Raw genomic sequence first — 89,679 nt, forward strand, 5'->3', positions numbered from 1 at the left:
CCCGGTCATCTTGACGCCCTGGACCAGTGGCTTTTCGACCTTGCTGCGGCGCTCCTGATGCGGATCGCTCTCGTCCTCGGTGGTCTCCACCAGTTCGTGCGAGCCGCGGTCGCTGATCGCCTCTTCGCGTTCGTCGCCGCGCACGCGGCGGACCTCGAAGCGTGGAGTAAGGTACTGCGGGTTGGGGATGATGCTGATGTCGACCTTGTGACGCTCCTCGATGTCGTTGATCGATTCGCGCTTCTCGTTCAGCAGGAAGGTGCCCACGTCGACCGGGACCTGACCCATCACCAGGCCCGTGCGGTCCTTCATCGCCTCTTCCTCGATCAATCGCAGGATCGACAGGGCGAGGGATTCCACGCTACGGATCTGGCCGTGACCCTGGCAGCGCGGGCAGGTGTTCTGGCTGGATTCCCCCAGCGATGAACGCAGGCGCTGGCGCGACATCTCCAGCAGGCCGAAGCGGCTGATGCGCCCGACCTGGACCCGGGCGCGATCCATCTCCAGCGCTTCGCGCAGGCGGTTTTCGACCTCCCGCTGGTGCTTGTTGGCGTTCATGTCGATGAAATCGATCACGATCAGGCCGCCCAGGTCGCGGATGCGCAACTGGCGCGCGACTTCTTCCGCCGCCTCCAGGTTGGTGTGGAAGGCGGTCTCCTCGATGTCGCCACCCTTGGTCGAGCGCGCAGAGTTGACGTCGATGGAGATCAGGGCTTCGGTGTGGTCGATGACCAGCGCACCGCCGGAGGGCAGGGTGACGTCGCGGTCGAATGCGCTCTCGATCTGGCTCTCGATCTGGTAACGATTGAACAGCGGGACCGGGTCGTCGTAGCGCTTGAGCTTGCGCAGGCTGTTGGGCATGACCAGACGAACGAATTCCTCGGCCTGCTGGTAAACGTCGTTGTCATCGATGATGACCTCGCCGACGTCGTTGCGCATGTGGTCGCGCAGGGCGCGGATGATGACGTTGCTTTCCTGGTGGATCAGCGCCGGGGTCTTGGCCTTTTCCGCCGCTTCGGTGACCGCCGCCCACAGGGCAGTCATGTAATCCAGATCCCACTGGAGCTCTTCGGTGGTACGCCCGACGCCCGCGGTACGGGCGATTACGCCCATGCCGTCGGGCATCGTCAGTCCGGAGAGTGCGTCACGCAGGGAGGCGCGGTCTTCGCCCTCGATGCGGCGCGAGACTCCACCGGCCTTCGGGTTGTTGGGCATCAGGACCAGATAACGGCCGGCCAGGCTGATGTAGGTAGTCAGCGCGGCACCCTTGTTGCCGCGCTCTTCCTTTTCCACCTGGACGAGGAGTTCCGTGCCTTCCTTCAGGAAGTCGCGGATTGGCTTGTCGCTGTCGGCAGGGGCGCCAACCGCGGAATGAGCGATCTCCTTGAACGGGAGGAAGCCGTGGCGATCAGCACCAAAGTTGACGAACGCGGCCTCCAGGCTCGGTTCGACGCGGGTGATCTTGGCCTTGTAGATGTTCGCCTTTTTGCGTTCGCGCGAAGGCAGTTCGATATCCAGGTCGTACAGCCGCTGGCCGTCGACCATGGCGACCCGCAACTCTTCCGGCTGCGTGGCATTGATCAGGATGCGTTTCATGCATTGGACTCGGTAGGGCGTCCTGGCGTCCGGCGGGGAAGATCGGGGTCCGGGGTGCGGCGATCGAGCGGCGGCACGGCAACGCTTGCGCACGCGTGCTCGCAGCGGCGGCGCGTAGCACAAGCCAACGCGCCAGCCAGGTGTTCACCAGCAACCACGGGATCAGTCGCCTGCGGGAGGCGTAGCCGGGGAGACAGGACTGGGTTAGAAGAAATAGCGTCACAGTGTCGCTTTGTGGCGATGGCCCTTCGACCGGAGGCTGCGTTCAGCCTGTGGATCGAAGCGGCGGGTGATTCGAGGCGCGTTGCAGGCGTAGCACAGCAACGTACCGTGGGCCAATGTAGGGCATAACCCCCCGTCCGGGCAAGTTTTTCCGCCCGCAAGGGGGATGGGTGCAGTAGCCCGGTGAGCGCGGCTCCGGTAGCATCCCGCGCCATGAAAGCAACGCGCGAACCCTCCGGCCCACGTACCTTCCAGGTCACCGAGCGTGGTGACGGTCAGCGGCTCGACAACTTCCTGCTCCGCGAACTGAAGGGCGTGCCCAAGGGCCTGATCTACCGCCTGGTCCGTCAGGGTGCCGTGCGGGTGGATGGGCGCCGGGCCAAGGCCCACAAGCGCCTGGCGGTCGGCAACGAGGTCCGGGTGCCGGATCTGGATCGACCGGAGGTGGCCAGCAGCGAGATCCCGCCGAAGGTACTGGACCGGTTGCGTCGGGCGATTATCCACGAGGATGACGATGTGCTGGTGCTGGACAAGCCGTCCGGCCTGGCGGTGCACGGCGGGAGCGGGCTGGCGTTTGGCATTATCGAGGCGATGCGCCAGTTACGGCCGGATATCGAGCTGGAACTGGGGCACCGCCTGGATCGCGAGACCAGTGGCTGCCTGCTGCTGGCCAAGCGCCGCTCGGCGCTGCAAGAGTTCCATGCCGCGTTGCGTGAAGGGCGGGTCGAGAAGCGCTACCTGGCGCTGCTGGTGGGGCAGTTCGCGGGCGGACAGACCATCGAATGCGATGCCCCGGTCGCCAGTGGCCGACAGGAAGACGGCCGCCGCCGGATGCGTGCGGGCGAGACCGACAGCGACGGGCCGCGGGCACGGGAAGCCCGGAGCGTCTTTGTGCCGCTGGAGGCGCACGGTGCCTTCCAGTTGGCGGGGGTGAAGATCGGGACCGGCCGCACGCACCAGATTCGCGTCCACGGTCAGTCGATCGGCCATCCGGTGGGGGGCGATCACGACTACGGCTTGCCGGATGCCAATCGCAGCCTGCGGCGCCATGGGCTGAAACGGCTGTTCCTGCACGCACAGGCACTGGCATACCAGTCGGCGGACGGCGAGCGACATATCTTCTCCGCCCCGTTGCCGGACGAGCTGACCGCGGTGCTCGCGAGCCTGGATGCCGGAGGCGAGGACGACGCATGATGACCCCGTTGCTGCCACCGGAGGAGGGCGACCTGCGCCTGGTTGTGTTTGACTGGGATGGAACGCTGATGGACTCGCCTCGCCGGATCGTGCACTGCCTGCAGCGTGCGGCGAAGGATACCGGTGCCCCGGTGCGGGACGAGGCGACGCTGCGCAATATTATCGGGCTCGGGGTTCAGGCAGCGGTCCGCGAGCTCTACCCGGACGCCGATGATGCCTTCGTGCAGCACTTTTCCGACACCTATCGCGAGTGTTATCTGGCGGCTGACGATGCCCCGGAGACCCCGCTGTTCGCCGGCGTGAGCGACCTGCTCGACTGGCTGGATGCGCGCGAGATCCTGCTGGCCGTGGCGACCAGCAAATCGCGACGGGGACTGGACCAGGCCCTGGAGGCGACCGGTCTGGGCAGGTACTTCATGGCAACCGCCACGGGCGATGAATACCCGTCGAAGCCGAATCCGTCCATGCTCCAGTCCGTGATGGGGCGCGCGGGGGTGGAACCGGCCCGCACGCGCATGGTCGGTGATAGCGTTTATGATCTCGAAATGGCGCGGCATGCTGGAGTACCGGCCGTGGCTGTCACCCACGGGGTGCATTCGCCGGAACGCCTGAGTGACGAATCCCCCCTGGCCTTGCAGCCGGATCTGGAATCGCTGCTTGAGGCGTTCCGGCGGGCTGAAGGTACAACTTAGAAAAGGAATGACGATGGGCTGGGCGAACGAGAACAAACCGGGCTGGGAACGCGAGGCCCTGGAGAATCTGGTCCAGGCACAGGTGATCGAGCAACGCCGGGCCCGACGCTGGGGCATCTTCTTCAAGCTGTTGTTCTTCTTCTACCTGGTCGCGCTGCTGATCCTGGTGCGCGGCGGCGATCTGGGGCTTTCGGGGATGTTCGAGAGCGAACGCGAGCCCACCGAACACGTGGCCGTGGTCGAAGTCGAGGGGCTGATTGCCTCCAGCGCGGCGGCCAATGCCGAGGACATCTCCAAGGTGCTGAAAGAGGCCTTCGAGGCGGCTGGCACCCAGGCGGTAATGCTGCGTATCAACAGCGGGGGCGGAAGCCCGGTGCAGGCCGCCAACGTGCACGACGAGATCCTGCGGCTAAAGGAGAAGCACGCGGATATCCCCGTGTATGCGGTCATTGGGGATGTGGGCGCCTCGGCGGCCTATTACATCGCGGTAGCGGCGGACGAGATCTATGCCAGCCAGGCCAGCATGGTGGGTTCGATCGGCGTGCGCATGGACAGCTTCGGGCTCGTGGATCTGATCGACAACATCGGTGTGGAACGACGGCTGTTTACCGCCGGCGAGAACAAGGGGTTCCTGGACCCGTTCCTGCCCTTGGACGATGACCATGTGAATCACCTCGACGGGGTGCTGCAGGGCGTGCACGAGCAGTTCGTGGACGTGGTGCGTGCCGGTCGTGGCGATCGCCTGGTCGAACGCGACGATCTGTTCAACGGCCTGATCTGGACGGGCGATCGATCGGTAGAGCTCGGCCTGATCGATGGCATCGGCACGGACCGCAGCGTGGCGCGCGACGTGATCGGTGTGGAGAAGATGGTGGAGTTCAAGCCGCGGCGCAGTGCGCTGCAGTTGCTGTTCGAAGACCTCGGCATGGCGGCCTTCCAGCAATGGATGAGCTGGGAGACCACGCCGCAGTGGCGCTGAGGCGCGCTGCCCGGCCTCCCAGTCTGCGGGTCAGCTGCGATCGATGCGGGTGACGCGGGCGATCATGCCGATCACCGGATGGTCCAGGTAGAACAGTTCGTCGCCGGAGTTCATGCGCTGGCTGCCGCGTACCGTTATCGCGCGCGGCGGCTGGTCCCCCTGCGGATCCTCGACGTGGTAGATCAGGTCGGTCTCCAGGTGCAGGAATCGCCCCACCCAGATACGCAGTCGGCCCTCCAGCTCGAAGCGTTCGTCCTGTTCCTCCATCAGCGGACGCGGCATCCGGTCGGCCTCGTCGCGCAGAAGATCACGCGTACCGATTCGCCGTCCCTGCTGCACGCGCAGCCAGGGGGCGGAGGCGTGGTCGCGTCCAGTCTGATCCCAGGCCAGGCTCGCCAGGATGCGCCCGGCGCCGGAGTCCTCCACCCGGCGTACCACGCGCTGCAGTTCAAAGCCCCTGCGTGAGTCGCGATAGATCCGCCCGCCCAGTTCGGATTCGCCGAGCATGGCCTCGCGCGGCGCGGCGAGCTCCATCTGCAGCCGACGGCTCTCGTCCGTGCGATGCTCGAAGATCACCAGTTCGATGCGATACTGGCGTCCGGCCTGTGCCAGGGCCGGTCCCGTGGCGCCAGCCAGGGGCAGGGCGGCCAGCCCGCCCAGCAGGCGGCGTCGAAGGGGGTTGTGGGGTTCGGATGGGTCGTTGCGCATTCAGGCGGCCTGTTGTTCGGGGCTGATGGTGTTCAAGAGGCGCAGGACGGCCTGCGCCCGAGCCTCCAGTGTCTCCATCGGCGCAAAGAAGCGGAAGGCCTTCTGGCCATCCAGTTTGTACATTTGCGGATCGGATTGCACCAGCTGGATCAGGGCCGCGATGTCCAGATTGGGACTCGGGCCAAAAACCAGGCGTCCGCCAGCAGGGCCCAGTTCCAGCTTGCGTATCCCGAGCGGGGTCAGCTTCAGCCGCAGACGGGCGGCCTCGAACAGGGCCTTGGCCGGGTCCGGAAGCAGGCCGAAACGGTCCACCAGTTCGACTTCAAGCTCGCGAAGGGCATCGGAGGTCGGTGCGCTGCTGATGCGCTTGTAGAGGATCAGCCGGGTGTGCACGTCGGGTACGTAGTCGCCCGGGAGCAGGGCGGGAAGGCCCAGTTCCACCTCGGTCCCGGTAGCCGCGGGCCCTTCGAGTTCCGGCATATTGCCGGAGCGCAGGGCATTCACGGCGCGGTTGAGCAGGTCGTTGTACATCGAGAATCCGACCTCGTGGATCTGCCCGCTCTGCTCGTCGCCGAGCAGCTCGCCGGCACCCCGAATCTCCAGGTCGTGGCTGGCCAGGGTGAAGCCCACGCCCAGGTCCTCCAGCGATGCGATGGCCTCCAGCCGTTTCTTGGCATCGGCGGACATGGCCTTCTCAGGCGGGGTGATCAGGTAGGCGTAGGCGCGGTGGTGTGAACGCCCGACGCGGCCACGCAACTGGTGCATCTGTGCCAGGCCCAGCTTGTCCGCACGGTTCATTATGATGGTGTTCGCGGTGGGGACGTCGATGCCGGTCTCGATGATGGTGGTGCACACCAGGATGTTGTAGCGCCGGTGATAGAAGTCGAGCATCACCTGTTCCAGTTCGCGTTCGCGCATCTGCCCGTGGGCAATGCCGACCCGTGCCCCGGGCAACAGCTCCTGCAGGCCCTGGGCAGTGCGTTCGATGGTGTTGACCTCGTTGTGCACGAAGTACACCTGGCCCCCGCGCCGGATCTCGCGCAGGCAGGCCTCCTGGATGATGGCGTCGTTCCATTCGTTGACGAAGGTCTTGATCGCCAGGCGGTCGCGCGGTGGTGTGGTGATCACCGACAGATCGCGCAGGCCGGCCAGGGCCATGTTCAGGGTGCGCGGGATCGGCGTGGCGGTCAGCGTGAGCATGTCGACCTCGGCGCGCATCTTCTTCAGCGCCTCCTTGTGGCGCACGCCAAAGCGCTGTTCCTCGTCGACGATCACCAGGCCGAGGTTGGAGAAGTCCAGGTTGGCCTGCAGCAGCTTGTGGGTGCCGATCACGATGTCGACCTTGCCGTCTTTCAGGCCCTCCAGTACCGCGGCCTGCTGCTTGGCGCTGCGAAAGCGTGACAGCGACTCGATGTGGACTGGCCAGTCGGCGAAGCGGTCGGTGAAGTTCTGGTGGTGCTGCTGGGCGAGCAGGGTGGTCGGGACCAGGACCACGACCTGCTTGTTGTTCTGCACCGCGACGAAAGCGGCGCGCATCGCGACCTCGGTCTTGCCGAAGCCCACGTCGCCACAGATCACGCGATCCATGGGGCGGGTGTCGGCCATGTCCGCGAGCACGGCGTCGATGGCCTGTTGCTGATCCAGGGTCTCCTCGAACGGGAACCCGGCGGCGAAGGCGTGATACTCGGCGGTGTCGGTAGCGAAGACCGTGCCCTGTTTCGCCGCGCGCCGGGCATGAATATCGAGCAGTTCGACGGCCACGTCCCGCGCCTTTTCCGCCGCCTTCTTGCGCGCCTTGCCCCATTGCTCGCTGCCGAGCCGGTGCAGGGGGGCGTGCTCGGCATCCGCGCCGGTATACCGGCTGATGAGGTGCAGCGAGGACACGGGGACATAGAGCTTGGCCTCGTCGGCGTACTCGAGCGTCAGGAACTCCGAAGGCTGGCCGTTGAAGTCCAGGGTCTGCAGCCCGAGATAACGGCCGACGCCCTGTTCCTCGTGGACCACCGGTGCACCGATGGTCAGGTCGCTGAGGTTCTGGATGACCGCGTCTGCGTCCCGCGTGGTGCGGTTGCGTCCGCGGGTCTGGCGCGCGCGTTCTCCGAGCAGGGCGGCCTCGGGGGCGACGGCCACACCCTCGGGCAGCACAAAGCCCTCGCCGAGCGCGGCCACGGTGACGTACAGGCCGGGTTCGGCGGTGAGGAAGGCGTCCCAGTCGTCCACGGCATGATGGGGTACGGCCTGGTCCCGCAACAGCGTCAGCAGGGCCTCGCGGCGACCGGCGGATTCCGCGGTCAGGAGCACGCGCTGTTGCCCCTCGACAAAGACCTTCAGGGGCTGGGCTGGATCGTCGCGGCCCTGCTGCATGCCGAGTTCCGGCAGCGCGTCGCAGGCAAATGCGATGTCCGCGCCGCGTCCCGCGGGGAGCGGGGCGGCCGGGTCGCCCAAGGCAATGCCGGAGTGCTCGCGCAGTGCGCCGGCCAGGCCGTCGACGTCCAGGTAGAGCCGTTCGGGCGGCAGCAGCGGTCGATCATACTGATGGCTGAGCTGTTCAAAGCGGTCATGGATCTCCTGGGCGAACTCCTCGGCTGCCCCGGCGATGTTGCCGACCTGCACCATCTGGACCTCGGGGCAGTAGTCGAACACCGTGTCCATGCCCTCGAAGAACAGCGGCAGGTAGGCCTCGATACCCGGCGGGACCAGGCCCTCGCTGATGTCGCGGTAGATCGGGTGCTTGGCGGGATCGCCTGAGAAATGCGCCCGGTAGCGGGTGCGGAATTCGCTGATGGAGGTATCGTTCAGCGGGAATTCGTGGCTGGGCAGGATCTCCAGTCGCTCGACCTTTTCGGTGGAGCGCTGCGACTCGGGGTCGAAGCGGCGCAGGGAGTCGATCTCGTCATCCAGGAACTCGATGCGCACGGGTTCGTCCGCGCCCATCGGAAACAGGTCGAGAATCTCCCCGCGGGCGGCGAATTCGCCATGGCTGATGACCTGCTGAACGGCGCTGTACCCGGCCTCGGTGAGGTTCTCGCGCAGGGTCATGCGGTCCAGGCGCTGGCCGGTTTGCAGCGAAAGGCCCTGGGTGGTCAGCCAGTCGCGCGGCGGCAGGCGCTGCATCAGGGTCGAGACCGGCATCAACACGATCCCGCGTTCCAGCCCCGGCAGGTGGTACAGCGTGCGCAGGCGTTCGGAGATGATGTCCTCGTGCGGGGAGAAGACATCGAACGGCAGGGTCTCCCAGTCCGGCAGGCGCAGCAGCGGCAGGTCGTGGTCGCCGGCGAAGAACTCCCACTCTTCCTGCCAGCGGTCGGCCGCCTCGTTGGATTCCGTGATCACCAGAAGTGGCCGGGCGAACTCGCCGGCGTTCCGCGAAAGTGCGAGCGTCGCCGCCGAGGCATTGAGCCCCGACCACACCTCGAAGCCGGAGCCGGGGAGGCGGCCGGGATGGAGCGGGTTGCGCCGTTGTTCGGACATGGGCCTGTTGTTCGGTCGGGAGGGGCGGAAAGGGCCGCGATTATACGGATTCCGCCTGACGGGTGCGCGTGAGCCAGAGGACGCCCTGACGAATCGGTTTGTGCTGTGTGAGGCTGAAGGGCGTTTTTGCGGCGGAGGGCATGGAGATCACGGAGAAGGCCGGGGATTACCTGGGGCGGATCGCGCTAGTGGGTGTTGATCACCTCAGGTGGGATCGATGTAGCGTTGCAGGATCGGGCCGTAGGCATCGATGCGGCGATCGCGGAGAAAAGGCCACTGGCGGCGTACGGCCTCGGTCCGGCCGCGATCCAGCTCGACGGTGAGGATCTCCGGCTGCGCTTCGCCGGCGCGGGCCAGGATCTCGCCCTGGGGCCCCGCGACGAAGCTTGTGCCCCAGAAGTTCGCCCCGGGCGCGTGTCCGGAGGGGTCCGGTTCGTGCCCCGTGCGGTTGCAGGCGATCACCGGCAGGTTGTTGGCAACGGCGTGGCCGCGCTGGACGGTCATCCATGCGTCCTGCTGCCGGGCCTGTTCCTCGGGCGTGTCCTGCGGGTCCCAGCCAATGGCGGTGGGATAGATCAGTAGCTCGGCGCCGGACAACGCCATGATGCGGGCGGCCTCCGGGTACCACTGGTCCCAGCAGACCAGGACCCCGAGGCGACCGACCGAAGTGTCGATGGGGACGAAGCCGGTGTCCCCCGGGGTGAAATAGTACTTCTCGTAATAGCCGGGATCGTCCGGGATGTGCATCTTGCGGTAGGCGCCAACCGGGCGGCCGTCGGTTTCGAAGACCACTGCGGTGTTGTGATAGAGGCCCGGGGCGCGACGCTCGAACAGGGAGCCGACCAGGACCACGCCGTTGTCCCGTGCCATTGCGCCCAGGCGCTCGCAGCTCGGGCCCGGGATCGCCTCGGCAAGGTCGAAGGTGGCGAGGTCCTCGGTCTGGCAGAAGTAGGGGCCGGTGTGCAACTCGGCCAATACGACCAGGCGGGCACCGTTCGCGGCGGCCTCGGTGACCGCGGCCGCGGTGGCGTCGAGATTGGCGTCGACGCTCCCGGCATCGCGGTGCTGGATCAGGGCGACGGATAATGGGTCGTTGGGCATGGCGGGTGCTCGGTGCAGAAGGTTATTCCTGCGGGATGCCGAGGGCGGCCGCAGGGTATTGCATGGTCAGGCAGTGCAGGCTGCCCCCCTGGCGAATGATCGCCCGGCAGTCGATCTCCACGATCTCGCGTCCCGGAAAGGCCCCGGCGAGCCGGTCTCGGGCGACGGCATCGGCGGGATCATCGTAGACCGGAAGGAGCACCGCACCGTTCAGAATCAGGAAGTTCGCATAGGTGGCGGCCAGCCGTCGGCCGTCCTCGACGATGGGGGCCGGCCAAGGGAGCGGGATCAGGCGGTAGGGCTCTCCGGAGGTCTGGCGCAGGGCCCGGAGTTCCTGTTCCATCGCCTGCAGTTCGGGGTGATGGGGGTCCTGCGGATCGTCGCACTGGACGTAGGCGATCGTATCGCGGGCGCAGAAGCGGGCCAGCGTGTCGATATGGGCATCCGTGTCGTCGCCCTCCAGCTGCCCGTGTTCCAGCCAGAGGATCCGTTCGGCACCCAGCCATTTGCCGAGGCGCTGTTCCAGCCCGGTGCGATCCAGATCGGGGTTGCGGGTGCTGGAGAGCAGGCAGCGCGTTGTAGTGAGCAGTGTGCCGGCGCCGTCGGATTCGATCGACCCGCCTTCGAGGATCAGCCCGGTGGGTTCCGGTACACAGCTGCCGAATACGCCCTGGCTGGCCAGGGCCCGAGTGATCGCATCGTCCAGATCGGCGGGGTATTTGCCGCCCCAGCCGTTGAAGGTAAAGTCCAGCAGGCGTGGCTGATTGCCGTCGAATACCGTGACGGCGCCATGGTCGCGCGCCCAGGTGTCGTTACTCGAGGCCAGGGCAAACCACAGCCGGTCGGGCCGGATGGCGGTCTCGGTCAGGAAGCCGGAGATCTCCTCGATGTGCTCGGGATCGCGCGCGACGATGATGACCGGCTCGTACTGGCTGATGCTCGCGGCAATGGTGGCAAATACCGGGTGCACCTGATCCAGGACGGGTGCCCAGTCCGTGGCGTCATGCGGCCAGGTCAGCTGGATCGCACCCTGGGGCTCCCACTCGGCGGGGAGGCGGCGTTTGGGCGGCACCGGGGTGGCGTCCCCGGTACTCATGGACGGTCGGAGCGGGATCCGTTGCGCACTGCGCTGTGCAGGACGTACTCGCCCTCGAAGAACACTGAGAAGTCGGCATAGTCCCAGCGTGTGATCGGCGGATCGCCCACGGTGGCGTGGCGTTGTTCCGGCTCGCCGTGCTGGCGGATGACCGCTGACTGGCTTTGACCACGGGTTGGGGCCCCTTCACGTTCCTTTACGGTGAACCCCCCTTCGGGGCTGCGCAGGATGTCGGCCGAGGCGGTGGCCAAGGCCCCGGCGAAAAGCGCCAGTACAAGGGCGCTGGCCGCGGCGCGCACGGTGCTGCCCCGGCGTGCGCCGGACTTCAAGGTGGGGTTCGCTGCGTTGCATTTCCCTGGCATGACCAACTCTCCGTTTGCTGGATGGCTCCATGGTAGCGTCAACCGCGACGCCATGCCTCCCCCGAGGCTTCCCCTATAGGCGCGACCCGGTATCTCTGGCATGCTTTCGCGATGTTTCGCCCCCTGACCCTTGCCATCGGCCTGCGCTATACGCGTGCCAAGCGGCGTAACCACTTCATCTCGTTCATCTCGGTGGTGTCGATCATCGGGCTGGTGCTCGGCGTGATGGCGCTGATCACCGTGTTGTCGGTGATGAACGGGTTCGAGCGCGAATTGCGCGAGCGCATCCTGGGGATGGCCTCGCATGCGACCATCGGTGAGGCCAACGGAGGGCTGCGTGACTGGGAGCGCCTGCAGCGCGAGGCGCCGGAGATCGATGACCGGGTGGTGGCCGCGGCCCCTTATGTTCAGGGCGAGGCGATGCTGAGTGCGCGCGGGAACATCTCCGGGGCGTTGATCCGCGGTGTGGAGCCGGAGGCGGAAGAACGGGTTGCGCGCATCGGTGAGCACATGATCCGCGGCGAGCTGGGGAGCCTGGAGGGCGGTCGCTATCGCGTCGTGCTCGGGCGCGAACTGGCGGCGGAACTGCGTGTGCAGGTCGGAGATTCGATCATCCTGATGGCTCCCCAGGCCTCGGTCTCGCCGGCCGGGGTGATGCCGCGCATGCGGCGCTTCGAGGTGTCCGGCCTGTTCGAGGTCGGCATGTATGAATACGACCGGGGGACTGCCTTCATCCATCTGGAGGATGCCCAGGCGGTGTTCCAGATGGGCGATCAGGTTACCGGGCTGCGGCTGCGGCTGACCGACATGATGCAGGCCGGGGTGATTGCACGCGACGTCGCGGCGCAGCTGGACGGGCTTTTCCGGGTGTCCGACTGGACCCGTCAGCACGCGAATCTGTTCCGCGCCATCCAGATGGAGAAGATGGTGATGTTCATCATCCTCTCGCTGATTGTGGCGGTGGCCGCCTTCAATATCGTCTCGACCCTGATCATGCTGGTGACCGACAAGCAGGGGGATATCGCGATCCTGCGAACGCTCGGGTTGTCGCCCGCAGGCATCATGGTGATCTTCATGGTCCAGGGGGTCGTGATCGGGGCGATCGGCATCCTCCTGGGTACCGCGGCCGGGGTCGCGCTGGCGTCCAATATCGATGTCGTCGTGCCCTTTATCGAGCGGCTGGTGGGCGTCGAATTCCTGTCCGCCGAAGTCTATTACATCAGTGACTTGCCATCTGAACTTAAACTGTCGGATGTTCTCCGGGTCGGCATTCTGGGCTTCCTGCTGACGGTCGTGGCCACACTGTTCCCGGCCTGGCGCGCGGCCCGTACCCAGCCGGCGGAGGCGCTGCGCTATGACTGACCACGAGACCCCGGTCCTCGAGGCCTTGGGCGTGGAACGCCGTTTCCGCGACGGCAAGCTGGATGTGGCCGTGCTGACCGGGGTCGATTTCGCCCTGCAGCCGGGGGACCAGACCGCGATTATCGGCGCCTCGGGTAGTGGCAAGAGCACGCTGCTGCACCTGCTCGGTGGTCTGGACCGCCCGACGGCCGGCGAGGTGCGCTTGCTGGGCACGGACTGGACCCGCATGAGCGAGGCGCGGCGCGGGCATCTGCGCAACCAGCATCTGGGGTTCGTTTATCAGTTCCACCACCTGTTGCCGGAACTGACGGCCGCCGAGAATGTGGCCCTGCCACTGCTGATCCGGCGGATGTCCAACCGCAAGGCGCGGGAGGAGGCCCGCCACTGGCTGCAGCAGGTGGATCTGGGCCACCGCCTGGAGCACAAGCCTTCGGAGCTCTCCGGTGGCGAGCGTCAGCGGGTCGCGATCGCCCGTGCGTTGGTCACCCGACCCTCGGCCATCCTGGCGGATGAGCCGACCGGGAACCTGGACCAGGAGCGGGCAGCGCAGGTGTTCGAGCTGCTGCGCGCGATGAATCGCTCCACCGGCACCGCGCTGGCCCTGGTTACCCACGACATCACCCTGGCGCGCGAGCTGGACCGCTCGGTCCAGCTGGTCAAGGGACACCTCGAGCCGGAGGTCTTCGACGGCCAATTGGCGGCGGTCCACGAATAGGCCCCCGTGCAGCGCGCATCCGCGCGCCTGGCAGCATCGGACCCTGAACGGGCTCGGTTGATCAGTCCAACGGCGGTTGCTTCTTGTTCGATTTTTCCTCTTCGCTGCGTTCCGCGGCTTCGCGTTCCGCCAGTTCCTTGCGCAACCGCCGCAGATAACGGCGGCTGCGCACGCGCTGGACCACGTTCAGCCGCCACAGGAAGCGGACGAGCAAATAACCCGACAGGCTCGCGACCGAGCCCAGCAGGACGCTCCCCAGGAGCAGGGGCTGCCAGATGGTCAGTAACTCCGTGCTGAACCACTCCCAGCTCCAGTCCAGGCGGATATCGCGACGGGGTTCGTCCAGAAGCTTGCGCCCGATCGTGTAGGCCGTATACAACATGGGCGGCATGGTGATCGGGTTGGAGATCCAGACCAGGATCACCGAAATCGGCAGATTGACGCGGACGATAATGGCCACGGCCGCCGCGATCAGCATCTGCATGGGCAGTGGCAGGAAGGTCACGAAGAGCCCCACGGCAAACGCACCAGCCACGGAGCGGCGGTTCAGATGCCACAGATCCGGCGACCCCAGACGCGGCCCCAGCGGGGCGAGCGCCTTGTGCCCACGCATGCGCTCCATGCCTGGAAACATCTTCTTGATGATGTGTCTTGCCATGTTCCGGGTTGCCGATGGTGCGCCTGGCGCGGGCTCGCGACCGCGCATGTGGGTTCCATTCTCGCTGATTTGGGCCGGCGAATGCCCGTGTCGCCCGGCACGTGGGTCTTGGGCCACGCGGTTGGCCGGGCGTTCAGGGCCTCAACGTGACCGCTTTCACCCTCGGACTTCTGGTCACGGCGTGGTGGCTACACCGGGTACCGGAGCCGCTTCCGATGGCCCCGGGTCTGGTGCTCGCGCTGCTCGTGGTCACCGCAGGCGCTAGCGCCGGCCTGCGACGATACGGCTACCGGGCCACTGTGCCATGGGCGATGGCGCTGGGTGTGGTGGTCGCCTGGGGGAGCGTCTCCATGACCGCGAACCTCTGGCTCGAGGAGGCCTTGGCGCCTTCGCTTGCGGGAGAAGAGGTCACCGTTCTTGCCACGGTCACCAGTTTGCCGGAACACGCCGGGCATCGCAGCCGGTTCCGGGTCACGGTGGAGGCGGTCATCGCGGGGCCGGAAGAATTCGCTGCCCGTGAACTCCTGGTGACGGCGTATCCGGCGCGGCCTGAGGTCGAGGCAGGCACACGCGGCCAGATGATCCTGCGCCTGCGCCCGGCCGAAGGGCCCGCGAATCCTGGCGGATTCGATCGCGCGGGGTGGTTTTACCGCGAGGGCCTGCATGGCTCCGCGACGTTGCTTGATCTGGAGTCGATCGGGAACGGAGTGTCGGCCGCACCGGCACGGCCCTGGCGGGCCGACTTGCACCGCGTCCGCGGCTGGCTGCGCGGGCGGCTGGAAGTCGCGGCCCCGGAGTTGCGCCATCCGGGGCTGGTGCAGGCCCTGGTCATTGGCGACCGTCAGGGGATGACCGCGCCGGAATGGCAGGCCTTTCTGCGCACCGGAACCAACCACCTGATGGCGATCTCCGGCTTGCATGTAGGGCTGGTTGCCGGTTTTGTCGGGTTGCTGTCGGGGTTGGTCTGGAGCGGTTTGTTGCCGCTGCAACGGGGTCTGCGGAAGGCGGCCTTCATGGCGCTGGCCGGTCTGGCGGGGGCTGCGGTGTATGCCGCGTTGGCCGGCTTCAGCATCCCGACCCAACGGGCGTTGATCATGCTCGCGGCCTTCATGGCGGCCCTGTTGTGGCGCCGCGAGGCGTTCGCCTGGCGAGGTCTGATGCTGGCCGCGATCGCGGTCGTGCTGTGGCAGCCGACGAGTGTACTGGCCCCCGGTTTCTGGTTTTCGTTTGGCGCGGTCGCGGTCATTCTTCTGTTGTTGCAGGGGCGCTCGGGGCGTCCGGGCTGGCGCGAGGCGGGGAGTATCCAGGTGATGCTGGCACTGGCGATGCTCCCGCTCAGTCTCGCCTGGTTCCAGTTGGGTTCGTGGGTCGCGCCGGTGGCCAACCTGGTGGCAGTGCCCGTGATCAGCCTGCTGGTGCTGCCGGTGTTGCTGGTCGGGGCAGGGCTGGCCGCCTTGTGGGACCCCTTGGGGCAGCCGTTCCTGCACGCGGGCGACGGCGTACTGGCTCTGCTCGTCGGGTTGCTGGATCTCCTGTCCGGATTGCCCGTGCTGGTGGACGAGCGGCGGGTCCCGCTGGCTGCGAGCCTGCTGGGCGGGCTCGCGGTGCTCGTGGCCTTGCAGCCGCGGCTGCGTCTGGGTGCCCTGTGGGTCGTGCTCGCAGGCATGCCGCTGGCCTTGCCCATGCGACCGGATATCGAGCCGGGTGCCGTGCACGTGCTCCTGATGGATGTCGGGAACGGGCAGTCGGCCTTGCTGCAGACGCGTAACCACAACCTGTTGTTCGATGCGGGTCCCGGGCGTGCGGGTGGCTACAGCGCGGGTGAGCAGATTGTGGTCCCGACCCTTCGGGCCGAGGGGGTGCGCCGGCTGGATCGCATGATCCTCAGCCACGAACACGCCGCGCACGCCGGAGGCAGCGCCGGGGTCGGGGATTCCATACCCGTGGTCGAGACCCTGCGACGGGTGCCGGCAGAGGCCGATGAGCGGGCGTGCGAGGTCGGAGAGCGCTGGGAATGGGACGCGGTGCGATTCGAAGTGCTGCACCCGCCGCCCGGATGGGATGGCAGCGCCTCGGCCTCCTGCGTGCTGGCGGTGGAGACGGCCGGTGGCGTCCGTCTGCTGCTGACGGGCGGGCTCGGAGGACTGGGCGAGGCAGTGCTGATGCGTGATGTGCCGGACGGGCGTGCCAGTGATCTTCTGGTGCTGCCGCGCGGGGCTGGCACGGGCAGCTTGAGCCGGGGCTGGCTGGTGGATGCGCCGCCGCGCATCGCCTGGGCGAGTACCGATGGGCGCGGGCGCGGTCTGGAGGCCGCTGTCCGCGAACGTCTGAAGGCGGCCTGTGTGCCACTGCAGGAGACCGGGCTGCATGGCGCCTTGCGCCTGGAAGCGAACTCGGAGCTGGAGGTGGGGCCCGGTCATCGGGCCCGCCACCGGAGGCTCTGGCAGCCTGCGCCCTTGCCACCCTTGCGCGGGCAGGAGGGTTGCACCCCCACGCCGACGGACGAGACACGCTGGTAGAATGACTGGATGAATCGCGAACATTCCGACACCATCCGTCCCATCCGCTTCCGCGAGGGCGCGCTCCAGTTGCTGGACCAGCGCCGCCTCCCGCAGGAGAGCGTCTGGCAAACCTATCAGGACGCGCCCGCCGTCGCCGTGGCGATCCGCGACATGGTCGTGCGCGGGGCGCCGGCGATCGGCATCACTGCGGCATTCGGTGTGGTGCTGGCTTGCCAGCGCGTGGCAGGTCAGCACGACTGGCGTGCGTGTGTAGCCGCCGATATCGAGACCCTGCGCGGTTCGCGCCCGACAGCGGTGAATCTGTTCTGGGCGCTGGATCGCATGCAGGCGGTCGTGGCCGCCAGCCAGTCAGTAGATGCGGCCGTGAGCGAGACCCGGGCGGTAGCCGAGCGGATGCTGGAGGCGGACATTGCCGGCAATCGGCAATTGGGCGCCCTGGGTGCGCAATTGATCGAGCCGGGTCGCGGCGTGCTGACCCACTGCAATACGGGTTCGCTGGCAACCGGGGGCTATGGCACCGCGCTCGGTGTGATCCGGGCCGCCTGGGATGCCGGGCGTATCAAGGAGGTGTTTGCCGACGAGACCCGCCCCTGGCTGCAAGGCAGCCGACTGACCGCCTGGGAACTGGTGCACGACGGCATTCCGGTGCAGGTGCTGTGCGAGGGTGCGGCGGCCAGCCTGTTGCGCTCCGGCCGGGTGGGCTGGGTGATCGTCGGGGCGGACCGAATTGCCGCCAACGGCGATACCGCCAACAAGATCGGCACCTATGGCCTGGCGTTGCTGGCGCGGGCCCACGGGGTGCGTTTCATGGTTGCGGCGCCCGTGGCGACCATCGACTTCGAGATGGCAGACGGATCGGGCATCCCCATCGAGCAGCGCGGCGAGGACGAGGTGCTGGCGCTGGCCGGCCAGCGCGTGGCCGCCGACGGTGCGCGGGGATACAACCCGGCCTTCGACGTGACCCCGGCGGACCTGATCGATGCCATCGTCACCGAACGTGGTGTGGTCGAGACCCCGACGCGGGAGCGCCTGGCCACACTGCGCGAGCCCGCTGCCGCGGAATCCACCACGACCGGGGCCTGACACCCGGGAAAATGGGGCCGGCACCGGCCGCCCTCGGGCCTGAGAGCCTCGGAGAACCGTTTTGAGGGGAGAAAAGGGCGCCCCCAGTGGTTACCCCTGTGGTATCATCGCGAGCTTGTTCAGACGGACGGCGTAACCCTCGATGGCTGAATTTGCCAAGGAAGTTTTTCCGGTCAATCTCGAAGACGAGATGCAGCAGTCTTACCTCGATTATGCGATGAGCGTAATCGTGGGCCGGGCCCTCCCCGATGTCCGTGACGGCCTCAAGCCGGTCCATCGCCGCGTGCTCTACGCGATGCGCGAGCTGGGCAACGACTACAACAAGCCGTACAAGAAGTCGGCGCGTGTGGTCGGTGACGTGATCGGTAAATACCACCCGCATGGCGACTCCGCTGTCTACGACGCCATCGTGCGCATGGCGCAGCCGTTCTCGATGCGCTACATGCTCGCAGACGGGCAGGGTAACTTCGGTTCCATCGACGGCGACTCGCCGGCGGCCATGCGCTACACCGAGGTGCGCATGGCGCGCATCGCGGCCGAGCTGCTGGCCGATATCGAAAAGGAAACGGTCGACTTTACCGACAACTACGACGGCTCCGAGAGCGAGCCGGCCGTGTTGCCGAGCAAGTTTCCCAACCTGCTGGTCAATGGTTCCGCCGGGATCGCGGTGGGGATGGCGACCAATATCCCGCCGCACAACCTGCGCGAGGTCGTCAACGCCTGCGTGGCGCTGATCGATGACCCCGACATCTCCATTGATGGCCTGATGGAACACGTGCCGGCGCCGGATTTCCCCACCGCCGGCATCATCAACGGCATCGATGGCGTGCGCGAGGCCTATCGGACCGGTCGCGGCCGGGTCCTGATCCGGGCGCGCTCGCACGTGGAGCCGCTGGAAGGCGGCCAGCGCGAGGCGATTGTCGTCACCGAGCTGCCCTACCAGGTGAACAAGGCGCGTCTGACCGAGAAGATCGCCGAGCTGGTGAAGGAAAAGCGCATGGAGGGCATCTCCGAGCTGCGCGACGAGTCGGACAAGGACGGCATGCGCCTGGTCATCGAGCTCAAGCGCGGCGAGATGGCCGAGGTGGTCCTGAACCACCTCTACATGCACACCCAGATGCAGAATGTCTTCGGCATCAATATGGTCGCGCTGGTAGATGGCCAGCCGAAGGTGCTGGATCTGCGCCAGGTGCTACGGGCCTTCCTGCGTCATCGCCGCGAGGTGGTGACCCGGCGCACGATCTTTGATCTGCGCAAGGCGCGCGAGCGCGCCCACATCCTGGAAGGCCTGGCGATTGCGCTGGCCAATATCGATCCGGTGATCGAACTGATCCGTGCCGCGCCGAACCCGGCCGAGGCCAAGGCCGGGCTGCTGGCGCGCGCCTGGCCGCTGGGCGTGGTCAGCGACATGCTCGATCGCGCCGGGGCCAGTGCCTCGCGTCCCGAGGACATGGCGCCGGAATATGGCGTGAGCGAGGATGGTTATCGGCTGTCGGAGGCCCAGGCCCAGGCGATCCTGGATCTGCGTCTGCACCGCCTCACCGGGCTGGAACAGGACAAGATCCTCGACGAATATCGCGACCTTCTGGAGCTGATCGAAGACCTCCTGGATATCCTCGGCTCGGGCGACCGCCTGCAACAGGAAATCCGCAACGAACTGCTGGGGGTGGCCGAGCAGTTCGGCGACGAACGCCGTAGCGAGATCCGCGAGCGCCAGGCCAACCTGACGCTGGAGGATCTGATTGGCGAGGAAGACGTGGTCGTCACGCTTTCGCACGCCGGCTACGTGAAGTACCAGCCCGTGGCCGACTACCGTGCCCAGCGCCGGGGCGGTCGCGGCAAGGCGGCGACCAGCTTCAAGGAAGAGGATTTCATCGACCGGCTGGTGGTGGCCAATACGCACGACACGATCCTGTGCTTCTCCAGCCGCGGCCGGGTGTACTGGCTGAAGGTCTACGAGTTGCCGCAGGGGTCGCGGGCCGCGCGCGGCAAGCCGATCGTCAATCTGCTTCCGCTGGAAGCGGATGAACGCATCAGCACGATCCTTCCAGTGCGCGAGTACGACCCGGATCACTATGTATTCATGGTGACCGCGCAGGGAACGGTGAAGAAGACCCCGCTGACGGATTTCTCGCGTCGTCGTACCTCCGGCATCATCGCGGTGGATCTGCGCGAGGGGGATCATCTGGTCGATGTCTCCCTGACCGACGGCACACTCGACGTGATGCTGGTGACCACGGCCGGCAAGGCCGTGCGTTTCCACGAGAGCGACGTGCGCGCCATGGGGCGGACGGCCTGCGGCGTGCGCGGCGTGCGCATGGAGGATGACCAGCGGGTGATCGCGCTGCTGAATGTCGACGAGGGATCGGCGCTGCTGGCGACCGAACACGGTTACGGCAAGCGCACCCGTTTCGACGAATTCCCGGTGCATCGCCGTGGTGGCCAGGGCGTGATCGCGATCCAGACCGAGGGCCGCAATGGCCTGCTGGTCGGGGCAGCACGGGTGCTGGACGACGACGAGGTCATGCTGATCACCAATGGCGGGACGCTGGTGCGGACACCGATCGACCAGATTCCATTGATCGGTCGCAACACGCAGGGCGTGCGTCTGATCCGTCTCGATGAAGACGAAAACCTGGTCGAGCTCGCCCGGGTCGCCCAGTTGCAAGGCGAGGACGGCGTCGAAGACGATGAAGAGCCCGGTCAATCGGAAATCGGGACGGACCCGGACCCGGAGACGGGTCCCGAATCCAGTGACGATGGAGAACAGGCATGACGCGAGTGATGAACTTCAGCGCGGGGCCGGCGGCCCTGCCTCAGGCGGTGCTCGAACGGGCGCGTGACGAGCTGCTGGACTTCCGCGGGTCCGGGATGTCCGTGATGGAGATGAGCCACCGCGGCAAGCCCTTCATGGCCGTGGCCGAGAAGGCCGAGCAGGACCTGCGCAGGCTGATGGACATCCCCGACAACTACTCGGTGTTGTTCCTGCAGGGCGGGGCGACCGGGCAGTTTGCCGCCATCCCGATGAACCTGGCGAATGGCCGGGGTATGGACTACATCGATACCGGGGCCTGGTCCGGCAAGGCCATCAAGGAGGCTCAGAAATACGGGCCGGTGAATATCGTGGCCAGCTCGCAAGCGAGCGGGTACGACTCGATCCCGGATCGCGCCTCGTGGAAACTGGACCCGAACGCCGCCTACGTGCACTACACCCCGAACGAGACCATCGGCGGGGTCGAGTTTCCGGAAATTCCGGATGTGGGCGACGTACCGCTGGTGGCGGACATGTCCTCCACCATCCTGTCGCGTCCGATCGACGTCTCGAAGTTCGGCGTGATCTATGCCGGGGCGCAGAAGAACATCGGTCCGGCCGGCCTGACCGTGGTGATCGTGCGCAATGACCTGCTGGAGCGCGACAAGGGCAACGTGCCGGCGGTGCTGGACTGGGCGCTGCAGGCCAAGAACGATTCGATGTACAACACCCCGCCGACCTTTGGCTGGTACCTGGCCGGGCTGGTGTTCGAATGGTTGCTGGAGCAGGGCGGCCTGGAGAGCATGGGCAAGACCAACCAGCGCAAGGCCGCCAAGCTGTACCAGTACATCGACAACTCCGCCTTCTATCGCAACCCGGTCGAGCCCACGGCCCGGTCGTGGATGAATGTGCCGTTTATCCTGGCGGACGATTCCCTCGACGGGACGTTCCTCAACGAGGCGGATGCGGCCGGCCTGTCCTCGTTGAAGGGACATCGCTCGGTGGGCGGGATGCGTGCAAGTATCTATAACGCCGTGCCGGAAAGCTCCGTGGATGCCCTGATCGATTTCATGGCGGACTTCGAGAACCGCCACGCCTGATCCTGTTGAATCGTGGTCGCCGGGCGTAACTACCGGGCCAGGAGGTCGTGATGTACCGAATTCAGACCTACAACAACATCGCCGTGCGTGGGCTGGACCGCTTCCCGCGCGACCACTATGAGGTCGCGTCGGACATCAACCAGCCAGACGCCTTGATGCTGCGGTCGTTCGACCTGCATTCGGTGGAGATCCCGGATTCCGTCCTGGCCGTCGGGCGCGCCGGCAGCGGGGTGAACAACATCCCGGTGGAGGCGCTGTCCGAGCGCGGGGTGGCGGTGTTCAATGCCCCGGGCGCCAATGCCAACGCCGTGAAGGAATTGGTGATTGCCGGTCTGCTGTTGGCCGCGCGCAATCTGTTGCCGGCGGCAGGCTACGTGCAGGGGCTGGACCCCACCAAGGAGGACTTCATGTCCTCGGTGGAGCACGGCAAGAAGAAGTTCACCGGCTTCGAACTGCCCGGCCGGCGCCTGGCCGTGCTCGGCCTGGGTGCGATCGGTGTGGGTGTGGCCAATGCCGCGCGGGCGCTCGGCATGGAGGTGGTGGGCTTCGACCCCAAGGTGACGGTCGAGAACGCATGGCGTCTGGACTCCGGCATCGAGCGCGCGCGCTCGGTGGAAGCCGCGATGGAGGGGGCCGATGCGGTCACCGTGCATGTGCCACTGACCGAGAACACCGCCAATCTGGTCAACGCGAAGAACCTGAGCGGGATGAATCCCGGGGCGATGGTGCTGAACCTGGCGCGCGAGGGCATCGTGGACGACGCCGCTGTGCGCGAGGGACTGGACGCCGAACGCCTGCACGCCTACATCACCGATTTCCCGGTGCAGGGCATGATGGGGCACCCGCGGGTAATCACCCTGCCGCATCTGGGGGCCTCGACGACCGAATCCGAGGAGAATTGCGCAGTGATGATCGCGGATCAGCTGCGTGACTACCTGGAAAACGGCAACGTGGTCAATTCAGTGAATCTGCCGACCCTGGTGCTGGATCGCAAGGGGGATACCCGGATCGCCGTCGTCAACCGCAACCTGCCGGACCGGGTCGGGCGCATCTCGCATACCCTGGGTGAGTCCAACATCAACATCCTGCACTTGATGAACGACTCCCGCGGCGACATTGCGTACACCCTGCTGGATGTGGATGGCCAGCCGGACCAGGCGACCCTGGATGCACTGCATGAGATCGACGGCGTGCTGCGGGCGCGGGTGCTGTAGATCGTGGCCGGGGACCCGCATTCGTCGCAGCCCGCCGACGGCCAGGAAGATCTGGCTGCCCTGCGGGCGCGCATCGACGCGCTGGATGCCGAGCTGCTCGAGCGGCTGAGCGAGCGTGCCCGCTGTGCCGAGGCCGTGGCCCGGGTGAAGCGCAGCCAGGAGAGCAATCCGGTGTTCTATCGTCCGGAGCGCGAAGCCGAGATCCTGCGCCGGGTGCGTGAGCAGAACCCCGGCCCGCTATCCGGCGAAGCGATTACCCGGCTGTTCCGCGAAATCATGTCCGAATGCCTGGCGCTGGAGCATCCGCTCCATGTGGCCTATCTGGGACCGGTGGGCACCTTTACGCATCTGGCGGCGCGCAAGCATTTCGGCCATGCGGTCGAGACCCAGCCGCTGGCCTCTATCGATGCCGTGTTCGACGCCGTAGAGACCGGTCGCGCGCAGTTCGGCGTGGTGCCCATCGAGAACAGCTCCGAGGGGGTGGTAACCCACACGGTCGACTGTTTCATGGATTCTTCGCTGCAGATCTGCGGTGAGGTCGTGACTCCGATTCATCACCATCTGCTGACGCACGCCGAGGATCTCGGTCAGGTCCGGCGCGTGCTGGCCCACGCCCAGGCGCTGGCGCAATGCCGCCAGTGGCTGGACGCGGAGCTGCCGAACGCCGAGCGCGAGGCGGTCTCCAGCAACGCCCGCGCAGCCGAGATTGCGGCGCAGGACCCGACCGTGGCGGCACTCGCCAGCCAGGCCGCGGCCGACCATTACCAGATCCCGGTGCGGGCGCCGCACGTGGAGGATCGCGCCGACAACACCACACGTTTCCTGATTATCGGTTCCGGCACCACGGAACCCAGTGGCGCGGATCGCACCTCGGTGATGCTGACGACCGCCAATCGCCCGGGATCGCTGTATTCGCTGCTCAAGCCGATTGCCGAGTCGGGTATCAGCCTGACCCGTATCGAATCGCGTCCGTCGCGCTGCACGCCGTGGAACTACGTGTTCTTTCTCGACCTGGTCGGCCACCAGCAGGATCCGCTGATCCGCGAATGTCTGGAGCAGCTGCGCGCAAGCGCCGATACCGTCAAGGTGCTGGGGAGCTATCCCCAGGCCGCCACCTGAATCCCCGAGGTTTCCGCATGGCATCCAATCCTTCCGTATCCGCTACGGCCGGCCCGGCGTTTGATCCGGTGACTCTGGCGGTTGCTGGCGTCCAGGGGCTTAGCCCCTACCAGCCGGGCAAGCCCGTGGCCACGCTGGAACGCGAACTGGGGATTACCCAGGCAGTCAAGCTGGCCTCCAACGAGAATCCGTTGGGCCCGTCGCCCCTTGCGGTGGAAGCCGGGCGCGCGGCGTTGGCCGATGCGCATGTCTATCCCGACGGCAATGGCTTCGAGCTGAAGGCACGTCTGGCCGAACGCCATGGCGTGACCCCGGAGCAGATCACCCTCGGCAATGGCTCCAACGAGGTGCTGGAGTTGGTTGCACGGACCTGGCTGGCGCCGGGGCGTGCTGCCGTGTTTTCTGCCCACGCGTTTGCGGTCTATCCGCTGGTGACCCAGGCGGTGGATGCTGTGGCACGAGTGGCCCCGGCGCTGCCCGCCGACCATCCGAAACAGCCCTTCGGGCACGATCTTGACGCGATGCAGGCGCGGGTGGATGGCGATGTGCGGGTCGTGTTCGTGGCCAACCCGAACAACCCGACCGGCACCTGGTTGGATGCTGCGGCGCTCGAAGCCTTCGTGGCCGCGATGCCGGTCACGACCGTGGTCGTTATCGACGAGGCCTATTTCGAATATGTCGAAGAGGCCGAGTATCCGGACACCACGCAATGGCTGGATCGCTATCCGAACCTGATCGTCACCCGGACTTTCTCCAAGATCCAGGGCCTGGCCGGACTGCGCCTCGGCTATGCGGTTAGCTCGCCGGCCATCGCGGACCTGCTGAATCGAGTGCGCCAGCCGTTCAATGTGAATGCGATTGCCCAGGCGGCCGGCCTGGCCGCGCTGGACGACCACGAGCATGTGGAAAAGTCGGTGGCCATCAATCGGGAGGGGGTTCGCCAGGTGAGCGCCGCCCTGCGCGAGCTGGGCTTGCGTGTGATTCCGTCGGTGGGCAATTTCGTGACCTTCGATACCGGCCGCGACCCGGGCCCGGTATATGACGCCATGCTGCGCGACGGCGTGATTACGCGCCCGGTAGAGAATTACGGTCTCCCCGGGCATCTGCGCGTCACGGTCTCGACCCGTGCGGACAATGACCGCTTTCTCGCGGCCCTGAAAAAGGCCCTGGCGTGATCGAACGGCTGGTCATCTTCGGCGTTGGGTTGATCGGCGGTTCGCTGGCCCTGGCCCTGCGCGAGGCGGGGGCCGTGCGCGAGATCGTGGGTTGTTCGCGCAATGCAGACAACCTGCGCGAGGCGCAGCGCCTGGGCGTGATCGATCGCTGGACCACCGATGTCGCCGAGGCCGCCGAGGGCGCGGACTTGGGCGTGCTCGCCGTCCCGTTGGGGGCGATGGAGCCACTGGCGCGCGACCTGGCTGCGGCGTGGCCCGAAGACAGCCCGCTGACCGATGTGGGCAGCAGCAAGCAGGCCGTAATCGATGCGGTGGGTACCGGCTTCGGCAAGGTCCCGCGCGCGTTTGTCCCCGGCCATCCGATTGCGGGGACCGAGAAGAGCGGGGTGGGGGCGGCCTTTGCCACCCTGTTCCGTGAGCGCCTGGTAATCCTGACACCGGTCGATGCCACGAATGCGCTGGCGACCGACCGAGTGGCCGCGATGTGGCAGGCCGCCGGGGCGCGGGTCGAGTACATGACTCCGGCGCACCACGACCGGGTGCTGGCCGCGACCAGTCATTTGCCCCATGTGCTGGCCTTCACACTGGTGTCGTCGCTTGCGAACATGAGCGAGCGCGACGAGATCTTTCATTACGCCGCCGGGGGCTTTCGCGATTTCACGCGCATCGCCTCCAGCGATCCGGTGGTCTGGCGGGATATCTGCCTCGCCAATCGCACCGCCATCCTCGAGGTGATCGGCCAGTACCAGGCCGATCTGGAGGGTTTGCGCAGCGCCATCGAGCACGGCGATGCCGCGACCATCGAACAGAGCTTTGAACACGCCAAGGAAACCCGCGATCGCCTTTGCGACCCCGCGGACGCACAACTGGATACCTGAAAATCGATGAATACCTTTACCGTACAGCCCGGAGGGCAGCTTTCGGGCCGCGCCCGCGTGCCGGGCGACAAGTCGATCTCCCACCGGGCGATCATGCTGGGTGCGCTGGCCGAGGGCGAGACGCGTGTGACCGGATTCCTCGAGGGGGCCGATTGTATTGCGACACTGGAGGCGTTTCGTGCGATGGGCGTGGCGATCGAGCGGACTGGGCCAGGCGATGTACGCATTCAGGGTGCTGGCGTGCACGGGCTCAAGGCCCCGGCGGCGGCGCTGGACATGGGCAACTCGGGGACGGCGATGCGGCTGCTGTGCGGCGTACTGGCCGGTCAGGCGTTCGACAGCGAGCTGATCGGTGATCGCTCCCTGAGCGGGCGGCCGATGCGCCGAGTCACCGACCCGCTCGCGCACATGGGTGCGCACATCGATACCAGCGCGACCGGAACGCCACCGTTGCGGGTACACGGCGGGGCCCCGTTGCGGGGTACGGACCATGTATTGAAAGTCGCCAGTGCCCAGGTGAAGTCGGCCCTGTTGTTGGCAGGTCTTTGGGCGGACGGCAGGACCTGCGTGACCGAGCCGGCGCCCACCCGCGATCACACCGAGCGGATGCTGGCCGGATTCGGCTACCACGTGGAGCGCGACGGCCCCCGTACCTGTGTCGAGGGCGGCGGGCGCCTGGTCGGAAGCCCGGTGGATGTGCCCGCGGACATCTCGTCGGCGGCGTTTTTTCTGGTCGGTGCCTCGATTGCCACCGGCTCGCGCATGCGCCTGGAACATGTGGGGATCAACCCGACGCGCACCGGCGTGATCGACATCCTGCGTCTGATGGGCGCCGAGATCCGCGTCCTCGATCAGCGCGAGGCCGGCGGCGAGCCCGTGGCCGATCTCGAGGTCGAGGCAGCCACTCTGAAGGGGATCCAGATCCCCGAGCATCTGGTGCCACTGGCAATCGATGAATTCCCGGCAATCTTCGTCGCCGCGGCCTGCGCCGAGGGCGAGACGGTCCTGACCGGCGCGGAGGAGCTGCGGGTCAAGGAAAGTGATCGTATCCAGGTGATGGCCGATGGTCTGGCCGCGCTGGGCGTGGACTGCGCGGTGCAGTCGGATGGCATTCGCATCCAGGGCGCTGACGGTTTCACTGGGGGCGAGGTCGACAGCCATGGCGATCACCGCATCGCCATGTCGTTCGCGATGGCCGGGCTGCGTGCCCGAGCGCCGATCCGTATCCGCGATTGTGCAAACGTGGGGACCTCTTTCCCCGGCTTCGTGACGTTGGCGCGTGAGGCCGGTCTGCAACTGGAGGCGGCATGAGCACGGCCATTCCGGTACTGACTATTGATGGCCCCGGCGGTGCAGGGAAGGGCACGGTCTGCATGCGCGTGGCGGCGGCGATGGGCTGGCACCTTCTGGATAGCGGTGCCCTCTATCGGCTGTTGGGGCTGGCTGCGCGGCAGCACGGCGTGGAACTGACCGACGAGGAGGCACTGGCACGCCTGGCCGCGGGTCTGGATGTGGACTTCGAGGTCAATCGGGATGCCACGGCCGTGACCACGCTGCTGGAAGGCGCACCCGTGGACCAACTGCTGCGCACGGAGCAGACGGGCAGTGACGCCTCGCAGGTGGCTGCGATTCCGGCGGTGCGCGAGGCGCTGCTGGAGCGTCAGCGTGGTTTTGCCAAGGCCCCGGGGCTGGTCGCCGACGGGCGCGACATGGGCACGGTCGTGTTCCCCGAAGCGGACCTGAAGATCTTCCTGACGGCCTCGGCCGAGGAGCGGGCCAGGCGGCGATACATGCAGTTGAAGGAACAAGGACTTAGTGCTAATCTCTCCGCCCTTCAGGACGAGATGGAGGCCCGCGACCGGCGTGATCGCGAACGCAGCGTGGCCCCCCTCAAGCCCGCCGAAGATGCCTGGGAAGTGGATACCACGGACTTGGACATCGTCGGTGTGGTGGAGATGATCCTGGAACGCCTCCGGGACGTACTCCCGGAACAAAGCCCCCGCCCCGCGGAATAAGCCGTCGGAAGCGGGATCATAAACGTCTAGAACTGGTTGCAGGAAGTATCTGCAAGCATTTGTTAAACCACAGGTTCACAAATCCATGAGTGAAAGTTTCGCGCAACTGCTCGAAGAGAGCATGGCCTACACCCAGATGCAGCCGGGTGCCATCCTCAGTGCCACCGTCATTGAGGTCACCCCGGAAGTCGTCGTGGTGAACGCCGGCCTGAAGTCCGAGGGGGTCATTCCCACCGAGCAGTTCATGAACGAAGAGGGTGAGCTCGAGGTCAAGGTCGGCGATGTCGTCGAAGTGGCCCTCGAAACCCCGGAAGACGGTTTCGGCGAGACGCGCATGTCGCGCGAGAAGGCCAAGCGAGCCAAGGCCTGGGACCGTCTCGAAGGTGCGATGGAAGAAGAGCAGTACGTCACCGGCAAGATCTCCGGCAAGGTCAAGGGTGGCTACACCGTCGAGCTGGGCGATATCCGGGCGTTCCTGCCGGGTTCACTCGTGGATGTCCGTCCGGTGCGCGATACCGCGTATCTGGAAGGCAAGGAGCTGGAATTCAAGCTCATCAAGCTGGATCGCCGTCGCAACAACGTGGTGGTGTCGCGTCGCGCCGTGGTCGAGCAGGAATACAGCGCCGAGCGCGAAGAGCTGCTGAAGAACCTGCAGGAAGGCGCGCAGGTCAAGGGCATCGTCAAGAACCTGACCGACTATGGTGCGTTCCTGGATCTGGGCGGCATCGACGGCCTGCTGCACATCACCGATATGGCCTGGAAGCGCGTCAAGCATCCGTCCGACGTGGTCGAGATCGGCCAGGAAGTCGAGGTCAAGGTCCTGAAGTTCGACCGCGAGCGCATGCGTGTGTCGCTGGGCCTGAAGCAGCTGGGCGAGGATCCGTGGGAAAACATCACCCGTCGTTACCCGACCGGCACCCGGATCTTCGGCAAGGTCACCAACATCACTGATTACGGCTGCTTCGTGGAGATCGAAGACGGCGTGGAAGGTCTGGTGCACGTGTCCGAGATGGACTGGACCAACAAGAACGTCAACCCGGGCAAGATGGTTGCCATCGGTGACGAGGTCGAGGTAATGATCCTGGACCTGGACGAAGAGCGCCGCCGCATCTCCTTGGGCATGAAGCAGTGCCAGTCCAACCCGTGGGATGACTTCGCCGCCAACCACAACCGGGGCGAGAAGGTCAGTGGCCAGATCAAGTCGATCACCGATTTCGGTGTGTTTGTTGGCCTGGAAGGCGGCATCGACGGCCTGATCCACCTCTCCGACCTGTCCTGGCACGAGGCCGGCGAAGAGGCGATCCGCAACTTCAAGAAGGGTGACGAGGTCGAGGCCGTGGTCCTGTCCGTGGATCCCGAGCGCGAGCGCATCTCCCTGGGTCTGAAGCAGCTGGACCGCGATCCGTTCGCCAACTTCGTGGCCGAGCACAGCAAGGGCAGCATCGTGTCCGGTACCGTGAAGGAAGTGGACGCCAAGGCCGCGGTGATCGAACTGGCCGACGGCATCGACGGCATCCTGCGTGCCGCCGACATCTCCCAGGATCGTGTGGAGGATGCCAGCACCGTGCTGAAGGTCGGCGAAACCGTCGAAGCCCGATTCATGGGCGTTGACAAGAAGACCCGCGCCATCAGCCTGTCGATCAAGGCCAAGGATCGTGCCGAGGAAGCCGAGATGGTCTCCGATTACGGCAGCAATGCCGGTACCGGTACTACCCTGGGCGATCTGCTCAAGGAGCAGATGGACAAGAACGACTAAGTCCGTTCTGCAGCGGCCCACGGTGCCGGAAGGTGCCGTGGGCCATTTTGTTCCGGGAAACCGGGTTTCCTTCCTGTCTGTGACGAGTGCCAGATGACCAAATCGGAATTGATCGAGAACCTCGCCCGGAAATCGCCACATTTGCCTGCCAGGGATGTCGAGATGTCGGTCAAGGCATTACTCGAACGGATGAGTCATGCGCTGGCCAATGGGCAGCGGGTAGAGATTCGGGGCTTCGGCAGTTTTTCCCTCCATTTCCGGCCCCCAAGGCTGGGACGCAACCCCAAGACCGGTGAAGGTGTTGCCTTGCCCGGTAAGCATGTCCCCCATTTCAAGCCCGGCAAGGAATTGCGCGAACGGGTAAACGGCTCCATCGACGGAAACGACTAGGGACCGTCCGTGGACGACCGACGTCGACAGCAGATTCGCAATGCCGTGGCCTTTGCCGCGCTTATCGTGATTTCGTCCGCTGTTGGCATTCTTGTTGTATTGAACGAAGACCTGGTGACCCTTGCGTTACCCGGTGTGCAGATCGAGGCGCCGCTCGTGGTGTTCCTCGGGATTGCGGCCCTGTTCGGGGTCGTTTTGGCTTCGCTCGTACTCTGGCTGCGGCTGCGCCGGTTGCGTCAAAAGATTGCAGACCTGCGCGAACAGAACCATGCCCTCAAGGTCGAGGTCGAGCAGTTGCGTACCGCACCCATGCGGGATTTCTACTAGTCACGTGGCGCGCATGCGGCCACTGACGCCCCGCACGTTCCTTTTCTCATCCGGGAACCATTCTCGCTCATGATCGACGACTGGTTCTGGTTGCTGCTACCTATTGCGGCTGCGAGTGGCTGGTGGCTCGCGCGTTACGGCGTGCCGGAAGACCGTGAGGAACGGGAGCCGTCACTGGATCGCTACCTGGAAGGTGTGCGCCACCTCCTCGACGACCGCACGGATGATGCCCTTCAGGCCTTCATCGAAATGGTGGAAGTCGATCACGAAACCTTCGAGACCCATGTAATCCTGGGCCGGCTCTTCCGGCGTCGGGGCGAGGTCGATCGCGCCATCCGTATCCATCAGAACCTGGTCGCGCGGCCCACGCTGCCCGCGGCGCAGCGGGCGCAGGCCCTGTGCGAACTGGGCGAGGATTTTCTCCTGGCCGGCGTATTGGATCGGGCGGAGGCGGTGTTTCGTGAATTGGCGGATTCGCCGCATCAGGCGGTCGCCGCACTGGAAGGCCTGCGTCAGGTCTACGAGACCCAGCGGGAATGGGAGCGTGCGATCGAGGTGGGCGACCGGCTGAAGGAACATGGGGTCGCGCACGAGCATCAGAGGATCGCGCATTATCATTGCGAACTGGCCCAGATCGCGCTGGACAAGGGTGACTGGGAAAGCGCCAGAGCGCGCGCGGAGCAGGCCGAGGGCCTGGTGCCGGGGCTTTCGCGGGCACTGCTGATCCAGTCGGAGATCGCGGCACGCAAGGGCGAGATCCGCGAGGCGATCGGATTCGGACGCGATGCGGTGGCGCGTACCCCGCAGCTGGCGCCCTTGCTGGTACCGCGTATCGAGCGGTTGCATCAGGAGCTGCCTGGGGAGAATCGTCTAGGTCAGCTGGAGGAGCTCCTCGACGATCTTGCGCGCAACCGTGGGATCACGATGGCGCGCATCGCCCTGATGCGTCTTTATCGACGCACTGGCCGACTGGATGCCGCGCTGATGGAGCTGGGTTCGATCCTGGCACAGCGCCCGGTGCCGACCTCGGGATTGCTGGAGGCGGTGCGCTGGATGAAGATTCTCCCGGCGGTCCAGCAATACAGCACGGAGTTTGCAGCATTCGAGAAGGCCCTGGCGGACCAGCTCGGGAGCCAGCATCTGTACCAGTGCGTGAACTGTGGCTATCAAGGGCGTGCGCATGTGTGGCAGTGCCCAAGCTGTCGTCGCTGGGATACGCTGCGCGGTCTCGACTTCGACATTGACCAGACGACGGAGGCCGCCGAGGAGGCGCTAATCCGCGAAGGGAGTCCCCGTTCATGAATCCGATTCCGGAACCTGCAACGCGCCTGATTGTGGCGCTCGATTTTTCCGAAGCCGAAGCCGCACTGGCGTTCGCCCGAAAGCTTGATCCAGCCCAGTGCGCGCTGAAGGTCGGGTTTGAGCTGTTCGTGGTCGCCGGGCCCGAACTGTTGCACCGTCTGCACGGCCTGGGTTTTCGCGTCTTTCTGGATCTGAAGTTCCACGACATCCCGAATACGGTGGCGGCGGCTTGTCGGGCCGCGGCGCGGACCGGTGTCTGGTTGATTAACGTGCATGCCAGCGGCGGTGTGGAGATGATGCGCGCCGCGCACGCGGCGGTGCGCGAGACGAATGACACGACGGCACTTCTGGCCGTAACGGTGCTGACCTCCAGTGACGCCGGTACCTTGCGTGAGATCGGCGTGAATCGCGAACCGGCCGAGCAGGTGCGTCTGCTGGGCGAACTGGCGGTGCGCAAGGCGGGCTTGGAAGGGCTGGTCTGTTCGGCGCAGGAGGCCGCCATGCTGCGCCGCCTGCTCGGCGAGGATCCGTTGCTGGTAACGCCCGGAATTCGGCTGGAGGACGCGGGCGGGGACGATCAGAAGCGGGTGATGACCCCCGAGCGGGCGATCTCGGCCGGGGCCAGCGCCATCGTGGTCGGCCGGCCGATCACGCGTGCCGCGGACCCGAGCATGGCCATGGAGGCCTTCATCACACGATTGGGGAAGAGGGAATGACGGCGTGGATTGGAGGGGTTTTCGCAGGGCATCAATCCCGCTAGGATGCCGTTGGTGCATGGATGCACCGATCGTTCAATGAAGATAAGGAGCGTTTTCATGAAGAAGCTTTTTCAATGCGCGAAGTGCTGGGCCCTGGCGGGCCTTTGCGTCCTGCCGTTGGTGATGGTTACGGCCTCGGGAGGCCAGCCGCTCAACGTGAATGGCGCATCCGCCGAAGAGCTGGCCGCGCTGCTGGACAACGTCGGTCCGGTGAAGGCCCAGGCGATCGTGGAGCACCGCGAGGTACACGGTGAGTTCGCTTCGGTGCAGGCACTGACCGAGGTCTCCGGAATTGGTGAACGCACCGTGGAGATGAATCTCGACCGCATCGTCGTCGAGTAACGTTGTAGCGTAGTGGGTGGCAGCGCGTGCTGCCACCCGGTTCCAGCCCCTGGTCAATGGGTCCGTGAGGACGCGTGGGCCAGGGGTTCGTTATTGAGCGCCCAGGAGATGGAATGAGCCAGAATCACCCACCGATCCGTACCGCCGTGTTCCCGGTTGCCGGCATGGGTACGCGCTTTCTGCCGGCCACCAAGGCGAATCCGAAGGAGATGCTGCCGATCGTGGACAAGCCGCTGATCCAGTACGCAGCGGAGGAAGCGGTGGAAGCGGGGATCGAGACCCTGGTGTTCGTGACCGGGCGCAACAAGCGCTCCATTCCGGACCACTTCGACAAGGCTTACGAGCTGGAACATGAGCTGGAGGAGCGCGGCAAGACAGAGCTCCTGGAGCAGGTGCGCAATATCGTTCCGCCGAACGTGACCTGCGTCTATGTGCGCCAGTCCGATGCGCTGGGTCTCGGCCACGCGGTGGCCTGCGCCCATCCGATTGTGCGTAACGAACCCTTTGCCGTGATCCTGGCGGACGACCTGATCGAGTCAAGTAATGGCGGGGCAACGCGGCAGATGGTCGAGCAATACGCCGAGCACGGGTGCAGCGTGCTCGGGGTGGAAGAAGTGCCGGGTGACCGCACACATCAGTACGGGATCATCGATCCAGTGAAGACCGGCCCGCGCAGCTGGGATGTGAAGGGGATCGTCGAGAAGCCCGATCCGGACCAGGCCCCGTCGAACGTGGCGGTGGTGGGGCGTTACATCCTGACCCCGAGAATATTCGAGATGCTGGCCACACAAAAGCCAGGGGCCGGCGGCGAGATCCAGCTGACCGATGCCATCGCGCGGTTGCTGGAGCTGGAGCGGGTAACGGCCTTCAACTTCGAGGGGCGCCGCTTCGATTGCGGTTCCAAGCTGGGCTATCTGGAGGCGACCGTGGAGCTCGCTCTGAACCACCCGGAGCTGAAAGACGACTTCGCCGAGTATCTTCGCAACCGCTAGGGAGACGCCGAGCCTCTGCGGGTCCTGTCACCACCAGAAACGGCGCTGACGCGGCCGGATCGGCAGGCGCCCGCGCCAGTACTGGATCAGCAGGAAGCCGAAGGCCATCCCGCCCAGATGAGCGAAATGGGCGATGCCGGCGAGCGTGCCGGAGATCCCCAGGTACAGCTCCAGCGCACCGTAGCCGATCACGAAATACTTGGCCTTGATCGGGATGGGCAGGAAGATCAGGAACAGGCGCTGGTTGGGGAACATCATCCCGAACGCGAGCAGAACCCCGAATACCCCGCCCGAGGCCCCGATGGTCGGGTAGATCATGTCACCGTTGCCGTGGGCAGTGATGACCAGCTGCACCAGCCCGGCGCCGATCACGCACACCAGAAAGTAGGTCCCGAAGGTGCGTGAACCCCACGCGTTCTCGATCTGCACGCCCAGCATCCATACGGCGAACAGGTTTACGAACAAATGGACTGGACCGCCGTGCAGAAAGCCGTAACTGACCAGCTGCCAGAGCTGGAAGTCGGGCACCCGCATCCAGCTGCCGTCCTGATGGACGGTGGCCGGCGTGCCGATGGGCCAGAGCCCGAAATGGGTGATCAACCAGTCACCCAGCCACGGCATGGTGAGGAACAGGCCCACGTTGGCGATCAGCAGGAAGCCGATCACCGGCGGCATCATGCTGAAGTCGGGGTGGCGGGGGTCCGGGTGCGTCATCGGACTCTTTTGCTCCCCGCCGTCAGGTGAAATCGTCGGTTACGGCACCGCGACTGGCCGAGCCCACGATACGCGAGTATTTCGCCAGGACCCCGCGGTCAAAGCGGGGCACCGGCGGCTCCCAGGCCGCGCGGCGGTGTTCCAGCTCGGCTTCGTCGACCTGCAGCGTGAGCCGGTTTTCTCCGGCATCGATCTCGATCGTATCCCCGTCCCGGACCAGCGCAATCGTGCCGCCGGTCGCGGCCTCGGGGGCAACATGTCCAACCACCATTCCGTACGTCCCGCCGGAGAAGCGCCCGTCGGTGATCAGACCAACGGAATCGCCCAGGCCCGCACCGATGATCGCGGCGGTCGGCGCGAGCATCTCGCGCATGCCGGGACCCCCACGCGGCCCCTCGTAGCGGATGACGAGGATATCGCCGGCCTGGATCTGGCCGTCGAGGATGGCATCCAAGCAGGCCTCCTCGGAGTCGAAGCAGCGCGCGGGGCCGGCGATGGCGGTCCGCTTGAGTCCGGTGATCTTGGCCACCGCGCCCTCGGTCGCGAGATTGCCCTTGAGGATGGCCAGGTGCCCGTGTGGGTACAGGGGCCGCTCTAGCGGGCGGATGATTTCCTGATCCGGGGAGGGCGTATCGGGGATCTCCGCCAGGGTCTCGGCCAGGGTGGCCCCGGTAATCGTCAGGCACTCACCGTGCATGAGCCCGGCATTCAGGAGCATCTTCATCACCTGGGGCGTGCCGCCCACCGCATGGAACTGGGTGGTCACGTAGCGTCCGGAAGGCTTCAGGTCGCACAGCACGGGGACCTTGCGGCGGATGCGCTCGACGTCGTCGATGTCCAGGGGGACCTCGGCGGCATGCGCAATCGCCAGCAGGTGGAGTACTGCGTTGGTGGAGCCCCCGATGGCCATCACCACGGCGAGGGCGTTCTCGAAGGCCTCGCGGGTCAGGATGTCGCGCGGGCGCCGGTTCGCGTGGATGGCCGCTACCAGGACCTCGGCCGACCGGGCGGCCGAATCGCCCTTTTCCGGGTCCTCGGCGGCCTGGGTGGACGAACCGGGGAGGCTCATGCCCATGGCCTCGAAGGCACTCGACATGGTATTGGCGGTGAACATGCCGCCGCAGGAGCCGGCGCCGGGGCAGGCGTTGCGTTCCACGCCCTGAAGGTCCTCGTCGGACAGATTGCCGGCACCATGCTGGCCCACGGCCTCGAAGGCGCTGACGATAGTCAGGTCCTGACCCTTGTAGTGCCCGGGCTTGATGGTTCCGCCGTAGACGAAGATGCCCGGCACGTTGAGACGGGCCAGGGCAATCATCGCCCCGGGCATGTTCTTGTCGCAGCCGCCGGTGGCGAGAATGCCGTCCAGGCTCTGGCCGTTGACTACGGTCTCGATGGCGTCGGCGATGACCTCGCGCGAGACCAGCGAGTACTTCATCCCCGGCGTCCCCATGGAGATGCCGTCGGAGATGGTGATGGTACCGAAGGTCTGTGGCATGCCCCCGGCTTGGCGCACCGCCTGTTCGGCGCGGGCGGCGAGGGCACCAATGCCCATGTTGCAGGGCGTGATCGTGCTGTGCGCGTTGGCAATGCCCACGATCGGGCGCTGAAAGTCGTCGTCGCCGAAGCCGACTGCGCGCAGCATGGCGCGGTTGGGCGTGCGGCGGGGCCCTTCGGTGACGACGCGGCTGCGGCGGTTGTCCTGTGCCATGGTCTTCCCTGCAGTTGTGGGTTAGTGGGCGCCGGGCTCGCCGTGGCGCGAGTAGCGGCCGTTCATGAAACGATCGAAGAACTGCCCGAGGGCGGGGTGTTCGATCTGTTCGCCGCGAGTATCCGGCTCCAGGTGGCGTTCGGCCACGTAGGTGCTGTGCGAATAGCCGTCCACCAGCACGTGATACCACGGCTGGTCTTTGGGTGGGCGGCTCTTGGCCACGGTTTCGTACCATTCGTCCGACCCGGCGTACACCGGATCCACATCGACGATCACACCCCGGTAATCGAACTTGGTATGGTGAATGAGCTCACCAACGGTAAAGCGTGTGCGTGTGGTCATGTTCGCCTCTGTACTGCCTCGGTGCGCAAGCCTCTATTGTGGACCGCGGCCACCGGCGCGTGTTCGAGCTCGGCTCTCGGGTGCACCGCATGGCACTGTACGACTTTGTATTTAAAGCTATAACGCCCCTAACGGTACCGCCATGAGTCGCAAGCAAAACAGGCTGGACGCCAGCTTCCACCACCATATCCCCGAAGGCGATGATCGCGAACGGCGTGTCTGCGACCATTGTGGCTTCGTTGACTACGAAAACCCGCGAATCATCGTCGGCAGCGTGGCCATCTGGGAAGACCGCGTATTGCTTTGCCGAAGGGCCATTCAGCCGCGTCGTGGTTTCTGGACCCTGCCGGCGGGGTTCATGGAAAAGGGGGAAAGCCCGGCCGAGGGGGCCCGCCGCGAGGCCTGGGAGGAGGCACGGGCCGATCTGGAAATCGAACAGTTGTTGGGCGTCTATAGCGTCCCGCACATCGGGCATGTGCAGATGATCTATCGGGCGCGTTTGCTGAGCGATGCGATTGCCCCGGGCCCTGAATCGGAAGAGGTCGGCCTGTTCCGATTCGATGAACTGCCGGAGGAGCGCGCCTTCCCGTCGGTGACCTGGGCCCTGCAGCACTATCTGGAAACCCGAGACCGGGTCGATTTCGCCCCGCGCTCGGCCCCGCTGGCCAATGGGGAAGGTGTCACCCCCGGCCTTTGACCGTGGCGCTGTCTGCGCGCGCCTAATCCCGGTCGCGCTGCGGCCCGTAGTGGCGAAACTTTTCCAGGACGCGATCCATCTCCGCGTCATCCAGCAATTGCGGCCCTCCGATCTGCAGGCTCAGCACATATTGCCGTGCCAGGAGTTCAACCTCCTCGGTCAGCCACAAGGCGCGCTCCAGGTCCGTCCCGGTGGCAATCATCCCGTGATTCGCGAGCAGGCAGGCCGTGCGGTCCCGCAGGGCCGCCACCGCGAGCCGCGAGAGGGTCTCCGTTCCAAACGTGGCGTACGGGGCGCAGCGGATGGAGTTCCCGCCGGCGGCGGCGATCATGTAGTGCAGCGCGGGGATGTCGCGTCCCTGGATCGCCACGACACTGGCATGGACGGAATGGACATGGACGACCGCTCCCAGCTCTGGTCGCGCCTGCAGGATGGCGCGGTGGAAGTGCCATTCGCTGGAGGGCTTGCGACCCGGCACCCATTGTCCGTCTGCATCGATATAGACCAGGTCGTCCGGCTGTAACGCCTCGTACGCGATGCCCGAGGGCGTAATCAGCATGCCGTCGCCGCAGCGCACGCTGATATTGCCCGAGGTGCCCTGGTTGAGCCTGCGACGATTGGTCTCCATGCCGGTGTGTATGACGGCTTCGCGAAGGGCCGTCTGGTCGGCGGGGTAGTCGGGGTTTGCGATCATCTTTTTTCGCGCTGAGTGGGGGTAACTCGATTGTACCGGCTTTGTCCGGGAACCCCGCGCAAGGATTGTGGTCAATCGGAAAAAGCCCGCATCCGCCATGGGTGATCATTTTCGTTCATGGAAATTGGGCCGTTCGGCCGTCTATAGTCACCGTGAATATCCGGTTCGCCCGATATCGGCGAATTCTTGTTTGTTACAGGGAGGAAGCACCATGAAAAACGTCGCACGCCTGATTACCGCCACCTCCGTGGCCGCCGCACTCACCCTCGGGCTGGGTGCCGGCAGTACTGTTCACGCTTTCGATGAACACGAGGCCACCATCGATTACCGCCAAGGCGTGATGCGCGCCATTGGTGGCAACGTGGGCGCCATTGCCGCCGTGGTCGTGGACGGCGCCGAGTTTGGCGACAACCTCAAGATGCATACCAGTCAGCTGGTGGCGCTCAGTCAGGACATCCCGAGCCTCTTCCCCGAGGGAAGCGACTTCCCGGACACCGATGCCAAGGAAGAGATCTGGGGCGACTGGGAGCGCTTCGAGGAGCTCTCCAATGACACCGTCGAGGCCGCCGAGGCCTTGCACGCAGCGGTGGAAGCCGGTGACGAAGACGAGTACGCCATCCGTTTCCGCAACCTCGGACAGTCCTGCCAGGCCTGCCACGACGACTTCCGCCGCGAGTAATCCGCAGTGGTAGCAGGTAACAAGGGGCTGACAGCCTGCCTGTCAGCCCTTTTTCTGGTTGGATCGGCGGCCACGGTGCAGGCAGGGGTGCAGATTGGCGAGCACGACCCGTCCGCGGGCACCGACGAGCAGATCGCCTACGGTGAGTACGTCTTGCGAGCCGGTGGCTGCGTGACCTGCCACACGGCAGAAGACGGGGAATTCCTGGCCGGCGGGCGTGCGATCGAGAGCCCGTTTGGCGTGTTCTATGGTCCGAACATCACCCCGAATGCGGAGGACGGTATCGGGGGCTGGTCGGAGGAGGACTTCAAGCGCGCCCTGCTGGAGGGCCGCAGCCCGGACGGACGGCACTACTATCCGGCCTTTCCATATACGTCGTACACCCAGATGCAGCCGCGAGACGTGGAAGCCCTGTGGGCCTTTCTGCAATCCGAGGTGGAGCCCGTCGCTCGGGAAAACACCCCGCATGACCTGGTCTGGTATGCCCGGTTCCGGTCATCCCTGATGGGCTGGAAGTGGCTGCATTTCGAACCGGGCACCTTCGAGGCGGACCCCGAGCAGTCGGACGAATGGAACCGTGGGGCCTACCTCGCCAACGCCCTTGGACACTGCATGGAGTGCCATACTCCGCGCACGCGGACCGGTGGTCTGGACCTCAAGCGCATTGGGGCCGGCGCCCGACTGCCCGACGGGGACGTTGCCTCCAATATCACCCCGGATCGCGAAACCGGCATCGGACGCTGGGGGGAGCGGCATATCGCGCGCTATCTGGAGATGGGCCTGACCCGCGACGGCGATTTTGCCGGCGGCGGCATGGCCGACGTGATCGACCACGGTACTGCCCACCTGACCGATGCCGATCGCCGCGCCATCGCGATTTATATTGGTTCTCTGGAGCCCATCGAACACGATCCCGAGTAATCGGCACCCGCTGTACGCACCACGAAAAAGGGCCAGGTCGCAATGACCTGGCCCTTTTCCTGTATCTGGCTCCCCGGGACGGGCTCGAACCGCCGACCTAGTGATTAACAGTCACCCGCTCTACCAACTGAGCTACCGGGGAATTGGGCGCAAATGCTAATGGGGCGGGGCGGGGGCGTCAAGGAAAATCTGGCCGCCCTTCGCGTTTTACCGCCGTTCGCGGCCTCAGCTGTGGTTGGCCACGAACTGGCGCAGGCGTTCCAGGGCCTTGTCGAGCTGAGCGACGCTGGTGGCGAACGAGACGCGAACATGGCCCGGGGCCCCGAAGGCGCTGCCCGGCACCAGGGCCACCCCCACCTCGTCCAGTAGCTGCTTGGTCAGGGCCACATCGGTATCGATGTCCGCGGCCTGCATCAATCCGGTGACGCGCGGGAAGCAGTAGAACGTACCGTCTGGCATCAGGCACTCGATGCCGTCGATGGCATTGAGGCCGTCGACCACACGACGTGCCCGCTCGGCAAAGGCGGAGCACATGGCGACCACGCAGTCCTGATCGCCATCGAGTGCGGCCTCGGCCCCGGCCTGGGCAATGGAAGTCGGGTTGGAGGTGCTTTGCGACTGGATCTTCTTCATCGCCGCGATCAGGTTCTTCGGTCCACCGGCGTAGCCGATACGCCAGCCGGTCATCGCGTAGGCCTTGGAAACGCCGTTCAGGACCACGGTACGGTCCAGCAGGTCCGGGGCCACGTTGACGATGTTCACGAACGGCGTGGAGCCGAACAGGATGTGCTCGTACATGTCGTCGGTGGCGATGACGACGCGCGGATGGCGCCGCAGGACCTCGGCCAGTTCCGTCAGTTGCTCGGCCGAATAGGCGGCACCCGTGGGGTTGGACGGGCTGTTCAGGAACACCAGGCGGGTGTTCGGGGTGATCGCCGCTTCCAGCTGTGCGCCGGTGATGCGGAAGCCGGCTTCCTGCTCTGCGCTGACGACCACTGGCCGGGCACCGGCGAGCAGGGCGATATCCGGGTAGGAGACCCAGTAGGGGGCTGGGATCACCACTTCGTCGCCCGGGTTCAGCAGGGCCTGGCAGAGGTTGAAGATGCTCTGCTTGCCGCCGGAGGAGACCAGGATCTGGTCGGGGGTGAACGTCAGGCCGTTGTCGCGATCGAATTTCCGAATGATGGCGGCCTTGAGACTGACCGTTCCGTCCACCGGAGTGTACTTGGTTTCTCCGCGGGCAAGCGCGTCGACCGCGGCCTGCTTGATATGCTCGGGGGTATCGAAATCCGGTTCTCCGGCCCCCAGCCCGACAATATCCCGACCCTCGGCTCGCAGCTGGGCGGCCAGGGCGCTGACGGCGAGAGTGGGGGAGGGCTGGATGCGCTGGACGCGGTCGGAGAGCTCGATTTCCAAGGTGGGGCCTCTGTGTGATCGGGGCGAAGGGCCGCGCGGGCGGTCGGGTGCGAAATGATACTGAAATCAGGCGCGGAGGATAAGGTGCAGCCAGGCGAAGGCGAACAATTCCAGGTGGTGTCCGAATACCAGCCGGCTGGCGACCAGCCCGCGGCGATCGCGGCATTGACCGAAGGCCTCGAGGCGGGCCTGGCACATCAGGTCCTGCTCGGGGTCACCGGGTCGGGCAAGACGTTCACCATCGCCAATGTGATCGAGAATATCCAGCGCCCCACCATTATCCTGGCACCAAACAAGACCCTGGCCGCCCAATTGTACGGGGAATTCAAGGAGTTTTTCCCGAACAACACGGTGGAGTATTTCGTTTCCTACTACGATTACTACCAGCCGGAGGCCTACGTCCCATCCTCGGATACCTATATCGAGAAGGACGCGTCGATCAACGACCACATCGAGCAGATGCGCCTGTCGGCCACGCGTGCGTTGCTGGAGCGCCGCGATGCGATCATCGTGGCCTCGGTCTCCGCGATTTACGGCCTGGGTGATCCGCGCAAGTATCTCTCCATGGTGCTGCATCTGGAGCGCGGCGAGCGTATTGACCAGCGCGACTTGCTGCGGCGCCTGGCGGAGTTGCAGTACACCCGCAACGATGCGGAGCTGCGCCGTGCGACCTACCGCGTCCGCGGCGAAGTCATCGACATCCACCCGGCGGAATCGGACATCGAGGCCGTGCGCATCGAGCTGTTCGACGACGAGGTGGAACGCCTGTCGTATTTCGACCCCCTGACCGGCGAGCAGCTGCGCACCGTCCCGCGTCTGACGATCTACCCGAAGACCCACTACGTGACGCCGCGCGAAACCCTGTTGGGGGCGGTGGACCACATCCGCGACGAATTGAAGGAGCGCCTGGACTTTCTGCGCAAGGAAGACCGGCTGGTCGAAGCACAGCGGCTGGAGCAACGCACGCTGTTCGATCTGGAGATGATCCTCGAGATCGGCTACTGCAACGGCATCGAGAACTACTCGCGCTACCTCTCCGGCCGCGCCCCGGGCGAGCCGCCACCGACCTTTTTCGACTACCTGCCCAAGGATGCGCTGTTGGTGATCGACGAGTCGCACGTGTCGGTCCCGCAGGTGGGCGGGATGTACAAGGGCGACCGTTCGCGCAAGGAGACGCTGGTGGAATACGGCTTTCGCCTGCCATCGGCGCTGGACAACCGGCCGCTGCGTTTCGAGGAGTTCGAGGCCTTGCAGCCGCAGACGATCTACGTCTCCGCCACCCCGGGGCCCTATGAGCGTGAGCATGCCGACGCGATCGTGGACCAGGTGGTGCGCCCGACCGGGTTGCTGGACCCGATCCTGGAGATCCGCCCGGCCGGTACCCAGGTGGACGACGCACTCTCCGAGATTCGCGATCGTGTCGAATGCAATGAGCGCGTCCTGATCACCACGCTGACCAAACGCATGGCCGAAGATCTGACGGATTACCTGTCCGAGCACGGGGTACGCGTGCGCTACCTGCACTCGGATATCGATACCGTCGAGCGCATGGAGATCATCCGCGACCTGCGCCTGGGCGAGTTCGATGTGCTGGTGGGGATCAACCTGCTGCGCGAAGGCCTGGACATGCCGGAGGTCTCGCTGGTGGCGATCCTGGATGCCGACAAGGAGGGCTTCCTGCGCTCCGATCGTTCGCTGATCCAGACCATCGGCCGCGCCGCGCGCAACGTCAACGGCAAGGCGATCCTGTACGCCGACAAGGTGACCGGATCCATGCGGCGCGCGATCGACGAGACCGAGCGCCGCCGGGCCAAGCAGATCGAGCACAATGAGGCCCACGGGATCACGCCCAAGGGCATTCGCAAGAACGTTGCGGACATCCTGGAGGCGCGCAACGCGATGCCCGGCGCCGGTGGCCGACGAGGCCGGAAGGTGGCGGAGGAGGGCGCCGATTACGTGGGCGCGCCGGAGAATGCGACCAAGGAGATCGAGCGCCTGGAACAAGAGATGTTTGCCAAGGCCCGCGACCTCGAGTTCGAGGAGGCCGCCCGCATTCGCAACCGCATCGAAAAGCTCAAGGCACTCGCCTTTCTCCCCGAAGCCTCGCTATCCTGAAAAGATGGCTCCCGCGGGAGCGCCGAATCGAGCCCCTGAGTAATGTCCAAGAACGACCCCTTGCCCCTGGGTCCGGTGATGCTCGATGTCGCCGGTACCGAACTGACTCCCGAAGACCGTGAACGCCTGCGTCATCCCGCCACCGGCGGCGTGATCCTGTTCGCCCGCAACGTCGGCGCTCCGGAGCAGGTGAGCGCGCTGGTCGCCGCCATTCGCGCCGAGCGCCCCGGCATCCTGATTGCGGTGGACCAGGAGGGCGGGCGGGTGCAACGGCTGCGCGATGGCTTCACCGCCATCCCGCCGATGCGTCAGCTGGGCCATGTCCACGATTACGACCGCAACAAGGCCTGCGAGCTCGCGCATGCGACCGGCGAACTTCTCGGGCGCGAGCTACGCTCGGTGGACATCGACTTCAGCTTTACCCCCGTGCTGGATCGCGACCTCGACATCAGCGAGATCATCGGTGATCGTGCCTTCCATTATGACCCGGACGTGATCGCGCGCCTGGCCGGCGAGTTGATCCGGGGCCTGTCCGCGGCCGGCATGGCGGCCGTGGGCAAGCATTTCCCGGGTCACGGGGCTGTTGCCGCGGATTCGCACGTGGCCTTGCCGGTCGACGACCGTCCACTCTCCGAGATCGAGAATCAGGATCTGGAGGCATTTCGCCCGGTGCTTGGGGACCTCGAGGCCATCATGCCGGCCCACGTCGTATACCCACAGGTGGATGAACATCCCGCGGGCTTCTCGCGCGTCTGGCTGCAGGACATCCTGCGCCGCGAACTGCGCTACCGCGGGGCGATCCTCAGCGACGACCTCGCCATGGCTGGAGCGGAGGGCATTGGCGGGCCCGCCGAGCGCGCTGCGGCCGCACGTGCGGCCGGCTGCGACATGGTGCTGATTTGCAACCAGCCGGAACAAGCCGACATCATCCTTGCCGCCCAGGCGGATCAGCCGCTGCCACCTGAATCGCGGCGCCGACTGGAACGCTTGCGCGCGCGCCCAGTGGAGCTTGATCCACAGCGTCTCGTCGCATTGCGCGCGCAGTTGACGCACTGGATTCAAGCTAGCCAGATCGCCACGGCATAACCCCATGGAAAGGGCGCATTGGCACCCGCGTGCCGAGCCGCCTATAATGCGCCACCGGTTTGCAGTTGAGCAGCTAGTAATATTCACACTCACCACTGAAGTTGGAGATCCAAAATGGCCGATAAGCTCATGATCGTCATGGTCAACACCGACCCGAGCAACGCTTCCGAACTGGGTGCCCCGTTCTTCCAGGCCACCGTGGCTGCCGCCATGGAATACGACGTTGAAATCGTGATGACCGGCCGTGCTGGCGAGCTCGCCAAGAAGGGCGTTGCCGAGAACCTGTTCGTGCAGGAAGGCTCCAGCAAGAGCGTCTACGACTTCATGAAGGACGCCCACGAAGCCGGCGTCGTAATGAAGGTCTGCACCCCGACGCTGGATCTGTGGGGCAACGACCTGATTCCGGAGATCGAAGAAACCGTGGGCGGCGCCTACGTCATCTCCGAAGCGATGGACGACGACACGGTCACCTTTACCTACTAAGGTTATCGACGTTCGTTTTCAGCCGGCCGGCCCTTGTGCCGGCCGGTTGCGTTTCAGGGCTCCGAAAAGGCGAGGCCAACCTTGCCGAATCTTCGGCGCTCGGACATGATTTCCCCGCATCGACACCCTCAGGACATGCCATGAGCCCGGAACAGGCCCGAGCCACGCTGCGCGACGCCGACTGCCTCTTCAGCCGCGATGCCGTCGAGACGGCGATCGACCGCCTGGCGGAACGCACGGCCGCCTCGCTGAAGGACCGCAATCCGTTGGTCATGGGCGTAATGAACGGGGGTGTGGTGCTGATGGGCGGGTTGCTGACCCGCTGGTCGTTTCCCATGCAGGTCGATTACCTGCACGCCACGCGCTATCGCGGTGGCACGCGCGGCGGCGATCAGCTGCACTGGTTGGCACGTCCGCAGGCGTCGCTCAAGGACCGTACCGTCGTCGTCGTTGATGACATCCTCGACGGCGGGATCACCCTGGAGGGAATCAAGACGTTCTGCGAGGAGCAGGGTGCGGCGCAGGTGATCTCCATCGTCCTGGTGGACAAGCACAACCCGGAGCGGGACCCGGCGATCACCGTCGACTACGCCGCCCTGGAGGCCCCCAACCGCTACCTGTTCGGGTACGGTATGGATTATCAGGACTATCTGCGCAATGCGCCCGGCATCTTCGCCGTGGCCGACCAATAAACCACTGACGTCCGAGGCGCTCATGTCCACACCCCGTATCGCCGTCATCGGCGGCACCGGCCTGACCCAGCTGAAAGATCTGGAGATCACCCGGCGCCAGGTAATGCACACGCCGTATGGCGAACCCTCGGGGCCGCTGGTGTTCGGCCGCCTGAACGACACCGAGATCGTGTTTCTGCCACGGCACGGGGCCCGGCATACCATCCCGCCGCACGAGGTGAACTACCGCGCCAATATCTGGGCGCTTAAAAATGCCGGGATCGACAACGTGGTGGCCGTGGCTGCAGTCGGCGGGATTGGCGAAGAGATGAAGCCGGGTATGGTCGCGATCCCCGATCAGATCATCGATTACACCTGGTCACGGGCGAATACCTTCTTCGAGGGGAAAGACCTGGAAGAGGTCACCCACATCGACATGACCTGGCCCTATAGCGACAGCGTCCGCCAGACGCTGATCCGCGCGATTGACGACCTGAGTATCGAGGCCGTGGAGCACGGGACCTACGGGGCCACGCAGGGACCGCGCCTGGAGACGGCCGCGGAGATTGATCGCCTGGAACGCGACGGCTGCGATCTGGTGGGCATGACCGGCATGCCCGAGGCGGCACTGGCGCGTGAACTGGGGCTGAACTACGCCTGTTGTGCCGTAATCGCCAACTGGGCGGCCGGACGCGCCGAAGGCGAGATCACCATGAACGACATCGCCGCGAATCTTGATGTCGGCATGGCCCGGGTGAAACAGATCCTGACGCGCGTGATCAGCAGTCTTTCCTGACTCCAAGGCGTTAACAATCCGGAGTCCGGCCGGGGAGAGAACCCGCGCCGGGCTACCGCACGTGCATGGTCCAGGGACTCGCTAAGGCGACCAACACGGTCACTTATCCACGATTTAACATAATATGTATTATGCGACATTGAAGATGGGCGTGTCTCGAGCGGAATGACCGGGATGTTCCCGCCGAAGTCATGAACGCGGCCTGGCCTGCGCCAGGCCCAATCCCGTTCCCGTTTAGGCCTGATCCCGCACGTCAGGCGCGCACGGCCTTTTCGATCCCCTCGGTCATCACCTCGACGAGGAAGTCGATCTGTTCCTCGGTGATCACGTACGGCGGCATCAGATAGCTCACGTTCCCCAGTGGTCGCAACAGCGCACCGCGTGTCAGGCCGTGGCGATAGATGTGCAGTCCGCGACGTTCCTGCCACGGATACGGGGTGCGCCGGGACTTGTCCTGCACCAGTTCCACCGCTGCAATCATGCCGTGCTGACGCACGTCGGCGACATGCGGATGTTCCCGCAAGGATTCAAGTCGTTTCTCGATATGGGCGGCAAGTTCCCGGTTTCTCTCAAGAACGGGATCGGAATCGAAGATGTCCAGTGTGGCAAGTGCGGCCCTGCACGCGAGCGGATTCCCGGTATAGGAATGCGAATGCAGGAACATGTTGAGTTTTTCGTAATCGTCGTAAAACGCCTGGTAAATGGTATCTGTGGTCAACACGGCTGCCATGGGCAGATAGCCGGCGGTCAGGCCCTTGGACAGGCACATGAAATCGGGCGTGATTGGCCCCTGTTCGCAGGCGAACAGCGTGCCCGTGCGCCCGAAGCCGACTGCGATCTCGTCGGCGATCAGGTGGACGCCGTGACGGTCGCAGGCTTCGCGCAGTAGCCGCAGGTATTCAGGGTCGTACATGCGCATGTGGCCGGCGCACTGGACCAGGGGCTCCACGATGACCGCGGCGGCCTCATCGGCATGTTTCGCCAGCGCCTGTTCCATGTGGTCGAACTGGCGACGCGCCACATCGGCGCAGGTTTCGCCGTCTTCGCGGTCGAAACAATCCGGTGCCGGCACGGTGATGACGTCCAGCATCAGCGGTTCGTAGGTTGCGCTGTACAGCGGTACATCGCTCACGGACAAGGCGCCCAGGGTCTCGCCGTGGTAGCTGTTGGACAGGCGAATGAAGCGGGTCTTCTGCGGGCGATCGACGTTGCGCCAGTAGTGAAAGCTCATCTTCAGCGCGACCTCGACCCCGGCGCTGCCGTTGTCCGCCAGGAACACCCGGTCCAGGCCTTCGGGGGTGATGTCGATCAGGCGTTCGCACAACTCGACCACCGGCTCGTGGGTGCAGCCGGCGAGGATCACATGCTCCAGCCGGTCCAGCTGGTCCTTGACCGCATCACCGATGCGCGGGTTGGCGTGACCGAACAGGTTCACCCACCACGAACTGATGGCATCCAGATAGCGATTGCCGTCGAAATCGTACAGCCAGACACCCTCCCCCCGCTGGATCGGAAGCAGCGGGAGGGTCCCCTCCTCGCCGTAGTCCTTCATCTGGGTGCAGGGATGCCAGAGGGCGCGCAGGTCGCGGTTCTTGAGGGTGTTGTTATCCATAGGGCGCATTGTGCCAAACCCGTTCAACAAAGGCGGGCTCAATGAGCGGATTCCGCCCTCATCGTGGCCAGCTCGTTCTCGAAGAAGAAGCGATCTTCGCCGAAGGCGGGTTTGAGCTGATCGAGCCAGGTGGCCTGGTCATCGTAGCGCGCAAAAAACGGCCGCTGGACCCAGTCGGGGTTGCGTGCCTGGATGAAGCGCAGGACGAAGACCTTTTCACCTTGGATCTCGGCAACGCCCTGGATCTCCACCTTGCCGGGCTCGGCGCTCATTGAGGGGCCGCGGGCGGTGCGCCCGAGCCCCGAGACCTGTTTCATGGCTTCGCGGTAGATTTCCCAGGCGCGCGCCAGCGGGACCTCGAAGTACCGCCGTGCCCCGGTGTCGCGTTCGACAAACATGTAGTACGGGATGATCCCGAGGCGTACCTGTTCGCGCCACAGCTCGGCCCAGGCCTCGGCGTCGTCATTGATGTGCCGGAGCAAGGGCCCCTGGGCGCGAATTTCGGCGCCGGTGTCGCGCACACGGCGGATGGCCTCGTGGGCAATCGGGGTGCGCAGTTCATTCGGATGGTTGTAGTGCGCCATCAGGGCCACGTGCTTGCCCGCCTCGACCAGCCGTTCCAGTAGACGCAGCAGTTCGTCCGCATCCGAGTCGGTCACGAATCGGTAAGGCCAGAATGTCAGGGCCTTGGTGCCGATCCGTACGGTCTGTATGTGGGCCAGCTCCGGCTCCAGCAAGGCCTCAAGATAGGCCTTCAGGTGCTTGGTTTTCATTACCATCGGGTCGCCACCCGTCATCAGAAGGTCGCTGATCTCCGGATGGCCGCGCAGGTAGTCGTGCAGCAACGCGGCATCGGTGCTGGCGATGCGCAGCTCCTTGTCACCGACGAACTGGGCCCAGCGGAAGCAGAAGGTGCAATAACTGTGGCAGGTCTGGCCCTGGCCGGGGAAGAACAGCACGGTTTCACGGTACTTGTGCTGGAGGCCGTTGATGACCTCGCCCGCTTCCTCGCTCGGGCGGTTGAGCTCCATCTGCCCGGCTGGATGCGGGTTGAGCTCCTCGCGCAGCTCGCGCGCGAGGGCCTGGATCTCGGCCCGCCCTGCCCCTTGGCGATGCAGAACCGCCATACGTTCGAAGGCCTCGGGGGCCAGCATGTCCCGTTGCGGAAAGGTCAGCTGGAAGATTGGGTCGTCGGGAACCCGGCTCCAGTCGATCAGCTCCTCGATCACGTAGTCATTGACCCGGAACGGAAGAACGCTGGCAACGACCTGCATCTCGAAGCGTATGGCCTCGGGCAGGCTGGCCAAGGCCGGGATGCGTTCGATCGAGCGTTCATTAAAGACGCGGAACTCGCGCGGCTCGACCGCACCAAGCTGGGGATCACGATAGAACTGGACAACGGAATTCATCCGCGACTCCTGTGCCGACAAACTGAAATTGGAGTGCCTCGCCGCAGCGATGGGCGAGGATGCGCGTGTATCCCGGGACGTTCGGGGCGCTCAAGCTCTAGGAATACGGGATGACCATTCGCACGCGAACGGCGTCCGGAAGAGCTGCGAGTAAGATGCTGACCCGTGCCGCTGTCGATGGGCGGGGTAGCGGGACCTTCAGAAGCCGTTAAATTAACAACTTGAGCGCATTTTCACAACCAGTTCCCGGGCGCGGCTGATGCGCCGGGTGCGCAGGCGGGCTCCTTCGGCTGCGTCTCTCCGGGTGTTCTAAGCCTCGCCTGACTGGGTTACCCTTTGGCTCCCGCCAAGGAGGATCGCATGCACCCGGAGTTTCCACAGGAAGGGATCATCCACCTCAATCATGCCGCCGTGGGCCCCTGGCCCCGGCGCACCGAGGACGCGGTCTGCCGCTTCGCCCGGGAGAACGTGGCCCATGGCTCGCGTGACTACCTGCAGTGGCTGCAGCAAATCGACGCGACGCGGGAACTCGCACGGGCGTTGATCGGGGCGCCGTCCGCAGAGGACATTGCCTTCGTGAAGAACACGTCCGAGGCGCTGTCGATGGTGGCCTTCGGCCTGGACTGGCAGCCGGGCGACAATGTGGTGTTCCCGGCGCACGAGTTCCCGTCCAATCGTGTCGTCTGGCTGGCCGCCGCAGAGCGTTTCGGCATCGAGGCGCGCGAGGTCGCCATTGGCGAGGAACCGGAGCGCGACCTGCTGGCCGCATGTGATGCGCGGACCCGCCTGGTGGCCACCAGTGCTGTGCGCTACGACTCCGGGCTGCGGGTCGACATCCAGGCGCTGGGTGCGGAACTGCGCTCGCGGCGCATCCTGTTCTGTGTTGATGCGATCCAGCACCTGGGCGCCCTGCCCTTCGATGCCCCGGGTTGCCATGCCGACTTCGTGATGGCCGATGCCCACAAGTGGATGCTGGCGCCCGAGGGAATCGGGGTGTTCTACGTAAACCCGGAGATCCGCGAACGGCTGACGCTGCAGGAATATGGCTGGAACATGCTGGCGCATGCCGGCGATTTCTCGAACCCGGGGATCGAGCCCGCCACGAGTGCACGGCGTTTCGAACCGGGCAGTCCGAACATGCTCGGGATTCACGCCCTGCACGCCAGTCTCTCCCTTCTGCTGGAGGTCGGGCTGGACAGCATCGACCACGAGATCCGCGAGCACTGGCTACATTTGGAAGAAGGCCTGCGTGCGCACGGCTGCCAAATCCTGACACCGCGCGGCCGGCGTGCCGGCATCCTGACGTTCCGACCGCCGGTGGATGACCTGGAAGCGCTATACGCGAGGCTTCAGGGGCGCGGCATCCTGTGTGCCATGCGAGGCGGCGGGATCCGCTTTGCGCCCCACTTCTACCTGACGCGGGCGCAGATCGACCAGGCGCTGGAGTATCTGGGCGAGGCCATCCGAGAAGCCGGCGCGGCTACGGTACGCTGAGAGGTACGGCGGAGAACGGCCGGTGGTAACGCGCGTGGGAGCGCGCCCCAAGGGCGCGAGGCGTCGTCCGCAAGGACGTCTCTTCTAGAAGGTATGGGTCTTCCGGTCGGAGTTCAGCATGCCGCCCAGGTGTTCCTCAATGCGGCGGTGGGTCACACCCTTGTCCGACTTGTTGAACTGCACGCCGATGCCCCGCAGCCGGTTGCCCTGGGCGCGCGGTGGCGTAATCCAGACCACCGTGCAAGGGGTCGGAAGGCGATCCGAATCCTCCAGGAGTGACAGCAGCAGGAAGACCTGGTCTCCGAGCTTGTAGGCCTTGTCGGTCGGGATGAATAGACCGCCATTGGTCACGAACGGCATGTATGCCGCATACAGCGCGGGTTTTTCCTTGATTGCCAAGGTGAGCATGCCCTGCCCGGCCATAGACCCTCCGTGTGACCTGAAATCGTACTGGGTCTGGCAGTATCGCCCATCGCACCGATACCGCGCCACCCCGACTGTACTCGTGGCGTGTGACGCCTTACTGCTCGAGGAAGCTCAATGCGATGTCTTCCATGCGCAGCTGCGGGTTGAGCTGGCGCGAGGCCTGGCGTTGCCAGCCGAGCGCTTGATTCGAAAGTTCGGCCAGCCGCCGCGGTCCCATGCGGCGCGCGAAGTCCTCGAGTCGATCGCGCGGGAACTGCCGGCCAAACGCGTCCGGCTCGCCGTTCACGAGCAGGCGCTGGGCCGCAACCAGCAGGGCCTGGATTCGTGGGATCAGGGATTCCGGCAGGCTGCGTTGCATGGCACTGGCCATCGGTGTCACCCCGGGGCGCCGCAGTAGCAGGGTCAGGGCCTCGCGGTCCTGTTCCCAGCGCGCCATACGGTCGGGGTCGGTCAGGATCTCGCGGGCGGCCAGCGGACGCCCGAGACTGGCGGCATAGGCCTCGTCCACTGCCGCAGGGTCATCGGCGGCCCCGCGCAGCCAGTCCGTTGCTTCGGCAGGCCCCGGCGTGGCGATCTCGACCATCTGGCAGCGGCTGCGGATGGTCGCTGGCAGGCGCGCCGGCTGCGCTGCCTCGAGAATCAGCATGGCCCTGGGCGGGGGTTCCTCCAGGGTCTTCAGCAGCGCATTCGCCGCATTCGTGTTCAGGGCATCGGCCGGGCGGATGATCACGCTGCGCAGCCCGCCCGAACCGGATAGCGAGAGAAACTCGATCGCCTCGCGGGCCGCCGCGATCAGGATTTCCTTGCCCGCCTCCTCCGGCTCCAGCGTCATCACCTCGGGGTGTACACCACCAAGGAAGCTGCGACAGCCGTTGCATTCGCCGCACGGCGGCTCGGTGCCCGTCGCGCGCTGGCACAGTAGGGCCTGGACCAGCGCCCGCGTCAGCAGTGCCTTGCCAACGCCCGGAGCGCCATGAACCAGCAGACCGCTGGGCAGGCGCCCTTCGCGCCCGCGCCGCGCCAGCGCCTCCCACGGCTTTTGCAGCCAGGGCGGCAGGGTATCGTCGGTGACTGGCGCAGCCATGGCCCCCTTAACCCTCCAGCGCGTGCAACGGCAGGCGCTCGCGCACGCCCGCGAGGATGCGCTCGGCTACCGTGTCCGGGTCCGCGGATGCATCCACGACCAGATAGCGTCCCGGCGCTCGCTTGGCGCGTTCCCGATACGCCTGGCGTGCGCGCTCGAAGAAGTCCAGCGCCTCGCGTTCGATGCGGTCTCGCCGGCCGCGCTGGACGGCTCGATCGAGCCCGGTCTGTGGGTCGATGTCCAGCAGGATTACCAGATCCGGGCGGAGATCGCCCTGCAGCCAGTCCTCCAGCTGCGCGACCCGCTGGGAGCCGAGTCCCCGCCCAGCCCCCTGGTAGGCAAACGAGGCATCGGTAAAGCGGTCGCTAAGCACCCAATCGCCGGCCTGCAGAGCCGGCCGAATCACCTCGTGCAGGTGCTGGGCCCGCGCGGCGAACATCAGCAGCAGCTCGGACTCGGCACACATGCCCGGCAGATCGGGGTCCAGCAGCAGGCCGCGCAGGCGTTCGCCGAGGGCGGTCCCGCCCGGCTCCCGGGTGTTGCGCACCGGGTGTCCGGCAGCGCGCAGCGCGGTGTCCAGACGCTCGATCTGGGTGGTCTTGCCCGAGCCCTCGATGCCTTCGAGGACCAGGAAGTGGCCGGGATGGGGCGAGCGTTCCATGTGCAGGGCGTCTCCAGTTACCGGTTGCGTATGCCGTAGCGGCTGCCATCCCCGCCCAGCTGGTAGCGGATCACGGCCTCGCGATGTTCACGATAGGTCTCGGAGAAATGATGACTGCCGTCGCCGCGCGAGACGAAGAACAGGTCATTGGTTGCGGCCGGACGTGCCGCCGCCTGCAAGGCCGCGCGCCCCGGCAGGGCGATGGGCGTTGGCGGGAGCCCGGCACGGGTATAGGTGTTGTAGGGATGATCGCGGTCCAGTTCGGCGCGCGTCAGGCGTTGTACGCCGGGTTCCTGCGCGTACAGCAGGGTGGGATCGGTCTGCAGGCGCATGCCGCGCTTGAGCCGATTCACGAACACCCCGGCCACCCGGTCACGCTCGTCCCCGCGCCCGGTCTCGCGTTCGATGATGGAGGCAAGGATCAGCAGCTCATAGGGGGAATTCACCGGGTGGTCCTCGATTCGGTCCTCCCAGGCGCGGTCCAGGTGCAGGCGCATCGCCTGGTGGGCGCGTTGCAGCACCGTCAGGGCCTCGGTTCCGGAGCCGAAGAAATAGGTGTCCGGAAGAAACCATCCCTCCGGGTGTGCCAGGTCCTCGAGCCCCAGTGCCTCCAGCAGGTTGTCGACCCCGACCGATTCGGCGGGCCCGATGAGTTCCGGGTGCTCGCGCAGCGCGGCCAGCGCCTGGCGGATGGTCCAGCCCTCCGGGAACGTGAGGCGATGCTGTACCACCTCGCCGCGAGCCATCGCATGGATCAGTTCGCGCGGGGTCATGCCCGGCGTCACGGCGTATTCTCCTGCCTGGAGACGCGGTGCAATGCCCTGACGCCGTCCATAGGCCTCGAGCACCCAGGCAGAATCCACCCAGCCGCGTTCGGCAAAGGTCCTGCTCACCGAACGCAACCCCTGCCCCGGTTCCAACTGAAAGCGTTCCGAGGCGTCCAGCGCCATCGGCGTATCCAGCTGCGCCTGGTAGTGTTCGCTAAGCCACCAGGCGGCGCCCAGGGCCAGAACGACCAGGAGCGCCAGGACAGCGAGGCTAATCCGCTTCATGCAATGCAATTCCCATTGAATACAGCGGATCATCCTGCCACGCAGGCCCCCGCTTGTCCCCTTCGGACAGCACGGCCGGGGTCATCCCGATACGCGCGTTGCTGACATAGAGCGCATCGGCGCGCCCGATACGCGCGCGCTCCGGATACGCCTCGATCACCTCGAACCCGAACCGTTCGGCATGCTCGAGGACCCAGGCGCGTCGCGTACCGGCGATCCCGGACTGATCCACCGGCGGGGTGAGCAAGGTACACCCTTCGCGCAGCCAGAGATTCCCCTGCGTGGCGCTGACCACGCGCCCCAGCGCATCGTGGAGGATTGCCTCGTCCCAGCCCGGTTGCCAGCTGCGCCGGGCCATCACGTGCTCCAGGCGACTGGTGTGCTTGAGACCCGCGAGCGCCGGGTTTACGCCGATCGGCACTGCGGCCCAACCCAGGCTCAGGGGTTCGCGTTCAGTGGGGGCGGTGTCGTCCAGCGCCGGACCGGCACTGACGATCCGAGTCAGTGCCGGTGCCGCGGGCGGCGCGTAGCCCCTTGGCCCCTCACCCCGGGTCACCGTCAGGCGCACCATGCAGGCTGGCAGGGTCGCCACTCGGGCAATCTCGTCCAGCACCTCGGTCTCGCCGAGTTGCGGAAACCCGAGGTGCTCCAGCCCGCGCGTCAGGCGGGCCCAGTGGTAGGGCCATAGCTGTGGTCGGCCCTGTCGCACCCGTAGCGTCTCGAACAGGCCGTCGCCCAGGAGTAGCCCGCGATCCAATGGCGATACCCGCCCCTCGCGCTCGCCGTTCACCAGGATCATGGGCTCTTCTCCCCCGCCCCCTGCAGCGCCTCCAGCAGGCCGCGTGCCTTGTGCCGGGTCTCCTCCAGCTCGCGCTCGGGATCGGAGTCCGCGACGATGCCGGCTCCCGCCCGAAAACGCAGTTCGTTCCCCCGAACGACGAGGGTCCGGATCAGGATATTGGTATCCATGCGGCCGTGGCGGCTGACGTACCCGCAGCCGCCGGTGTAGGCCCCACGCGGGGCCTGTTGTTCCAGTTCCTGGATGATCTGCATGCTGCGGATCTTCGGGCAGCCGGTGATGGTGCCGCCCGGAAAGACCGCGCGCAGGATGTCGGCCGTGGTGGTGCCCGGGCGCAGGCGCCCGACAATGCTGGAGACGATGTGATGCACCCGGCGATAGCTCTCGATGGTCATCAGCTCCGCCACGCGCACGCTACCGATCTCGGCCACGCGCCCGACATCATTGCGTTCCAGATCCACGAGCATGACATGCTCGGCGCGTTCCTTGATGTTGAACGTCAACTCACTGAAAAGACGCCGGTCTTCTTCCGCATCCGGATCGCGGCGACGCGTCCCCGCAATCGGCCGGGTCTCGACCATGGCGTTTTCCACCGACACCAGCCGTTCAGGCGAGGAACTGATCACGTGAGCGCCGGGGAGTTGCAGCCATGCGGCAAACGGCGCGGCATTGGCCTCGCGCAAGCGGGTGTACAGCCCCGCCGGATCCAGCGGCTGCGTGGCGGTGGCACGCCATTCGCGGGACAGATTGACCTGAAAGGTGTCGCCGGCCCGGATGTACTCGAGACCCTTCATCACTGCGTCGCGATAGCGCTGGGCGTCCTCCTCCTGAAGGGCCAGGGCGGGCAGCGGCTCGGATGCGGGACTCGGCTGGCCCCGGACTGTCGCGCAGTCCGACTCCACCCGCTCCAAACGCGCGTAATCGCCTGCCTCGTCGACGAACCAGGTCGTCCCCTCGTGGTGATCGTGGACCAGTGCCGCCGGAAAATAGGTCACCAGTGCATCCGGAAGCCAGGGGTCGGATCGGCAGTCACCCAGGGCCGGCTCCATGCGCCAGGCCAGTTCGTAGCCGGCGTACAGGAACCATCCCCCGAGGAACGGGAGATGGGCATATGCGGCGTCTTCGGGGTCGAGTGGTGGTGTGCTCGAGAGATCCTGGTCCAGCACGCCAAGCACGTCTTCCCCGGCCGCACTGGACAACGTGCGGCCGGGGAAGGCGAACAGGATGGAAAAACGAGCGGGAGCCTGCCCGATCAGGGCCGACTCCAGCAGGTGGGGATAGCGCTCTGGGAATCGCCGCGCCAGGGCCGCGAAGTCGACCCCGGCGGCCAGTTCATGGACCGCCATGGCGGCGCCGCAACGTCAAATGCTGCGGAACACCAGGGTGCCGTTGGTGCCCCCGAAACCGAAGGAGTTCGACAGGCCGACCTTGGTCTTCATCTCGCGTGCCTCGTTGGCCACGTAGTTCAGGTCGCACCCTTCGCTCGGGTTATCCAGGTTGATGGTCGGCGGTGACACCTGATCGCGCAGCGCCAGGGCGGTAAACACACCCTCGATCCCGCCGGCGGCACCCAGCAGGTGGCCGGTCATCGACTTGGTGGAGTTGACCATGAGCTTGTAGGCATGATCGCCGAAGGCCTTCTTCAGGCCCTGGGTCTCCGCCAGGTCACCCGCGGGGGTCGAGGTTCCGTGAGCATTGATGTACCCAACCTCTTCCGGATTCACACCGGCATCTTTCAAGGCACGATGCATGCACTTGGCGGCACCGGAACCATCCTGGACCGGCTGCGTCATGTGGTGCGCATCCGCATTCCAGGCGAAGCCGGCCACTTCGCAGTAGATGTGGGCCCCGCGGGCCTTCGCGTGCTCGTACTCCTCGAGCATCATCACACCGGCGCCATCGCTCAGCACAAAGCCATCGCGATCCTTGTCCCAGGGACGCGAGGCGCGCTCGGGATCATCATTGCGAGTGGACAGCGCGCGGGCGGCAGCAAAGCCGCCAATGCCCAGTGGCGTGGTGGCCATCTCGGCCCCGCCGGCGACCATGGCATCGGCGTCGCCATAAGCGATCATGCGAGCGGCGTCGCCGATATTGTGGGTGCCAGTGGCGCACGCCGAGACGATGGAGATATTCGGGCCCTGCAGGTTGCGCATGATGGACAGATTCCCCGCCACCATGTTGATGATCGCACTGGGCACGAAGAATGGGGAGATCTTGCGCGCCCCGCCCTTCAGATACGCGCCGTAGGAACGTTCGATATAGGGCAGCCCGCCGATGCCGGAGCCAATGGCCACCCCGATCCGCTCGGCGTTCTCCTCGGTGACTTCCAGCCCGGAGTCATCCAGGGCCTGAAGCCCCGCCGCGATCCCGTAAAGGACGAAGGTATCCATCTTCTTCTGGTCTTTCGGCGGGACGTAGTCATTGGCCTCGAAGTCCCGGACCGCGCCGGAAATCTTCACCGGCATGTCCGAGGCATCGAAGACATCGATGGGGGAAATGCCGCTCTTGCCGGCCTTGATGTTGCTCCAGGCCTTGTCGATAGTGGATCCGACCGGGGAGACGATCCCCAGTCCGGTAATCACGACACGTCGCTTAGCCAATGTGTTCTCCTCGAAAGACTGAAATTACGCGCTCAGCGCAACGACGAAGGGCCGCCCTGCGCGCAGGAAGGCCCGTTCGCGTCGTCCTGATCGGCGCCCGGAGGCGTCGAATCAGTCCTTCATGTGCTCGTTGATGTAATCGATCGCCTGCTGCACGGTGGTGATCTTTTCCGCCTGCTCGTCGGGGATTTCGGTTTCGAATTCCTCCTCGAGCGCCATGACGAGTTCCACCGTGTCCAGCGAATCCGCACCCAGGTCGTCGACGAAGCCGGCCGCGTTGGTCACGTCCTCTTCCTTGACACCCAGCTGCTCGACAACGATTTTCTTGACGCGTTCTTCAATGCTACTCATGGTTCAGAAATCCCCTTCAGTGTGAGGCGGCTTCGTTGAAAGGTCCGCCATTCTAGAGAAAAGCCCCGCCGCGATCTAGCGATCCGCGCAGCGGGCCGTGCGGGCGGCCTGCAGCCGACCCGTCGTGATCAGTGCATGAACATCCCGCCGTTCACATGCAGGGTCTCGCCGGTGATGTATCCGGCCTCCTCGGAGGCCAGGAAACCGACGGCCGCGGCGATCTCTTCCGGCGCCCCCAGGCGCCCCAGCGGAATCTGTCCGAGCAGGGCCTGTTTGGTGTCATCGCCCAGTTCCCGGGTCATGTCGGTATCGATGAAACCCGGTGCGACCGTGTTCACGGTGATACTGCGGCTGCCGACCTCGCGCGCCAGGGAGCGGGCAAATCCCGCAAGGCCGGCTTTTGCGGCGGCGTAGTTGGTCTGGCCGGCGTTTCCGGTGGAGCCCACGACCGAACCCACCAGGATGATGCGGCCGCGGCGCAGTTTCATCATGCCTTTCAGCAGGCGCTGTGTCAGGCGCACGGCAGCGGACAGGTTGGTGTCGAGGACCGCGTCCCATTCCGCGTCCTTCATGCGCATGAACAGGTTGTCGCGGGTAATGCCGGCATTGTTGACCAGCACCTCGATCGGACCCTCCTGTTCCTGGATCGCCTGCAGGCCGGTCGCGACGGAGTCCGCGTCGGTAACGTCCATCGCAATGCCGCGCCCGCCCCATTGCTTCAGGGTTTCGGTGATCCGCTCGGCGCCGGACGCACTGGTCGCGGTACCCACCACCTGCAGGCCCTGCTCCGCCAGACGGCGGGCAATGGCCGCGCCAATTCCGCGGCTTGCACCGGTTACAAGGGCTACACGTTTGCTGTCGGACATGGTTGTGCCTTTACTTCAAATGAGAGGAAGCCGCCGTCGCGATCGGTCGATCAGCCTGCGGCCAGACGTTCGAGCGTGACCTTCAGGGTATCGCGGTCGGCGACATCGAACAGCTCCAGTTCGCGGTCGATGCGTTTGGCAAGACCGGTCAGGACGCGTCCCGGCCCGCATTCAACCTGAACCGCCACGCCCTGCCCGCGCAAGCCGCGAATGGTCTCGACCCAGCGCACCGGGCGATACAGCTGCGCGGCCAGATTTTCCTTGATGGCCGCGGCGGCATCGGTCGGCGCGGCAGTCACATTCTGCCAGACCGGGATTGTGGGGGACTGAAAGCTGGTGCCGTCCAGGGCCGCCTGCAGGCGTTCCGCGGCCGGGCGCATTAGTGCGCAATGCGACGGGACCGAGACCGGCAGCTTCAGAGCGCGCTTCGCACCAGCATCCTTGGCGGCGCTTACGGCCCGATCCACCGCAGTGGCATTGCCCGCAATCACGACCTGCCCCGGCGCGTTCAGATTGACCGCCTCCAGGATCTCGCCTCCGGCATGCTCGAGGCAAAGCGCGTGTACCGCGGCATCGTCGAGCCCAAGGATGGCCGCCATCGCGCCTTCACCTTCCGGCACCGCAGCCTGCATGGCCCGGGCGCGCTCGGCGACCAGGCGTACTGCATCCGGGAAGCGCAGGACGCCGGCGGCGACCAGGGCGCTGTACTCGCCCAGGCTGTGGCCCGCGACGGCCTGCGGGCGGGCGTCCGTTTGTTCGGTCAGGAGGCGCCAAGTGGCGACCCCGGCAGCCAGCATCACCGGTTGTGTCCACTCGGTCTGGTTGAGTTGTTCCACCGGACCATGCTGGCAAAGGCTCCAGAGATCCGCGTCGAGGCAATCCGACGCTTCCTGAAAGGTGTCGCGGACAATGGCGTGGTCATCGCCCAGATCGGCCAGCATGCCGGCGGACTGGGACCCTTGCCCCGGAAATACGGCGGCCCAAGAAGTTGTCATTCGTTACAGATCTCGCGCGTGAAAGCGCGCGTAGTGTAGGCGGTCACGTACACCCCGGCAAACCCCGCCCCATCCGCAGGGACCGGTTCTGGTCCGTCGCCGGGGGGTGCAATGTCCCCCCGAAAGCCGCCACGTGACTTGTGTTCCGCCGGTGCATCCGGATAATGTCGCACCTTGATTCAATACGAGAGGGACCGTATGGCGAAGGAAGACGAAATCGAGCTGGAGGGCACTGTAGTCGAAACGCTCCCCAACACCACCTTCCGGGTGGAGCTCGAAAACGGGCACACGATCACGGCGCACATCTCCGGAAAAATGCGCAAGCATTACATCCGGATCCTGCGCGGTGACAAGGTGATCGTGCAGATGACGCCCTATGACCTGACCAAGGGTCGTATCGTCTACCGCAACAAGTAAATTCCCTCTCCAACGAAGAAGCCCCGGCCGGACCGGGGCTTCTTCGTTTGCGGGCCCTCCCGGGGGCCCGGTAACGCCGGATCGGCGAGCCGCGTCAGGACGGCACCGCGGTTTCCTGGATGTCCAGCTCCAGACCAGCCTCGCCCAATCGGACCACCACTTCGCCACCGTGGGCCAGTCGCCCGAACAGCAGCTCGTCGGCCAGCGGCTTTTTGATGTACTCCTGCAACGTACGCGCCATCGGGCGCGCGCCCATCTTGACATCGTAGCCGTGCTCGGCCAGCCAGGCACGCGCCTCCGGCTCGACCGTCATATGCACCTTCTTCTCGTCGAGCTGGGCTTGCAGCTGGATCAGGAACTTGTCGACCACGCTGAGGATGGTGGCCTCGTCCAGCGGCCCGAACTGAATGGTGGCATCCAGGCGGTTGCGGAACTCCGGCGTGAACGTGCGCTTGATCGCTTCCATCGCATCGCTGGAATGATCCTGCTTGGTAAAGCCCACCGATGGACGGCTGGCCTGCTCGGCCCCCGCGTTGGTGGTCATCACCAGGATCACGTTGCGGAAGTCGACCTCGCGCCCATTGGCATCGGTCAGCGTGCCGTGATCCATCACCTGCAGCAGCACATTGAACACGTCCGGGTGGGCCTTCTCGATCTCGTCCAGCAGCAGCACCGAATGCGGATGCTTGAGGATGGCATCGGTCAGCAACCCTCCCTGTTCGTAGCCCACATAGCCCGGCGGCGCCCCGATCAGGCGCGATACGGTATGCCGCTCCATATACTCGGACATGTCGAAGCGGGCCAGATGGATGCCCATCTGCTGCGCCAGTTGGCGCGTGACCTCCGTCTTGCCGACACCGGTCGGCCCGGCAAACAGGAACGAGCCGATCGGCTTGTCCATGTCGCCCAGCCCGGAGCGGGCCATCTTGATCGCGGTGGATAACGTCCCGATGGCCTCGTCCTGTCCAAAGACGGTCATCTTCAGGTTGCGATCGAGGTGGCGCAGGGTCTCCTTGTCGGAACTGGAGACGGACTTCGGCGGGATGCGCGCGATCTTGGCCACGATCGTCTCGATGTCCTGTACGCCGATGGTCTTTTTGCGCTGGCTGACCGGCTGCAACTGCCGGCTGGCCCCGGCCTCGTCGATCAGGTCGATGGCCTTGTCCGGCAGGAAACGGTCGGTGATGTAGCGATCGGCCAGTTCCGCTGCCGCGCGCAGGGCCGGCTTGGTGAAGCGCACGTTGTGGTGCGTCTCGAAGCGGGACTTCAGGCCGCGCAGGATCTGCTCGGTCTCGTCCACCGTCGGCTCCGGCACCTCGATCTTCTGGAAGCGCCGCGCCAGGGCCCGGTCCTTCTCGAAGATGCCGCGATATTCCTGATAGGTGGTGGATCCGATGCACTTCAGTTCGCCCGAGGCGAGCATCGGCTTGATCAGGTTGGAGGCGTCCATCACCCCGCCGGAGGCCGCGCCGGCCCCGATGATGGTATGGATTTCGTCGATGAACAGCACCGCGCCCGGCTCTTTCTTGAGCTGGGCGAGCACGCCTTTCAGACGCTTCTCGAAGTCACCGCGGTACTTTGTGCCGGCGACCAGCGCGCCCAGATCCAGCGAATAGACGGTGGCAGACGCGATCGCGTCCGGTACCTGTTCATCGACGATGCGGCGCGCCAGACCCTCGGCGATCGCGGTCTTGCCCACGCCGGCCTCGCCCACCAGCAATGGGTTGTTCTTGCGGCGGCGGCAGAGGATCTGGATGGTGCGTTCGATTTCGTGATCGCGCCCGATCAGCGGGTCGATCTCGTCCTTGCGCGCCTTGTCGTTCAGGTTGGCGGCGTAGAGCTGCAGCGCGTTGGTCTTTTCTTCGCGCTCACCCTCCACCGGCTCAGCCTGGGACTCGCCCGGGTTGGGCTGGGCCCCGAGTTCGTCTTCGCCGACCTTGGAGATGCCGTGGGAGATGAAATTCACGACGTCCAGACGCGAGATGTTCTGCTGACCCAGCACGTACAGGGCCTGGCTGTCCTGCTCTCCAAACAGGGCCACCAGCACGTTGGCGCCGGAGACCTCCTTGCGCCCGCTGGATTGCACATGGAATACCGCCCGCTGCAGCACTCGCTGGAAGCCCAGGGTTGGCTGGGTCTCGCGCGAATCGCTCGGCGGGATGCGCGGCGTGTTTTCGTCAATATAGGCCGCAAGCTCGTCGCGGATGCGATCGAGATCGCCCCCGCAGGCCCGCAGCACCGTGGCAGCGCTGGGGTTTTGCGCCAGCGCCATCAGCAGATGCTCAACCGTCACGAACTCGTGACGCTTTTCGCGGGCCTCCTTGAAGACCATGTTCAGGCTGAATTCGAGTTCCTTGTCGAGCATGGGAGTCAGACCTCCTCCATCGAGCAAAGCAGTGGGTGCTGATGACTGCGGGCATAGTCGTTCACCTGCGCCACCTTGGTCTCGGCCACATCCCGGGTAAAGATGCCGCATACGCCTTTGCCACGCGTATGCACGTGCAACATGACCCGGGTGGCCTTCTCGCGATCCATGCTGAAGAAGGTCTCCAGTACTTCGATCACGAACTCCATCGGCGTGAAATCGTCGTTGAGCAACACCACCTTGTACTGTCGCGGTGGCTTGAGCTCCGGCCTCGATTCTTCGACCGTTACCGAGTCGTCTCGATCGGGGGATTGGGGCTTGTCATTACTCATCGGTCGAAATTACGCCTTCAGCGGTTACTCGTTTGTTAGTCGTCATCCTCGATTGGTTCCGGGTTCAGGCCAAGTGCCCTTACGGACACTCCGACCACCCGACCCTCACATGTGCTTGATCATCGCCTCGCCGAAGGCCGAGCAGTCGATCGGCTCGACGCCATCCATCTGCCGCGCAAAGTCGTAGGTGACCTCGCCGGCACTGATCGCTCCACCCATGCCCTTGACCACCAGGTCTGCCGCTTCCGACCAGCCCAGGTGCCGCAGCATCATCTCGGCAGACAGGATCAGCGACCCCGGGTTCACCTTGTCCTGACCGGCATACTTGGGCGCCGTGCCGTGCGTGGCCTCGAACATCGCCGTGCTGTCGGACAGGTTCGCCCCCGGCGCGATGCCGATACCACCCACCTGGGCCGCGAGGGCGTCGGAGATGTAGTCGCCGTTCAGGTTCAGGGTCGCGATCACCGAGTAGTCCTCCGGGCGCAGCAGGATCTGCTGCAGGAAGGCGTCGGCGATCACATCCTTGATCACGATGTCACGCCCGGTCTTCGGGTTCTTGAAGGTCTGCCACGGACCGCCGTCCAGATCCTTCGCGCCGAATTCCTCGCGTGCCAGCTCGTAGCCCCAGGCCTTGAAGGAACCTTCGGTGAATTTCATGATGTTGCCCTTGTGCACCAGAGTCACCGACGGGCGATCGTTATCGATCGCGTATTCGATGGCCTTGCGCACCAGGCGCTTGGTGCCTTCGCTGGAGACCGGCTTCACACCGATCCCGGCGGTCTCCGGGAAGCGGATCTGGGTGACACCCATCTCGTCCTGCAGGAAGTCGATGACCTTCTTGACCTCCGGGGTCCCCGACTCGAACTCGATCCCGGCGTAGATGTCCTCGGAGTTCTCGCGAAAGATCACCATGTCGGTCTTCTCCGGCTCCTTCAGCGGGCTCGGGGTGCCGTCGTAATAGCGCACCGGGCGCAGACAGACATACAGATCCAGCTTCTGACGCAGGGCCACATTCAGGGAGCGGAAGCCGCCACCGACCGGGGTGGTCAGCGGACCCTTGATCGACACGCGATAGTCCTTCACCGCCTCCAGGGTCTCGTCAGGCAGCCCGGAGTCGTCATCGTAGACCTGCGTCGCCTTCTCGCCGGCGTAAACCTCCATCCACTCGATGGCCTTCTTGCCGCCGTAGGCCTTTTCCACCGCCGCATCGGTCACCCGGCGCATCACCGGGGTGATGTCCACACCGATCCCGTCACCTTCGATGTAGGGGATCACCGGATGATCCGGCACCTGCAGCTTCCCCTGGTCGTCGACGGTGATGCGTTCGCCCTTCTCCGGGACCTGAATGTGCTGATAGGCCATGCCAACTCCTTGTGCGGATCTCGTAGATGAATCGTTAATCACGTATGACCTGATTATACATGCCGGGCCGGGTTTTCCGGTGACCGAACCAGTGCGCGATTGCGCGTTCCCGTATGGCAGCCCGACCGGCAGCCTGCGTTATCATCCGTGGCATGACCGACCGCCTCCCCTGTCATATCACCGTGGCCGCCGTAATCGAGCGCGAGGGCCGTTTCCTGTTCGTCGAGGAGACCGACGCCGGCCGCCGGGTGCTGAACCAGCCCGCAGGCCACCTGGATGCCGGCGAGGACCTGATCGGGGCCGTGATCCGCGAGGTCCGCGAGGAAACCTGCCTGGAATTCGTGCCCGAGGCGGCCCTCGGCTGCGACTTGCTGCAAGTGGCCAGCGGCGCCGTGATCCTGCGCGTGACCTTCTGCGGCCCGGTGACACCGGTTCAATCCCCTGCCCCCCGCGACCCGGCGATTCATGCCCTGCACTGGCTGGCGCCCGAACAGGCCGAGGGCGACTGGCCGTTGCGCAGTCTGCTGGTGATGCGCAGCATCCGCCGGTATCAGGATGGCTTGCGTCTGCCGCTTGCGGCGGTGGGCGATCTGGTTCGGGCGCCGGGCGCATGATGCGCGGCGAGCGCGTCATCGTCGGATTGTCCGGTGGGGTCGATTCCGCTGTCGCGGCCAGCCGCCTGCTGGAGGCCGGCTATCGCGTCGAAGGCCTGTTCATGAAGAACTGGGAAGATGACGACGACGCCGAGTACTGCGCCGCCGAGGCCGACTATGCCATGGCCCGTGAGGTGGCGGACTGCCTGGAAATCCCGCTGCACAAGGCGAACTTTTCCGAGGACTACCGCCAGCGCGTTTTCGCGCAATTCCTGCATGAGTACGAGGCCGGACGCACCCCGAACCCCGACATCCTCTGCAACCGCGAGATCAAGTTCCGCTCGTTCCTCGATCATGCCCGGGATCTCGGGGCGCGCTGGATTGCCACCGGTCACTACGCCCGGGTGCGCCATCACGCGCACTACAGTGAGCTGTGCCAGGCGGCCGATGCCAACAAGGACCAGACCTACTTTCTGCATACCCTGACCCAGGAGCAACTGCGCCCCGCCCTGTTCCCGCTCGGAGACATTCCCAAGCATCAGGTCCGCGAACGCGCCCGGGAACTGGGTCTGCCGAACCATGCGCGCAAGGATTCCACCGGGATCTGCTTCATTGGCGAGCGACGCTTCCGTGACTTCCTCGCCCAGTACCTGAAAGCGCCCGAGGGAGCGATGCGCACCCCGGAAGGCCAGGTGGTCGGTCGCCACCAGGGTCTGATGTTCTACACCCTCGGTCAGCGCCAGGGCCTGGGGATCGGCGGGGTCGACGGCTTTGCCGAAGCCCCGTGGTATGTCGTCGACAAGGACCTGGACAGCAACACCCTGGTGGTCGCCCAGGATCCGCAGCACCCGCTATTGATGAGCCCGTCACTGACGACCGAGGTGGTGCACTGGATCCACGATGTACCGGTCCCCGGTGAGCCGCTGCAGGCCCGGTTACGCCATCGCCAGCCCTTGCAGGAATGCCGGGTGCAGGCGCTGGACGCGGCCGGCGCCACCGTGGTCTTCGACACACCCCAACGCGCGGCGACGCCGGGGCAGTCCATCGCCTTCTACCGTGGCGATGTCTGCCTGGGCGGGGCGGTGATTGCCACACGAACCACGAATGCGCCGTGAGTCTGCCAGGCCACTTCCGGTATAGTGGCCGCTGCCCGGCGACCCGACTCCGACCCACCCAAGGAACCGACTGGTTTGGACCGCTCCGATCACAACCGCACCCTGGCGCTGGCCGCCCTCTTCCAGTGCGCGAGCCTGGTCAAGGATCTGGCCTGGCGCGGGAGCTGCGACGACTACGAATTCGAGGTCCTGGTCGGGAGCCTGTTCGCCTTCGACGCGGACACCCCGGAAGCGGTCTATCGCGAGGCGGTCAGCCTGCGCAGTGGCCTGGAGCGTATCGAGAGCCAGCTGCAAAATGGCAGCAAGCCGCCGGACATGGAGATCACCCGCTACGCCATCGGGCTGATCTTCCTCGAGCGCAAGCTGCAAAGGCGCGACGACATGCTGCAGAAGCTGACCGACGGCCTGCAGGGCGCCCAGCGCCAGATCGACTACTTCCACATTACCCACGAAAGCGTGATTGCCCGGCTGGCCGAGATCTACAAGGAGACCATCTCCGAGCTCGGCCCGCGCATCATCGTGCAGGGCGAACAGAACAACCTCTCCAATCCCGACACCGCCGCGCGCATCCGTGCGTTGCTGCTGGCCGGGATCCGCGCGGCGGTCCTCTGGCGCCAGGCCGGTGGATCGCGCTGGAAATTGCTTTTCGGCCGCAAGCGGCTGATTCGCGAAGCGCATGACATCCTCAATCGACTCAATACCTGAACGCGGAAGACGCACATGAGCCACGCTGACCCCAAGAACACCCGGACCCTCACCGCTGGCGGCCGCGAATGCCGCTACGTGCCGATCACCGACGACGCCCGGGCGACCGACCTGCCGTTTGCGCTGAAGGTGCTGCTGGAAAACCTGCTGCGCTTCGAGGACGAGCGCACGGTGCGCCGCGCCGACATCGAGGCCTTGCTGGACTGGGATCCGAAGGCCGAACCGACCCAGGAGATCGCGTTCCGTCCGGCGCGCGTGCTGCTGCAGGACTTCACCGGCGTGCCGGCGGTCGTCGACCTCGCCGCGATGCGCGATGCGATGGAGGCCCTGGGCGGCGATCCGAAAAAGATCACCCCGCTGCAGCCAGCCGAGCTGGTCATCGACCACTCCGTGCAGGTGGACGCCCACGGCAACGCCAACGCGATGAACCTGAACGCGGAGCTCGAATACTCGCGTAACCGCGAGCGCTACAGCTTCCTCAAGTGGGGCCAGCAGGCGTTCGACACCTTCAAGGTGGTGCCGCCGGACACCGGCATCGTCCACCAGGTAAACCTCGAGTACCTGGCGCGCACGGTGTTCGTGGACGAGCAGGCCGAGGGTGGCTGCATGGCCTACCCCGACACCCTGGTCGGGACCGATTCCCACACCACCATGATCAACGGCTTGGGCGTGCTCGGCTGGGGCGTGGGCGGCATCGAGGCCGAGGCCGCAATGCTCGGCCAGCCGATCTCCATGCTGATCCCGCAGGTCGTGGGCTTCCGTCTGACCGGCAAGCTGGCCGAGGGCGCGACCGCGACCGACCTGGTGCTGGTGATCGTCGAGACGTTGCGCAAGAAGGGCGTGGTCGGCAAGTTCGTCGAGTTCTTCGGCGACGGCCTGGCCGATCTGCCGCTGGCCGATCGCGCCACCATCGCCAACATGGCGCCGGAATATGGCGCCACCTGCGGCATCTTCCCGATCGATGACGAGACCCTGACCTACCTCCGCCTGACCGGGCGCGACGCCCAGCACATCGAGTTCATCGAGGCCTACGCGAAGGCCCAGGGCCTGTGGCGCAACGACAACGCCCCGATCGCCCGCTACAGCGACATGTTCGAACTGGATCTGTCCACCGTGGAGCCGAGCCTGGCCGGGCCCAAGCGCCCACAGGACCGCATCCCGCTGAGCCAGGCCGGCGCGACCATCAGCCGTCACCTCGACACCATGCTGAAGGAGCGCGCCAGCGGCGCCGACGAGCCGGACGACGCCGAGCGCTTCGCGGCCGAGGGCGGGCACACCGCGGTGGGCGTGGAGCATCAGGCGGAGGAGCCCCACCACACCGCCATCGAGATGGACGGCGAGACCTTCACCCTGGATCACGGCGACATCGTGATCGCGGCGATCACCTCCTGCACCAACACCTCCAACCCGTCGGTGATGCTGGGCGCAGGCCTGGTCGCGCGCAAGGCGCGCGAGGCCGGGCTGCAAGTGAAGCCCTGGGTCAAGACCTCCCTGGCCCCCGGATCCCGCGTGGTAACCGATTACCTGGAGAAGTCCGGGCTGTTGACCGATCTGGAGTTTCTCGGTTTCCACGTGGTGGGCTATGGCTGCACCACGTGCATCGGCAACTCCGGCCCGCTGCCGGAGCCCATCTCCGAGGCCATCATCAAGGACGACCTGATCGTCAGTTCGGTGCTCTCTGGCAACCGCAACTTCGAGGGGCGGATCCACTCCGAGGTGCAAATGAACTTCCTGGCCTCGCCGCCGTTGGTGGTCGCCTACGCCCTGGCCGGACGCAGCAACATCGACCTGTACAGCGACCCGATCGGGGAGAATGAACAGGGCGAGCCGGTCTACCTGAAGGATATCTGGCCGACCACGCAAGAAGTGCGCGAGGCGGTCGCCAGCCACGTCGGCGCCAGCAGCTTTACCAGCGCCTATGGTGACCTCTATTCCGGCGAGGAACGCTGGCGCAACCTGGAGGCCCCGCAGGGTCAGCGCTTCGACTGGCAGGAGGATTCCACCTACGTGCGCAACCCGCCCTACTTCGAGGGCATGAGCATGACGCCTACGCCCTGGACCGATGTCCAGGGCGCGCGCGTCCTCGCGCTGCTGGGCGACTCGGTCACCACCGACCACATCTCCCCGGCCGGCTCCATCGCCAAGGACAGCCCGGCCGGTCGCTACCTGGAGTCCCAGGGCGTGAAGCCGGCCGACTTCAACTCCTATGGCTCTCGTCGCGGGAACCATGAAGTGATGATGCGCGGGACCTTCGCCAACGTGCGCCTGCGCAATCTGCTGGCGCCCGGGACCCAGGGGGGCGTGACTCAGCACCTGCCGGATGGCGAGCAGATGTCGATCTACGACGCGGCGATGCAGTACCAGGCAGAGGACACCCCGCTGATCGTTATCGCCGGACAGGAATATGGGACCGGCTCTTCGCGCGACTGGGCCGCCAAGGGCACCCTGCTGCTGGGCGTCAAGGCGGTCATCGTCGAGACCTTCGAGCGTATCCACCGTTCCAACCTGGTGGGGATGGGCGTACTGCCGCTGCAGTTCCTGCCCGGCGAGAACGCGGCCAGCCACGAACTGACCGGGCGCGAGACCTACAGCATTACCGGCGTGGAGAACGGCGAGTCGCGCGAGGCCACGGTCACTGCCGTGGCCGATGATGGCCACCGCAAGACCTTTGCCGTGCGTGTGCGGCTGGATACCCCGCAGGAGGTGGATTACTTCCGCCACGGCGGCATCCTGCCCTACGTGTTGCGCCAGCTCGCGGCTTCCGCATAAGGTTTGGCCATGGGACGGCGGGTATCCACGGAGGTGATTCAGTCCGGTCAGACGCTGGCAACAGCCGTGCATGACCGTTCCGGCCGTCTCCTGATCCCCGCCGGCATGGTGCTCCAGGACAAGCAGATCCGCGTGCTCCTGTCCTGGGGCATCAGCACTGTCGAGATCGTCGAGGACGAACATGCTGCAGCCAACGATTCCCGGGACGACGCGGTCCCGGACCTGGCCGCGGATGCCCGGCCCACGCCGGAGATGGAGGAGCAGGCCGATGCCATCCTGGCCGAGCGCTTCCGTCACTGTGACTTGACCGGCTATCCCATGGACGGCATCTACTCCATCGCGCGTACCCAGCTGCTCGACGAGCTCATGCGCCGCGGCCACAAGGCCCGGAGCGCATGATGACCGTTGCCGAGTTTCTCGAGCAGGATGACTCGTTGTGCAGCTTTTCCGGGAGTTACAACACGATCTTCTCGCGCCTTAGCGACCCGACCGCGAACGTGGCCGGGATTACCGAAGCGGTGGAACTGGACCCGGCCATTGCGGCGAAGACGCTGCGCATGGCCAACTCTTCGCTGTACGGTTTCCCCGAACCGATCGATACCCTGCACCGGGCAGTCTCCATCATCGGCCTGCAACAGATGCGGCAGATCGTGCTGTCGACCATCGTGATCGAGCACTTCCGCGGCCTGCCGGTCATCGGCGTCGACATGGAATCGTTCTGGCGCCACAGCATTGCTGTCGGCGTGCTCAGCCGCTCGATCGCCCGCTTTCGGCGCGAAGCGAACATCGAACGTCTGTACCTCTACGGGATCATGCACGACCTCGGGCGGCTGCTGCTGTTTCTCCGGCTGGGCAGCCGCACCGAGGAGCTGATCAACATCCGCGAGCGCGAGCAGTGCCTGTTGTACGAGGCAGAACGCGAGCTGCTGGGTTTTGACCACGCCGCCATCGGGTCCGCCCTGCTGGAGGAATGGGGCATGGCCCCGGCCCAGGTGGAAGCCACGCGCTACCACCATGCCCCGGAAGATGCCCGCGCGTTTCCCGTGGAGACGGCCATCGTGCACGTCGCCGACAGCATCGCCAACTCCTTGCGCCTGGGATCCTCCGGGGAACGTTTCGTGCCCCCGGTTGCCCCGGAGATCTTCGACCGCATTGGCCTGGAGATGGCGGTCTACGAGGACATCATCGGCCACGCCCGCAAGCATCTGGATCAGATGCAGACGATCCTCCTCGACTGAGCCTGTATGCAAGCAAAGGACGCTGTTGCATGAGCCCATCGTACCGCACGCCCGAGGAGGTCAATGCCCTCCATGAGCGCATCCGCTTCCTCGAGGAAGCACTGGAAGCCAACGCCTATGCGATGGATGTGCTCGCCTCGACCACGGCGATCTTCGGCGACACTGACCGTAACCGCAGTCCCGAACTGATCATCCAGAACACCGTCGAGTCCATCCGGCGCCTGCTGCCGACGCAGGACATGGCCGTGTACGTCCTGGACAACGACTGCTCGTTCAACCTGGACTATCAGGAACGCCCCGGGGAACTGGCGCCGGACCTGTCGGAGACTGTCGAGCAACTGATCCAGGACGGCCAGTTCTCCTGGGCGCTGCACCAGAACCATCCGGTCTGTCTGCCCTCCCCGGTCGAGGGCGAGAGTGTGATGCTGCACGTGATCTCGACGCGCACCCGGATTCGCGGGATGTTCGTCGCCCGCTTCCGGCAGGCGGAGCTGCAACGCTACGAGATGATCCTGTCGACACTGACCATGGTGCTGTTCAACACGGCCTATGCCCTGGAGAGTGCCGACCTGTTTCAGATGATGGACCGGCGCCAGAAGGCACTGCAGCGCATCACCGAGCGCCAGTCACGCGAGCTGCTGCACCACATGTCCCATGACTCGCTGACCAACCTGCCCAACCGCATGCTGTTCAGCGACCGGCTGTCGCAGGCGATGGAACGCCACGCGGGTGCTGCGGCGGGTCATGTGGCCTTGATCCTGCTGGATCTGGACAACTTCAAGCGCACCAACGATTCGCTGGGTCACCGCGCCGGCGACGAGCTGATCCGCAAGGTCGCCCAGGACCTGTCCGCTCTGCTGGACCATGCCCGAGAACGCTCGGGACGCCACCTGCGAACCACCCTGTCGCGTCTTGGCGGCGACGAGTTCGGCATCCTCGTCGAGGACACCCATGGACTGGAGGGCGTTGTCCGGCTGGTCACCGATGTCGTGCGCAAAACGGCGACCGAGCGGCAGATCTTCGATCAGCCCGTGGTCAGCAGTGTCTCCTGCGGGATTGCCGTCTACCCCTATGACGGCGAGGATGCGGACACCCTGCTTGGCAATGCCGATGCGGCGATGTACGAGGCCAAGCAGCGCGGTCGCAACGGGTTCCGGTTCTACACTCAGGACCTCAACGCCCGCACCTTCCGCCACTTTGAGCTGGAAAACGAACTGGGGCAGGCAATTGCCAATGATCAGCTAAGACTGCATTACCAGCCCAAGATCGACCTGGACAGCGGCCGAATCATCGGCGCGGAGGCATTGATTCGCTGGCAGCACCCAACGCTGGGTCTGCTGCCCCCCAGCCATTTCATCGAACTGGCGGAGGACATGACCCTGATCGAGGAGATTGGGGAATGGGTGTTGCGCCAGGTCTGTCGGGACCTGCAGTCCCTGCGCCTGGCCGAAGACGAACTGCCGCGTATCGCCATCAATGTCTCCGCGCGCCAACTGCGCCAGCCGGATCTTGCGGGGACCTTCCACCGCATTATCCGCGAGGCCGGCATTCCGCCCCGCTGTATCGAGCTGGAGCTCACCGAGACCGCGATCATGGACGACCCCCAAGGGGCGGCGCGGGTCTTCCAGCGACTGCGTCACGCCGGCATGTCCCTGGCGGTGGATGATTTCGGAACCGGTCATGCGTCCCTCGTGCAGCTCAAGCAGATACCGGCCGACACCCTGAAGATCGACCGCTCCTTCGTGAAGGATCTCGACCAGGGCGAGGAACATTCGCAGATCGTCCGCGCGATCGTCTTGATGGCCCATACCCTGGGGCTGGACGTGATTGCGGAGGGCGTGGAGACCGAACGCCAGGCGGAGATTCTGCAACAGCTGGATTGCCACACCGCCCAGGGCTTCTATTTCTCGCACCCGGTGGCGTTCGATGCGCTTCGGGGTCTGCTCCGCGACCGGACCCAGCTCCCAGCCGCGACCGCCTGACACCGTTCGTCACCCCGGACGCATGGGCCCGGGCGGCCTCGGCCTAGTCCGTCTGGGGCTCGGTCAGGGTCGCCGGGTTCAGCAAGGCCTGCAGGCGTTCACGCGGGATGTCCGTTTGTTCCGCCGCGACATCAACGATCGGCCGGCCACTGGCGTACGCCTCCTTGGCAATCCGGGCACCGGCCTCGTAGCCGATCTCTGCGTTCAGCGCCGTCACCAGGATCGGGTTGCGGTCCAGCGCCGCGCGCAAGACCTCCTCGTTGACGGTGAAGCCGGCGATGGCCCGATCGGCAAGGTGTTCGGCCGCGCGCGCCAGCAGACCCATCTGGTTGAGCAGATTGTCGGCGATCAGCGGCAGGCCGACGTTGAGCTGGAAATTGCCCCCCTGTCCCGCGGCGGCGACCGCGGCGTCCAGGCCCACGACCTGCTGCGCGGCCATGATCACCGCCTCGGGGATCACCGGGTTGACCTTGCCCGGCATAATCGAACTGCCCGGTTGCAGGGCCGGCAGGGCGATCTCACCCAGTCCGGCCAGCGGGCCCGAATTCATCCAGCGCAGGTCGTTGGCGATCTTGATCAGGCTGGTGGCCGTGGTGCGCAGCTGGCCGGAGAGCTCCACTGCGGTGTCCTGGCTGGCCAGTGCCGCAAAGCCGTTGGGTTCGCGCTCGAACGCGATCCCGGTGCGCTCCGCCAGGCGGTGGGTGACCCGGTCCCCGAACTGGGCCGGTGCATTGATGCCGGTGCCCACCGCCGTGGCGCCGATCGCCAGTCGGTTGACCCGCGCGCGCGTGTCGCGAAGGCGTTCGACGTCCAGTTCCAGTTGCCGGCGCCAGCCGGACAGCTCCTGACTCATCCGCACCGGCATCGCGTCCATCAGATGGGTGCGTCCGGTCTTCACGATTGCGGTCAGTTCGCCCTCGCGCCGGGCGATGGTCGCAATGAGATGACGCAAGGCCGGCATCAGCTGCTTTTCCATCTGAACGGACGCAGCCACATGCAGGGCGGTGGGGATCACGTCATTGGAGCTTTGGGAACGGTTGACGTGATCGTTCGGGTGGACCGTCAAGGCATCACTCGAGGCCAGTCTTGCGATCACCTCGTTCATGTTCATGTTGCTGCTGGTCCCGGAACCGGTCTGATAGACATCCACCGGGAAGGCATCGGCATGCTCGCCGCTGGCGATGGTCTCGGCGGCCGCGACGATCGCCCCGGCCACCTCGTCCGGGAGCTGGTCGAGCCCCTGGTTGGCCTCGGCGCAGGCGGCCTTCGTCTGGGCCAGGGCGCGAATGAAGGCCTGGGGCAGCGGCCGCCCGCTGATGTGGAAGTTGTCCACAGCGCGCTGGGTCTGGGCGCCCCACAGGGCTTGCTCCGGGACCTCCACCGTCCCGAGACTGTCCTGTTCCTGACGCATTGCGGGCTTCGACATGCCTTCCTCCTGGTTTGCGCGTGGCGCGATGCTGTATTGCAGTTGAGCACCTTAGTATACTGCGCCGCCTGTCCCGAACCCGACCCCGGAATCCCCATGTCCCTGAGCCCGTTGTCCGCGATCAGCCCCGTCGATGGCCGCTATGCCCGGCATACCCGCGACCTGGCCCCCTACTTCTCCGAACAAGGTCTGATGCAGGCCCGCGTGCGGGTGGAGATCGCCTGGCTCAAGGCCCTGGCCGCCGAGCCCGCGATCCCCGAGGTCCCGGCGCTGACCGATACGGCCGGCGCCTTCCTCGACGAGATCGCGTTCAGTTTCGACGAAGTGGCCGGGGCGCGCGTGAAGGAGATCGAGGCCACGACGAATCACGACGTGAAGGCGATCGAGTACTACATCAAGGAGCAGATGGCGGATCGCTCCGACCTGCAGAGCCAGATCGAGTTTGTCCACTTTGCCTGCACCTCCGAGGACATCAACAACCTCGCCTATGGCGTGATGGTCCGCGAGGCGCGCGACATGGTGATGCTGCCGGCCCTGGACGCCGTGCTCGCACCGCTGCGCGAACTGTCCGGCCGCTTCGCCGAACAGCCCATGCTCGCGCGCACCCACGGCCAGCCCGCCTCCCCCACCACCATGGGCAAGGAACTGGCCAACGTGGTCGCGCGACTGGAGCGGCAGCGCGCCGAGATCGCCGGGGTGGCCTGCCTCGGCAAGATCAATGGCGCGGTGGGCAACTTCAACGCCCATTCCGTGGCCTACCCCGAGGTCGACTGGCCGTCCCTGTCGCGCCGGATGATCGAGAGTCTGGGCCTGGAACCGAACACCCATACGACCCAAATCGAGCCGCACGACTTCCTGGCGGAGTTGTTCCACGCGTTCATGCGCGCGAACACGATCCTTCTGGATGCGTCGCGCGACATCTGGGGCTACATCTCGCTGGGCTATTTCAAGCAGAAGGTGGTCGCCGGCGAAGTCGGCTCCTCGACCATGCCGCACAAGGTCAACCCGATCGACTTCGAGAACGCCGAGGGCAACCTGGGTCTGGCCAACGCCCTGTTCGACCACCTGGCGAGCAAGCTGCCCGTTTCGCGGTTCCAGCGCGACCTGACCGACTCCACCGTGCTGCGCAACATCGGCCTGGCATTCGCCTGGTCGCTGATCGCCTACAAGGCGTTCGGCCGCGGCCTGGGCAAGCTGGAGATCGAGCCGGGACGCCTGGCAGAGGACCTGGACCAGAACTGGGAGGTCCTCGGCGAGGCTGTGCAGACCGTGATGCGCCGCTACGGCATCGAGTCGCCCTACGAGAAGCTCAAGGAACTGACCCGGGGTCAGCGCATCACCCCCGAGGGCCTGGCGGCGTTCATCGACGGCCTCGACATCCCGGAAGAGGCCCGTGCCCGCCTGCGCCAGCTGACGCCGGGCAGCTACACCGGGATCGCCGACCGACTCGCGCGCGAACTCTGATCCCGCGCGCGGCATGGCGGCCCCGGACCCGAACCAACCGCTCACGCTACTCGGCGGCCTGACGCCCGCCGAATTCCTGCGCGACTACTGGCAACAGCGCCCGCTACTGGTGCGCGACGCGATTGCGGGTTTCGACAATCCGATCGAGCCCGATGACCTCGCCGGCCTGGCCACCGATCCGGACGCGGCCAGCCGGATCGTCAGCGGGCATGTCGACCGCCAGGACTGGGATGTCGAATACGGCCCCTTCGATGCCGAGCGGCTGGGCGAGCTTCCTGAACGCGACTGGACCCTGCTGGTCACTGACGTGGAGCGCTTCTGGCCCGGTGGCCCGGATTTCCTGTCGCGCTTTGACTTCATCCCGCGCTGGCGCCGGGACGACCTGATGATCTCCTACGCCCCACCCGGCGGTTCGGTCGGGCCGCATGTGGATCAGTACGACGTCTTCCTGTTCCAGGCCGCGGGGCGGCGCCGCTGGCAGATCCAGGACCCTCCGGGGTCGCTGGATTGCCACGACGATCTGCCACTGGCCATCCTGCGGGCATTCGATCCCACCGAGACCTGGGAGCTGGGTCCCGGCGACCTGCTCTACCTGCCCCCCAACCTGCCGCATTACGGACTGTCGCTGGACGACCAGTGCATGACCTGGTCGGTGGGATTTCGCGCCCCGACCATCCTTGATGTCCTGACCGGGTTTCTCGAGGAGCGCGCCAACGTGATCGGCGACCAGGCGCGCTTCGAGGATCCGGGTCGGCACCCGTCCGCGCACGCGGCCGAGCTCCCAACCGCGGATCGCGAGGCGCTGCGCGAGGCCCTGCGTGCCCTGCTGGCGGCGGAGGATCACGATCTGGACGCCTATCTGGGGCGTTTCCTGACCCGCCCCGCCGGCAACGTCGAGCTCGCCCCGGGGGATCCGGGACTGGCGGCCACCGCCGGCCCGGCCGATCGCTTTGCGATCCACCCCGGCGTCCGGCGTGCGTGGTTCCAGGGCCCCGATGGCCCGACCCTGTGCATCGCCGGAAACGACTATCCCGCACAAGCCGTCGCGGCGGACGTTCTCGAAGCCTTCTGTAGCGCGGAGACGCTCAGCATCGCGGAATGGGAGGAGGCAATCCCCATGATCCGGCAGATCCTCGAGGATGGGCTCGAGGCTGGCTGGCTGGCACCGGACGACCCGCGCGAATAGTCACGCCGGGACGACTCCGGGCTCTCAGGCTGCCCGGGGGAGACAGGCCTGCGCGGCCCGCTCGATCAGTGCCGGCCCGGCATCTGGGTGGTGGGCCTCCTCGGTCAGGATGCGCCGCCACTGGCGCGCGCCCGGCTCGCCGTGGAACAGACCCAGGATATGCCGGGTCAGACGCGCCAGCGGCACGCCATCACGGCGCATCCCCTCTGCAATCCCCAAGATGCCCTCCAGAACCTCTTCACGCGTCGGGTCGTCCCCGCCCCCGAAATACAGGCGGTCCACCACCGACAGGCTCCAGGGCTGGTGGTAGGCCAGCCGTCCGAACATGACCCCGTCCACATGCTGCAGGTGCGCGCGCGCGGCGCCGACGTCATCCAGTCCGCCGTTCAGGACAATCGTCAGGTCGGGGAACTCGGCCTTCAGCCGATAGACGCGTTGATAGTCCAGCGGGGGAACGTCGCGATTGTCCTTTGGACTGAGGCCCTGGAGCCAGGCCTTGCGCGCGTGCACCACGAAGTGGCGGCACCCGGCGGCGGCCACGCGTTCGACAAAGGCGTGCAGGTCGGCCTCCGAGTCCTGGTCGTCAATGCCGATGCGGTGCTTGACGGTGACGGGGACGTCAACGGACTGCTGCATGGCTGCGACGCACTCGGCCACCAGCCCCGGTTGTGCCATCAGGCAGGCCCCGAACGCGCCCGACTGCACACGGTCGGAGGGACAACCCACGTTTAGGTTGATCTCGTCGTAGCCGTGATCCGCCGCGATGCGGGCGGCCTGCGCCAGCGTGGCCGGATCGGAGCCGCCCAGCTGCAGCGCGATCGGGTGTTCCACCGGGGAGAACCCCAGCAACCGGTCGCGATCCCCGTGGATGACCGCGTTGGCATGCACCATCTCGGTGTACAACAATGCCCGTCGGGTCAGCAGCCGATGGAACCGGCGACACCAGGTGTCCGTCCAGTCCATCATCGGCGCAACCGAAAACCGCGGGTCGGGAGCGTGGCCCGCGTTACCCATTCACAGAATCTCCATGCCGCGCAGGCGGCGGCCAAAAGTCAGAAAGGATTGCCATCATGTCGGAAAGCGAAGTGCCTGAAACCTTTCGCGATAGTGTCTCACACATGGTCGACCGGGCCATGAGCTACCTCGATCTTCCCGAGGGGGCCCGGGAGGCCGTCAAGACCTGCGACTCGGTCATTCAGGTGAGCTTTCCGATCCGCTTTCGCGACCGTATCGAGGTGTTCAAGGGCTGGCGCGCGGTGCATTCCGCCCATCGCTTGCCGGCCAAGGGCGGCCTGCGGTTTTCGCCGACCATGGACCAGGACCACGCCGAGGCCCTGGCGGCCCTGATGACCTACAAATGCGCCATCGTGGATATCCCCTTCGGAGGGTCCAAGGGCGGCCTGCGCATCGACCCGCAGAAGTACAACGAATGGGAGATGGAGCGCATTACCCGACGGTTTGCCCACGAACTGATTCAACGCGACTACATCAGCCCGGCCCAGAACGTCCCCGCGCCGGATGTGGGGACGTCCCAGCGCGAGATGGCCTGGATCATGGAGACCTATCGCGATCGCCACCCGGAGGACCTCGACCATGCCGCTTCGGTGACCGGCAAGCCGGTCGAGCTGGGCGGCATGGTCGGGCGCCTGGAGGCCACCGGTCGCGGTGTCCAGTACGCGTTGCAGGCCTTTTTCCGCGAAGGCTCGGCGGCCCGCGAGGCCGGGTTCGAGGGCGGCCTGGGTGACCGGCGCATCATCATCCAGGGCTTCGGCAACGTTGGCTATTACGCCGCGCGCTTCCTGCAGGAGGACGATCACGCGAAGATTGTCGGCGTCATCAAGAGCGATGGCGGGGTGTATTCCGAGGACGGGATCGATATCGAGGCCCTGCACGACTACGTGCGCCGCAGCGGCACCATGGAGGGTTTCGCGGGGGTCGAGTTCGTGCGCGATGGCAACCGCATCATGGAACGCGAATGCGACATCCTGATTCCGGCCGCCCTGGAAGGCGCCATCCATCGGGATAACGTCGACCAAATCCAGGCCCGGCTAATCGCCGAGGCCGCCAACGGTCCCTGCACCTGGGAGGCCGACCAGGCCCTGCGCGAACGCGGCGTCCCGATCCTGCCGGATGTGTACGTCAACGCCGGCGGCGTCATCGTGTCCTACTTCGAGTGGGTGCGGAATCTGTCCCACATGCGCTTCGGGCGCCTGGAGCGCCGCTACGACCAGGCCCAGGGCCAGCACATCGTCAGTGCCATCGAGATGATGACCAACGAGAGTGTCCCCGAATGGATTCGTGATGCCGTGGTGCGCGGGGCCGAGGAAATCGACCTGGTCCGCTCCGGCCTGGACGACGCCATGCGCGAGGCCTTCCGCGAGATGCACGAGGTCCGCGAGATGGAAAGCAATGGCGAGGTGCTCGACTACCGCACCGCCGCCTATCTGATCGCGCTGCGCAAGATCATTCGTGCCCGCAGCGACCTGAAACTGATCTGATGCCGCCGCGCCGCGCCGCGCCGCGTCAGGGGCGGGAGTATCCCCCTTACCCCGGCTTCCGATAGCGCGATTCGAGCGCCGCAAACAGGGCCCGCAGGCCCATCGCCTCGCCGCCCTTGGGCCGCCCCGGGCGCGCGCGATCGTTAAAGGCCATGATGTCGAAATGCATCCAGGTCGTGCCCTCCGGGACAAACTCCTTGAGAAACAGACCGGCGGTAATGGCTCCGGCGTGGCCCCCGGTGGTGCTGTTCACGATGTCCGCCACGTCACTGTCCAGCATGTACCGATAAGGCGTGTGCAGCGGCAGTTGGCAGACCGGGTCATCCCATTCGCGCGCCGGCTCGACCAGTGCTCGCGCCCAGCCCTCGTCCTGGGTGAAGCAGGCGCTGATCTCGGTCCCCACGGCGACGCGCGCCGCCCCGGTGAGCGTCGCAAAGTCCACCAGCAGGTCCGGATGGAACGACCCCGCACGATCCAGCAGATCGGCCAGGACCAGGCGCCCCTCGGCGTCCGTGTTGTCGATCTCGATCCGCTTGCCGTTGCGTGCGGTCAGCACATCGCCCGGGCGGAAGGCCCCTGCCCCGATGGCGTTCTCCACGGCCCCGATCAGCACCGTCAGCCGCACCGGGAGTGCCTGCGCCATAATCAGGCGCGCCAGCCCCAGCACGATCGCCGCCCCGCCCATGTCCTTCTTCATCTGGCGCATGGAATTGCCGGGCTTCAGGTTCAGGCCACCAGAATCGAAGCACACGCCCTTGCCCACCAGCACCAGCGACGGCGCGTCGGGCGCCCCCCAGGTCAGTTCGATCACCCGTGCCCCATGGTCGCTGGCAGCCCCCACGGCGTGGATACAGGGGAAATCCTGCTCCAGCTTGTCGCTGTCGCTGACCAGATGCAGGCTGCTGCCGAATTCCTCGGCCAGCTCCCGTGCCTTCAACACCAGGTTGGCCGGCATCATGTCGGCCGCCGGGGTGTTGATCAGGTCGCGGGTCAGCCCGATGGACTGCACAAACGCGAGGACCCGCGCCTGATCCGCGTCTTCCGGCCACACCAGCCGCGGCGACCGCGCCAGCGGTTCGCGGTAACGCTCGAAGCGGTAACGTCCCAGACCCCAGCCAATGGCCGCCAAGTTCTGGATCTCGGGGTTCAGGGGGTCGGTTTCCAGACGGTAATCCCCCGTCCCGAGGGTCTCCGCCGCCGCGGCCACCATCCAGATCGGAGTTTCCGCATCGAAGCCGGCCAGCACCGCCGCCAGTCCGCCCTCGGCATCGGGGATGCGCAGGGTTGCGCCCGGCTCCGCCTCGAACCCGGAGGCTTCCACCCATTTGCGCCAGCTCTCCGGCGCACTCTCCAGGCGGACCGGCAGCGACTCGCGGCTGACCGGGATCAGGGGAACGGCGGTTTCGGACGACGCAACAAAAACAGAATCCACGCGGCTTTCCTCGAAAACGATTCAAAGCCTTCATAATACCTACCTTGTCGACCCTTCGGGGTCGTGTTCCCCTAGCCTTACAGGATGTGACGATGACGCCAGCGCTGGAGATTCGCGGGCTCAAGAAGACCTACAAAAACGGATTCGAGGCCCTCAAGGGCATCGACCTCGAGGTGGCCCCGGGCAGCTTCTTCGCCCTGCTGGGGCCCAACGGGGCCGGCAAGTCGACGACCATCGGGATCATTACCTCGCTGATCAACAAGACCGCCGGCACGGTCAAGGTCTTCGGCCATGACGTGGATACCGACCTGCAGGCAGTGAAGCGCTCCATCGGGCTGGTCCCTCAGGAGTTCAACTTCAACAACTTCGAGCCGATTGGCGAGATCGTGGTCAATCAGGCCGGCTACTACGGCATCCCCCGGCGCGAGGCCTGGAAACGCTGCGAGCACTACCTCAAGGAGCTGGGGCTTTGGGAAAAGCGCAAGGACATGGCGCGCACGCTCTCCGGCGGCATGAAGCGCCGCCTGATGATCGCCCGCGCTCTGGTCCACGAACCGCGCCTGCTGATTCTCGACGAACCCACCGCCGGGGTCGATATCGAGCTGCGGCGTTCGATGTGGGACTTTCTGACCCGCATCAATACCGACGGGCGCAGCATCATCCTGACCACGCACTACCTGGAAGAGGCGGAGACTCTGTGCCGCAACATCGCGATCATCGATGACGGTGCGATCATCGAGAACACCACGATGAAGCAGCTGTTGGCCAAGCTCGAGACCGAGACCATGGTGCTGGATTTAAGCGAGCCGCCACCCGGCATCCCGCTGGATTCCCCGATTGCCCTGCGCCAGGTGGACGAGATGACGCTGGAGGCCGATATCCGCAGCGGCCAGCACCTGAACGACCTGTTCCGGGTGCTGGACCAGGCCGGCATTCGCGTCCAGAGCATGCGCAACAAGGCCAACCGGCTGGAGGAACTCTTCATCCGCATGACCCGCCCCGGCCAGAGCCCCAGCCATCTGACCCCCGGCGCCAGCGGGACCACCGAGCAGCCGGAGAATCAGGCATGAGCGACTCCCATCTGCGCGATTACTGGACCGCCTTCCGGACCATCGTCAGCAAGGAAGTGCTGCGCTTTGCCCGGATCTGGGTGCAGACGGTCCTGCCCCCGGTTATTACCACGGCGCTGTACTTCATCATCTTCGGGGGGTTGATCGGCGAGCGCATCGGAGAGATGGAAGGCTACCGTTACATGGACTTCATCGTCCCGGGCCTGATCATGCTGGCGGTGATCACCAACAGCTATGCCAATGTGGTGTCGTCGTTCTTCGGCTCCAAGTTCCAGCGCCACATCGAGGAACTGCTGGTCTCGCCCATCCCCAACAGCGTGATCATTCTCGGGTTCGTCTTTGGCGGCGTGGCGCGGGGCCTGGCGGTCGGCGTGGCCGTACTGCTGGTCTCGCTGTTCTTCAGCCCGCTCAGCATCCACAACCCCGGCGTAATGCTGATCATCGTGCTGATGACGTCCATCCTGTTTGCCCTCGCCGGGCTGATCAACGGTGTCTTCGCGCGTACCTTCGACGACATCGCCATCGTCCCGACCTTCATCCTGACGCCGCTGACCTATCTGGGCGGGGTGTTCTACTCCATCAGCCTGTTGCCGGAGTTCTGGCAGGGCGTGTCCATGCTGAACCCGATCCTCTACATGGTCGACGCCTTCCGTTACGGCAGCCTGGGCCATAGCGACTTCCCGATCGCCATGTCCTTTGCCATCATTGCCGGGTTCATTGCGGTCATGTACGGGGTTGCGTTGGTCCTGCTCAACCGGGGCGTGGGGATTCGATCCTGAGACGCGCAGGCCGCGAAACTCCGGGAGACCGCCTTCCGACGCTGTTTATTGCCCGAAAAAACGTGGTATAAAGCGGAAACTCTGCAGGGCAACGGCCATATGGGTAACAACAGAAAGACTTTGCATTTCTTTCTGGCGGGCACCGCCGGACTCACCATTCTGGTGGGCACCAGCCTGCTTCTCGCCTCCCAGCCCTCCGAGACGTCCCAACCGCTGAAAATCGGCGCCGGCAATCCCCTCCCCGCTTCCCAGCTCGCGCTCGCCCGTGCGGACCATCCGGCTGGCGGCGCGTCGATACGGACGGCGCATAGTGCCGCATTCGAGGGTGGCGCCCAGACCGTGGCTTTTGCCTCCGACCTGCCGGGCGAGCCCGCCCCGGATTACGACGACGCCACAATCGACCCGGACGCCGAGGCCCCCACTTCCTACGAGACCTTCGATCTCGACGGCGACTCCGATGTCGCCGCTGACGCCGCAGCCACGGACACCGACTGGTACACCCACACCCTGCAGAAAGGCGAGCGTCTGACGGGCCTCTGGGAACGCGAATGGGAACTCCCGCTGGCGACCCTCTACCGCCTGCTGGACGACGACGACAACGCCTCGATCCTGAACCGTGTGCGCCCCGGCCAGGAGATCGAATGGCAGGTCGACGACGAGGGCTACCTGACTCGCCTGCGCCTGTGGACCGACCGGGCCAGCGGGCATGAGTGGGTCCGCGAGGCCGATGGCTGGGAGTTCGAACTCGGCGAAGTCGAGAACGGCCGCGAGGTCAGCCACCTGATCATTACGGCCGAGATCGATGGCAACATCGCCAACGCCTTGACCGAACGCGCGGATATCTCCGCGCGTTCGGCCAACGCCCTGGCCGTGCTGCTGGACCGCTACCTGCCGGTGCGCACCCACGCCCGTACCGGCGACCAGTTCACCCTGCTGGTAGAGCAGGAAACCCTGGTAGGCGACGACACCCCGCTCAACCTGCGTCTGCTGGCATTCGACTACGAAGGCGAGCGCATCGAGATCCGTGCGGCGCGCAACGTCAACGGGCGTTTCTACACCCCGGATGGCGAAAGCCTGCTGCCCCCGTTCGATCGCCGCCCGTTCTCCGGCAACTATCGCATCAGCTCCAGCTTCAACCCGAACCGTCGTCACCCAGTGACCGGGCGCGTGGCCCCGCACCAGGGGACGGACTTCGCCATGCCAATCGGAACTCCGATCCAGGCACCAGCCGACGGTCGCGTAACCCGCGTCGAGAACCACCCGTATGCCGGTCGCTTCATCGTGATCGAGCACGGTCAAGGCTACTCCACCCGCTACCTGCATCTGGACCGCCCGCTGGTGCGCCCGGGTCAGACCGTCGAGCGGGGCGACCGCATCGCATTGTCCGGCAATACCGGTCGCAGTACCGGGCCGCATCTTCACTACGAGATCCACGTGAACAGCCGCCCCCAGAACCCGATGCGCGTGGAACTGCCGGAAAGCGACGCCCTGGAAGGCGACGAGCTCGACCGCTTCAAGTCCATCAGCCAGACCCTGCTGGCCCAGCTGGATAACGGACAGCGCAACCAGCAGGTGGCGTTCACCCCGTTCGAAGAATTGGCCCGCTAACCTCCCATTACGGCCCGTCTCGCGCAATCGCGCCTGGCGGGCTGTGACGGTCCGGTCCTTGGCGACACCCTTGCTCTCCCCCCCCTTGCTCGACTGGGCACGCCTCGAATGGCGTGACGGACAGCCTTTCGCCGCCGACTACGGGGACGGCTACTTCGGCTCCAGCGATCCGCATGCCGAGGTGCGCGAGGTCTTCATCGAGGCCAACGACCTCGCCCGGCGCTTCCGCCAGTGTCAGCGCTTCGTGCTTGCCGAGACCGGCTTCGGGAGCGGGCTCAACCTCTTGCTGGCGCTGCAGGAGTGGCGACGCCACGCGCCCCCCGGCGCCTTCCTGTCTCTGTTGAGCCTCGAGGCCCACCCGCTCGCACCCGCCGACCTTGCGGCCCTGCACCAACGCCTGGGCCTCGACAATGCTGACGCCCGCCAGCTACGGGCCCAGTATCCACCACCGGTTCCCGGACTCCACCGAATCCAGTTCCCCGAGGCCAGGGCCGCGTTGACCCTGGGCCTGGGTGACGCCGCTCCACTTCTTGCACAGATCCGCGGCACCGTGGACGCCTGGTTCTTTGACGGGTTCGCGCCGCGCAGCAATCCCGCCCTGTGGAACACCGGGGTGTTCCGGCAAGTGGCGCGGCTTTCCGCGCCGGGTACTACATTCGGCACCTACACCGCAGCCGGTCAGGTTCGACGCGACCTGGAGAGCACGGGGTTCGAGGTACGCCGGGTGCCCGGTCATGGCCCGAAACGCGAGCGTCTCGTGGGGACCCTTCGGGATACCCAGTCGCCCGCGAAGTCACCGCCCCGCGAGGTACCGCAACGTGTCGCCATCGTGGGGGCCGGGATTGCCGGGCTCAGCGCCGCCCATGCCCTGCAGGCGCGAGGAGTGGAGGTCACGGTCTTCGACCCGAACGGTGTTGGCGGTGGCGCCTCCGGCAACCCGGCGGGCGTCCTGTTGCCGAACCTTCATCCTCGCGACGGGGAGCTGAATACCCTGGCACTCGCGGGGATACGCCGTACCGGTTTCCTTTCCGGACAGCTCGACCCGACCGGCGCATACGGTATCCGGCTGGCAACGGGCGTGGCCTTCCATGGCATCAGCGCCCACGGACGCAAGCGCGTGGAACGTCTGCTGAAAGCGGGTCCCGAACATGCGGCCCTGCTGTTCGACCCTGGCGGGCCGGGTTGCACCGCGGACCCTCACATCTACTACCCGGACGGTCTGGCGATCGACATGCGGGCCCTTTGCGAGGCTGTGGCCCACGACCTGCCGCCCCTGCGCATGGAATCGGTACAGGCGCTGGAGCCGTCGTCCAACGCCGGTCCCGTGCAGGTTGAGAGCGACGCTGGGTCTGAAGCCTTCGACGCGGTCGTAGTGGCGACGGCCGCCGGCGATGGCACCACCTTGTGCCCGGAACAAGCGGGTATCTCCACGGTAACCGGTCAGATGACCCGGGTCCGTGCGGCCTTCCCCGATTGGGGTGGCTTTGTGGCAACAGGTCAGGGCTACTGCATCCCGGAGGGCGGCGGAACCGCCTGGATTGGGGCGACCTATCGCCGCACGGAGGGCCCCGGGGCCGAAAATGAACAGGCACCGCAGGCCGAGGATGATCAGACCAATCTGCGGCATCTTGCCTGGGTTCCAGGGCTACAGGATGCCCAGGCAGTCGAGATCCTTGCGCAGTGGACCGGGGAGCGCGCCGTGGTCCGCGATCGCCTGCCGCTCGTCGGGCGCAGCCGGCTGGATCCCGGTGGCCGTGTACTGTTGAGCCTGGCGCATGGCTCGCGCGGACTGCTCTATGCCCCGCTGGCTGGCGAATGGCTGGCCGATCACCTGCTGGGTCTGATCGAGCCGCTCGAGGCGCAAACTGCGGCTCGGTTCGCCCCGGCGCGTCACTCCGTGCCGGATTCCGGCGCCGCCTCCGACGCGTAGGCCACGTCGTTGCGTCCGGCGGCCTTGACGCGGTACATCGCGTGGTCCGCGGCCATCATCAGGTCCGCCAGGCGCTGACCATCTCGGGGGTAGAAGGCGACCCCGATACTGCACGAGAGGGTCTCCTCCACCGGTTCCATATGGCCGGGGTGCAACTCGAATGGCTGCCGGAAAGCCGCCTGCAACCGTTCGATCAGTCCCCCGGCCTCCTCTCGTCGATTCAACGGCGCACTCAGCACGATGAACTCGTCCCCGCCCAGGCGCACCAGCAGGTCATCCGGACGCAGACTGGCCGCAAGCCGTTGCGCCAGCTGGCGCAGGAGTTCGTCCCCTACGGCATGGCCGTACTGATCGTTCACCGGCTTGAAACGGTCCAGGTCAATGAACAGCAGCGCCAGCTGTCCCTCCTTGCGATCCGCTCGCGCCGCAAGCCGCGGAAATGCCCGATCCAGCGCCGCGCGATTCGCGGTTCTGGTTAACGGGTCCTCCCAGGCCAGGGCCTGCATGCGCTCTTCCAGCTGCTTGCGCTCGGTCACGTCCAGGGCGTGCCACACCACGGCCGACGAACCCTCGAACGGTGCGTCGATTGGGCGTACCCGCGCCTCGTACCAGCGGGTTGCCTCCATTGATGGACTCGTCTCGCCTCCGTGGAACACGCTCGCCTGCAGGCGGTACTGGATCTCCTGCAATTCGCCTTCGCGCAAGGCCCGGCGCACGACGCCGGAAAAGCGCTGCGCGACCTCATCCGGAAGCAGTTCCGCCAGTGTGTGCCCGGCCGCCGTGTGCTGGGGTGCCTGGCCGCGCCGCGCTTCGCCAAAGACCGCGCGAACGAGGCCAGTGTCGTCGATCACCAGGGCATCGCCGGGCATGGCCTCGAACAGCGCGTCCTGAAGATCACGGGCCTCGCTCAACGCGTTGAACAGCATTCGGTTGTCGTGTACATCCACAAAGCTCAACAGGAAGGCCCGCTGCCCTTCCCAGTCAATCGGCACCCAACGCAGTAGATGAAACCGCTGGTCTCCGTCCGCCGTGTGTACGCGAATCTCGCGCCCGCGCGGCTCCTCCAATGCCATTGAAAAATCGAGCGCAGGGGGAAGGCGCCGGCGATCGTCGGCCTGAATCACCCCCAGCGCCGAAAGAGTCTGGCCAGGATCCGGCGACAGGCCGGTCATGCGGGTAAAGGCCGGATTGGCCCAAAGGACCCGGCGCCCCGCGACCACCAGAGTGGCATCCGCCAGACGATTCACGAGCGCCTGATAGCGCGTGAGGGCCTCCCGCCGCTGCCGGATGCCCTCCCCCACACGGAAGGTGTACCCACTAACCGCCAGCAGCCCGACCACGCCCATCACCCACCAGGCGGCCGGGCGCTCCGTGGCGGATGGGTTGGGGACAGGGTGTGCAAGCATCTGCCACTGGCCCCCGGCAAAGGTCACGTCGAGCGCGAGCGGCGCGCTGGCCACGTCGATCTGTTCGGGGTTGTAGAAGACCTCACCGTCGGCGCCGGTCCCGTCGAGGCCGCGCAGGGCCAGTTGCAGGCTGGGCGGGCGCGGGGCCAGACCCGCCTTGCCAAGGATCGTTTCGAAATCCAGCGCAATACTCGACAGTGTCCACGGATTGGCCAACGCCGGCGGATCTTCCGGATCGGTCAGGACCGGGGCGCGCACCAGAAGCCCCCGACCGCCCTGTGCCAACGTCCAGGGCCCGGCGACGACCGTTTGCCGGCTCTCCAGCACTTGTTGATAGGAGGCGCCCTGCTCCGGATGTTCCGCCAGGTTGAGGCCGATCGCGTCCTCGTTGCCATCGCGCGGGTAGACCAGCGCAAGGATCTCGCCGCGCGCCAGGGTCAGAGAGCGAATCAGTTCCGGCTGGCTGCGATAAAGACGGTCCGCTGCCCGGTCGAAGTCATCCTCGGTCAGGTCCGGGTGGACATAGGCATAGGCGGCAAGCCCGATCGTCGCATGGACCGTGCCATTCAGCACGCTTTCCAGTTGGGTCCGAAGGCTGCTTGCCTCCGAGACCACGGCTTGCTGATAGCGGTCGGCCATCTGCTGTTTCCAGCCCTGGTCGATGGCCACGAACAGCAGGGCAAACAGCAACCCGGCAATCAGCGCCGCCACCACCGGGCCGCTGATATGCGGTTCGGTGGTGCGGGCGTCGGCCGGCTGGGCCGCTGGCCGCGCTTCGGATCCTTCCGTTGTGTCCGTGGACTGGGGCATGCCGGATCTTTTCACAGGGACGCTCAGAGCCCCACTATGCGCCTTTCCCGGGCCTGGCTGAACCGTTGCATGGATGTAACACGAACCTTCGCCTCACGCCTCGTGATCGAGCGTGCCCTCGGACCCGTCGTTCTGCCTCTTCCAGGTCGCCGCGAGATGTCGCTTCTCGGCGGGTCGCAGGCGTTTGATACGTTGTTCCTCGCGCAATGCCTCGCCGTGGCCGGGAAACACCTTCGCCCCCAGGAGCTGCTCCGGCGGGTACATGCGGGTGAAACGCGCCCCGCGCCCCGCACGATGAGCGGCCAGACGCGCCGCAAGCCGCGGTGTAACCCCGGTATAGATCCGGGCACCGCGGCACTCCAGGAGATAGACGTACCAGGGTTGGGGGCTGGCCACGATCACACACCCGGGTAGAAATGATTGGTGGGGACGGCCGGAATCGAACCGGCACGGCCTTGCGGCCAGCGGATTTTAAGTCCGGGTTACGGACTGTTTCATGCATTTCCGTGGATTATCAAAAACATCGGTTTTCAACGGCTTGTGCATTTTTCACCCCTATAGATAATGCAGTTTCATTAGCGGATATTGTGGTTCTTGGGTGACATGGCGGTGACACGAAGCCCCGTGTCACCCAAGCAAGCAGGCCCCGAAGGTGCGGTAACACCCCCCGAGGCCCTGACCACCGGCAACCTGAAATGGAGGTGCCAATGGCTACCCGGAATAGTACCACCCGCCAGAACTTCACCGCCGGCCGCGGGGCGGCTATTGAGTGCGCGCCCGACAAACAGCAAGCCTACTACTGAGACTCCGGCCAGCCAGGCCTGGGCATCCGCGCCACGGTCCGCGCCCGGTCCTATATCTTTCAGCGCAAGCCCGCCGGCAAGCAGGTGCGGGTGACCATTGGCGACTGCGCCTCCTGGGGAATCGACCAAGCACGCGCCGAAGCCAAGCGCCTCAGCATCCTGATCGACCAGGGTATCGACCCGAGGCAGGAGAAGGCCGAGCGCCTGCGGGCGCTGGATTCGTCGTGGCGGGAACAGGAACGCGCCACGGTAGCGCTGGCGACTGTCTGGGAAGCGTACACGGCTGCACGGGCGCAGGATTGGAGCGAGGCGCACCGGCGGGACCATGAACAGGCGATGACCGCTCCAGGGTGGCAGATTGATCGCAAGCGCAACACGAAGGCGGGGCGCTCTATCCGCTACGGGATCTGCGCCTCGAGGAACTGACCGGCAGCCGCCTGGAAAACTGGCTCGACACCGAGCGCAAATCGCGGCCGGCGTATGCTGCTCGCGCCTTTCGCCTCCTTCGCGCCTGCCTCCGGTGGGCTGAGGGCCGGCCCGAGTATGCCGGTCTCGCTGATCCTGGCCGGGTGCTGACTGGAGACGTTCGCCGGAAGGTGCCCAAGCTCGGCGCGCGGGATGACTGCCTGCAACGCGAGCAGCTCCCCCTTTGGTTCGACGCGGTGCGGACGCTGGCGGACCCCGCGAAGGCCGCATACCTGCAAGGGCTCCAACTGACCGGCGCGCGCCGCGAGGAACTGGCGCGGTTGCACTGGGATGACGTGGAGTTCCAATGGGGCGCGTTGACCATCCGGGACAAAGTGGAAGGCGAGCGGGTTGAGCTGGTCTAATTTCCGT

80 protein-coding genes and 1 tRNA gene are annotated in these 89,679 nt (G+C 65.7%); 47 read left to right on the forward strand and 34 right to left on the reverse strand.

Going from position 1 to position 89,679, the window contains the following annotated elements; translation table 11 throughout:
- A partial coding sequence (locus B0684_RS09880; RefSeq protein WP_143592458.1) for an Rne/Rng family ribonuclease occupies positions 1 to 1,596 on the reverse strand: 1,596 nt, incomplete at its 3' end.
- Positions 1,597 to 2,031: 435 nt separating this feature from the next.
- Here B0684_RS09880 and B0684_RS09885 point away from each other — a divergent pair.
- The 3 genes from B0684_RS09885 to B0684_RS09895 are packed head-to-tail and all read left to right on the forward strand — an operon-like array spanning position 2,032 to position 4,683.
- On the forward strand, positions 2,032 to 3,012 hold the full coding sequence (locus B0684_RS09885) for an RluA family pseudouridine synthase (RefSeq protein WP_018176823.1): 981 nt from the start codon (positions 2,032 to 2,034) through the stop codon (positions 3,010 to 3,012).
- Positions 3,009 to 3,704, forward strand: coding sequence for an HAD family hydrolase (locus B0684_RS09890; RefSeq protein ID WP_018176822.1), 696 nt, complete (start codon positions 3,009 to 3,011; stop codon positions 3,702 to 3,704). Before B0684_RS09885 ends, B0684_RS09890 begins: the two co-directional genes overlap by 4 nt.
- Positions 3,705 to 3,717: 13 nt before the next feature.
- Positions 3,718 to 4,683: a S49 family peptidase gene (locus B0684_RS09895; protein WP_018169745.1), complete on the forward strand. Its 966-nt coding sequence runs from the start codon at positions 3,718 to 3,720 to the stop codon at positions 4,681 to 4,683.
- 30 nt (positions 4,684 to 4,713) lie between these two features.
- Here B0684_RS09895 and B0684_RS09900 read toward each other — a convergent pair whose 3' ends face one another.
- From B0684_RS09900 to B0684_RS09920, 5 genes are all read right to left on the reverse strand, one after another.
- On the reverse strand, positions 4,714 to 5,391 hold the full coding sequence (locus B0684_RS09900) for a CsiV family protein (protein WP_018169746.1): 678 nt from the start codon (positions 5,389 to 5,391) through the stop codon (positions 4,714 to 4,716).
- Complete coding sequence (gene mfd / locus B0684_RS09905; RefSeq protein WP_018145722.1) at positions 5,392 to 8,862, reverse strand: transcription-repair coupling factor; 3,471 nt, start codon at positions 8,860 to 8,862, stop codon at positions 5,392 to 5,394.
- A gap of 204 nt (positions 8,863 to 9,066) precedes the next feature.
- Positions 9,067 to 9,963 (reverse strand): carbon-nitrogen hydrolase, encoded by an 897-nt coding sequence (locus tag B0684_RS09910; RefSeq protein WP_018176821.1) that lies wholly within the window; start codon positions 9,961 to 9,963, stop codon positions 9,067 to 9,069.
- Between the two features lie 22 nt (positions 9,964 to 9,985).
- Positions 9,986 to 11,059, reverse strand: coding sequence for an agmatine deiminase family protein (locus B0684_RS09915; protein WP_018650154.1), 1,074 nt, complete (start codon positions 11,057 to 11,059; stop codon positions 9,986 to 9,988).
- Positions 11,056 to 11,388: a hypothetical protein gene (locus B0684_RS09920; RefSeq protein WP_018176819.1), complete on the reverse strand. Its 333-nt coding sequence runs from the start codon at positions 11,386 to 11,388 to the stop codon at positions 11,056 to 11,058. Before B0684_RS09920 ends, B0684_RS09915 begins: the two co-directional genes overlap by 4 nt.
- A 144-nt stretch (positions 11,389 to 11,532) precedes the next feature.
- Between B0684_RS09920 and B0684_RS09925 the strand changes: the two genes are divergently transcribed.
- Both B0684_RS09925 and B0684_RS09930 read left to right on the forward strand, forming a co-directional pair.
- On the forward strand, positions 11,533 to 12,783 hold the full coding sequence (locus B0684_RS09925; protein WP_018145718.1) for a lipoprotein-releasing ABC transporter permease subunit: 1,251 nt from the start codon (positions 11,533 to 11,535) through the stop codon (positions 12,781 to 12,783).
- The gene (locus B0684_RS09930) at positions 12,776 to 13,498 is read left to right on the forward strand and encodes an ABC transporter ATP-binding protein (protein ID WP_018176818.1); all 723 of its coding nucleotides are present in this window, start codon (positions 12,776 to 12,778) and stop codon (positions 13,496 to 13,498) included. The genes B0684_RS09925 and B0684_RS09930 overlap by 8 nt, the downstream gene beginning before the upstream one ends.
- A 61-nt stretch (positions 13,499 to 13,559) precedes the next feature.
- Here the strand turns inward: B0684_RS09930 and B0684_RS09935 are convergent, their stop codons facing one another.
- A complete protein-coding gene (locus tag B0684_RS09935) occupies positions 13,560 to 14,156 on the reverse strand; it encodes a DUF2062 domain-containing protein (protein ID WP_018176817.1) in 597 nt (198 codons plus the stop codon).
- A 215-nt stretch (positions 14,157 to 14,371) separates the two neighbouring features.
- Here B0684_RS09935 and B0684_RS09940 point away from each other — a divergent pair, with 215 nt between their 5' ends.
- From B0684_RS09940 to galU, 17 genes are all read left to right on the forward strand, one after another.
- Positions 14,372 to 16,675 carry a DNA internalization-related competence protein ComEC/Rec2 gene (locus B0684_RS09940; RefSeq protein ID WP_018650152.1) on the forward strand — a complete coding sequence of 768 codons (2,304 nt, stop codon included), beginning with the start codon at positions 14,372 to 14,374 and terminating at the stop codon, positions 16,673 to 16,675.
- 9 nt (positions 16,676 to 16,684) lie between these two features.
- Positions 16,685 to 17,761, forward strand: coding sequence for an S-methyl-5-thioribose-1-phosphate isomerase (gene mtnA / locus B0684_RS09945; protein WP_018176815.1), 1,077 nt, complete (start codon positions 16,685 to 16,687; stop codon positions 17,759 to 17,761).
- Between the two features lie 142 nt (positions 17,762 to 17,903).
- Positions 17,904 to 20,537, forward strand: coding sequence for a DNA gyrase subunit A (gyrA, locus tag B0684_RS09950; RefSeq protein WP_018176814.1), 2,634 nt, complete (start codon positions 17,904 to 17,906; stop codon positions 20,535 to 20,537).
- Positions 20,534 to 21,613: a 3-phosphoserine/phosphohydroxythreonine transaminase gene (gene serC, locus B0684_RS09955; protein WP_018169753.1), complete on the forward strand. Its 1,080-nt coding sequence runs from the start codon at positions 20,534 to 20,536 to the stop codon at positions 21,611 to 21,613. The genes gyrA and serC overlap by 4 nt, the downstream gene beginning before the upstream one ends.
- A 50-nt stretch (positions 21,614 to 21,663) precedes the next feature.
- On the forward strand, positions 21,664 to 22,827 hold the full coding sequence (locus B0684_RS09960) for a 3-phosphoglycerate dehydrogenase family protein (protein ID WP_018145711.1): 1,164 nt from the start codon (positions 21,664 to 21,666) through the stop codon (positions 22,825 to 22,827).
- A 3-nt stretch (positions 22,828 to 22,830) separates the two neighbouring features.
- Positions 22,831 to 23,946, forward strand: coding sequence for a prephenate dehydratase (pheA, locus tag B0684_RS09965; protein WP_018176813.1), 1,116 nt, complete (start codon positions 22,831 to 22,833; stop codon positions 23,944 to 23,946).
- A gap of 17 nt (positions 23,947 to 23,963) precedes the next feature.
- Entirely contained in the window at positions 23,964 to 25,121 is a 1,158-nt protein-coding gene (gene hisC / locus B0684_RS09970; RefSeq protein ID WP_018650151.1) for a histidinol-phosphate transaminase, read from the forward strand.
- Positions 25,118 to 25,999, forward strand: coding sequence for a prephenate dehydrogenase (locus B0684_RS09975; RefSeq protein ID WP_018176811.1), 882 nt, complete (start codon positions 25,118 to 25,120; stop codon positions 25,997 to 25,999). The genes hisC and B0684_RS09975 overlap by 4 nt, the downstream gene beginning before the upstream one ends.
- A gap of 6 nt (positions 26,000 to 26,005) precedes the next feature.
- Complete coding sequence (gene aroA / locus B0684_RS09980) at positions 26,006 to 27,310, forward strand: 3-phosphoshikimate 1-carboxyvinyltransferase (protein WP_018650150.1); 1,305 nt, start codon at positions 26,006 to 26,008, stop codon at positions 27,308 to 27,310.
- Positions 27,307 to 28,014 (forward strand): (d)CMP kinase, encoded by a 708-nt coding sequence (gene cmk, locus B0684_RS09985; RefSeq protein WP_018169758.1) that lies wholly within the window; start codon positions 27,307 to 27,309, stop codon positions 28,012 to 28,014. Before aroA ends, cmk begins: the two co-directional genes overlap by 4 nt.
- A gap of 85 nt (positions 28,015 to 28,099) precedes the next feature.
- The gene (rpsA, locus tag B0684_RS09990) at positions 28,100 to 29,770 is read left to right on the forward strand and encodes a 30S ribosomal protein S1 (RefSeq protein WP_018650149.1); all 1,671 of its coding nucleotides are present in this window, start codon (positions 28,100 to 28,102) and stop codon (positions 29,768 to 29,770) included.
- Positions 29,771 to 29,863: 93 nt separating this feature from the next.
- Complete coding sequence (locus B0684_RS09995; RefSeq protein ID WP_018145704.1) at positions 29,864 to 30,160, forward strand: integration host factor subunit beta; 297 nt, start codon at positions 29,864 to 29,866, stop codon at positions 30,158 to 30,160.
- A gap of 9 nt (positions 30,161 to 30,169) precedes the next feature.
- Entirely contained in the window at positions 30,170 to 30,487 is a 318-nt protein-coding gene (locus B0684_RS10000; RefSeq protein ID WP_018145703.1) for a lipopolysaccharide assembly protein LapA domain-containing protein, read from the forward strand.
- Between the two features lie 69 nt (positions 30,488 to 30,556).
- The gene (locus B0684_RS10005) at positions 30,557 to 31,789 is read left to right on the forward strand and encodes a tetratricopeptide repeat protein (RefSeq protein ID WP_018169759.1); all 1,233 of its coding nucleotides are present in this window, start codon (positions 30,557 to 30,559) and stop codon (positions 31,787 to 31,789) included.
- Positions 31,786 to 32,505 (forward strand): orotidine-5'-phosphate decarboxylase, encoded by a 720-nt coding sequence (gene pyrF, locus B0684_RS10010; protein WP_018169760.1) that lies wholly within the window; start codon positions 31,786 to 31,788, stop codon positions 32,503 to 32,505. The genes B0684_RS10005 and pyrF overlap by 4 nt, the downstream gene beginning before the upstream one ends.
- A gap of 99 nt (positions 32,506 to 32,604) precedes the next feature.
- Entirely contained in the window at positions 32,605 to 32,889 is a 285-nt protein-coding gene (locus B0684_RS10015) for a ComEA family DNA-binding protein (RefSeq protein ID WP_018650148.1), read from the forward strand.
- A gap of 113 nt (positions 32,890 to 33,002) precedes the next feature.
- A complete protein-coding gene (galU, locus tag B0684_RS10020; RefSeq protein WP_018169761.1) occupies positions 33,003 to 33,881 on the forward strand; it encodes a UTP--glucose-1-phosphate uridylyltransferase GalU in 879 nt (292 codons plus the stop codon).
- 27 nt (positions 33,882 to 33,908) lie between these two features.
- Here galU and B0684_RS10025 read toward each other — a convergent pair whose 3' ends face one another.
- From B0684_RS10025 to hspQ, 3 genes are read right to left on the reverse strand one after another with little or no spacing between them, the layout of a single operon-like run.
- A complete protein-coding gene (locus B0684_RS10025) occupies positions 33,909 to 34,595 on the reverse strand; it encodes a rhomboid family intramembrane serine protease (RefSeq protein ID WP_018145698.1) in 687 nt (228 codons plus the stop codon).
- Positions 34,596 to 34,617: 22 nt separating this feature from the next.
- Positions 34,618 to 36,303 carry a dihydroxy-acid dehydratase gene (gene ilvD / locus B0684_RS10030; protein ID WP_018176807.1) on the reverse strand — a complete coding sequence of 562 codons (1,686 nt, stop codon included), beginning with the start codon at positions 36,301 to 36,303 and terminating at the stop codon, positions 34,618 to 34,620.
- Positions 36,304 to 36,324: 21 nt separating this feature from the next.
- On the reverse strand, positions 36,325 to 36,645 hold the full coding sequence (gene hspQ, locus B0684_RS10035; RefSeq protein WP_018169763.1) for a heat shock protein HspQ: 321 nt from the start codon (positions 36,643 to 36,645) through the stop codon (positions 36,325 to 36,327).
- 142 nt (positions 36,646 to 36,787) lie between these two features.
- Here hspQ and B0684_RS10040 point away from each other — a divergent pair, with 142 nt between their 5' ends.
- Positions 36,788 to 37,342, forward strand: a complete 555-nt coding sequence (locus B0684_RS10040) for an NUDIX hydrolase (protein WP_018650147.1) — start codon at positions 36,788 to 36,790, stop codon at positions 37,340 to 37,342.
- A 22-nt stretch (positions 37,343 to 37,364) separates the two neighbouring features.
- Here B0684_RS10040 and B0684_RS10045 read toward each other — a convergent pair whose 3' ends face one another.
- Complete coding sequence (locus B0684_RS10045; protein WP_018650146.1) at positions 37,365 to 38,036, reverse strand: L-fuculose-phosphate aldolase; 672 nt, start codon at positions 38,034 to 38,036, stop codon at positions 37,365 to 37,367.
- A 211-nt stretch (positions 38,037 to 38,247) separates the two neighbouring features.
- Here B0684_RS10045 and B0684_RS10050 point away from each other — a divergent pair, with 211 nt between their 5' ends.
- Together B0684_RS10050 and B0684_RS10055 are read left to right on the forward strand one after the other, a co-directional pair.
- The gene (locus B0684_RS10050) at positions 38,248 to 38,715 is read left to right on the forward strand and encodes a c-type cytochrome (protein ID WP_018169766.1); all 468 of its coding nucleotides are present in this window, start codon (positions 38,248 to 38,250) and stop codon (positions 38,713 to 38,715) included.
- A gap of 39 nt (positions 38,716 to 38,754) precedes the next feature.
- Positions 38,755 to 39,636 (forward strand): c-type cytochrome, encoded by an 882-nt coding sequence (locus B0684_RS10055; protein ID WP_077277024.1) that lies wholly within the window; start codon positions 38,755 to 38,757, stop codon positions 39,634 to 39,636.
- Positions 39,637 to 39,702: 66 nt separating this feature from the next.
- Here B0684_RS10055 and B0684_RS10060 read toward each other — a convergent pair.
- A tRNA-Asn gene (locus B0684_RS10060) sits at positions 39,703 to 39,778 on the reverse strand.
- A gap of 83 nt (positions 39,779 to 39,861) precedes the next feature.
- Positions 39,862 to 41,052 carry a pyridoxal phosphate-dependent aminotransferase gene (locus tag B0684_RS10065; RefSeq protein WP_018650144.1) on the reverse strand — a complete coding sequence of 397 codons (1,191 nt, stop codon included), beginning with the start codon at positions 41,050 to 41,052 and terminating at the stop codon, positions 39,862 to 39,864.
- Between the two features lie 84 nt (positions 41,053 to 41,136).
- Here B0684_RS10065 and uvrB point away from each other — a divergent pair, with 84 nt between their 5' ends.
- The 5 genes from uvrB to B0684_RS10090 all read left to right on the forward strand — a co-directional run bounded on the left by uvrB (position 41,137) and on the right by B0684_RS10090 (position 46,203).
- Positions 41,137 to 43,167, forward strand: a complete 2,031-nt coding sequence (gene uvrB, locus B0684_RS10070; RefSeq protein ID WP_018650143.1) for an excinuclease ABC subunit UvrB — start codon at positions 41,137 to 41,139, stop codon at positions 43,165 to 43,167.
- A gap of 42 nt (positions 43,168 to 43,209) precedes the next feature.
- On the forward strand, positions 43,210 to 44,253 hold the full coding sequence (nagZ, locus tag B0684_RS10075) for a beta-N-acetylhexosaminidase (RefSeq protein ID WP_018650142.1): 1,044 nt from the start codon (positions 43,210 to 43,212) through the stop codon (positions 44,251 to 44,253).
- Between the two features lie 114 nt (positions 44,254 to 44,367).
- Entirely contained in the window at positions 44,368 to 44,736 is a 369-nt protein-coding gene (locus B0684_RS10080) for a DsrE family protein (RefSeq protein ID WP_018145688.1), read from the forward strand.
- A 140-nt stretch (positions 44,737 to 44,876) separates the two neighbouring features.
- On the forward strand, positions 44,877 to 45,428 hold the full coding sequence (locus B0684_RS10085) for a hypoxanthine-guanine phosphoribosyltransferase (protein WP_018169770.1): 552 nt from the start codon (positions 44,877 to 44,879) through the stop codon (positions 45,426 to 45,428).
- 22 nt (positions 45,429 to 45,450) lie between these two features.
- On the forward strand, positions 45,451 to 46,203 hold the full coding sequence (locus tag B0684_RS10090) for an S-methyl-5'-thioinosine phosphorylase (protein ID WP_018169771.1): 753 nt from the start codon (positions 45,451 to 45,453) through the stop codon (positions 46,201 to 46,203).
- A gap of 253 nt (positions 46,204 to 46,456) precedes the next feature.
- Here B0684_RS10090 and B0684_RS10095 read toward each other — a convergent pair whose 3' ends face one another.
- Complete coding sequence (locus B0684_RS10095; protein ID WP_018169772.1) at positions 46,457 to 47,815, reverse strand: adenosylmethionine--8-amino-7-oxononanoate transaminase; 1,359 nt, start codon at positions 47,813 to 47,815, stop codon at positions 46,457 to 46,459.
- A gap of 38 nt (positions 47,816 to 47,853) precedes the next feature.
- Complete coding sequence (locus B0684_RS10100) at positions 47,854 to 49,224, reverse strand: KamA family radical SAM protein (RefSeq protein WP_018650141.1); 1,371 nt, start codon at positions 49,222 to 49,224, stop codon at positions 47,854 to 47,856.
- 360 nt (positions 49,225 to 49,584) lie between these two features.
- On the opposite strand from B0684_RS10100, the gene B0684_RS10105 reads away from it, so the two are divergent.
- Positions 49,585 to 50,718 (forward strand): aminotransferase class V-fold PLP-dependent enzyme, encoded by a 1,134-nt coding sequence (locus B0684_RS10105; protein ID WP_018650140.1) that lies wholly within the window; start codon positions 49,585 to 49,587, stop codon positions 50,716 to 50,718.
- Positions 50,719 to 50,802: 84 nt separating this feature from the next.
- On the opposite strand, the gene B0684_RS10110 is transcribed toward B0684_RS10105, so the two are convergent.
- The 10 genes from B0684_RS10110 to fabD form a co-directional block, all read right to left on the reverse strand.
- Positions 50,803 to 51,141, reverse strand: coding sequence for a PilZ domain-containing protein (locus B0684_RS10110; RefSeq protein WP_017941553.1), 339 nt, complete (start codon positions 51,139 to 51,141; stop codon positions 50,803 to 50,805).
- Positions 51,142 to 51,238: 97 nt separating this feature from the next.
- Entirely contained in the window at positions 51,239 to 52,228 is a 990-nt protein-coding gene (locus B0684_RS10115; RefSeq protein WP_018169775.1) for a DNA polymerase III subunit, read from the reverse strand.
- Between the two features lie 7 nt (positions 52,229 to 52,235).
- Positions 52,236 to 52,889 carry a dTMP kinase gene (gene tmk / locus B0684_RS10120; protein WP_018169776.1) on the reverse strand — a complete coding sequence of 218 codons (654 nt, stop codon included), beginning with the start codon at positions 52,887 to 52,889 and terminating at the stop codon, positions 52,236 to 52,238.
- Between the two features lie 17 nt (positions 52,890 to 52,906).
- Positions 52,907 to 53,941: an endolytic transglycosylase MltG gene (gene mltG / locus B0684_RS10125; protein ID WP_018169777.1), complete on the reverse strand. Its 1,035-nt coding sequence runs from the start codon at positions 53,939 to 53,941 to the stop codon at positions 52,907 to 52,909.
- Positions 53,928 to 54,740: an aminotransferase class IV gene (locus tag B0684_RS10130; protein ID WP_018650139.1), complete on the reverse strand. Its 813-nt coding sequence runs from the start codon at positions 54,738 to 54,740 to the stop codon at positions 53,928 to 53,930. The genes mltG and B0684_RS10130 overlap by 14 nt, the downstream gene beginning before the upstream one ends.
- Positions 54,737 to 56,086, reverse strand: coding sequence for an aminodeoxychorismate synthase component I (locus B0684_RS10135; RefSeq protein ID WP_018169779.1), 1,350 nt, complete (start codon positions 56,084 to 56,086; stop codon positions 54,737 to 54,739). The genes B0684_RS10130 and B0684_RS10135 overlap by 4 nt, the downstream gene beginning before the upstream one ends.
- 15 nt (positions 56,087 to 56,101) lie before the next feature.
- Positions 56,102 to 57,322: a beta-ketoacyl-ACP synthase II gene (gene fabF / locus B0684_RS10140; RefSeq protein WP_018145677.1), complete on the reverse strand. Its 1,221-nt coding sequence runs from the start codon at positions 57,320 to 57,322 to the stop codon at positions 56,102 to 56,104.
- Positions 57,323 to 57,451: 129 nt separating this feature from the next.
- Positions 57,452 to 57,691 carry an acyl carrier protein gene (gene acpP, locus B0684_RS10145; RefSeq protein ID WP_018145676.1) on the reverse strand — a complete coding sequence of 80 codons (240 nt, stop codon included), beginning with the start codon at positions 57,689 to 57,691 and terminating at the stop codon, positions 57,452 to 57,454.
- A gap of 128 nt (positions 57,692 to 57,819) precedes the next feature.
- On the reverse strand, positions 57,820 to 58,557 hold the full coding sequence (gene fabG, locus B0684_RS10150) for a 3-oxoacyl-ACP reductase FabG (RefSeq protein ID WP_018169780.1): 738 nt from the start codon (positions 58,555 to 58,557) through the stop codon (positions 57,820 to 57,822).
- 50 nt (positions 58,558 to 58,607) lie between these two features.
- Entirely contained in the window at positions 58,608 to 59,552 is a 945-nt protein-coding gene (fabD, locus tag B0684_RS10155; RefSeq protein WP_077277021.1) for an ACP S-malonyltransferase, read from the reverse strand.
- Positions 59,553 to 59,750: 198 nt separating this feature from the next.
- On the opposite strand from fabD, the gene infA reads away from it, so the two are divergent.
- Positions 59,751 to 59,969: a translation initiation factor IF-1 gene (gene infA, locus B0684_RS10160; protein WP_012982660.1), complete on the forward strand. Its 219-nt coding sequence runs from the start codon at positions 59,751 to 59,753 to the stop codon at positions 59,967 to 59,969.
- Between the two features lie 94 nt (positions 59,970 to 60,063).
- Here the strand turns inward: infA and clpA are convergent, their stop codons facing one another.
- The 3 genes from clpA to icd all read right to left on the reverse strand — a co-directional run bounded on the left by clpA (position 60,064) and on the right by icd (position 64,028).
- Positions 60,064 to 62,334, reverse strand: coding sequence for an ATP-dependent Clp protease ATP-binding subunit ClpA (clpA, locus tag B0684_RS10165; RefSeq protein ID WP_018169782.1), 2,271 nt, complete (start codon positions 62,332 to 62,334; stop codon positions 60,064 to 60,066).
- A 5-nt stretch (positions 62,335 to 62,339) separates the two neighbouring features.
- Positions 62,340 to 62,666: an ATP-dependent Clp protease adapter ClpS gene (gene clpS / locus B0684_RS10170; protein ID WP_018650138.1), complete on the reverse strand. Its 327-nt coding sequence runs from the start codon at positions 62,664 to 62,666 to the stop codon at positions 62,340 to 62,342.
- Positions 62,667 to 62,771: 105 nt separating this feature from the next.
- Positions 62,772 to 64,028 (reverse strand): NADP-dependent isocitrate dehydrogenase, encoded by a 1,257-nt coding sequence (gene icd, locus B0684_RS10175; protein ID WP_018169784.1) that lies wholly within the window; start codon positions 64,026 to 64,028, stop codon positions 62,772 to 62,774.
- Between the two features lie 152 nt (positions 64,029 to 64,180).
- On the opposite strand from icd, the gene B0684_RS10180 reads away from it, so the two are divergent.
- The 7 genes from B0684_RS10180 to B0684_RS10210 all read left to right on the forward strand — a co-directional run bounded on the left by B0684_RS10180 (position 64,181) and on the right by B0684_RS10210 (position 72,430).
- Positions 64,181 to 64,642, forward strand: a complete 462-nt coding sequence (locus B0684_RS10180; protein ID WP_018169785.1) for an NUDIX domain-containing protein — start codon at positions 64,181 to 64,183, stop codon at positions 64,640 to 64,642.
- Positions 64,639 to 65,736: a tRNA 2-thiouridine(34) synthase MnmA gene (gene mnmA, locus B0684_RS10185; protein WP_018176791.1), complete on the forward strand. Its 1,098-nt coding sequence runs from the start codon at positions 64,639 to 64,641 to the stop codon at positions 65,734 to 65,736. Before B0684_RS10180 ends, mnmA begins: the two co-directional genes overlap by 4 nt.
- A 75-nt stretch (positions 65,737 to 65,811) precedes the next feature.
- Positions 65,812 to 66,441, forward strand: coding sequence for a high frequency lysogenization protein HflD (hflD, locus tag B0684_RS10190; protein ID WP_018169787.1), 630 nt, complete (start codon positions 65,812 to 65,814; stop codon positions 66,439 to 66,441).
- A gap of 15 nt (positions 66,442 to 66,456) precedes the next feature.
- Positions 66,457 to 69,210, forward strand: a complete 2,754-nt coding sequence (gene acnA / locus B0684_RS10195) for an aconitate hydratase AcnA (protein WP_018176790.1) — start codon at positions 66,457 to 66,459, stop codon at positions 69,208 to 69,210.
- 66 nt (positions 69,211 to 69,276) lie between these two features.
- Positions 69,277 to 69,609, forward strand: coding sequence for a hypothetical protein (locus B0684_RS10200; protein ID WP_018169789.1), 333 nt, complete (start codon positions 69,277 to 69,279; stop codon positions 69,607 to 69,609).
- Positions 69,609 to 70,448 carry an HDOD domain-containing protein gene (locus tag B0684_RS10205; RefSeq protein WP_018176789.1) on the forward strand — a complete coding sequence of 280 codons (840 nt, stop codon included), beginning with the start codon at positions 69,609 to 69,611 and terminating at the stop codon, positions 70,446 to 70,448. Before B0684_RS10200 ends, B0684_RS10205 begins: the two co-directional genes overlap by 1 nt.
- Before the next feature lie 29 nt (positions 70,449 to 70,477).
- Positions 70,478 to 72,430, forward strand: a complete 1,953-nt coding sequence (locus tag B0684_RS10210) for a putative bifunctional diguanylate cyclase/phosphodiesterase (RefSeq protein WP_018176788.1) — start codon at positions 70,478 to 70,480, stop codon at positions 72,428 to 72,430.
- 43 nt (positions 72,431 to 72,473) lie between these two features.
- On the opposite strand, the gene B0684_RS10215 is transcribed toward B0684_RS10210, so the two are convergent.
- Positions 72,474 to 73,856: a class II fumarate hydratase gene (locus tag B0684_RS10215; protein WP_018650137.1), complete on the reverse strand. Its 1,383-nt coding sequence runs from the start codon at positions 73,854 to 73,856 to the stop codon at positions 72,474 to 72,476.
- A gap of 96 nt (positions 73,857 to 73,952) precedes the next feature.
- On the opposite strand from B0684_RS10215, the gene purB reads away from it, so the two are divergent.
- The gene (gene purB / locus B0684_RS10220; RefSeq protein ID WP_018650136.1) at positions 73,953 to 75,320 is read left to right on the forward strand and encodes an adenylosuccinate lyase; all 1,368 of its coding nucleotides are present in this window, start codon (positions 73,953 to 73,955) and stop codon (positions 75,318 to 75,320) included.
- A gap of 13 nt (positions 75,321 to 75,333) precedes the next feature.
- On the forward strand, positions 75,334 to 76,506 hold the full coding sequence (locus B0684_RS10225; RefSeq protein ID WP_018650135.1) for a cupin domain-containing protein: 1,173 nt from the start codon (positions 75,334 to 75,336) through the stop codon (positions 76,504 to 76,506).
- Between the two features lie 24 nt (positions 76,507 to 76,530).
- On the opposite strand, the gene dusA is transcribed toward B0684_RS10225, so the two are convergent.
- Entirely contained in the window at positions 76,531 to 77,520 is a 990-nt protein-coding gene (gene dusA, locus B0684_RS10230) for a tRNA dihydrouridine(20/20a) synthase DusA (RefSeq protein WP_018650134.1), read from the reverse strand.
- A 56-nt stretch (positions 77,521 to 77,576) separates the two neighbouring features.
- On the opposite strand from dusA, the gene B0684_RS10235 reads away from it, so the two are divergent.
- Positions 77,577 to 79,004 carry a Glu/Leu/Phe/Val family dehydrogenase gene (locus B0684_RS10235; RefSeq protein ID WP_018650133.1) on the forward strand — a complete coding sequence of 476 codons (1,428 nt, stop codon included), beginning with the start codon at positions 77,577 to 77,579 and terminating at the stop codon, positions 79,002 to 79,004.
- 46 nt (positions 79,005 to 79,050) lie between these two features.
- On the opposite strand, the gene B0684_RS10240 is transcribed toward B0684_RS10235, so the two are convergent.
- Positions 79,051 to 80,436 (reverse strand): leucyl aminopeptidase family protein, encoded by a 1,386-nt coding sequence (locus tag B0684_RS10240; RefSeq protein ID WP_018650132.1) that lies wholly within the window; start codon positions 80,434 to 80,436, stop codon positions 79,051 to 79,053.
- 92 nt (positions 80,437 to 80,528) lie between these two features.
- On the opposite strand from B0684_RS10240, the gene B0684_RS10245 reads away from it, so the two are divergent.
- The 4 genes from B0684_RS10245 (at position 80,529) to mnmC2 (ending at position 85,823) form a co-directional block, all read left to right on the forward strand.
- Positions 80,529 to 81,506, forward strand: coding sequence for an ABC transporter ATP-binding protein (locus tag B0684_RS10245; protein WP_018169798.1), 978 nt, complete (start codon positions 80,529 to 80,531; stop codon positions 81,504 to 81,506).
- The gene (locus B0684_RS10250) at positions 81,503 to 82,285 is read left to right on the forward strand and encodes an ABC transporter permease (RefSeq protein ID WP_018169799.1); all 783 of its coding nucleotides are present in this window, start codon (positions 81,503 to 81,505) and stop codon (positions 82,283 to 82,285) included. Before B0684_RS10245 ends, B0684_RS10250 begins: the two co-directional genes overlap by 4 nt.
- A 99-nt stretch (positions 82,286 to 82,384) precedes the next feature.
- On the forward strand, positions 82,385 to 83,893 hold the full coding sequence (locus tag B0684_RS10255) for a peptidoglycan DD-metalloendopeptidase family protein (protein ID WP_043690068.1): 1,509 nt from the start codon (positions 82,385 to 82,387) through the stop codon (positions 83,891 to 83,893).
- Positions 83,894 to 83,978: 85 nt separating this feature from the next.
- Positions 83,979 to 85,823, forward strand: a complete 1,845-nt coding sequence (mnmC2, locus tag B0684_RS10260; RefSeq protein ID WP_018176780.1) for a tRNA (5-methylaminomethyl-2-thiouridine)(34)-methyltransferase MnmC2 — start codon at positions 83,979 to 83,981, stop codon at positions 85,821 to 85,823.
- Here mnmC2 and B0684_RS10265 read toward each other — a convergent pair.
- Both B0684_RS10265 and B0684_RS10270 read right to left on the reverse strand, forming a co-directional pair.
- Positions 85,784 to 88,039 carry a sensor domain-containing diguanylate cyclase gene (locus tag B0684_RS10265; RefSeq protein WP_018176779.1) on the reverse strand — a complete coding sequence of 752 codons (2,256 nt, stop codon included), beginning with the start codon at positions 88,037 to 88,039 and terminating at the stop codon, positions 85,784 to 85,786. The genes mnmC2 and B0684_RS10265 overlap by 40 nt on opposite strands.
- A 93-nt stretch (positions 88,040 to 88,132) precedes the next feature.
- A complete protein-coding gene (locus B0684_RS10270; protein WP_018176778.1) occupies positions 88,133 to 88,441 on the reverse strand; it encodes a GIY-YIG nuclease family protein in 309 nt (102 codons plus the stop codon).
- Between the two features lie 425 nt (positions 88,442 to 88,866).
- Here B0684_RS10270 and B0684_RS10280 point away from each other — a divergent pair, with 425 nt between their 5' ends.
- Positions 88,867 to 89,268 (forward strand): Arm DNA-binding domain-containing protein, encoded by a 402-nt coding sequence (locus B0684_RS10280; RefSeq protein WP_269844076.1) that lies wholly within the window; start codon positions 88,867 to 88,869, stop codon positions 89,266 to 89,268.
- Here the strand turns inward: B0684_RS10280 and B0684_RS13950 are convergent.
- The coding region (locus B0684_RS13950) for a hypothetical protein (RefSeq protein ID WP_233123432.1) at positions 89,241 to 89,679 on the reverse strand (439 nt) is incomplete at its 5' end. The genes B0684_RS10280 and B0684_RS13950 overlap by 28 nt on opposite strands.

The sequence above is a fragment of the Thioalkalivibrio versutus genome (assembly GCF_001999325.1).
Classification (GTDB): Bacteria; Pseudomonadota; Gammaproteobacteria; order Ectothiorhodospirales; family Ectothiorhodospiraceae; genus Thioalkalivibrio; species Thioalkalivibrio versutus.

Coding starts and splice junctions, on each gene's coding strand:
- hspQ (WP_018169763.1), bottom strand. CDS start 36,645: ATGACCACACGCACACGCTTTACCGTTGGTGAGCTCATTCACCATACC.
- B0684_RS10025 (WP_018145698.1), bottom strand. CDS start 34,595: ATGACGCACCCGGACCCCCGCCACCCCGACTTCAGCATGATGCCGCCG.
- B0684_RS10225 (WP_018650135.1), top strand. CDS start 75,334: ATGGCGGCCCCGGACCCGAACCAACCGCTCACGCTACTCGGCGGCCTG.
- B0684_RS10130 (WP_018650139.1), bottom strand. CDS start 54,740: ATGATCCTGGTGAACGGCGAGCGCGAGGGGCGGGTATCGCCATTGGAT.
- aroA (WP_018650150.1), top strand. CDS start 26,006: ATGAATACCTTTACCGTACAGCCCGGAGGGCAGCTTTCGGGCCGCGCC.
- B0684_RS09935 (WP_018176817.1), bottom strand. CDS start 14,156: ATGGCAAGACACATCATCAAGAAGATGTTTCCAGGCATGGAGCGCATG.
- nagZ (WP_018650142.1), top strand. CDS start 43,210: ATGTCCAAGAACGACCCCTTGCCCCTGGGTCCGGTGATGCTCGATGTC.
- B0684_RS10080 (WP_018145688.1), top strand. CDS start 44,368: ATGGCCGATAAGCTCATGATCGTCATGGTCAACACCGACCCGAGCAAC.
- B0684_RS10100 (WP_018650141.1), bottom strand. CDS start 49,224: ATGAATTCCGTTGTCCAGTTCTATCGTGATCCCCAGCTTGGTGCGGTC.
- B0684_RS10105 (WP_018650140.1), top strand. CDS start 49,585: ATGCACCCGGAGTTTCCACAGGAAGGGATCATCCACCTCAATCATGCC.
- B0684_RS09910 (WP_018176821.1), bottom strand. CDS start 9,963: ATGCCCAACGACCCATTATCCGTCGCCCTGATCCAGCACCGCGATGCC.
- B0684_RS10085 (WP_018169770.1), top strand. CDS start 44,877: ATGAGCCCGGAACAGGCCCGAGCCACGCTGCGCGACGCCGACTGCCTC.
- gyrA (WP_018176814.1), top strand. CDS start 17,904: ATGGCTGAATTTGCCAAGGAAGTTTTTCCGGTCAATCTCGAAGACGAG.
- B0684_RS10005 (WP_018169759.1), top strand. CDS start 30,557: ATGATCGACGACTGGTTCTGGTTGCTGCTACCTATTGCGGCTGCGAGT.
- B0684_RS10015 (WP_018650148.1), top strand. CDS start 32,605: ATGAAGAAGCTTTTTCAATGCGCGAAGTGCTGGGCCCTGGCGGGCCTT.
- hisC (WP_018650151.1), top strand. CDS start 23,964: ATGGCATCCAATCCTTCCGTATCCGCTACGGCCGGCCCGGCGTTTGAT.
- B0684_RS09925 (WP_018145718.1), top strand. CDS start 11,533: ATGTTTCGCCCCCTGACCCTTGCCATCGGCCTGCGCTATACGCGTGCC.
- pyrF (WP_018169760.1), top strand. CDS start 31,786: ATGAATCCGATTCCGGAACCTGCAACGCGCCTGATTGTGGCGCTCGAT.
- B0684_RS10205 (WP_018176789.1), top strand. CDS start 69,609: ATGACCGTTGCCGAGTTTCTCGAGCAGGATGACTCGTTGTGCAGCTTT.
- mnmA (WP_018176791.1), top strand. CDS start 64,639: ATGATGCGCGGCGAGCGCGTCATCGTCGGATTGTCCGGTGGGGTCGAT.
- mfd (WP_018145722.1), bottom strand. CDS start 8,862: ATGTCCGAACAACGGCGCAACCCGCTCCATCCCGGCCGCCTCCCCGGC.
- B0684_RS10255 (WP_043690068.1), top strand. CDS start 82,385: ATGGGTAACAACAGAAAGACTTTGCATTTCTTTCTGGCGGGCACCGCC.
- B0684_RS09900 (WP_018169746.1), bottom strand. CDS start 5,391: ATGCGCAACGACCCATCCGAACCCCACAACCCCCTTCGACGCCGCCTG.
- B0684_RS09895 (WP_018169745.1), top strand. CDS start 3,718: ATGGGCTGGGCGAACGAGAACAAACCGGGCTGGGAACGCGAGGCCCTG.
- B0684_RS10215 (WP_018650137.1), bottom strand. CDS start 73,856: ATGTCGAAGCCCGCAATGCGTCAGGAACAGGACAGTCTCGGGACGGTG.
- clpS (WP_018650138.1), bottom strand. CDS start 62,666: ATGAGTAATGACAAGCCCCAATCCCCCGATCGAGACGACTCGGTAACG.
- B0684_RS09890 (WP_018176822.1), top strand. CDS start 3,009: ATGATGACCCCGTTGCTGCCACCGGAGGAGGGCGACCTGCGCCTGGTT.
- B0684_RS10095 (WP_018169772.1), bottom strand. CDS start 47,815: ATGGATAACAACACCCTCAAGAACCGCGACCTGCGCGCCCTCTGGCAT.
- B0684_RS09885 (WP_018176823.1), top strand. CDS start 2,032: ATGAAAGCAACGCGCGAACCCTCCGGCCCACGTACCTTCCAGGTCACC.
- B0684_RS10235 (WP_018650133.1), top strand. CDS start 77,577: ATGTCGGAAAGCGAAGTGCCTGAAACCTTTCGCGATAGTGTCTCACAC.
- B0684_RS10265 (WP_018176779.1), bottom strand. CDS start 88,039: ATGCCCCAGTCCACGGACACAACGGAAGGATCCGAAGCGCGGCCAGCG.
- cmk (WP_018169758.1), top strand. CDS start 27,307: ATGAGCACGGCCATTCCGGTACTGACTATTGATGGCCCCGGCGGTGCA.
- B0684_RS09930 (WP_018176818.1), top strand. CDS start 12,776: ATGACTGACCACGAGACCCCGGTCCTCGAGGCCTTGGGCGTGGAACGC.
- acpP (WP_018145676.1), bottom strand. CDS start 57,691: ATGAGTAGCATTGAAGAACGCGTCAAGAAAATCGTTGTCGAGCAGCTG.
- B0684_RS10180 (WP_018169785.1), top strand. CDS start 64,181: ATGACCGACCGCCTCCCCTGTCATATCACCGTGGCCGCCGTAATCGAG.
- infA (WP_012982660.1), top strand. CDS start 59,751: ATGGCGAAGGAAGACGAAATCGAGCTGGAGGGCACTGTAGTCGAAACG.
- B0684_RS09940 (WP_018650152.1), top strand. CDS start 14,372: ATGGCCCCGGGTCTGGTGCTCGCGCTGCTCGTGGTCACCGCAGGCGCT.
- B0684_RS09995 (WP_018145704.1), top strand. CDS start 29,864: ATGACCAAATCGGAATTGATCGAGAACCTCGCCCGGAAATCGCCACAT.
- purB (WP_018650136.1), top strand. CDS start 73,953: ATGTCCCTGAGCCCGTTGTCCGCGATCAGCCCCGTCGATGGCCGCTAT.
- fabG (WP_018169780.1), bottom strand. CDS start 58,557: ATGTCCGACAGCAAACGTGTAGCCCTTGTAACCGGTGCAAGCCGCGGA.
- fabD (WP_077277021.1), bottom strand. CDS start 59,552: ATGACAACTTCTTGGGCCGCCGTATTTCCGGGGCAAGGGTCCCAGTCC.
- icd (WP_018169784.1), bottom strand. CDS start 64,028: ATGGCCTATCAGCACATTCAGGTCCCGGAGAAGGGCGAACGCATCACC.
- B0684_RS09960 (WP_018145711.1), top strand. CDS start 21,664: ATGTACCGAATTCAGACCTACAACAACATCGCCGTGCGTGGGCTGGAC.
- ilvD (WP_018176807.1), bottom strand. CDS start 36,303: ATGGCACAGGACAACCGCCGCAGCCGCGTCGTCACCGAAGGGCCCCGC.
- galU (WP_018169761.1), top strand. CDS start 33,003: ATGAGCCAGAATCACCCACCGATCCGTACCGCCGTGTTCCCGGTTGCC.
- B0684_RS10110 (WP_017941553.1), bottom strand. CDS start 51,141: ATGGCCGGGCAGGGCATGCTCACCTTGGCAATCAAGGAAAAACCCGCG.
- dusA (WP_018650134.1), bottom strand. CDS start 77,520: ATGGGTAACGCGGGCCACGCTCCCGACCCGCGGTTTTCGGTTGCGCCG.
- B0684_RS10045 (WP_018650146.1), bottom strand. CDS start 38,036: ATGATCGCAAACCCCGACTACCCCGCCGACCAGACGGCCCTTCGCGAA.
- B0684_RS10245 (WP_018169798.1), top strand. CDS start 80,529: ATGACGCCAGCGCTGGAGATTCGCGGGCTCAAGAAGACCTACAAAAAC.
- clpA (WP_018169782.1), bottom strand. CDS start 62,334: ATGCTCGACAAGGAACTCGAATTCAGCCTGAACATGGTCTTCAAGGAG.
- rpsA (WP_018650149.1), top strand. CDS start 28,100: ATGAGTGAAAGTTTCGCGCAACTGCTCGAAGAGAGCATGGCCTACACC.
- B0684_RS10250 (WP_018169799.1), top strand. CDS start 81,503: ATGAGCGACTCCCATCTGCGCGATTACTGGACCGCCTTCCGGACCATC.
- mltG (WP_018169777.1), bottom strand. CDS start 53,941: ATGAAGCGGATTAGCCTCGCTGTCCTGGCGCTCCTGGTCGTTCTGGCC.
- B0684_RS10040 (WP_018650147.1), top strand. CDS start 36,788: ATGAGTCGCAAGCAAAACAGGCTGGACGCCAGCTTCCACCACCATATC.
- acnA (WP_018176790.1), top strand. CDS start 66,457: ATGAGCCACGCTGACCCCAAGAACACCCGGACCCTCACCGCTGGCGGC.
- B0684_RS10050 (WP_018169766.1), top strand. CDS start 38,248: ATGAAAAACGTCGCACGCCTGATTACCGCCACCTCCGTGGCCGCCGCA.
- B0684_RS10090 (WP_018169771.1), top strand. CDS start 45,451: ATGTCCACACCCCGTATCGCCGTCATCGGCGGCACCGGCCTGACCCAG.
- B0684_RS10115 (WP_018169775.1), bottom strand. CDS start 52,228: ATGGCTGCGCCAGTCACCGACGATACCCTGCCGCCCTGGCTGCAAAAG.
- B0684_RS09915 (WP_018650154.1), bottom strand. CDS start 11,059: ATGAGTACCGGGGACGCCACCCCGGTGCCGCCCAAACGCCGCCTCCCC.
- serC (WP_018169753.1), top strand. CDS start 20,534: ATGACGCGAGTGATGAACTTCAGCGCGGGGCCGGCGGCCCTGCCTCAG.
- B0684_RS10135 (WP_018169779.1), bottom strand. CDS start 56,086: ATGGCGGTCCATGAACTGGCCGCCGGGGTCGACTTCGCGGCCCTGGCG.
- tmk (WP_018169776.1), bottom strand. CDS start 52,889: ATGGAACGCTCGCCCCATCCCGGCCACTTCCTGGTCCTCGAAGGCATC.
- B0684_RS10210 (WP_018176788.1), top strand. CDS start 70,478: ATGAGCCCATCGTACCGCACGCCCGAGGAGGTCAATGCCCTCCATGAG.
- mtnA (WP_018176815.1), top strand. CDS start 16,685: ATGAATCGCGAACATTCCGACACCATCCGTCCCATCCGCTTCCGCGAG.